Source organism: Janthinobacterium sp. BJB426, from assembly GCF_002735705.1.
In the GTDB taxonomy this organism is placed as follows: domain Bacteria; phylum Pseudomonadota; class Gammaproteobacteria; order Burkholderiales; family Burkholderiaceae_D; genus Janthinobacterium.
Genome location: NZ_PDZL01000003.1, coordinates 396,405 through 509,343, shown reverse-complemented (window position 1 = coordinate 509,343; position 112,939 = coordinate 396,405). Strand labels below are relative to the sequence as shown.

105 protein-coding genes and 1 riboswitch (1 of these 106 running past the window's edge) are annotated in these 112,939 nt (G+C 64.2%); of the genes, 54 read left to right on the top strand and 51 right to left on the bottom strand.

The features are described 5' to 3' along the window. Positions 1–177: 177 nt before the first annotated feature. The 15 genes from CSQ93_RS07795 to CSQ93_RS07725 form a co-directional block, all read right to left on the bottom strand. Positions 178–540 carry a NirD/YgiW/YdeI family stress tolerance protein gene (locus CSQ93_RS07795; RefSeq protein ID WP_099377542.1) on the bottom strand — a complete coding sequence of 121 codons (363 nt, stop codon included), beginning with the start codon at positions 538–540 and terminating at the stop codon, positions 178–180. 27 nt (positions 541–567) lie between these two features. Further along, the gene (locus CSQ93_RS07790) at positions 568–1,140 is read right to left on the bottom strand and encodes a prepilin-type N-terminal cleavage/methylation domain-containing protein (RefSeq protein WP_077405876.1); all 573 of its coding nucleotides are present in this window, start codon (positions 1,138–1,140) and stop codon (positions 568–570) included. An 86-nt stretch (positions 1,141–1,226) separates the two neighbouring features. Beyond that, the gene (locus CSQ93_RS07785; RefSeq protein WP_099377541.1) at positions 1,227–1,949 is read right to left on the bottom strand and encodes a hypothetical protein; all 723 of its coding nucleotides are present in this window, start codon (positions 1,947–1,949) and stop codon (positions 1,227–1,229) included. After that, positions 1,949–2,722 carry an ABC transporter permease subunit gene (locus CSQ93_RS07780; protein WP_099377540.1) on the bottom strand — a complete coding sequence of 258 codons (774 nt, stop codon included), beginning with the start codon at positions 2,720–2,722 and terminating at the stop codon, positions 1,949–1,951. The genes CSQ93_RS07785 and CSQ93_RS07780 overlap by 1 nt, the downstream gene beginning before the upstream one ends. Continuing rightward, complete coding sequence (locus tag CSQ93_RS07775; protein ID WP_099377539.1) at positions 2,722–3,432, bottom strand: type II secretion system protein; 711 nt, start codon at positions 3,430–3,432, stop codon at positions 2,722–2,724. The genes CSQ93_RS07780 and CSQ93_RS07775 overlap by 1 nt, the downstream gene beginning before the upstream one ends. Next, entirely contained in the window at positions 3,429–4,163 is a 735-nt protein-coding gene (locus CSQ93_RS07770; RefSeq protein WP_099377538.1) for a hypothetical protein, read from the bottom strand. Before CSQ93_RS07770 ends, CSQ93_RS07775 begins: the two co-directional genes overlap by 4 nt. Next, positions 4,160–4,582 (bottom strand): hypothetical protein, encoded by a 423-nt coding sequence (locus CSQ93_RS07765; protein WP_099377537.1) that lies wholly within the window; start codon positions 4,580–4,582, stop codon positions 4,160–4,162. The genes CSQ93_RS07770 and CSQ93_RS07765 overlap by 4 nt, the downstream gene beginning before the upstream one ends. Next, positions 4,579–5,250: a hypothetical protein gene (locus tag CSQ93_RS07760; RefSeq protein WP_233516098.1), complete on the bottom strand. Its 672-nt coding sequence runs from the start codon at positions 5,248–5,250 to the stop codon at positions 4,579–4,581. Before CSQ93_RS07760 ends, CSQ93_RS07765 begins: the two co-directional genes overlap by 4 nt. Next, complete coding sequence (locus tag CSQ93_RS07755) at positions 5,247–6,812, bottom strand: hypothetical protein (RefSeq protein ID WP_099377536.1); 1,566 nt, start codon at positions 6,810–6,812, stop codon at positions 5,247–5,249. The genes CSQ93_RS07760 and CSQ93_RS07755 overlap by 4 nt, the downstream gene beginning before the upstream one ends. A 7-nt stretch (positions 6,813–6,819) precedes the next feature. Continuing rightward, positions 6,820–8,025 (bottom strand): type II secretion system F family protein, encoded by a 1,206-nt coding sequence (locus tag CSQ93_RS07750; RefSeq protein WP_099377535.1) that lies wholly within the window; start codon positions 8,023–8,025, stop codon positions 6,820–6,822. Beyond that, a complete protein-coding gene (locus CSQ93_RS07745; RefSeq protein WP_099377534.1) occupies positions 8,025–9,728 on the bottom strand; it encodes a GspE/PulE family protein in 1,704 nt (567 codons plus the stop codon). Before CSQ93_RS07745 ends, CSQ93_RS07750 begins: the two co-directional genes overlap by 1 nt. Positions 9,729–9,735: 7 nt before the next feature. After that, entirely contained in the window at positions 9,736–11,175 is a 1,440-nt protein-coding gene (locus CSQ93_RS07740) for a tetratricopeptide repeat protein (RefSeq protein ID WP_233516097.1), read from the bottom strand. Continuing rightward, the gene (locus tag CSQ93_RS07735; RefSeq protein WP_099377582.1) at positions 11,172–13,130 is read right to left on the bottom strand and encodes a pilus (MSHA type) biogenesis protein MshL; all 1,959 of its coding nucleotides are present in this window, start codon (positions 13,128–13,130) and stop codon (positions 11,172–11,174) included. The genes CSQ93_RS07740 and CSQ93_RS07735 overlap by 4 nt, the downstream gene beginning before the upstream one ends. Positions 13,131–13,237: 107 nt before the next feature. Next, on the bottom strand, positions 13,238–14,722 hold the full coding sequence (locus CSQ93_RS07730) for an ExeA family protein (protein ID WP_233516096.1): 1,485 nt from the start codon (positions 14,720–14,722) through the stop codon (positions 13,238–13,240). Further along, the gene (locus CSQ93_RS07725; protein ID WP_099377532.1) at positions 14,719–15,447 is read right to left on the bottom strand and encodes an ABC transporter ATP-binding protein; all 729 of its coding nucleotides are present in this window, start codon (positions 15,445–15,447) and stop codon (positions 14,719–14,721) included. Before CSQ93_RS07725 ends, CSQ93_RS07730 begins: the two co-directional genes overlap by 4 nt. A gap of 208 nt (positions 15,448–15,655) precedes the next feature. On the opposite strand from CSQ93_RS07725, the gene CSQ93_RS07720 reads away from it, so the two are divergent. The 18 genes from CSQ93_RS07720 to CSQ93_RS07635 all read left to right on the top strand — a co-directional run bounded on the left by CSQ93_RS07720 (position 15,656) and on the right by CSQ93_RS07635 (position 31,248). Continuing rightward, positions 15,656–17,359: a GspE/PulE family protein gene (locus CSQ93_RS07720; RefSeq protein ID WP_099377531.1), complete on the top strand. Its 1,704-nt coding sequence runs from the start codon at positions 15,656–15,658 to the stop codon at positions 17,357–17,359. A 1-nt stretch (position 17,360) separates the two neighbouring features. Then, complete coding sequence (locus CSQ93_RS07715) at positions 17,361–18,596, top strand: type II secretion system F family protein (RefSeq protein WP_099377530.1); 1,236 nt, start codon at positions 17,361–17,363, stop codon at positions 18,594–18,596. Next, positions 18,596–19,102: a type II secretion system protein gene (locus CSQ93_RS07710; protein ID WP_099377529.1), complete on the top strand. Its 507-nt coding sequence runs from the start codon at positions 18,596–18,598 to the stop codon at positions 19,100–19,102. Before CSQ93_RS07715 ends, CSQ93_RS07710 begins: the two co-directional genes overlap by 1 nt. Before the next feature lie 78 nt (positions 19,103–19,180). Then, positions 19,181–19,651 carry a type II secretion system protein gene (locus tag CSQ93_RS29745; protein ID WP_281431297.1) on the top strand — a complete coding sequence of 157 codons (471 nt, stop codon included), beginning with the start codon at positions 19,181–19,183 and terminating at the stop codon, positions 19,649–19,651. 45 nt (positions 19,652–19,696) lie between these two features. Then, positions 19,697–20,350: a pilus assembly FimT family protein gene (locus CSQ93_RS07700; protein ID WP_233516094.1), complete on the top strand. Its 654-nt coding sequence runs from the start codon at positions 19,697–19,699 to the stop codon at positions 20,348–20,350. Next, entirely contained in the window at positions 20,340–20,897 is a 558-nt protein-coding gene (locus tag CSQ93_RS07695) for a type IV pilus modification PilV family protein (RefSeq protein ID WP_099377527.1), read from the top strand. Before CSQ93_RS07700 ends, CSQ93_RS07695 begins: the two co-directional genes overlap by 11 nt. Beyond that, entirely contained in the window at positions 20,894–21,781 is an 888-nt protein-coding gene (locus CSQ93_RS07690) for a prepilin-type N-terminal cleavage/methylation domain-containing protein (RefSeq protein WP_099377526.1), read from the top strand. Before CSQ93_RS07695 ends, CSQ93_RS07690 begins: the two co-directional genes overlap by 4 nt. Then, the gene (locus CSQ93_RS07685; protein ID WP_099377525.1) at positions 21,778–22,236 is read left to right on the top strand and encodes an agglutinin biogenesis protein MshP; all 459 of its coding nucleotides are present in this window, start codon (positions 21,778–21,780) and stop codon (positions 22,234–22,236) included. Before CSQ93_RS07690 ends, CSQ93_RS07685 begins: the two co-directional genes overlap by 4 nt. A 131-nt stretch (positions 22,237–22,367) precedes the next feature. Continuing rightward, positions 22,368–23,327 (top strand): agglutinin biogenesis protein MshI, encoded by a 960-nt coding sequence (locus CSQ93_RS07680; protein WP_099377524.1) that lies wholly within the window; start codon positions 22,368–22,370, stop codon positions 23,325–23,327. After that, positions 23,324–23,992, top strand: coding sequence for an MSHA biogenesis protein MshI (locus CSQ93_RS07675; RefSeq protein WP_099377523.1), 669 nt, complete (start codon positions 23,324–23,326; stop codon positions 23,990–23,992). Before CSQ93_RS07680 ends, CSQ93_RS07675 begins: the two co-directional genes overlap by 4 nt. Then, positions 23,992–24,672, top strand: a complete 681-nt coding sequence (gene gspM / locus CSQ93_RS07670) for a type II secretion system protein GspM (protein WP_099377522.1) — start codon at positions 23,992–23,994, stop codon at positions 24,670–24,672. Before CSQ93_RS07675 ends, gspM begins: the two co-directional genes overlap by 1 nt. Then, positions 24,657–25,070: an MSHA biogenesis protein MshK gene (locus tag CSQ93_RS07665; RefSeq protein WP_099377521.1), complete on the top strand. Its 414-nt coding sequence runs from the start codon at positions 24,657–24,659 to the stop codon at positions 25,068–25,070. Before gspM ends, CSQ93_RS07665 begins: the two co-directional genes overlap by 16 nt. Before the next feature lie 38 nt (positions 25,071–25,108). Next, complete coding sequence (gene mshL / locus CSQ93_RS07660; protein ID WP_099377579.1) at positions 25,109–26,893, top strand: pilus (MSHA type) biogenesis protein MshL; 1,785 nt, start codon at positions 25,109–25,111, stop codon at positions 26,891–26,893. Then, positions 26,894–27,799 (top strand): ExeA family protein, encoded by a 906-nt coding sequence (locus tag CSQ93_RS07655; RefSeq protein ID WP_099377520.1) that lies wholly within the window; start codon positions 26,894–26,896, stop codon positions 27,797–27,799. Between the two features lie 17 nt (positions 27,800–27,816). Next, positions 27,817–28,866: a tetratricopeptide repeat protein gene (locus CSQ93_RS07650; protein WP_233516093.1), complete on the top strand. Its 1,050-nt coding sequence runs from the start codon at positions 27,817–27,819 to the stop codon at positions 28,864–28,866. Between the two features lie 24 nt (positions 28,867–28,890). Continuing rightward, positions 28,891–29,808: an alpha/beta hydrolase gene (locus CSQ93_RS07645; protein WP_099377519.1), complete on the top strand. Its 918-nt coding sequence runs from the start codon at positions 28,891–28,893 to the stop codon at positions 29,806–29,808. An 88-nt stretch (positions 29,809–29,896) separates the two neighbouring features. Further along, a complete protein-coding gene (locus CSQ93_RS07640) occupies positions 29,897–30,559 on the top strand; it encodes a DUF2625 family protein (protein WP_099377518.1) in 663 nt (220 codons plus the stop codon). 230 nt (positions 30,560–30,789) lie between these two features. Further along, a complete protein-coding gene (locus CSQ93_RS07635; RefSeq protein ID WP_099377517.1) occupies positions 30,790–31,248 on the top strand; it encodes a nuclear transport factor 2 family protein in 459 nt (152 codons plus the stop codon). Positions 31,249–31,286: 38 nt separating this feature from the next. Here CSQ93_RS07635 and CSQ93_RS07630 read toward each other — a convergent pair whose 3' ends face one another. The 3 genes from CSQ93_RS07630 to CSQ93_RS07620 form a co-directional block, all read right to left on the bottom strand. Next, positions 31,287–32,390, bottom strand: coding sequence for an HD-GYP domain-containing protein (locus CSQ93_RS07630; RefSeq protein WP_099377516.1), 1,104 nt, complete (start codon positions 32,388–32,390; stop codon positions 31,287–31,289). A gap of 46 nt (positions 32,391–32,436) precedes the next feature. Continuing rightward, positions 32,437–33,615, bottom strand: a complete 1,179-nt coding sequence (locus CSQ93_RS07625) for a pyridoxal phosphate-dependent aminotransferase (RefSeq protein WP_099377515.1) — start codon at positions 33,613–33,615, stop codon at positions 32,437–32,439. 83 nt (positions 33,616–33,698) lie between these two features. Then, on the bottom strand, positions 33,699–34,133 hold the full coding sequence (locus CSQ93_RS07620) for a putative toxin-antitoxin system toxin component, PIN family (RefSeq protein ID WP_099377514.1): 435 nt from the start codon (positions 34,131–34,133) through the stop codon (positions 33,699–33,701). A gap of 30 nt (positions 34,134–34,163) precedes the next feature. Between CSQ93_RS07620 and yaaA the strand changes: the two genes are divergently transcribed. Further along, positions 34,164–34,934 (top strand): peroxide stress protein YaaA, encoded by a 771-nt coding sequence (yaaA, locus tag CSQ93_RS07615; protein WP_099377513.1) that lies wholly within the window; start codon positions 34,164–34,166, stop codon positions 34,932–34,934. Between the two features lie 36 nt (positions 34,935–34,970). Here yaaA and CSQ93_RS07610 read toward each other — a convergent pair whose 3' ends face one another. After that, positions 34,971–35,774: an outer membrane protein assembly factor BamD gene (locus tag CSQ93_RS07610; RefSeq protein WP_099377512.1), complete on the bottom strand. Its 804-nt coding sequence runs from the start codon at positions 35,772–35,774 to the stop codon at positions 34,971–34,973. A gap of 89 nt (positions 35,775–35,863) precedes the next feature. Between CSQ93_RS07610 and CSQ93_RS07605 the strand changes: the two genes are divergently transcribed. Both CSQ93_RS07605 and pgeF read left to right on the top strand, forming a co-directional pair. Further along, the gene (locus CSQ93_RS07605; protein WP_099377511.1) at positions 35,864–36,889 is read left to right on the top strand and encodes an RluA family pseudouridine synthase; all 1,026 of its coding nucleotides are present in this window, start codon (positions 35,864–35,866) and stop codon (positions 36,887–36,889) included. Continuing rightward, positions 36,889–37,674: a peptidoglycan editing factor PgeF gene (pgeF, locus tag CSQ93_RS07600; RefSeq protein ID WP_099377510.1), complete on the top strand. Its 786-nt coding sequence runs from the start codon at positions 36,889–36,891 to the stop codon at positions 37,672–37,674. The genes CSQ93_RS07605 and pgeF overlap by 1 nt, the downstream gene beginning before the upstream one ends. A 16-nt stretch (positions 37,675–37,690) precedes the next feature. Here pgeF and CSQ93_RS07595 read toward each other — a convergent pair whose 3' ends face one another. Beyond that, positions 37,691–37,912 (bottom strand): hypothetical protein, encoded by a 222-nt coding sequence (locus CSQ93_RS07595; protein ID WP_307789224.1) that lies wholly within the window; start codon positions 37,910–37,912, stop codon positions 37,691–37,693. A 242-nt stretch (positions 37,913–38,154) separates the two neighbouring features. Between CSQ93_RS07595 and phaC the strand changes: the two genes are divergently transcribed. The 4 genes from phaC (at position 38,155) to CSQ93_RS07575 (ending at position 43,562) form a co-directional block, all read left to right on the top strand. Further along, entirely contained in the window at positions 38,155–39,867 is a 1,713-nt protein-coding gene (gene phaC, locus CSQ93_RS07590; RefSeq protein ID WP_233516092.1) for a class I poly(R)-hydroxyalkanoic acid synthase, read from the top strand. A gap of 225 nt (positions 39,868–40,092) precedes the next feature. Further along, entirely contained in the window at positions 40,093–40,656 is a 564-nt protein-coding gene (phaR, locus tag CSQ93_RS07585) for a polyhydroxyalkanoate synthesis repressor PhaR (protein ID WP_010399000.1), read from the top strand. A 194-nt stretch (positions 40,657–40,850) separates the two neighbouring features. Beyond that, positions 40,851–42,206: a 30S ribosomal protein S12 methylthiotransferase RimO gene (gene rimO, locus CSQ93_RS07580; protein ID WP_099377577.1), complete on the top strand. Its 1,356-nt coding sequence runs from the start codon at positions 40,851–40,853 to the stop codon at positions 42,204–42,206. Between the two features lie 189 nt (positions 42,207–42,395). Next, positions 42,396–43,562 (top strand): cystathionine beta-lyase, encoded by a 1,167-nt coding sequence (locus CSQ93_RS07575; protein WP_099377508.1) that lies wholly within the window; start codon positions 42,396–42,398, stop codon positions 43,560–43,562. A 36-nt stretch (positions 43,563–43,598) separates the two neighbouring features. Here the strand turns inward: CSQ93_RS07575 and CSQ93_RS07570 are convergent, their stop codons facing one another. Further along, positions 43,599–43,961, bottom strand: a complete 363-nt coding sequence (locus CSQ93_RS07570) for a DUF4870 family protein (protein ID WP_099377507.1) — start codon at positions 43,959–43,961, stop codon at positions 43,599–43,601. A gap of 84 nt (positions 43,962–44,045) precedes the next feature. On the opposite strand from CSQ93_RS07570, the gene CSQ93_RS07565 reads away from it, so the two are divergent. Further along, positions 44,046–45,947, top strand: coding sequence for a serine hydrolase domain-containing protein (locus tag CSQ93_RS07565; protein WP_158301168.1), 1,902 nt, complete (start codon positions 44,046–44,048; stop codon positions 45,945–45,947). A 4-nt stretch (positions 45,948–45,951) separates the two neighbouring features. Here CSQ93_RS07565 and CSQ93_RS07560 read toward each other — a convergent pair whose 3' ends face one another. The 7 genes from CSQ93_RS07560 to CSQ93_RS07530 form a co-directional block, all read right to left on the bottom strand. Next, positions 45,952–46,209, bottom strand: a complete 258-nt coding sequence (locus tag CSQ93_RS07560) for a hypothetical protein (protein ID WP_099377505.1) — start codon at positions 46,207–46,209, stop codon at positions 45,952–45,954. Further along, positions 46,206–47,060 carry a DUF692 domain-containing protein gene (locus tag CSQ93_RS07555; RefSeq protein WP_158301167.1) on the bottom strand — a complete coding sequence of 285 codons (855 nt, stop codon included), beginning with the start codon at positions 47,058–47,060 and terminating at the stop codon, positions 46,206–46,208. Before CSQ93_RS07555 ends, CSQ93_RS07560 begins: the two co-directional genes overlap by 4 nt. Continuing rightward, positions 47,050–47,973, bottom strand: a complete 924-nt coding sequence (locus CSQ93_RS07550; protein WP_099377503.1) for a TIGR04222 domain-containing membrane protein — start codon at positions 47,971–47,973, stop codon at positions 47,050–47,052. Before CSQ93_RS07550 ends, CSQ93_RS07555 begins: the two co-directional genes overlap by 11 nt. After that, a complete protein-coding gene (locus CSQ93_RS29740; RefSeq protein ID WP_099377502.1) occupies positions 47,970–48,698 on the bottom strand; it encodes a nucleotidyltransferase domain-containing protein in 729 nt (242 codons plus the stop codon). The genes CSQ93_RS07550 and CSQ93_RS29740 overlap by 4 nt, the downstream gene beginning before the upstream one ends. A gap of 98 nt (positions 48,699–48,796) precedes the next feature. Then, the gene (serB, locus tag CSQ93_RS07540; RefSeq protein ID WP_099377576.1) at positions 48,797–49,639 is read right to left on the bottom strand and encodes a phosphoserine phosphatase SerB; all 843 of its coding nucleotides are present in this window, start codon (positions 49,637–49,639) and stop codon (positions 48,797–48,799) included. 55 nt (positions 49,640–49,694) lie between these two features. Beyond that, positions 49,695–53,138 carry a transcription-repair coupling factor gene (mfd, locus tag CSQ93_RS07535; protein ID WP_099377501.1) on the bottom strand — a complete coding sequence of 1,148 codons (3,444 nt, stop codon included), beginning with the start codon at positions 53,136–53,138 and terminating at the stop codon, positions 49,695–49,697. 87 nt (positions 53,139–53,225) lie between these two features. Continuing rightward, positions 53,226–54,170: a 5'-nucleotidase gene (locus CSQ93_RS07530; RefSeq protein ID WP_099377500.1), complete on the bottom strand. Its 945-nt coding sequence runs from the start codon at positions 54,168–54,170 to the stop codon at positions 53,226–53,228. 340 nt (positions 54,171–54,510) lie between these two features. Here CSQ93_RS07530 and CSQ93_RS07525 point away from each other — a divergent pair, with 340 nt between their 5' ends. From CSQ93_RS07525 to CSQ93_RS07510, 4 genes are all read left to right on the top strand, one after another. Continuing rightward, positions 54,511–56,274 carry a methyl-accepting chemotaxis protein gene (locus CSQ93_RS07525; RefSeq protein ID WP_099377499.1) on the top strand — a complete coding sequence of 588 codons (1,764 nt, stop codon included), beginning with the start codon at positions 54,511–54,513 and terminating at the stop codon, positions 56,272–56,274. A gap of 344 nt (positions 56,275–56,618) precedes the next feature. Then, positions 56,619–58,217 carry a methyl-accepting chemotaxis protein gene (locus CSQ93_RS29735; RefSeq protein ID WP_324847113.1) on the top strand — a complete coding sequence of 533 codons (1,599 nt, stop codon included), beginning with the start codon at positions 56,619–56,621 and terminating at the stop codon, positions 58,215–58,217. Further along, complete coding sequence (locus tag CSQ93_RS07515) at positions 58,217–59,146, top strand: putative bifunctional diguanylate cyclase/phosphodiesterase (protein ID WP_158301166.1); 930 nt, start codon at positions 58,217–58,219, stop codon at positions 59,144–59,146. The genes CSQ93_RS29735 and CSQ93_RS07515 overlap by 1 nt, the downstream gene beginning before the upstream one ends. A gap of 51 nt (positions 59,147–59,197) precedes the next feature. Next, positions 59,198–61,975, top strand: a complete 2,778-nt coding sequence (locus tag CSQ93_RS07510) for an ATP-binding protein (RefSeq protein ID WP_099377496.1) — start codon at positions 59,198–59,200, stop codon at positions 61,973–61,975. A 3-nt stretch (positions 61,976–61,978) separates the two neighbouring features. Here the strand turns inward: CSQ93_RS07510 and CSQ93_RS07505 are convergent, their stop codons facing one another. Continuing rightward, positions 61,979–62,899: a lipase secretion chaperone gene (locus tag CSQ93_RS07505; RefSeq protein ID WP_099377495.1), complete on the bottom strand. Its 921-nt coding sequence runs from the start codon at positions 62,897–62,899 to the stop codon at positions 61,979–61,981. A gap of 10 nt (positions 62,900–62,909) precedes the next feature. Next, positions 62,910–63,824, bottom strand: a complete 915-nt coding sequence (locus tag CSQ93_RS07500; RefSeq protein ID WP_099377494.1) for a lipase family alpha/beta hydrolase — start codon at positions 63,822–63,824, stop codon at positions 62,910–62,912. A gap of 319 nt (positions 63,825–64,143) precedes the next feature. On the opposite strand from CSQ93_RS07500, the gene CSQ93_RS07495 reads away from it, so the two are divergent. Beyond that, positions 64,144–64,842, top strand: coding sequence for a TetR/AcrR family transcriptional regulator (locus CSQ93_RS07495; RefSeq protein ID WP_099377493.1), 699 nt, complete (start codon positions 64,144–64,146; stop codon positions 64,840–64,842). A gap of 45 nt (positions 64,843–64,887) precedes the next feature. Here CSQ93_RS07495 and CSQ93_RS07490 read toward each other — a convergent pair whose 3' ends face one another. Beyond that, a complete protein-coding gene (locus tag CSQ93_RS07490) occupies positions 64,888–67,212 on the bottom strand; it encodes a penicillin-binding protein 1A (protein WP_233516091.1) in 2,325 nt (774 codons plus the stop codon). A 211-nt stretch (positions 67,213–67,423) separates the two neighbouring features. Between CSQ93_RS07490 and CSQ93_RS07485 the strand changes: the two genes are divergently transcribed. Next, positions 67,424–69,691, top strand: coding sequence for an OPT family oligopeptide transporter (locus tag CSQ93_RS07485; RefSeq protein WP_099377491.1), 2,268 nt, complete (start codon positions 67,424–67,426; stop codon positions 69,689–69,691). A gap of 56 nt (positions 69,692–69,747) precedes the next feature. On the opposite strand, the gene CSQ93_RS07480 is transcribed toward CSQ93_RS07485, so the two are convergent. After that, the gene (locus tag CSQ93_RS07480) at positions 69,748–70,677 is read right to left on the bottom strand and encodes an AAC(3) family N-acetyltransferase (protein ID WP_158301165.1); all 930 of its coding nucleotides are present in this window, start codon (positions 70,675–70,677) and stop codon (positions 69,748–69,750) included. Then, on the bottom strand, positions 70,670–71,863 hold the full coding sequence (locus tag CSQ93_RS07475; protein WP_099377489.1) for a hypothetical protein: 1,194 nt from the start codon (positions 71,861–71,863) through the stop codon (positions 70,670–70,672). The genes CSQ93_RS07480 and CSQ93_RS07475 overlap by 8 nt, the downstream gene beginning before the upstream one ends. A 134-nt stretch (positions 71,864–71,997) precedes the next feature. Here CSQ93_RS07475 and CSQ93_RS07470 point away from each other — a divergent pair, with 134 nt between their 5' ends. Then, positions 71,998–72,225, top strand: coding sequence for a hypothetical protein (locus tag CSQ93_RS07470; RefSeq protein WP_034755374.1), 228 nt, complete (start codon positions 71,998–72,000; stop codon positions 72,223–72,225). A 7-nt stretch (positions 72,226–72,232) separates the two neighbouring features. Here CSQ93_RS07470 and CSQ93_RS07465 read toward each other — a convergent pair whose 3' ends face one another. The 4 genes from CSQ93_RS07465 to CSQ93_RS07450 form a co-directional block, all read right to left on the bottom strand. Then, a complete protein-coding gene (locus tag CSQ93_RS07465) occupies positions 72,233–72,613 on the bottom strand; it encodes a hypothetical protein (RefSeq protein WP_099377488.1) in 381 nt (126 codons plus the stop codon). Positions 72,614–72,626: 13 nt separating this feature from the next. After that, complete coding sequence (locus tag CSQ93_RS07460) at positions 72,627–74,327, bottom strand: hypothetical protein (protein ID WP_099377487.1); 1,701 nt, start codon at positions 74,325–74,327, stop codon at positions 72,627–72,629. A 12-nt stretch (positions 74,328–74,339) separates the two neighbouring features. Next, positions 74,340–75,017, bottom strand: coding sequence for a UPF0149 family protein (locus tag CSQ93_RS07455; protein ID WP_099377486.1), 678 nt, complete (start codon positions 75,015–75,017; stop codon positions 74,340–74,342). 131 nt (positions 75,018–75,148) lie between these two features. Next, complete coding sequence (locus tag CSQ93_RS07450) at positions 75,149–76,597, bottom strand: peptide MFS transporter (protein WP_442778304.1); 1,449 nt, start codon at positions 76,595–76,597, stop codon at positions 75,149–75,151. Positions 76,598–76,965: 368 nt separating this feature from the next. On the opposite strand from CSQ93_RS07450, the gene ppnN reads away from it, so the two are divergent. The 11 genes from ppnN to CSQ93_RS07395 all read left to right on the top strand — a co-directional run bounded on the left by ppnN (position 76,966) and on the right by CSQ93_RS07395 (position 87,460). After that, positions 76,966–78,336 carry a nucleotide 5'-monophosphate nucleosidase PpnN gene (gene ppnN, locus CSQ93_RS07445; protein WP_035819612.1) on the top strand — a complete coding sequence of 457 codons (1,371 nt, stop codon included), beginning with the start codon at positions 76,966–76,968 and terminating at the stop codon, positions 78,334–78,336. A gap of 188 nt (positions 78,337–78,524) precedes the next feature. Further along, positions 78,525–79,574, top strand: coding sequence for a LacI family DNA-binding transcriptional regulator (locus tag CSQ93_RS07440; protein ID WP_099377484.1), 1,050 nt, complete (start codon positions 78,525–78,527; stop codon positions 79,572–79,574). Between the two features lie 197 nt (positions 79,575–79,771). After that, on the top strand, positions 79,772–80,578 hold the full coding sequence (locus tag CSQ93_RS07435; RefSeq protein WP_099377483.1) for a transporter substrate-binding domain-containing protein: 807 nt from the start codon (positions 79,772–79,774) through the stop codon (positions 80,576–80,578). 91 nt (positions 80,579–80,669) lie between these two features. After that, positions 80,670–81,362 carry an amino acid ABC transporter permease gene (locus tag CSQ93_RS07430; protein ID WP_099377482.1) on the top strand — a complete coding sequence of 231 codons (693 nt, stop codon included), beginning with the start codon at positions 80,670–80,672 and terminating at the stop codon, positions 81,360–81,362. A gap of 1 nt (position 81,363) precedes the next feature. Continuing rightward, complete coding sequence (locus CSQ93_RS07425) at positions 81,364–82,014, top strand: amino acid ABC transporter permease (protein ID WP_099377481.1); 651 nt, start codon at positions 81,364–81,366, stop codon at positions 82,012–82,014. Beyond that, entirely contained in the window at positions 82,001–82,735 is a 735-nt protein-coding gene (locus tag CSQ93_RS07420; protein WP_034755389.1) for an amino acid ABC transporter ATP-binding protein, read from the top strand. Before CSQ93_RS07425 ends, CSQ93_RS07420 begins: the two co-directional genes overlap by 14 nt. Beyond that, complete coding sequence (locus tag CSQ93_RS07415; RefSeq protein ID WP_099377480.1) at positions 82,732–83,478, top strand: sugar phosphate isomerase/epimerase family protein; 747 nt, start codon at positions 82,732–82,734, stop codon at positions 83,476–83,478. Before CSQ93_RS07420 ends, CSQ93_RS07415 begins: the two co-directional genes overlap by 4 nt. Continuing rightward, complete coding sequence (locus CSQ93_RS07410; protein ID WP_099377479.1) at positions 83,475–84,422, top strand: sugar kinase; 948 nt, start codon at positions 83,475–83,477, stop codon at positions 84,420–84,422. The genes CSQ93_RS07415 and CSQ93_RS07410 overlap by 4 nt, the downstream gene beginning before the upstream one ends. 20 nt (positions 84,423–84,442) lie before the next feature. Beyond that, entirely contained in the window at positions 84,443–85,402 is a 960-nt protein-coding gene (locus CSQ93_RS07405; RefSeq protein ID WP_099377478.1) for a 2-hydroxyacid dehydrogenase, read from the top strand. Positions 85,403–85,429: 27 nt separating this feature from the next. Next, positions 85,430–86,446, top strand: coding sequence for a porin (locus CSQ93_RS07400; protein ID WP_099377477.1), 1,017 nt, complete (start codon positions 85,430–85,432; stop codon positions 86,444–86,446). A gap of 12 nt (positions 86,447–86,458) precedes the next feature. After that, positions 86,459–87,460, top strand: coding sequence for a Gfo/Idh/MocA family protein (locus CSQ93_RS07395; protein WP_099377476.1), 1,002 nt, complete (start codon positions 86,459–86,461; stop codon positions 87,458–87,460). A gap of 72 nt (positions 87,461–87,532) precedes the next feature. On the opposite strand, the gene lysS is transcribed toward CSQ93_RS07395, so the two are convergent. The 4 genes from lysS to CSQ93_RS29160 all read right to left on the bottom strand — a co-directional run bounded on the left by lysS (position 87,533) and on the right by CSQ93_RS29160 (position 91,093). Further along, positions 87,533–89,062, bottom strand: a complete 1,530-nt coding sequence (lysS, locus tag CSQ93_RS07390) for a lysine--tRNA ligase (protein ID WP_099377475.1) — start codon at positions 89,060–89,062, stop codon at positions 87,533–87,535. Positions 89,063–89,080: 18 nt separating this feature from the next. Continuing rightward, positions 89,081–89,782 (bottom strand): HAD family hydrolase, encoded by a 702-nt coding sequence (locus tag CSQ93_RS07385; RefSeq protein ID WP_099377474.1) that lies wholly within the window; start codon positions 89,780–89,782, stop codon positions 89,081–89,083. A gap of 2 nt (positions 89,783–89,784) precedes the next feature. Continuing rightward, a protein-coding gene (gene prfB / locus CSQ93_RS07380) for a peptide chain release factor 2 (RefSeq protein ID WP_150130978.1) occupies positions 89,785–90,889 on the bottom strand; the annotation gives its coding sequence in 2 pieces (ribosomal slippage) (positions 89,785–90,807 and positions 90,809–90,889; 1,104 coding nt in all). After that, positions 90,806–91,093: a hypothetical protein gene (locus CSQ93_RS29160; RefSeq protein ID WP_199534309.1), complete on the bottom strand. Its 288-nt coding sequence runs from the start codon at positions 91,091–91,093 to the stop codon at positions 90,806–90,808. Before CSQ93_RS29160 ends, prfB begins: the two co-directional genes overlap by 84 nt. Between CSQ93_RS29160 and CSQ93_RS07370 the strand changes: the two genes are divergently transcribed. Both CSQ93_RS07370 and CSQ93_RS07365 read left to right on the top strand, forming a co-directional pair. Further along, complete coding sequence (locus CSQ93_RS07370) at positions 91,092–93,125, top strand: bifunctional 2',3'-cyclic-nucleotide 2'-phosphodiesterase/3'-nucleotidase (RefSeq protein WP_099377473.1); 2,034 nt, start codon at positions 91,092–91,094, stop codon at positions 93,123–93,125. The two genes, CSQ93_RS29160 and CSQ93_RS07370, sit on opposite strands and share 2 nt — an antisense overlap. Next, positions 93,122–93,610 (top strand): tetratricopeptide repeat protein, encoded by a 489-nt coding sequence (locus CSQ93_RS07365; RefSeq protein ID WP_099377472.1) that lies wholly within the window; start codon positions 93,122–93,124, stop codon positions 93,608–93,610. Before CSQ93_RS07370 ends, CSQ93_RS07365 begins: the two co-directional genes overlap by 4 nt. A 12-nt stretch (positions 93,611–93,622) precedes the next feature. Here the strand turns inward: CSQ93_RS07365 and CSQ93_RS07360 are convergent, their stop codons facing one another. Together CSQ93_RS07360 and CSQ93_RS07355 are read right to left on the bottom strand one after the other, a co-directional pair. Then, on the bottom strand, positions 93,623–94,021 hold the full coding sequence (locus tag CSQ93_RS07360) for a hypothetical protein (protein ID WP_099377471.1): 399 nt from the start codon (positions 94,019–94,021) through the stop codon (positions 93,623–93,625). A gap of 9 nt (positions 94,022–94,030) precedes the next feature. Further along, positions 94,031–94,906, bottom strand: coding sequence for a hypothetical protein (locus CSQ93_RS07355; protein WP_158301164.1), 876 nt, complete (start codon positions 94,904–94,906; stop codon positions 94,031–94,033). 343 nt (positions 94,907–95,249) lie between these two features. On the opposite strand from CSQ93_RS07355, the gene CSQ93_RS07350 reads away from it, so the two are divergent. From CSQ93_RS07350 to CSQ93_RS07335, 4 genes are all read left to right on the top strand, one after another. Beyond that, positions 95,250–96,407 (top strand): ABC transporter substrate-binding protein, encoded by a 1,158-nt coding sequence (locus tag CSQ93_RS07350; RefSeq protein ID WP_099377469.1) that lies wholly within the window; start codon positions 95,250–95,252, stop codon positions 96,405–96,407. 85 nt (positions 96,408–96,492) lie between these two features. After that, positions 96,493–97,383 (top strand): branched-chain amino acid ABC transporter permease, encoded by an 891-nt coding sequence (locus CSQ93_RS07345; protein WP_099377468.1) that lies wholly within the window; start codon positions 96,493–96,495, stop codon positions 97,381–97,383. A gap of 7 nt (positions 97,384–97,390) precedes the next feature. Continuing rightward, the gene (locus CSQ93_RS07340; RefSeq protein WP_099377467.1) at positions 97,391–99,334 is read left to right on the top strand and encodes a branched-chain amino acid ABC transporter ATP-binding protein/permease; all 1,944 of its coding nucleotides are present in this window, start codon (positions 97,391–97,393) and stop codon (positions 99,332–99,334) included. Between the two features lie 10 nt (positions 99,335–99,344). Beyond that, the gene (locus CSQ93_RS07335; protein WP_099377466.1) at positions 99,345–100,067 is read left to right on the top strand and encodes an ABC transporter ATP-binding protein; all 723 of its coding nucleotides are present in this window, start codon (positions 99,345–99,347) and stop codon (positions 100,065–100,067) included. Here the strand turns inward: CSQ93_RS07335 and CSQ93_RS07330 are convergent. The 8 genes from CSQ93_RS07330 to CSQ93_RS07295 form a co-directional block, all read right to left on the bottom strand. Then, positions 100,046–100,732, bottom strand: a complete 687-nt coding sequence (locus tag CSQ93_RS07330) for a hypothetical protein (protein WP_158301163.1) — start codon at positions 100,730–100,732, stop codon at positions 100,046–100,048. The two genes, CSQ93_RS07335 and CSQ93_RS07330, sit on opposite strands and share 22 nt — an antisense overlap. Before the next feature lie 520 nt (positions 100,733–101,252). Then, positions 101,253–101,573, bottom strand: coding sequence for a DUF2288 domain-containing protein (locus CSQ93_RS07325; RefSeq protein ID WP_099377464.1), 321 nt, complete (start codon positions 101,571–101,573; stop codon positions 101,253–101,255). Positions 101,574–101,622: 49 nt separating this feature from the next. Then, positions 101,623–102,321 (bottom strand): RES family NAD+ phosphorylase, encoded by a 699-nt coding sequence (locus tag CSQ93_RS07320; protein ID WP_099377575.1) that lies wholly within the window; start codon positions 102,319–102,321, stop codon positions 101,623–101,625. Between the two features lie 2 nt (positions 102,322–102,323). Continuing rightward, positions 102,324–102,761 carry an MbcA/ParS/Xre antitoxin family protein gene (locus CSQ93_RS07315; RefSeq protein ID WP_071076812.1) on the bottom strand — a complete coding sequence of 146 codons (438 nt, stop codon included), beginning with the start codon at positions 102,759–102,761 and terminating at the stop codon, positions 102,324–102,326. Positions 102,762–102,898: 137 nt separating this feature from the next. Beyond that, positions 102,899–105,517, bottom strand: coding sequence for a S53 family peptidase (locus CSQ93_RS07310; RefSeq protein ID WP_099377574.1), 2,619 nt, complete (start codon positions 105,515–105,517; stop codon positions 102,899–102,901). Between the two features lie 83 nt (positions 105,518–105,600). Further along, a riboswitch (cyclic di-GMP riboswitch) is annotated at positions 105,601–105,687 on the bottom strand. Between the two features lie 274 nt (positions 105,688–105,961). Then, on the bottom strand, positions 105,962–106,375 hold the full coding sequence (fos, locus tag CSQ93_RS07305) for a fosfomycin resistance glutathione transferase (protein ID WP_099377463.1): 414 nt from the start codon (positions 106,373–106,375) through the stop codon (positions 105,962–105,964). A gap of 20 nt (positions 106,376–106,395) precedes the next feature. Beyond that, positions 106,396–108,096, bottom strand: a complete 1,701-nt coding sequence (recJ, locus tag CSQ93_RS07300) for a single-stranded-DNA-specific exonuclease RecJ (RefSeq protein ID WP_099377462.1) — start codon at positions 108,094–108,096, stop codon at positions 106,396–106,398. After that, a complete protein-coding gene (locus CSQ93_RS07295; protein WP_099377461.1) occupies positions 108,093–109,157 on the bottom strand; it encodes a hypothetical protein in 1,065 nt (354 codons plus the stop codon). Before CSQ93_RS07295 ends, recJ begins: the two co-directional genes overlap by 4 nt. A 162-nt stretch (positions 109,158–109,319) precedes the next feature. On the opposite strand from CSQ93_RS07295, the gene CSQ93_RS07290 reads away from it, so the two are divergent. The 4 genes in view from CSQ93_RS07290 to CSQ93_RS07275 are tightly spaced (at most 32 nt apart) and all read left to right on the top strand, a layout consistent with a single transcriptional unit that may run on beyond the window. Next, the gene (locus CSQ93_RS07290) at positions 109,320–110,597 is read left to right on the top strand and encodes a lipoprotein-releasing ABC transporter permease subunit (RefSeq protein WP_099377460.1); all 1,278 of its coding nucleotides are present in this window, start codon (positions 109,320–109,322) and stop codon (positions 110,595–110,597) included. 32 nt (positions 110,598–110,629) lie between these two features. Beyond that, positions 110,630–111,895, top strand: coding sequence for a lipoprotein-releasing ABC transporter permease subunit (locus CSQ93_RS07285; protein WP_099377459.1), 1,266 nt, complete (start codon positions 110,630–110,632; stop codon positions 111,893–111,895). Between the two features lie 16 nt (positions 111,896–111,911). Next, positions 111,912–112,637: a lipoprotein-releasing ABC transporter ATP-binding protein LolD gene (gene lolD, locus CSQ93_RS07280; protein ID WP_076571574.1), complete on the top strand. Its 726-nt coding sequence runs from the start codon at positions 111,912–111,914 to the stop codon at positions 112,635–112,637. Positions 112,638–112,646: 9 nt separating this feature from the next. After that, positions 112,647–112,939: the start of a TatD family hydrolase gene (locus tag CSQ93_RS07275; protein ID WP_099377458.1), read on the top strand. It continues 505 nt past the right edge of the window; 293 of the gene's 798 nt are visible here — the first part of the coding sequence; its start codon is at positions 112,647–112,649; its stop codon lies off the right edge, out of view.

Below are 112,939 nucleotides of genomic sequence, written 5' to 3'. Positions count from 1 at the left end.
GAATGGATGAGTCGACAGGCAGGCTCACGCTGGCGCTGGCTGACCTTGAATGAAAAGATGCTAGACGAAATTGATTGTTCTGACAAGCCTAGTTTCTGGAGTGGAAAAAAGGTTGCGCAAGGCATACAGAAGAGGGGTGATACCCATCCCGCCGTGGCGGCGGGATGGCACGGCGGATTACGGCACCACGGTCAGCACGTCGACATCGATTTCCGGGCTTTCCATGAAATCCTTCTCCACTTCGCCGCGGATTTCCACCCGGGTTTTGGCGTCGATCTTGCGGTTCATGAAGACCTTGTCGTCGATATCCACGCGGATTTCCGCCGTGCCATCGGAGAAAGTGTATTTCTCGTTGCCGACTTTGCGCAGCAAATGGCCGCGCAGCACGACGGCCTGGTCGTCGACGGGATTTTTCAGGATGGCGGCGACACTGCTGGGCGCGGCCGGGCCGGCCGTCGGGCCCACGTATTGGGCGTGCGCGCTGCCGGCCAGCAAGGCGCAGGCGGCCAGGGAGACGATGAGTGTGCGGTGCAGTGGCATGGTATTCCTTTGATAGTGACTGGCGGCTCAGAAAAAGACGGCGGTGCGGGGAATGATAGCACCGGCATTGCCATAGGGCATGTTCGCCCGGACACTGCCCGTGCTGGCCACGCCATCGTCGAGTTTGCTGTCTATCTGTTCCGCGTAGCTTTCGGGCAAGTTGTCGAAACGGATGCCGTTGCCGGCGCGCCCGCCCACTTCGTCGTTGTACAGGTAGACGGCGCCGCCCTGGGCGCTGGTCATGAATTGCGAGGTGCCGTTGAACGAGCCGGTGATGAAGCCGCCCAGCGCCAGGTGCTGCGGCGCCAGCGTGAATTCGCGCGGCTGGCCATCGCCGATCTGGCCGTCGCCATTGCCGTTGCCGGCCGAATTGGGCACGTGCACCGTGCCCTGGAGATCGTCGCCGGGCAGGGCGCGGAACTTGTCCTGATAGGCGTTGACGGCGGCCGTCAGCGCATTCGACTGCTGGATGATGTTTTTCACCTTGGCGCTGTCGATCAAGCCTTGTCCCTTCAGCACGCCGCCGAGCAGCAAGCCGATGATGACCAGGACGATGGCGATTTCTACGAGCGTGAAGCCGTGCTGGCGGCGTGGGGGCATGGGATTTCCTTGAAAAAAGTGCTACAGCTTGGGATGGCAGTTTACTGCAATTGGTGCCGGGCGCGCATGGCATTTCAGGCAGCGGGTCATGGGACGGCCTTTGCTTTCTTCTTGGCAAGTTCGTCGAGCCGTCGCGCGAGGAAAGCCAGCTCGTGCGGATCGCTGATCTGGCCGCTGGCGAGCAGGCCGCCGATCACCAGGCGGGCGCTGTCGAGCTGGTCCATGTCTTCCAGGATGAACGCTTCCATCTCGCGCACCCAAGGCGGTACGTGCGGTCCCGTCGCCAGCCGGCGCAGTGCGCGCGCGTAGCCGAGCGCCAGCGGCAAGTCGTGCAACTGGTGCTTCGCCACCAGCACGGCCTGCGCCATGGCGGGCCAGCGCCGCTGCGGGTCGGCTGCGAAGCTGGCGGCGACAAAGGCCAGCATGCGGCGCGCGCGTTGCGGGTCGGCCACGCCAGCGTACACTACACTGGCGGCCACCAGCGCATACTGGCTGCGCGGATCGAGCGTTTGCGCCGTTTCCAGCCAGCCGGCCAGGCGGTCATAGTCGAGCTCGCGCCACGGCAGGCTGACGCCGGGCTGGTCTTCGAACGATTGCAGGTACAGCAGCATGGCCTTAGCCATGGCCAGCGGCTCGCCCAGGCTGGCCAGGCGCGCCACGCCAGCCGGCGGCGCGGCGGGCAGGGGGCGTGCCTGGGCGGGAGCGTGCTGCTGCGCCAGACGCCAGCCCAGCTGCAACAGCAAGCATGCCGCCAGCAGCCAGCACAGGGGGCGCGGCACGCTGGTCCAGGGGCGCTGCGCGGCGGCCATCAGATGTTCCTGCGGTAAAAGTCGCACAATGCGCAGCTGGCCAGCAAGGCCACATAAATGCCGGTTTGCGCTGCCACATCGAGCAGCGCCTGCCAGTCGCCGGTGGCATACAGCAGCCATTCCGTGCGCGTAAAGGCATCCAGGCGGGGCAGGAGCAGGGCCAGCACGTCGATGGCGCCGGCCGTGGCCTGTTGCGGCCAGGAATCACCCGCCTGCGGGCCGTGCGCCAGCAGTTGCAGGCTGCCCAGCATGCGCGCCAGCACGTAGAAACCGCCCGTGGCGGCCAGCGCCGGCAGGGCTTGTTGCAGGCTGGCCGCGCACAGCAGGCTGAAGGCGGCGACGATCCACAATTCTCCCAGCAGCGACAGCGCCCACAGCGCGCTTTGCGCGGGCGTGGCGAACAGCGCCATCAACAGGCCGAACAGCACGGCGGGCACGGCCGCCAGCGCCCCGTAGCCCAGCAGTTTGCCCAGCAGGTAGGCGGCGCGCGGCATCGGCAGCGCCAGCAGCAGTTCCAGGCCCCGGTCGGCCGCTTCGCGCGCCATGCTGGTGATGACAAACGTGGCCAGCAGGAAGACGCCGGCCAGGCGCAAGGTGGCCGCCAGCAGGGCCGCCTGCACGGCGCCGCTTTCCGTCAGCGCCAGTTGCTGCAGGAAGCTGGCCAGGGCGGCGGCGGCGCAGGCGGCCAGCAAGAACAGCCACGGCAGCCGGCTGCGCAGCGCTTCGAGCAGCGTGTAGCGGGCGATGGTGACGGCGGGCGAGAGCATGGACATCAGCGCGGCAGCCTTTGCGCGGCCACCATGCGGTTGAACAGGATGTTCGGCGACAGCCAGGCGACGAGGTCGTCGAACTCGCCGCCCGCCTGCTGCGGGCCGCTGGCGGCGCGGCTGATGACGGTGGTGGCGTTCGAAGCATTGTTGCGCTCGTCGACATTGTTGCCGAACGGCACAGCCTGGCGCTGCCCCTGCACGCTGGTGGCGCTGAAACCGTTCTTGCCGTGCGACATGATCATGGCGGGGATGTCGTTCAAGGCCGTCGCCTGCAGCAGCGCGCCGCCATTGCGCGTGACGATGCTGATGTCGCGCGGCGTCGACAGGCTGAAAAGCTGGCCGCTGTCGCTGAAGGCCGGCGTCACGCTGTAGCGGAACAGATTGTTCCAGCTGTCGCCCTGGCGTAGTCCCAGGGTGGCCCAGGGCAGGAAACCGGCGCGTTTTTCGCCCGTGCAGCGCGTGCCACGCCGATCTTCCAGGCCATTGCCGGCGGAGATGGCGGGACAGGGCAGGTAGCCGTAGCGCAGCGCGTAACCGGCCAGCGCTTCCTTCGCTTCATTCAGCGCTTGTTGCGTCTCGGCTACCTTGCGCTGTTCCAGTTGCACCGTCAAGGGCGTGACCAGGCCGCCTATCATCAGGCCCACGATGACGAGCACGATGGCGATCTCGATCAGGGAAAAGCCGCCCTGGCGGCGCGGATGGCGGGTGCTCATGGCAGGTTGCGCGCGGCGCGCATGCGTTGGTACAGGGTGGGCAAGGTAATCCAGGTCAGCATGTCGTCGAAGGCGCCACCGGGCAGTGCGGCATTGCCGGTGGCGGGGCGGGCAATGAAACTGCGGCTGGCGCGGTCGTTGGCCGCTTCGTCGATATTGCCGCGTGCCATATTGATCTGCATCACGCCGCTGGCGGCCGTGCCGTAATGATCCTTGCCTTGCGAGAACAGCACGACAGGCAGGCACTGGACGCTGACGTCGCACTGTTCCTGGCCCGCCACGAAGACGAATTCGCCGCGCGCGCCGCGCTCGAGCACGACTCTGTTGGCGATGGCGGAAAACGAGACGATGGGCGCGCGCGCCATTTCCGGCGTGACGCTGTAGCGCAGCAACTTGCCCCAGGCATCCACCCCGTCCACGCCCAGCGCCACCCATGGCAAAAAGCCGCTGCATGCGGCATCGTCGGCGCAGTCGGCGGACCGTTCGCGCCCGTCGAGAGCGGAGGCGGCCGGACGTGGCAGCCGGCCTTGCGTGGCGGCAAAACCCAGCAAGGCTTCGCGCGCCTGCGCCAGGGTGGCCAGGGTGCGCTGCTGGCGTTCGGCCTCGCCCGTGTTGCGGCCAAAGGCGCTGATCAGCAGGCTGGCCGCGCCCAGGCCCAGCACGGCCACCAGCAGCAACAGGGCGGCGCCGCGCTGGCGACGGGTTTGACGATGAGCTGGCCGTGGCGTCATGGCGGCGTCTCCTGCGCCTCGGTCACCGTGCCGCTGGCCGGATCGTAGCGCTGGCCAGGTTTGAGCAGCAGCACCTGGCCGTTCGACAGGCGCAGGGTCAAGGTACCGGGTTTGTCACGGGCAAGGCGGTTGTGCGGCTCGTTCTGCGCTTCCTGGTTCAGCCAGACGGTGGAGCGGCCGCTGCTGCGCTGCACCACGCCATTCAATTCCACGGGCGGGGCGGGCGGCGGTGGCGGCGGTGGCGCGGCCATGACCGGATCGGGTGGCGGCGGCCCGTAGCGCTGCGCATCGAGCTGGGCGCGCTGCTGGGGCGACAGGAACAACCGCCCCAGCTGCTGTGCTTGTGCCTGGGCCGTGAGCGCGGCGCCGGCCAGCAGCGCGCCAAGGATCAGGGTGCGCGGGATGAGGAGGGACTTCATGGCGGCCCCGGCACGGCCAGGCTGTTGACGGTCAGCCACAGCAGCTCGCATTCGGCGCCCAGGGCGGGCGCCGCCTCGCCGCCGGCCGCGCCATGGCGCTTGAGCGTGCAATCCTGCACGGCGAAATAGCCGGCCTGGCGCAAGTCGTCAAACAGGTTCAGCAAATCCATCTCGTGCAGCAAATCCATCTGCAGGCGCATGCGGCTGCCACGCAGATGATATTGCCCCATCACCATCGGCAACGGCACTCGCAGCCCTTGCTGCGGGCTGATGTCATAGCTGATCGGCAGCAGCTTGCGCTGTTCCTGGCTGCGGCGGATGGCGTCGATCCAGGCCAGGCGGTTTTCCTCGCCGATCAGGCCGCGCTGGCGCAGGGCCAGGAATTGCGGCTCGTAGGCGCGGATTTCCTGCTTTTCCGCTTCCGCGTGGTTGAACAGGGTGGCCGCCGCCGCGCGCGTATGCTGGGCCAGGTACAGCTGTTGCGCTTCGCGCATGCGATAGGCGGCGCTCAAGCTGAGCAGCGCCATGCTGACCAGCAAGGTCAGTGCAAAGCACAGCAGGGCGCCGCGCACCAGGTGCAGTTCGCCCAGCCAGGCGGGCAGGGTGCGCATGGGCGTGCTTGCCCGCTGCATGCCGGGCAGGGGTGGCTGCTTGACGGGGCCGCTCATGGCTGCCACTCCAGCAAGAGGGTAAAGCGGGCCTGGCTGTCCGGCGCCGGCGCGGCGCTCTTGCCGGACAGGGCCACGCTGGGACGCAAGTCGAGCGGCGTTTCCTCGAGCGTCACCTGCATGCCAGGCTGGCGCGCCAGGGTTTGCGCGAAGGCCGTGATGGCGGCGAGCGCGGCGCGGTAGTCATTGTTCGGCATGGCCACATCCGCTTCCAGGCGCAGCGCCTGCGGCGGCGCGACAGGAATGCCGGCCAGGCTGCTGCCCAGCGGGCGACCGCCTTCCGTCTGCGGCGGCGCCTGCTGGCTGCCGCTCGTGCGCGCAGGGGGCGGTCCCGCGTTCCAGTGCAGCTGGCCCAGCTGGATTTGCGGCGCCTGCTCCAGCGCTGCGCTCAGCATGCCCAGCAGGCGGCCCGGCTCCGGCGCCTGGCTGGCGATCATCTGCCCCAGGGTGACGGCCACTTTCATGTTCTGCGTCTTGGCCGGCGCCGGCGGCTGCGTCGACATGACGCTGCGGTAGCGTTCCTGGTAGGACGCCGTTTCCTGCGCCAGCCGCTGCGTGCTGGCCCCGTCGGCGATGCCGCCAAGCAGATTGATCACGCACCACAGGGCGGCCGACGCGCCGATCAGCGCGCTGGCGCCATACAGCGTCTTGCGCGCGCGCTGGAAGTGGTAGTAGCGGGCCAGCGCGCCGGGCGGATAGTGGCTGGCCGGCGGATGCTTGCCCAGTAAGGTCAGCAGCAATGCATCGGCCAGCGCCGGCGTCTGGCGCAAGCCCACCCGTGCGCCGGCCAGTTGCATGTCGATGAAGTGGTACGCCACTTCGACGCCGTTGTCGCACAGCAGTTCAAGCTTGGCGATCTGCGCGGCCGGCGCCAGGATGACAGTATTCAGAAGGTCGCCGCGCGCCAGCATGCGCGTGCTGGTGAGAAATTGCCGCGTCTTTTCCGTTTCCAGCGCGATATTCACGGCCACGCCGTCGAGTGCGATGGTGGCCGTCTGGCGCGAGAAGCGCAGCTGGCCCTTTTCATAGTAACTTTGCCGCAAGCCGCCCGATTGCTGCGTCACCAGCAGCAGGTGTTCGTGCGCGATCGACAGCTTTTTGACCAGCGCGATACTGAGCAGGCTGGTCGAATAGATGCCGGCCACGGGCACGCGCAAGTGTTCGAGCGCCTCGGTCCACGGCTGCAGCAAGGTGGGATTGGTGAGGGCGAAAAACAGCACCTGGTCGTCGTGGCGGCCAGTGCTTTCGCGGCCCAGCATGGCGCTGCCCCGGTAGGGCGTATCGCGGTGCAGCTGCTGCCTGCGCCGCTCGAGCAGGGCGCGGCCCGCCTTGCCGCGCACATGGGGCACGAGCTGATGCTGGAAATCTTCCTCGATCAAGTCCGTCAGCAGGTAGGCGGGCACGCCCAGCCTTTGCTGCTGCGGGTCTTCCAGCCACGCGGCGAAGCCGTCCAGCCCGGCCGCGCTGGCGGGAAAGGACTGGCCCGGGCCCAGCACGCCGTGGTCCCAGTCGTAGGCGCACAGGGCGTCGCTGGTGAGGTAGAGTAATTGTTTGCGGAACACGGCGGCCTCAGGTTTTAATTGTGCTGATGGTGTCGTAGATCGGCCCCAGCACCGACAGCATGATCCAGCCCAGCAGCAGGCCCAGGATGACCGTCATGGCCGGCTCGATCATGGCTTGCACTTTTTCAATCAATTCCTTCACTTCGCGGTTGTAAAAGTAACTGACATTGCGCAAGGCCGTGTCCAGCGAACCCGTGGCCTCGCCCACCTTCAGCATGCGGATCACCAGCGGCGGGAAGATGCCCGTGTGCTGGAAGGCGGCAGTGACGCCGTAGCCTTCGCTGATCAGCTGGGCGGCGCGGCGCAGGCCGGCCGCCACCACCTGGTTGCCGGCGATGCCTTCGGACAGGCGGATACATTCGAGGATCGTGATGCCGGAGGCATACATCAGGGCAAAAAACGTGGCGAAGCGGGCCAGGATGATCTTGTGCAGCACGGGGCCGACCAGCCACAGCCGCAGTTTCAAGCCATCCCAGGCATAGCGGGCGCCTTCGTTGCGGCGGATCAGGGCGCGCAGGCCGAAAAACAGCAGCACGGGCAAAGCCAGCAGCAGATACCAGTAGTCGATGAACACGTTCGATACGGCAATGAGCACGCGCGTGTGCAGCGGCAGCTCGCCGCCCATGTTGCGGATGAAGGCCGTCAGCTGGGGCACGAGATAAATCATCAGGAAAAACGTCACGGCCGCCACGACGATGGCGACGACGACGGGGTACATGATGATCTTGCGCGTCTGCGAGGCCAGCTCGTCCTGCCATTTCAGGCTTTCCGACAGGTTCTTGAACACCTCGGCGATCCTGCCGCTTTGTTCTCCCGCCAGGATCAGGCTGGTAAACGTGGCGTCGAAGATGTCGCCATGCTGGGCCAGCGCGCCCGACAGGGGCAGGCCGCCCTCGATGCTTTCGATCAGGTCCGTGACGACTTCGCGCAGGCGCGGATGGTCCGTGCTTTCGCGCAAGTCATTCAAGCCTTCCAGGATGGGCACGCCGGCCCCCGTCAATTGCTCCATGTGAAAGCAGAAATTGATCAGGTCGCGGCGGTGGATGATGCGCTTGCCCAGCAGCACCAGATACTGGCCCGTGATCTTGCAGTCGATCAAGTCGAGCTGCATGCGGTGCAAACGCGCTTCCAGGTCCGGCACGTTGGCCGCCTCCATGCTGCCGGGAATCAGGGCGCCGGCGGCATCCATGGCGCGGTAGACATATTGCGCCATCAGGCCAGCCTTTCCGTCAGGTCCACCACGCGGCCTACTTCTTCCAGGGTGGTGACGCCTTCCAGCACGCGGCGCATGCCGTCGTCGACGATGCCCTTGAAGCCGGCCGCGCGCGCCGCGTTCTGCAATTCGCGGCTGCTGGCGCGGCGCGCCGTCAATTCATCGAGTTCGGCCGTCATCTTGAGGATTTCCATGATGGCCAGGCGGCCCTTGTAACCCTGGTGCGCGCAGCGCTCGCAGCCGACGGCGCGGCAGATGGACACGGGCGCCTCGTCCGGGACCAGGCCCAGCAGGCGGCGTTCGATGGTATCGGCGACCACTGTTTCCTTGCAGTGCGGACACAAACGGCGCACCAGGCGCTGCGCCACGATGCCGATGATGTTGCCGGCCATGATGTCGGGCAAGATGCCGATGTCGAGCAGGCGCGCCACGGAACCGATGGCCGAGCTCGTATGCAGGGTGGAATACACCTGGTGGCCCGTCATGGCGGCGGCAAAGGCCATTTCCGCCGTTTCGCGGTCACGGATCTCGCCAACTAAAATGATGTCCGGGTCTTGCCGCATCATCGAGCGGATGCCGTCGGCAAAGCCCAGCTTGACGGATTCGTTGACGGAAGTCTGGCGTATCATGTTCATCGGATACTCGACCGGATCTTCCAGGGTCATGATGTTGACGCTTTCCGTATTGATATGGTTGAGTATCGAATACAGGGTGGTGGTCTTGCCGCTGCCCGTCGGGCCCGTCACGAGGATCACGCCGTCGGGGCGCGCGATCATGAGTTTCAACAAGTTCAGCTCCGCTTCGGCCAGGCCCAGGGAATCGAGCGGGACGATGCCCTTTTGCCGGTCCAGCACGCGCAGCACGACGTTTTCGCCATGCGTGGTGGGCTGCGCCGAGGCGCGGAAGTCGATTTGCCGCCCGGAAAACTTGATGCTGATGCGCCCATCCTGCGGCGCGCGCGCCTCGGCGATATTCATGTTCGACATCACCTTCAGGCGCACGGCCATGGCTGGCCAGTACGATTTGTGCAGGCTGCGGATTTGCCGCAGGATGCCGTCGATGCGGTAGCGGATGCGCAGGAACGACTGTTCCGGCTCGAAATGGATGTCCGAGGCGCCGTTCTGCACGGCATCGGCCAGCAGCGCATCGATCAGGCGCACCATGGGCTGGCTGTACTCGTCCGACGGCGAGGCCATGCTTTGATAGCTGACTTCGCCCGTTTCGATTTCGTGCAGGATGCCGTCGATCGACAGTTCAAAACCATAGTACTGGTCGATGGCGCGCGAAATATCCGATTCATTGACGAGCACGGTGGAAATCGTGATGCCCTTGACCAGCATGGCGCTGATTTGATCGAGCGCAACGATGTTGCTGGTGTCGGCCATGGCCAGGATCAGATTGTCCGCCTGCCGTTCATAGACGATAGGGAAGACGCGATAGCGCTTGGCCACGTCTTTCGGGATCAGTTTTAATGCAATGGCGTCGACCACCAGGCTCGACAGATCCGCGCTGACCTGTTTCAGGTTTTCGCTGAGCGCCTCGCGCACGGTGGCTTCCGTCACAAAACCCAGGGTGATCAAGAGCTTGCCCAGCGGTTCGCTGCTGCGCCGTTGCTCGATCAGGGCGATGCGCAGCTGGTCTTCGCTGATCACGCCTTTCTGGATCAGCAGTTTGCCGAGGGGAAGTTTTGCCTGTTCTGCCATGTGATGCTTATTCCTGACGGGGGGTGATGATGGCTGGCTCGGCCACGGGTGCTGCCACCGGCGCGGGGGCCGTCAGTTCGCGCAAACGCGTTTGCACGACGGCCTGGTCGAAGGCGGCGGGAGTCGTCTGCGCCAGGGTCAGGGCGCGCTGGTAATACGTGGCGGCCAGCCGGGGCTGGTTCAGCCGGTCCAGGCCCACGGCCAGGTTGAAGGCATAGTCGGGATTGCCGGGCGCGGCGCCGTAGGCGCGGAAAAATTGCTGCTGTGCCTCGTTCCAGCGGCGCTGCTTGGCGTACACATTGCCCAGCGCAAACAGCACTGGGGCGCTGTCGGGGCTGCGCGCCAGGATGGCTTTCAATTTTGCCTCGCTCTGCGCCACATCGCCCTGGCGCAGGCCGATCAGGCCGGCCAGCGCTTCGCCATCGTCGGGATTGATTTCCAGCAAACGCACGTACAGGGCCGCCGCCTGCGCACCCTGATTTTCGCGCAGGGCCACGGCCGCCAGCCCCAGCAGCGCGTCGCGGTTATTCGCATCCTGTCGCAGCACGGTTTCATATTGCTGACGAGCAAAGCCCAGCTGGCCCCCGTTGAAGGCCTGGTAGGCTTGCTGCACGCCGGGGTTGATTTGCGGTGCGGCGACGCTGCGCTGCACCTGGATCTGGCTATTCTCGGGCGCGGCCAGCGGTGGCAGGCTCGGTGGCGCGGGCGGCGCCATGTGCGCCAGCTGGGCCGCCACGGCGGCCTGGGCTGCCGCCTGTATCATCGCTTGCTGATCCGCTGCCGCCGCTGCCGCCGCTGGCTGGCGCGCGTCGCGCGGATAGTCGGGCGGCAGCGCGGCGGGCGTCATGGCGTCCGTCGGCGCGGCGCCCGTGGCCGGCAGCACCACGACGGGACCGGCAACGCCGGCCGTCCCTGGGGCGTCCGTCAGCGGCATGGGCACACCGGGCAGGTTGGCGCCCGCGCCGGGGCTGGTGCTGGCGCGCCAGTACCAGTACGCCATCGAGCCGGCCACCAGCAGCAGGATCGCCAGCAGCACGGCCAGGCGCACGGTGGCCGGGTCGACGCTGATGGGGCCAGTGGGACCTTTCGGCGGCGGATTGCTGCGGCTGGCGCGGGGCCGGGCTGGCGGCGGTTCGGGGCGCGCGCGCGGCGGCTCGGGAGGCGGGCCAGGCTGCGCGCCTTGCTGCGCAGCTGGCTGGGGATCTGGCTGGGCAGCATTTTGCGCCGGCTGCGGCGCGGGCGCGTCCGATAGCGGTTCCAGGCGCAAGGTGCTGGCCGGCTGCACGGGCGCTGGCGTGGCCGGCGCGGGACGGGGCGGCAGGGCGTCGGCCGGCGCCAGTTCCAGCACCTGGTCGTAGGCTTCGGACGGCTTTTCCAGTTCCTCGTCGGAAAGACTGTTCTGTTTGGCGCGCTCGGCTTTCTTGAGCGCCTGCATTAGCAAGCTCATGGGAAGTCTCCCTGCAAGCGCGCCTGCGGCCGGACGGCCGGCGCTGGCGGGCCATCCGTGTAGGGCTGGCTGTTGAGCGGCGCCTGGCCGGGCAGCAGGTAGCGGTAATCGCGGTAATCGCCCTCGACGCTAGCATCCTTGACCACCACGGGGCGCATGAAGATCACCAGTTCCGTCTTGCTGCTTGCTTCATTGCGGTAGGTAAACAGATTGCCCACCAACGGCAGGCTGGACAGGCCGGGCACGCCATCGCGGGCATTGTCGATGGAATCCTGCATCAGGCCGCCCATCACGGCGATCTGGCCATTACCCACTTTCATGATCGATTCCAGCTCGCGCGCCTGGATCACGGGCACGCGGCTTTGCACGTTGGCCGTGGCCAGGGCCGGATTCGGGTCTTGCACATAGCCAACAATGCGCGTGATGGTGGGGCGCACGTTGAGGGTGACTTCATCGCTGTCGGAAATCTGCGGCGTGACGCTCATGACGAAGCCGACGGGCACCGTTTCCAGTTTCGATTCATACGTGGCCGGCGTGGTGATGGTGCCCGTCGAGCTGATCACGGCGGGCGTCACCTTGATGGTAAAGAAGACATTGTTGTCGACCACTTTCAGCATGGCCGTCTGGTTGTTCAGCACGCTGATCTTCGGGCTGGACAGCACTTTCACCTTGCCAAACGATTCGAGCAGCTGGATGGTGGTGGAAAAGCTGTCTTTCAGATAATTGAGCAGGAAGATGCCGGGCGTGGCGTTCGGCGTGACGCCGCTGGACAGGCCCGCCGTACCCACTTGCCCCTGGCGCAATTGCAGGCTGCCCGTCAGGCGCGACCAGTTGATGCCTTGCTGGTATTCATTGCTCAGGCGCACTTCGATGATGGTCGCCTCGATCAGCACTTGCCGCTTGGCGCTGTGCAACACCGCGTCGAGGAATTCGGCGATCTTTTCATGCTGGCGCCCCGTGGCGCGCACGGCGATCAAGCCACCCTCGACGTTGACGACGACGGACGAGGGGCTGCCCTTGTTGGCCAGTTTCAGCAGCGGCATGCCGTTCGCGTCCAGCGGCTGGCCGGGAGTCGCGTTCTGGCTGGGCGCCTGCTGGCCCGGCATGTTTTGACTCCCATTCGGGTTGCCATACTGCATCGGCGGCTGGGCGCCGTACTGGCCCGTTGCGCCGCCGGCAGGGTAGTTGCCAGCCTGGTTCTGTAGCTGCCCTTGCTGCCCCTGCTGGCTGGGCATGGTCGTCAATTGCTGGTTCAGCTGCGCCAGCGGGTCCACTTGCACATCGTTGAGCGTGGTCTCGCGCAGCAGGTCGCGGATATTCTTTTCCAGGCTGTACCAGAAATTATTTTCCGAACGATTCACGACCAGGGTGGTCGAATTGTTATTGCCGTTACCGCCGCTGCCTTGTGTGCTGCCAACGGGGTTGCTGGCGTTGTTCGACCCGCCGCCCGCCGTGGAAATTTGCGTGGCGATATTCACGCTGCTGTTGGTGCTGCGTGCCATGTTGACGTAATCGACCTTGTAGGTGCGCCATACGGGTGCGTCGGGCAGCACCGTCAGGTTCTTGCCATCGATTTCGTAGCGCATGTCGACTTGCTTGCCGATACGCGCCAGCAGTTGCGGCAGCGTCTGGTTCAGCGCATTCAGGGTGACACTGCCTTCGATTTGCGGGTGGATATCGATATTCATGCCCGCGTCGCGCGCCAGCGCAAACAGCAGCGATTGCACGGGCACCTTGTGCACGGTGACACTGTAGGTTTCCACTTTGGGCGCCGGCAGGGGCGCGGCCAGCGCGCTGCTTTGCTGCACCGGTTCGGGAATGACGCCGGCGGGAACGGGCGCGGCATTGAGGTGGGCAGGCGACAGCGGCGTTTGATGCGTGGCGCAGCCGGCCAGCATGGTGCTGCAGGCGAGGGCGACCCAGGAGGCCAGCACAGGAATAGGGTGTTGAGTCATGAAAAGTTCGCCCTTGAAGTCGTGTTGTGCTTTTGTAATTTTACCCAGCATGATCGCTCAAAAGCAATCGGCTGTGCAGGCCCGGGAGGCAATATGCCGAAATAAAGTCAGGGGGCGCCACGCCCCGTTTTCGCCGCGATCATGGCTTTCATTTCCATGCGGATACTATCTATGTCGCTCAGCAATATTTTCTGTGGCGACGCCGGGGCCAGCCTGGCCCGCACGGCTTCGGCGCTGGCCTGGTCGGCAAAGCTGCCGTAGACGATGAGCAGGCGCGCGGCGGAGGTATTGCCCGGCGTCTTTGCGGGCGCGGCGCCAGGCAAGCGAAACACATGGAGGTCGCGCAGGCCGGTGGCTTGCTGCGCCTGCTGCAGGAAGGTTTCCGCCGCAGCCGTTTCGGTGGCGGGCAGGCTGGCGATTTGCAGCACCAGTTGCTGAGGCCCTTGCTTTGCCAGCCAGTCGCGTGATTCGGCCAGCTTGCTGTCGAGCAGCGTGGATGGCGCTGGCAGCGGTGCGTCCGCAACGGCTGTCTGCAGCGCGCCTGGGTGCGCAATGGCGGGCGTGGTGGCGTGTGCCTGCGATGCCTGGCTTGCCGGCGGGGCCGTCCTGACGGTCGCCGCTGTCTGTCCCTGGCTGCCCGTCAGCCATTGCCACAGCAGCGCAGCGGCCAGCAACAGCATCAGCGCGCTCAAGGCGCCTGCCAGCAGCTTGCCCGCATGCCAGGGCGGGCGGTAAAAGGGGCTGTCGGCAATGGCCAGGCGCACGTGGCGCGCGCTGATTGCCTGCGCATCGTCGGCAAACGCGGCCAGCAAGGCCTTGTCTGCCAGAATATTGATCCTGCGCACGATGCCCTGCGCAGCGCGTGCCAGCCGGCGCAGCGCGGCCGGCGTGAAAACGAGCGGCGCCGTGCGGCCGGCGGCGGCCAGGCGGCATGCCAGATAGTCGTCCAGCAAGGCCCGTGGCAGGCGCGGCACATTAAAACTGTGGGTGATGCGTTCCTTCAATTGGCGGAACTGGGGCAAGTCCAGGGTGTGCTGCAATTCCGGCTGGCCAAACAGCACGATCTGCAGCAGCTTGTGGCTGGCCGTTTCCAAATTCGTCAGCAGGCGCAGCGCTTCCAGGGTGGCGCCCGGCATGGCTTGCGCTTCTTCGGCCAGCAGCACCACCTGGCGCCCCGCCGCATGCCGGGCGATCAGCTCGCCGTGCAGGGCGCGCAGCACGGCATCGGCGCGGCAGCCATCCAGCGCGAGGCCCAGTTCGGCGGCGATGGCGTGCAGCACTTCGTCCGGTTCCAGCCGGGGATTGAGCAAATACAGCACGTCGACCTGAGGCGGCAGGCGTTCGGCCAGCATGCGGCACAGCATGGTCTTGCCGCTGCCCACTTCGCCCGTCAGCTTGATGATGCCTTCGCCTTGGGTGACGGCATACAACAGCGCAGCGAGCAGTTCGCCCCGTGTATTGCCCGTATAAAAGAAAGCCGGGTCCGGCGTGATGCCGAACGGCGCCATGCGCAAGCCGAAGTGGCGCAGATACATGCCGTGCGGCGAGGGCGCGTAACGGCTGGGGCTGGCGAGGTGCGTGTCGGCGTTCATGCCGCAATGCAATTGAGGAAAGCCTGCTCCAGGCTGGCGTCGGTCGCGCCGCCATGACGCGCGCGGCATTCGGCGGGCGTGCCTGTAAAGACGATGCGGCCCGCATGCAGGATGGCCATGCGGTCGCACAATTCTTCCACGTCGGCCAGCGCATGCGAGGTGAGCAGGGCGCCACGGCCTTGCGCGCGCGCCTGCCGCAGCACTTGCTTGAATTGCGCGCGCGCCTTCGGATCGAGTCCGCTCATCGGTTCATCGAGCACCAGTTGCTCCTTGCCCGACAGCAAGCAGGCGGCCAGCCCCAGTTTCTGCATCATGCCTTTCGAGTAGTCGCGCGCAGGGCGCAGCAGGGCGTCCGGGGCCAGGTCCAGCGTGTCCAGGGTTTGCTGCAGCGCCTGCGCATCGGGGTGCACCTTGTGCAGGCGCGCCAGGTAGCGCAGGAAGTCGCCGCCCGTCAGGTAATACGGCGCCTGGAAACGTTCCGGCAGAAACGACAAGGGCTGGCGCGCCGCGCCATGCCGGTGCGGCTGGCCAAAAATGGCGATCTCGCCCCGCTCGGGCGTGCAAAAGTCCAGCAGGCATTTGAGCAGGGATGTCTTGCCCGCGCCATTCACGCCAACCAGGCCGAACAGCTCCCCCGCGCGTACCTGCAGGTCGACGCCGCGCAGCACGGCGCTGCCCGCCAGCTGCAGATGCACGTTGTGGAACTCGATGGCGCAGGCGTTCATAGGGACAAGGGTCGGCAGGCAAGACGGGATACGACCGCCATTATTGTCACGGGCACGAGCGGGCGGCAAGTGTTTCCTTGCAGAGTGTTGAAATGCGTAAAAATCAAACGATGGAATGTATTTTCTTTAAGAAACAACAGGTTCTGGAATAAAATACCCCCGCGCGCCGCTGGCGTGCATCGTCTGAAGAATTTGTCGAGGAGCAAGCATGGCAAGGCCAGAGAAAGTCCGGCTCGGTGAAATTTTGGTGCAGCAGAAATTGCTGACGGAAGAACAGTTGGGCCAGGCCTTGACGGAACAGAAGCGTTCGGGACGCAAGCTGGGCCGCGTTTTCGTCGAGCACGGCTTCGTCACGGAAGAGCAGATTTCGGGCGCCCTGGCGCGCCAGCTCGACATTCCCTACATCAACCTGAAGTTTTTCAACATCAATCCCGAACTGGTGCGGCTGCTGCCGGAAACCCAGGCGCGGCGCTTCCGCGCGCTGGTGCTGGAAGATCGTCGCGAGGGCTTGCTGGTCGGCATGTCCGACCCGACCGACCTGTTCGCGTACGATGAAATTGCGCGCCTGGTCAAGCGGCAGATCGAACTGGCCGTCGTCAATGAAACGGAAGTGCTGGCCGCCATCGACCGCATCTACCGCCGCACGGAAGATATTTCCACGCTGACGCGCGAGCTGGAGCAGGACCTGGGCGATGTCTCCGTCGACTTCGGCGCGCTGGCCGTCAATCCAGGCCTGGAAGAGGCGCCCATCGTCAAGTTGCTGCAATCGGTGTTCGAGGATGCCACGCAGGTGCGCGCCTCGGACATCCACATCGAGCCCCAGGAAGGCCGGCTGCAGATCCGCTTCCGCATCGACGGCGTGCTGCATTTGCAGACGGAAGCGGACAGCAAGATCGCCAGTTCGCTGGCCCTGCGTTTAAAGCTGATGTCGGATCTCGATATTTCCGAGAAGCGCTTGCCGCAGGATGGCCGCTTCGCCATCCGCGTGAAAAACCAGCGCATCGACGTGCGGATCTCGACCATGCCGACACAGTACGGCGAATCGGTGGTGATGCGCTTGCTGAACCAGGGCGGCACGACCTTGCGCCTGGACGCCATCGGCATGCCGCCCAAGCTGGTGGCGCAGTTCCGCGCCATCGTCAGCCGCCCGAACGGCCTGGTGCTGGTGACGGGGCCGACCGGTAGCGGCAAGACGACGACCTTGTATTGCGCCTTGTCCGAACTCAATTCCGTGGAGAAAAAGCTCATCACGGTGGAAGACCCCGTCGAGTACCGCTTGCCCGGCATTAACCAGGTGCAAGTGAACGACAAGATCGAGCTGAACTTTGCCCGCGTGCTGCGCTCGGCCCTGCGGCAAGATCCCGACATTGTGCTGGTGGGCGAGATGCGCGACCAGGAAACGGCGCAAATCGGCCTGCGTGCCGCCATGACGGGTCACCTGGTGCTGTCGACCCTGCATACGAACGACGCCATCAGCACGCCGCTGCGCCTGATGGACATGGGCGTGCCCCGCTACATGGTGGGCAGCTCGCTGCAAGCCGTGCTGGCGCAGCGCCTGGTGCGCGTGATCTGCGAAAGCTGCAGCACGCCGTACGCGCCGACGCCGAACGAATACGAATGGCTGCGCCTGGAACTGGGCGAGTTGGTCGAGCGCAACCAGTATTTCCACGGCAAGGGTTGCTCGCATTGCAACGGCATGGGTTACCGGGGCCGCACGGGCGTGTACGAATTGCTGGAAATCACGCGCGCCGTGGCCGACGCCGCCAACCATGCCGATCCATCGCACTTCATGAAGGTGGCGACGGCGCAGATGGCGGGCGAAACCCTGCGCCGCCACGCCGTGCAGCTGGTGGTCCAGGGCCGAACGACGGTGATGGAAGCGATGCGCATCAGCAACCAAAGCGAGGATTGAGGTGCCGTTTTTCTCCTACAAGGCGCGTAGCGCCAGCGGTGAACTGCTGACCGGCGTGATGGAAGGTGCCGACAGCGGCGCCGTGGCCGATCAGTTGATGGCGGGCGGCAGCACGCCCGTCGACATCAGCGCCACGAAACAGACGGTGACGAAGGCCGGTGCCAACCAGCTGGGCTGGTGGGCCAGGCTGACCGAGAAAAAAGTCACGCCCATGGACGTGCAGTTGTTCAGCCGCCAGCTGTACACCCTGCTCAAGGCGGGCGTGCCCATCATGCGCGGCCTGGCCGGCTTGCAGGAGTCCGCCATCAGCCCCGCGTTCGGGCGCATCATCAAGGATGTGCGCGAGTCGCTCGATGCGGGCCGCGAACTGTCGGCCGCCATGGCGCGCCATCCCGCCATCTTCACGCCGTTCTACCTGTCGATGGTGCGCGTGGGCGAAATGACGGGGCGCCTCGATGAAGTGTTTTTGCGCCTGTTCGACCACCTGGAATTCGACCGCGATATGCGCGCGCGCGTGAAAACGGCAACGCGCTACCCGACCTTCGTCGTCTTCGCCATGCTGGCCGCCATGGTGGTGGTGAATATCTTCGTCATTCCCCAGTTCGAAAAGGTCTTTGCCAGTTTCCATGCGGAACTGCCCTTGATGACGCGCATCCTGATCGGTACCTCGCGCTTTACGGTGGCGTACTGGCCCATCCTGCTGCTGTTGGGCGCGGGCGGCTTTTTCGGTTGGCGTGCCTGGCTGCGCACGAAACAGGGTTTATATAAGTGGGATCGCGCCAAGCTGCGCCTGCCGATCGCCGGCAAGATCATCCTGAAGGGCACGATGGCCCGTTTTGCGCGCAGCTTTGCCCTGTCAAGCACGAGCGGCGTGCCCATCGTGCAGGCGCTGACGGTGGTGTCGCAAACGGTGGACAACACGTATTTGAGCGCGCGCGTGGAACAGATGCGCGACGGCGTCGAGCGGGGCGAAAGCATCTTGCGCACCTCGGTGGCGGCCAACGTGTTTACGCCCGTGGTGCTGCAGATGATCGCCGTGGGCGAGGAATCCGGTTCGCTCGACGATCTGATGGACGAGATCGCCGACATGTACGAGCGCGAAGTCGATTACGAGCTGAAAACCCTGTCGGCGCAGATCGAGCCGATTTTGATCGTCTTCCTCGGCGCCATGGTGCTGGTGCTGGCGCTGGGCATCTTCCTGCCAATCTGGGACCTGGGTCGGGCGGCCCTGCACTGATGGCCAAACCGTTCCGCCAGCGCGGTTTCACCCTGTTCGAGCTGGCGGTGGTGGCGGGCGTGTTCGCCATCCTGATGGCCGTATTCTTGAACAGGGTCAGCTACTACCAGCAGCAGGCGCAGCAGGTGGCCGCGGCGCAGATGCTGGGCGTCCTGCGCACCAGCTTGCGGGTGCAGGTGCTGCACCTGTACCTGGCGGACCGGCGCGAGCAGTTGCCGGCGCTGGCGCGGCAAAACCCGTTCGACTGGCTGGCCGACAAGCCGGCCAACTACCTGGGCGAGTTCGCGCAGCCGGAGCTTGAAAAGTTACCTGCAGGGAATTGGTTGTACGATAAAAAAGAACAAAAAATCATCTATTTGTTTAGTAATGGCAATATTTTTCCCAGTAAAAGGGTTGATTCAGTGAAATTTAAGGTAACCTTGCCACGTGCGGACGCCGATCTTGACAAGCTCGCCCAGGAACCCGATATCGTGGTGTGGAAATCGCCGGACCCGGCAGCAAACTGACGCGCTTCCTGGTCCGGTGCAGCGACAGTTTCATGGCGTTGGTTTTGAATTTTTTATTTGATTTTGGAGAAAGCAAGAATGAACAAGTCTTTACGTAGTATGAAAAGCGGCGCCCAGGCAGGTTTCACTCTGATCGAACTGATCGTCGTCATCGTGATCCTCGGCATCCTGGCCGCGACGGCGATTCCTAAATTTATCGACATGTCGACCGATGCGCGCGTGGCCAAGATGCAGGCGGCCGCTGGCGCCGTCAAGGCGGGCGCGGCCCTGTATCATGCCCAGTGGCTGGTCGGCGGCGCGGTTGCCGATGCTTCAGGTGTTACCAGCGCGAAGATGGAAGGTAAGGATATCGCAGGTATTTATGGCTATCCGACTGCTGATACCATCATCGATGCGGCTGGCCTGACCGACCCAGACTACAAGTTCGCAGGTGGTGTCGTGAAGCCCGATGCAACCCGCGCGACATGCACGGTAACGTACGTTGCTCCGACCAAGGCAGGTGACGCGCCGAAGATTACGGTCGAAGCAAGCACCACGACCTGCAATTAATATCTGAGCACTCTGCAAGGAAAGTCCGGCCACGCCCGGCCTTCCTTGCGCACCACCAGCCCAACCCCAGGCGCCAGCCCGTTGGGCTTTTTTACGGGCCATCCATTGCAGCAGCCACCGACAGCTTTTCCGCATCGCCACGCAGGGTCGCCACGCCCCCTGCGGCGTACGGCTGCGCGCGGCTTCACCTTGATCGAACTGGTGGCCGTTCTGGTGCTGGCGGGTTTGCTGGCGACCTTTGCCGTCAACCGGTTTTTCCAGCGCGACACGTTTGACGCGCGCAGTTTTGCCGACCAGGTGACGAATATCGTGCGCTACGGGCAAAAGCTTGCGGTGGCGCAAAACCGTGCCGTGTTTGTCAGCATCGATGCCAACAAGGTGGCCCTGTGCTTCGATGCCGGCTGCAGCGATGAGCAGAAGGTGGTGCCGCCGACGGGCAGCAACAGCGGCAGCAAAGACACGGTGAAGTATTGCACGGCGACCAACTGGCTGTGCGAAGGCCGTCCGGCCAGCGTCACCCTGTCCACCGACGCGAAGGCTACGCCGAGCTTTTATTTCGACGCGCTGGGCCAGCCATATGTGCTGGCCAATGTGTTTCCTGACGCATCGACCTTCCCGGCGCGGCTGCCAATCAGCATCCAGGGCGACGGCCTGACGCGCACCGTCACGGTTGAAGGGGAGACCGGCTATGTCCATTAGCCAGCATCGCCGGCGTGAACGCGGCGTGACCCTGATCGAACTGGTGCTGTTCATCGTCATCGTCGGCCTGGCCTCGGCCGCCATCCTCGGCGTGATGAGCATGACGACAAAGCACAGTGCCGACCCGCAGCTGCGCAAGCAGGCGCTGGCCATTGCCGAAGGCATGCTGGAAGAAATCCAGCTGGCGCGGTTTACCTATTGCGATCCGCAAGACCCTGCCGCGCAAACGGCCACCAGCCCGGCCGGCTGCGCCATCCCGGAAGTGACCGGACAAGAGGCGGGCGGCGTGACGCGGCCCTTCGACAACGTCAACGATTACGTGAGCGCGTATGGCACGGCCACGAATTACAAGACGGATGCGCAGGGCGCAGTCTGGGCTGCAGGTTCCCCCCAGGAATACGTTGCCTCTGTGGTGATCACCCAGGCAGCCCTGAACGGCTTGCCTGCCACGGAAAGCCTGCGTATCCAGGTGACGGTGCCGTATGCCGACCAGCAGATCGTGCTCGACGGCTATCGCGTGCGCTATGCGCCGAACAGCATTCCATGAAAACTATCCTCAACATCAAGCGCCGCCCGCGCGGCTTTACCCTCGTCGAGATGGTCATCGTGATCGTCATCACGGGCATCATCGGCGCCATGGTCGCCGTCTTCATCCGCGTGCCCGTGCAAGGCTATATGGATGTCGCGGCGCGCGCGGTGCTGGCCGATGCGGCCGACACGGCGGCGCGCCGCCTGACGCGCGACGTGCGCCTGGCCCTGCCCAACAGCGTGCGCGTGTCGAACGACGGCCTGTTCCTGGAATTGCTGCTGACCAAGACGGGCGGACGCTACCTGAGCGATAGCGATGCGGCCGCGCCGGGCAATGTGCTGAGCTTTGATACCCCTCCCGACCCCGGCCTTCCTCTGAACTTTACCGTCGTCGGCGCCATGCCCGCCAATGCGCTGGGCGCGCGCCAGGCGATCAGCGTGGGCGACCAGATCGTCGTCTACAACCTGGGCGCGGAGTACGCGCCGAACAATGCCTATGCCTGCAGCGCGGCGAATGGCTGCAACCGCGCGGCCGTGACGGGCGTGTCCGGCGGCGTCGTTACGCTCGGCAGCTATCCTTTCACGACGGCGCCGGCGCCGCTGCCGTCGCCATCGAACCGCTTCCAGGTGGTGTCGACGCCCGTCACCTATGCGTGCGATCTGGGAACCGGCACGCTGACCCGTTACGCCGGCTATGCCATCCAGGCCACCCAGCCGGTTGCGGCGGAATTGAAGAATGGCGCACTGCTGGCGCGCCAGGTGACGGGGTGCGCCTTCAGCTATGCCGTGCTGGCCAATGTGCAGCGGGGCCTGGTGAATATCAGCCTGAGCCTGGGTGCGGCGAACAGCAATACGGGCGTGCTGCGCCTGGTGCAACAGGTGCAGGCGAGGAATACGCCATGACGCGCATGCTGCGCCAACACACGGGCCGCATGCGCGGTTTCAGCCTCGTCACGGCCATTTTCCTGCTGGTGGTGCTGGCCGCGCTGGCGGCCGTGATGGTGAATATCTCCACCTTCCAGCAGACGGAATCGGCGATGGACGTGCAGGGCGTGCGCGCCGAGCAGGCTGCCCGCGCCGGCCTCGAATGGGGTTTGCAGAAACAGATCAGTGCGGGCCTGACCACCGGCGCGGCATGCATCGGCGGTACCACGTTCAGCTTGCCGGCGAGCACGACACTATCGGCGTTCAGCGTCACCGTGCAATGCAGCACGGCCACGGGGCCCGGTACCTTGACCAGCTGGACCATCACGGCCACGGCTTGCAACCAGCCGGCCTCTGTCGAGCCGCGCTGTCCGAATGCGGGCAATAACGCCGATTACTTCCAGCGCCGCCTGCAAGCCGTGCTGTCGCAGTAAGGTCAACTGCATGAAAAAAAGATCGCTAATTTATTGTTTTTACACAATAAAGTTGGCTTCATGAATTAAAATTGGTCGGATGCATTATCTGCGCGACAAGATCGGGCAGGCACTTACACTGGATAGTTCGCATGGGTTTATTCGCAAGAGCAAAGAAGTACGATGGATGGCTGGCTACGGCGTTTGGCCGCGAAGGCGTCAGCGCTGTCGTTGTCGAGCGTCCCGCCGATGGCATGCCGCGCGTGCGGGGCGCCAGCTACCAGGCGGCCGCGCGGCCGGCGCCGGCCGAGGTGCTGGAAAAACTGGGCAAGGAACTGCAGGCGACGGCGCACCACTGCACCAGCGTGCTGGCCGGCGGTGAATACCAGTTGCTGTCGCTGGAAGCGCCGGCCGTGCCGCGCGAGGAACTGAAGACGGCCGTGGGCTGGCGCCTGAAGGACATGCTGGACTTTCCCCTGGCCGAGGCCACCATCGACGTGTTCGACATCCCCGGCGACCCGAACGGCACCCAGCGGGGCAGCAGCGTGTTTGCCGTCGCGGCGCGCAACAGCGCCGTGTCGCGGCGCCAGGCGCTGTACGCCGAATGCAAGATCGGCCTGTCCGTGATCGATATCCCCGAGATGGCGCAACGCAATATCGCCACCTTGCTGGAAACGCCGGGACGCGGCATCGCCGTGCTGTTTTTCGATGGCGACGGCGGCTTGCTGACCATGAGCTTCAATGGCGAGCTGTACCAGGCGCGCCGCATCGACGTAACCCTGACGCAACTGCAGTCGCCTGACGCCAGCCAGTATTACGACCGCGTCACCCTGGAACTGCAGCGCTCGTTCGACCATTTCGACCGCCAGTTCCATTTCATTTCGCTGGCCCGCCTGATGCTGATGACGGGCGCCAGCGATGGCTTGCACGCGTATCTGGCCGACAATCTCTACATGCCGGTGGAGCAGCTGGACCTGGCCACGGTGCTGGACCTGTCGCAGGCCGCCGAACTGCGCGACCCCGCCATGCAGGCGCGCTACTTCCTGGCCATCGGGGCCGCCTTGCGCGAGGTTGGCTTGCACCCGGGCAAGCATGAAGGGAAGGGCGCATGAGCCAGCAGATCAATCTGTTCAATCCCCAGTTTGAACTGAAAAAACACCATATGTCGGCGCGCACGGCCGGTCTGGGCCTGGGCGGCCTGGCGCTGGTCTTGCTGGCCGCGGGCGTGCTGGCCCAGCAGGCTTTGGCCGGTTTGGAGCAGCGCGAAGCGGGCGTCAAGGCAGCACTGGCGCAAGGCGAGGCGAAGCGTGACCAGATCTTGCGCGATTTCCCGCCACGCAAGAAAGATCCGGCCCTGGCGCAGGAACTGGCGGCCGTCGAGGCGCAGCGCCAGTTGCTGCAGGATGCGTCAAACGTGCTGGAAGGCGGCAAGCTGGGCAATACCCTCGGCTATGCCGGCTATTTCCGCGCGCTGGCGCAGGCCAGGGTCGACGGTGTATGGCTGACGGGCGTCGATATCGCCGGCGCCGGCAATGACTTCGGCTTGCAGGGCCGCGCCTTGCACGCGTCGCTGCTGCCCGCCTACATCACGCGCCTGGGCCAGCAGGAGGTACTGAGAGGCAAGACCTTCGCCAGCCTCGACATCGGCCAGCCCCAGCCGCCGGCCGTGGCCGTGGCCGAGGGCAAGGCGCCTAGCCTGCCTTATGTCGCGTTCAGCCTGCAGTCGGCCGACCGCGCCGTCACGCCGGCAAAACCTGTTGCCGGAGGAACACGCTGATGCTGCCCTTGCTGAAGAAATGGGCCACCGCCTTCGATGCCCTCAGCCTGCGCGAACGGCTGATGGTGTTCGGCGCCGGCGCGGCCGCCGTCCTGTTCGTGTTTTATTTCATGAGCTTTAATCCCCTGCTGGCGAAACGCGCCGCGCTGGAGGCGAGCCTTGCGCAAAAACAAAGCCTGTTGACGGCCACCGACAAGGAAATCGAGCTGACCATGCTGGCCCACGCCACCGATCCCGACCAGGAAGCGCGTACGCGCCTGGTAGCCTTGCAGGCGGAAACGGCATCGCTGGCGCAGGCGTTGCGCCAGAAGCAGCATGGCCTGGTGGCGCCCGAGCGCATGGTGACCTTGCTGGAACACTTGCTGCGCCGGCACGCCGGACTGCGCGTGGTGTCGCTGAAAACCTTGCCCGCCAGCGCCGTGGGCGCACATTCAGCCGATGCCGCGAACGGCGCTGCGGCGGACAAGGCGGCGCCGGCCCCCCTGCTGCACCAGCACGGCGTGGAAGTGGTGCTGCAAGGCAGTTATGCCGACATGGTGCAATACATGCAGGCGCTGCAAGCGATGCCGACGCGCGTCTTCTGGGGCGCCGCCCACCTCGACGCTGCCAGCTACCCGAACGCCACCCTGACCCTGACCTTACATACTCTCAGCATGGACGATACATGGATCGCACTTTGACCGTTGGCCGCGCGCTGCCGGCGCTGTCCCTGGCGCTGGGGTTGACGCTGAACCTGGCGTGGCCGGGCGCGCAGGCGCAGGCGCTCGATGATCCGACGCGCCCGCCGGCAGCCCTGTGGGCGCCCGCCAATACCACTCCCGTCGTCGCGGCCCGGCCGCAGCTGCAATCGGTGCTCATCTCCACCGAGCCGGGCGGACGCCGCCTGGCCGTCATCGATGGCCAGACGGTCAGGGTCGGCAGCAAGGTGGCCGGCGCCGTGGTGACGGAAATCCGCGACACGGCTGTCGTGTTGCGGCGTGGCAAATCACTGGAAACCTTCAAGCTGTACCCGAGCAGCAAGACCGATAACAAGGCCGATCGCAAGACCGATAGCAAGACCGGCAGCAAGCAGGAGTAGAAGAAGTGGCCAAGCAACTCAATCAACACAAGGCGAGCATGTTCAAGATCAGTACGATGGCGGCTGTCATCAGCGTCAGCCTGGGCCTGGGCGGCTGCAATGTCGCGCCCGTCAAGCGCGACACCTATAATGCGATCACCGATGCCGTCAAGGGCGCGGCGGCCACCACGGCGCCAGCGGCCCAGCCGGACGCCGTGGAAGCGGCGCTGCTGCCGCCCGTGGCGGCCCTGGCCCAGCAATTGCCGAAGGCCCGCGCCGCGCTCGACGAGCGCTTCAACGTGGCCTTCAACAATGTGCCGGCGCGCCAGTTCTTCACTTCCATCGTGGCCGGCACGCGCTACAACATGCTGGTCCATCCCGACATCGGCGGCACGATTTCCGCCAACCTGAAGGACGTGACCCTGTTCCAGGCGCTCGACGCCGTGCGCGAACTGTATGGCTACGATTACAAGGTCGAGGGCACGCAGATCTACATCAAGCCCCTGACCATGCAGACGCGTTTGTTCCACGTCAATTACCTGACGGGCGCGCGCCGCGGCAGCTCCAACCTGCGCGTGTCGTCGACGTCGGTAGGTTCGGTCGGTTCGACCAACTCGGGCGGCTCGGGCAATGGCGGCAATAACAATCAGGGCAATAACCAGAATAACGAGCAGAACCAGCAAACGAATAGCGGCCAGGGCGGCCGCACGCTGGACAGCAGCAACCTGACCACCTCGTCGACGGCCGATTTCTGGCCGGAATTGAAAGCGGCGCTGGAAGCCATCGTCGGCAGCACCGAAGGCGGCCGGCAAGTGGTGCTCAGCCCGCAGTCGGGCGTGATCGTCATCCGCGCCATGCCGGAAGAGTTGCGCAATGTCGACATGTATTTGAAGGCCACGCAGCTGTCCGTCGACCGCCAGGTGATACTGGAAGCGAAAATCCTCGAAGTCGAACTCAATGACAACACGCAGACGGGCATCAACTGGGCCTCGTTCGCCTCGATCAAGAGCGGCCACACGAACCGCATCTCGACCGGTTTCATCCAGCCCGGCGGCACCCTGGCGCCGCTGCCGTTCAACGGCGGCCAGCCGCCCAACATGACAAATGGCAATGGCTTGACGGCCAGCAGCGGTTTTGGCCTCAGTTCGGCGGCGAACGCGGCCGGTTCCATGTTCGGTCTGGCTTTCCAGACGGCCAATTTCGCGGCCATGATTTCCTTCCTGGAATCGCAAGGCTCCGTGCACGTGCTGTCGAGCCCGCGCATCGCCACCATGAACAACCAGAAGGCCGTGCTGAAGATCGGCACGGACGAGTTTTACGTGACGGGCGTGTCGACCACGACGAATACGACGGCCAGCGGCGCGACGACCAGCCCCAACGTGACCTTGCAACCGTTCTTTTCCGGCGTGGTGCTGGACGTGACGCCGCAGATCGATGCGGATGGCAACATCATCCTGCACGTGCACCCGTCCGTCAGCCAGGTGTCGACCATCAGCAAGGAAATCGACCTGGGCAGCGCCGGCTCGCTGAAACTGCCGCTGGCCGCGTCCAGCACGTCCGAGATGGACAGCATGGTGCGCAGCCAGGATGGCCGCATCGTCGCCATCGGCGGCCTGATGCGCCAGGCCACCACGGCGGACCGCTCGCAAGTGCCGGGCGCGGGCGATATTCCCGTGCTGGGCGCGCTGTTCCGCAACACGGGGCAGGTGATCCAGAAGCGCGAGCTGGTGGTGCTGATCAAGCCGACCATCGTCGACGGCGCGAACAGCTGGAACGAGGACTTGCTCGATTCGGGCAAGCGCATCGAGGCGCTCGACCCGCGCCGTCCGTCGGAGCGGCGCTAAATGTACCAGGCCCATTTCGGCTTGCGCGAGGCGCCGTTCGGCCTCACGCCCGATACCAGTTTCTTCTTCAACGGCCCGCAGTCGCAAAAGGCGCTCAACACCTTGCTGGTGGCGGCGCGCAATGGCGAGGGCTTCATCAAGATCACTGGCGAAGTGGGCACTGGTAAAACCTTCTTGTGCCGCAAGTTCATGCAATCGTTGGGGCCGGACTTCGTCACGGCCTACATCCCGAATCCGAACTTGCCGCCCCGCTCGCTGATCCTGGCGCTGGCGGATGACCTCGATGTGCTGCTGGAGAAAGATGCTGATCAGCATCAATTGCTCAAGTCCCTCAACCTGCGCCTGCTCAACCTGGCGGCGCAAGGCAAGCGCGTGCTGCTATGCCTGGACGAGGCGCAGGCGATACCCGTCGACAGCCTCGAAGCCTTGCGTTTGCTGACGAACCTGGAAACGGAAAAGCGCAAGCTGCTGCAAATCGTGCTGTTTGGCCAGCCCGAACTGGACGTCAAGCTGGCCCTGCCGGAAATCCGCCAGCTGGCGCAGCGCATCACCTTTCACTACCACCTGGGCCCGCTGTCGCGCGACGACGTGGATTTTTATGTGGCGCACCGCCTGCGCGTGGCCGGTTTCGATGGCGCGCGCCTGTTCAGCCGTGGCGGCGTGGGCAAGCTGTACCAGGCTTCCGGCGGCATTCCCCGCCTGATCAACATCATGGCGCACAAGGCGCTGATGGTGGCGTATGGCGAAGGACGGCAGCAAGTGGGCGCCCGCCACGTGGCGCTGGCCGCCAGCGACACCCTGGCCAGCAAGCCGCGCCGCTTGTGGCGGCGGCCATGGCCGTGGCTGGCCGGTGCCGGCGTGCTGGCCGCCGCCTGCGGCGCGAGCTGGACTTTATTGAACCGATGACGAAGATGAGCCTGTAGATGAGCCTGATTAACAAGATGTTGCAAGACCTCGATGCGCGCGGCACCCCCGATGGACGCGGCGACGCGGCCGGCATCCGCTCCGTGCCCGAACGCGAGCGGGGCGTTTCGCGCGCGCTGGTCTTCGGCGGCGCCGCCGGCTTGACGGCCGCCGCCATCGCGCTGGGCTGGGTCTACCTGAAGCGCCCGGCCGTGCCGCCCGTGCTGGTCAGCGTGGCCAGCACGCCGGTGTTGGTTCCAGTATCGGTACCGGTGCCTGCCGCCGTTGCACCCGCGCCCGTCGTGGCGGTTGAACCCGAACCCGTATTCCAGGCCGAGGAAGCTGCCCCCGCGCCAGCCAGGCTGCCTGTCGCCGACATGCGCCGCATCAAGGAACACCCCGCCAAGCCTGCCGCCGCGCCCGTGATGAAAACGCCGGCACTGTCCGCCAGCGAGCGCATCATCGACGGAAAACAGGTCACGCCACAGCAGCGCGTGGAGAATGAATACCGGCGCGCGCTGGCGCAGTTGCAAGATGGCCGCGTGTCCGACGCCATGCTGGCCTTGCAGCAGACCCTGCAGCTGGACGCGCGCCACCAGGGTGCGCGCGAAACCCTGGTGCGCCTGCTGCTGGAAGCGCAGCGCCCCGACGAAGCAGCCCGCCAATTACAGCTGAGCCTGGCGCTGGACCCGAAACAGCCGGCGCAAGCGATGATGCTGGCCCGTTTGCAGCTGGACAAGCCCAACGGCGGCGCGGCGGCCCTCGATACCCTGACGCGCAGCTTGCCGTACGCCAGCGACAGCGGCGAATACCACGCCTTCCTGGCCGGCGTGCTGCAGCGCGAACAGCGCTACCGCGAAGCGGCCGACCACTATCAGCTGGCCTTGCAGACGGCGCCCGACAACAGCGTCTGGTGGATGGGCCTCGGCATTGCCTTGCAAGCCGACAACCACCCGGCCCAGGCGCGCCAGGCATTCGAGCGCGCCAAGGGCTTGCAAACCCTGTCGCCGCAACTGCAGGCATTTGTCGAGCGCAAGCTGGTGCAGCTGGCGGCGGCGACTGCGAAGTAACTTTACCTCAATGAAAGAAACAGCTTGAAGCCTCTCAGTCTGCTTATCGTCCTGTGCTGCCTGGCCGGCAGCACCCTGGCCGGCAGCGCCCAGGCAGCCCCCGCCAGCGCCCCTGCCAACTACGTTCTTGAGAATACGGAAGTACGCGACATCCGGGCGCAAGCCCTGAAGCGCGATTACCAGGTGTATGTGGCCTTGCCCGATTCCTACCGGCAGGGGAACAAGCGCTATCCGGTGCTGTTCGTCACCGATGCCAATTATGCATTTCCCGTCGTGCGCAATATCGCGCAGCGCCTGAACAAGCATGCGGGAATGGAAGAAGTCATCGTGGTCGGCTTGTCGTACGCCAACGGCGATGGTGGGGTGTACAGCCGCCGCCGCGATTACACGCCCACCACGCCGCGCAAGCATGAGTACCGCTCGGACATGCCTGGGCGGCAGCCGGCGTTCGGCGAAGCGAAGGCGTATGGCCAGTTCATCTCGGGCGAAGTATTTCCCTTCATCGCCAGCAACTATCGCGTCAACATGCAGCGCAAGGTGTTTATCGGCCATTCCTACGGCAGCCTGCTGGGCCTGCAATTCCTGCTGACGGAACCGCGCACCTTCGAGCACTACATCCTCGGCAGTCCGTCGCTGTGGTACGACGCTGGCGTCATGTTCGACCGCGAACAGGCGTATGCCGCCAGCCACAAGGACTTGCCGGCGTCCGTATTCTTTGGCATCGGCGGCCTGGAAAAGCTGGCGGCGGGCAAGAAGCGTTCGCGTTCGGAAGAGGACGCTGACATGGTGGCCGACTTGCGCGAGTTCGACGGGAAGTTGACATCGCGCAAGTTCCCCGGCCTGAAGACGCGCTTGCGCGTCTTTGCGGATGAAGATCACGCGAGCGTGTTTCCTTTCGTGCTCACGCATGGCTTGCGGGCGTATTTGACGTCCGCAAAATGAAGGGTGACGGGCGCCGCCCGCCAGACAGTGCCAGCGTCGCCATGCATACTCCGACCGCAGGAAGCGGTCATCGATAAGGTCAGGTGCCATGCGTACATTGAATGAATTATTGGATAGTGAAGACCCGGCGTTTGCGCTGATCAAGCAATGGGCCAGCGAGGCCGACATACCGGTGGAATTGCTGCCTCCCTCGGCCGGCAGGGCGGAGGTGCTGCTGAGCCTGCAGATCACCACGCGTTCTCCCCTCGGTGCGATAGCCTATGAAACCGGGGGCATCCTGGTGGATGACGGCTGGCTGCGCATATTGGGCTCGGGCCATGGCAAGCTGGAGCGCAACATTGCTACCTGGAACGAAGGAAAGGCCGAGGGTTTTCTGTTGGTGGCCGACGACGTGCTCGGCGGCTTTTTTGCCCTCAATGGCGGCGCGCTCGGCCCAGATCAGGGCCAGCTTTATTACCTGGCCCCCGAGACACTGGAGTGGGAAGCGCTGGAGATCGGTTACACGGCGTTTGTCGAATGGGCTTTTACCAGCCAGTTGCGGCAGTTTTACGGTCGGCAGCCTGGCGAGGCGCACGGCTTTGATGAATTGCCCTTGTCCGGCGACCTGTGCCTGAATTTTTATCCATTTCTGTGGACGCAAGAGGGGGCCCTCAAGACCAGTTCGCGGCGCGCCATTCCCGTGGAAGAGCAGTGGGCACTCAACCTTGATTTAAAACAGAAGGTGCTGGATGCGCCTGGGAGCACGAGCTGAGGCATGGCTTGCGGGCGTCTTTGAAACGCATCGCCATGCGCATCCCGAACCGGCGAAATCGCATTTCAATCCATGAATCGAGCGGTTTGTCGCAATGGCATGCGCCAGAAAAGGACAAGGGGATAGCATACAGTGGGCTTTTTCGCGATGCGCGGCCCGCAAGCGAGTGTTCGATACTGCCGCAGCAATCAACGGACGCTTCCCCATGACCTTGACCAGGATGAATACGCATGAAATTGACCGTTCCACATATCCTCTCCACCTGTCTGCTTGGCGCCTTCGGCGTGATCGGTAACGCGAACGCGGCATCCGGCGATGCCGAACTGGTGGCTCTGGTGCAGCGCCATGCGCAGGCGCAGAATAACTTTGATCAAGTTGCCTTGAAAGCCATCACGGCGGAGAATTATGTGGAAATATCGCCGGTCGGCGAGGTGGACGGGCGTGAAAAAATGTTGTCCTTCTATGCGCCAGAGCAGAAGCGGCCGAGTCCCCAGCTCCAGGTCGATGAACCGGTGGTGCGCCTGTTTGGCGATACGGCGCTCATCTCGGCGCGGCTGTCCTACCGTCTCAATCAGGAGGGGGGCGCCCGCACCTTCGCCCTGCGCGCCGGCTATGTCGCTCGGCTTGTCGACAAGCAATGGCTGCTGGTCAGCGCACAGTACACGGGCATCCGTCCGCCGAAACCGTAAGCTGAGATTTAGTTTGACGCTGGCCTTGCCTAGCCAGCCTACAGCCGCGCCTCATCGCCCCACACATGCCGCATGCTGAAATGCATGCCGGCATCGTCTTCGTGCAGCGAGGAAACGATGGCGAACTGGCTGTCGCCCGTGTCGCGCGGCGTCATCTGCGATAGCTGGGCGGCGGCCAGCGGCGCGCCCAGCGTATCGCTGAGCGGATGCACGTGGCCGGCGCCTCGTTGCGTCACCACCCCCAGTTCGCCGCTGCGCAGGCGCACCAACGTTCCGGGAGGATACTTGCCCAGCAGATTGACGAACTGTTCGCCCAGCAGCGGGTCGATAGGCACGCCCTGGTCGAGAAAGATGTGCTGCAGCGCCTGGTCGGGTACGATGGAGCGGCGATAGTTGCGCGCGGAAACGCGGGCGCAATAGCGGTCGGCCAGGCCGATCAGCTTGGCATTTTGCAGGATTTCATCGGCCGTGCGCCCCTGCGGGTAGCCGCTGCCATCGTCGTTTTCATGGTGCAGGAGCACACAGCTCAGCCATTCCTCGTCGTCGACGCCGGCGCAGCGCAGCAATTCCGTGCTTTCCTGCGGATGCAGACGCACGATGCGCATTTCGTCGTCGTTCAGGGGGCCGCGCCGGTCCTGGAAGCTGTCGTGGTGGCGCAGCATGCCCACGTTCATCGTCAGCGCGGCCGCGCCGATCAACAACAGTTCATCGTGGGACTTGTGCATGCTGCGGCCCACCAGCATGGCCAGCAAGGCTGTTTCGATACAGTGGCGCACGGCGTAGCTGCCAGCGATCTGGTTGAGCAGGATGCTGGCCAGGGAGATATCGGCATCGTGTTCCAGCGCGCGCAGCAGTTCGCGGGCGATGTCGCGCACGTCGCGCTCGGCATTGTTTTCGCTGCGCAAGGCCATCAGCAGCCGTTCCAGGCGCTGCGCCGCTTCATTGAGCATGCGCAAGACGGACGGCTGTTCCGGCGCGCCCACGTACAAGCCCAGTTGCAGCAAACGGCCCAGTTGCGTGCCGTCCGTGATGATCTGTCCCTTGCGCAGTTGCGGGCCGGCACTATGGTCCGCCAAAAACAAATCCCAGGGCAGGGGTTCGCCGGGAACCAAGTCGGCCGGGCCGATGCGACGCTGTACCATCTGTCATCCTTTGCCCCGCCGCAGCGAAGCCATGTTCAGTGCTCGGTTATATGCTGCGCAGGCGCTCCAGCGCCAGGCGCAAGGTCTCGTCTTTCTTGGCAAAGCAGAAGCGCACGATGCCCGATTCCTTGCCCTGCGCGTAAAACGCGGAGACAGGAATGGCGGCCACCTTGATTTGCGTCGTCAGCCATTCGGCGAACTGCGCTTCGGTCTCTTGCGAAATGGCATCGTAGCGCACGCACTGGAAATACGTGCCGTCGGCCGGCAGCAGGGTAAAGCGGCTGCCCGCCAGGCCGTCGCGGAACAAGTCGCGCTTGCGCTGGTAAAACGCGGGCAAGTCCAGGCAGGGCTGCGGGTCCGCCATGTAGCCGGCCAGGCCGTACTGCATCGGCGTGTTGACGGTAAACACGTTGTACTGGTGCACTTTGCGGAATTCCGCCGTCATGGAGGCTGGCGCGGCGACATAGCCGACCTTCCAGCCCGTCACGTGATACGTCTTGCCGAAGCTGGAGACGATGAAGCTGCGCGCCGCCAGTTCCGCGTTGCGCGCGAGCGACTCATGGCGCACGCCGTCATATACCATGTGTTCATACACTTCGTCGGACAAGATCAGAATTTGCGTGCCGCGCACGATGTCGGCAAGGGCGGCCACGTCGGCGGGACGCAAGATCGTGCCCGTCGGATTGTGCGGCGTGTTGATGATGATCAAGCGCGTCTTGTTGCTGACGGCGGCAGCCAGCTTGTCCCACGGCACGCTGTAGCCCTGTTCACCCACCTCCATGGAGACCAGCACGGGCACGCCGCCGGCCAGGGCGATGGCGGGCAGGTAGCTGTCGTAGGCCGGTTCGATGACGATGACTTCGTCGCCCGGGTGCACGCAGCACAGGATGGCCGTGGTGAGCGCCTGCGTGGCGCCGGCCGTGACGGTGATTTCCGTGCCGGCGTCATAGCTGTGGCCGTACAGGCTGGCGATTTTCGCGGCAATCGCCTCGCGCAGGGGCGCGGCGCCCGTCATCATCGGATACTGGTTGTGGCCGGCGCGCATGGCGTCGCTGACGAGTTCAACCAGTTGTGGCGCGCAATCGAAGTCGGGAAACCCCTGGCCCAGGTTGACGGCGCCATGCTGGGCCGCCAGGCTGGACATGCGGGTAAACACGGTGGTGCCCACGAGAGGCAGGCGGCTGGTCAGGGCGGGAGTCGTGTAGGGCAGGGACGGGCTGTTCATGAACGGTAGGGTCGCGGTGCGGAAAGTGGAATCGTGTCCCATTCTAGCGCAGCGCGCCCCGTTGCGTGTGGGGCTTTGGCGGCTCAGCCTGGCAAGGCCCAGCCTTCCGGCACCATGATCTTGAACATGCCGGCCTTGGCCGTCTTGCGGGCCAGTTTCAGCAGGGCCTTGTCCTTGGTGATGAGGATGTCGGCGTTGGCGTCGCGCGCCAGTTCGAGGAATTTCTGGTCATCCTTGTCCGTGCAGACGGGCAGGCGCACGCCGGACACGGGCGGTGCCACCACGCTGATGTGCGCGTCGAAGCGGGCGGCGGCAATGGCGCGGCTGGCTTCATCGAGCGGCAAATGTTTGTAATGCAGCACGACCAGATATTCCGCGCGGCAATCTTCGCGCGTGATGGCATGCACGGCGCCGCTTTCCATGGCCGCCAGCAGGGGCGCCCAGCGCGGGTCGTTGAAGACGAACAGGTCGAGGCAAACGTTGGTGTCGAGGACGAGTTTTTGTGGAGCAGGTATCATGTCGGCAATTCTATTCTGTAGTGATAATTTATGTTGATCGTGCTTTCGCCCGCCAAGAGTCTCGACCTGGAGACGCCGCCAACAACCTCGTTGCACAGCACCCCCGATTTTCTCGACCATTCCGCCCAGCTGATCGAGCGCATGCGCCAGTTTTCCCCGGCCGAAGTGGGCAGCCTGATGGGCATTTCCGACGCCTTGTCGGCCCTCAACGTGGCCCGCTACGCTTCCTGGACGCCGCAGCTGGCGGAAGCGCGCCAGGCCATCATGGCCTTCAATGGCGACGTGTATGCCGGTTTCGAGGCGCGCAGCCTGCAGCCGGCCCAGCTCGACTATGCCCAGTCGCGCGTGCGCATCCTGTCGGGCCTGTACGGCTTGCTGCGCCCGCTTGACCTGATCCATCCGCACCGCCTGGAAATGGGCACGCGGCTGTCGACCACGCGCGGCAAGGATTTGTATGCGTTCTGGGGCGACACCATCACCAACGGCCTGAACCGCACAGCCAGGGAGCAGGGCGCCAAGGTGCTGGTCAATCTTGCTTCCGAAGAATATTTCAAATCCGTCAAGCCGCGCCAGCTGGACGTGCCCGTCATCGCGCCCGTGTTCGAGGACTGGAAGAACGGCAAGTATAAAATCATCTCGTTCTACGCCAAGCGCGCGCGCGGCATGCTGGCCCGCTATGCGGCCGTCAACCAGATCCGCGATCCGCAGCAACTGAAGCAGTTCGATGTCGACGGTTACGGTTTCGTGCCGGAAGCGTCGAACGACAAGAGCTGGGTGTTCCGGCGCAAGGTAGGCGAATAAGTAAAAAAACCGGAGCAAGCTCCGGTTTTTTTCATTTTACTGCCAGAACTTCCACCACTTGCGTTCCTTGTTCACCCCTTCCGGGCTGAGGAATGCCGTGTTCGGGTAGTTCTTGGTCAGCACGCGCAAGGTATCGTCGCGCAGGTCGGTCAAGCCCAGCTTGTCATACGAGCGGTACATGATGAACAGCGCTTCTTCGATGGCCGGCGAGGCGGCAAAGTCGCTGACCGTCGTTTGCGCTCGGTTGGCGGCAGCCAGGTAGGCGCCGCGGCGGTAGTAATAGCGCGCCACGTGCACTTCGTATTTCGCCATGGCATCGATCAAATAGTTCATGCGGGCCAGCGAATCGGGCGCGTATTTGCTATTTGGAAACTTGTCGACCAGTTGCTTGAAGGCCGCAAACGCTTCGCGCGTGGCTTTCGGATCGCGCTCGGTCGGATCTTGCTCGTACAGGAAGTTCAGGAAGCTGATCTGGTCATTAAAGCTGATCAGGCCCCGCAAGTAGTACATATAGTCTACATTGGCGTGGTTCGGATGCAACTTGATGAAGCGTTCGACGGCAGCCAGTGCCTGCGCCTGGTCTCCCGACTTATAATACGCGTAAGCGATCTCCATCTGCGCTTGCAGAGCATAGTTGCCGAAAGGATAGTTAGCCTCCAGCTTCTGGAACAGGCCGATTGCAGCTTCATAGTGCTGCCCGGCCATTTCTTCACGCGCCTCCGAGTATAATTTCGTAACGGACCAGTTTTTGGTCTCATCCACTTTTTCTGGCAACAAGCTGCAAGCGGACATGCCGAGCAGAACGACTGAAGCGACTACCAACGATAATTTTTTTTGCATGACGTTTTGCAAGAAGGTTTTAACCAAGATTTTACAATAGGCTGATTATAGCCGATGGGAATGCTGTGATATTAACTCCGAAGCCTAATTTGGCTGACCCCGCGTTTGACTCCCTTTCTGACCATGCTGCCGAAGAGGCGTTTGACGGCGATTTTGCCGCCGACGACGTCTTCGAGGAAATGGCCCCGATTACATTGGAACTGACGCCGGACGCCTGCGGCCACCGCCTCGATAAAGTCATCGCCCAGCTGGTGCCGCAATACTCGCGCAGCCGCTTGCAATTGTGGCTGGAAGCCGGTTTCGTGACCGTCGATGGAAAAGTTGCCAAACGCAACATGACCGCCTATGGCGACGAGAAGATCGTCATTCTGCCGCAAAGTGCGCCGGAAGACGAGGCTTTTAAGCCGGAAGCGATGGAATTGAACATCGTGCACGAAGATGAGCATATCATCGTCATCAACAAACCGGCCGGACTGGTCGTGCATCCGGGCCCCGGCAACTGGTCGGGCACTCTGCTCAACGGCTTGCTGCACCACTGCCCGCAACTGGCGGGCGTGCCGCGCGCCGGCATCGTGCACCGCCTGGACAAGGACACGAGCGGCCTGATGGTGGTCGGCAAGACCCTCGCTTCGCAAACGGACCTGGTGCGCCAGTTGCAGGCGCGCACCGTCAAGCGTGAGTATTTCGCGCTCGTGTGGGGCACGCCAAAGGCGGCCGGCACCATCGACGCGTCCATCGCGCGCCACCCGCGCGACCGCGTCAAGATGGCCGTCTCGGAGAATTTCACCGCCAAGCCTGCCATCACGCACTATGAATTGATCGGCAGCGGCGAACTCGACCGTCGTCCCGTGAGCCTGATGCAATGCCGTCTGGAAACAGGCCGCACGCACCAGATCCGCGTCCACATGCAGCATCTGGGCTTCGCGCTGGTCGGCGATTACGTGTATGGCAAGCAGCATCTGGTGTCCGTGTTCTCGCGCCAGGCGCTGCAGGCGCGCCGCCTGGGTCTCGTGCATCCGGGTACCCTGGAAGCGTGCGAGTGGATCGTGCCGCTGGCCGATGACTTCGCGCAACTGATCGCCACCGCCGGCATTCCCGAGCCGGAACAGGTCTGATGACGTCACCGTTGCCTTGCATTATTCCCCATTGGCCCGGCTTGCCCGCGAACGTGGGCGCGCTGTCGAGCATGCGTGTGGGCGGCGTCAGCCAGGAGCCATATGGTGACGGGCAGGGCGGCGGTGGCTTGAATCTGGGCACGCACGTGGGCGATGATCCCGCGCATGTGGCCGCCAACCGCGCGCGGCTGGCCGCCATCTTGCCTGCCGAGCCGGCCTGGCTGTCGCAAGTGCATGGCGTGGCCGTGGCCGATGCCGGCAAGCTGGACGGCCATGTGCCGGACGCCGATGCCAGCGTGGCAACACAGTCTGGCGCCGTGTGCGTCGTGATGACGGCCGATTGCCTGCCCGTGCTGTTTTGCTCGACGGATGGCCTGGTTGTCGGTGCGGCCCACGCGGGCTGGCGCGGCCTGGCCAACGGCGTTTTGCAGCGCACGGTGGCAAGCATGCGCGCGCAAGGCGCGACGGACATCCTTGCGTGGCTGGGGCCGGCCATCGGCCCACGGCAATTCGAAGTGGGGCAGGACGTGCTGCAAGCGTTCCGCAACGGCGCGTGCGATGATGTTGAGCGGCAAGTGTTATCCAGTGCCTTCACCGCCATCGCCGACAAGCCCGGTAAATACCTGGCCGATATCTATGCGCTGGCACGCACCATGCTGCTGCGCGATGGCGTGGCGCAAGTGGCCGGCGGGGAATATTGCACCGTCAGCGATGCGGCGCAGTTTTACTCGTACCGGCGCGATGGCGTCACGGGAAGACAGGCCAGCTTGATCTGGCGCAAATAATCTGCACGGCAGACACTTATGTGTCTGCCGTTTTTGTTTTATCGTCTGCTGAGGCAAGTGCGCGGGCTTTTAGCTCGGCCTTGCGTTTGCGTCTCCGCGAGCCCGTCAGATAGAATAGGATGGACAGGGGGATGACGCAGTACAGCACGAAGGTCATCACCCCGGCGACGATGGACGGTTCTGTCAGCGCCATGAGGCCGACGACATAGATCCAGGCAACAGCGGTCATGAGCATCATCGGTATTGGCAGTGAGTAAAAGTTTGCATGCAGGTGATCCTAAAGTATTTATTTTTCGACTACGTTTCGGCGCCTAACAAAACCGTAGCGAGCGGAAGGGAGAGGTGGCTAAGAAGCGCAACCGTACTCTAGTACGGTGAGCATCGCAGGCCGCCTATTCCGACGCGCAGTAGGTTTTGTTCGGCGTCCCTCAATCTTGAATGGACTTACATACATCTATGAACATGCCCGATCCTCAAGCAATGACCAAAGAATGGATGGCGCAGATCAGCAATCCTGAGCAGTGGAAGACGTGGTTCAACATGGTACCGCAGCCCCAGGGCAATCCGATTGCCGGCATTTTGCAGGATGCAGGTGCCAGCATCAAGCCGGAAGTGATCGAGCAACTGAAAAATGCCTACGTGGCCAAACTGACGGGCTTGTGGGCTGATTTTATGGCCGGCAAGACGCCGGAGCTGAAAGACCGCCGCTTTGCCGCGCCCGCCTGGCACGCCAGCCCCCTGTCGGCCTTCAATGCGGCAGCCTATCTGCTGAACGCGGAGTTTCTGAGCGCCATGGCCGACGCCGTGGAAGCGACGCCGCACCAGAAGCAAAAGATTGCGTTTGCCGTGCAGCAAATCGTCGACGCCATGTCGCCCGCCAATTTTCTTGCGACCAATCCCGACGCCCAGCAAACCCTGATCGAGACCAAGGGCGAGAGCCTGGCCAAGGGCTTGAGCAATATGCTGGCCGACATGCAAAAGGGCCGCATTTCGCAATCCGACGAATCGGCCTTTGAAGTGGGGCGCAACGTGGCTACCACGCCAGGCACGGTGGTGTTCGAGAACGCGCTGTTCCAGCTGATCCAGTACACGCCGACGACCCCCACGGTACACCAGCGGCCGCTGCTGATGGTGCCGCCATGCATCAATAAATTCTATATCCTTGACTTGCAGCCAGAAAACTCGCTCGTGCGCTATGCGGTGGAGCAGGGCAATACCGTGTTCCTGATGTCCTGGCGCAATCCTGACCTGAGCATGCAGCACCTGACGTGGGACGATTACGTCGAGCAAGGCGTGATCGAAGCCATTCAGGTCACGCAGGACATTTCCGGCCAGGACAAGCTCAATATGTTCGGCTTTTGCGTGGGCGGCACCATCGTCTCGACGGCGCTGGCCGTGCTCAAGGCGCGGGGCGAAAATCCGGCCGCCAGCCTGACCTTGTTGACCACCTTTCTCGATTTCTGCGATACGGGCGCGCTCGACGTCTTCATCGACGAGCCGCAAGTGGCGCTGCGCGAGCAGTCCCTGGCCAAGGGCGGCCTGATGTCGGGCCGCGACCTGGGCAGCACTTTCTCCAGCCTGCGGCCGAACGACCTCGTGTGGAACTACGTGCAATCGAATTACCTGAAAGGCAAGGAGCCGCCCGCGTTCGACTTGCTGTACTGGAATGGCGACGGCACGGGCTTGCCGGGTCCCATGTTCTGCTGGTATCTGCGCAACACTTACCTGGAAAACAGCCTGAAAGTGCCGGGCAAGCTGACGGTGGCCGGCGAAAAGGTCGACCTGAGCAGCATCGACGCGCCTGCTTTCATCTACGGTTCGCGCGAAGACCATATCGTGCCCTGGGGTGCGGCCTATGCCAGCACGGCCTTGCTGAACCCGAAAAAGCCGAAAGCCAACCGCTTCATCCTCGGTGCTTCGGGCCATATCGCCGGCGTGATCAATCCTGCTTCGAAGAAAAAGCGCAGCTACTGGAGTAATGACCAGCCCCGCACGGCCAAATCGAAGCCGCAAAGTGCCGAGCAGTGGATGGAAGGTGCAACCGAGCACGTGGGCAGCTGGTGGTCCGAATGGGCGGCCTTCCTGGCCGAACACGGCGGCGCGCAGGTGAAGGCGCCAGGCAAGCCGGGCAACAAGCGCCACGCGGCAATCGAGCCGGCGCCGGGGCGGTATGTTAAAGTCAGGGCGGACTAGTTTACAAAAGCTTCTCGCCAGGCAAGACCGGCGTAATCCCCGGTCTTGTCAGGAATCTACTTTTAGTTGCGTTGCAATAAATATGGGAATCTACTACCCTGATGTGCAATGGAGCCATTTTCCACTCTATAATGGAAAAAGTAGGCAGGTGCGAAAGCGGACCCACGTTCGCTTTTTTTTCGGATTAACTCTGTACGCGCTGCGGCGCAATAAGTGGAACTTGTGATGAGTAGTGCAAAAAAAAGTATAGACCGCCTGATTAAAAAATATCCCAACCGCCGTCTGTATGACACGCAAACCAGTTCCTACATCACCTTGACGGACGTCAAGCAGCTGGTGTTGGACAATGAGGTGTTTACCGTCGTCGATGCCAAATCCAATGAAGATTTGACGCGCAGCATCTTGCTGCAAATCATTTTGGAAGAGGAAGCGAACGGCGCGCCCATGTTCTCGAGCAGCGTGTTGTCGCAGATCATCCGCTACTATGGCCACGCCATGCAGGGCATGATGGGATCCTACCTGGAAAAGAACGTGCAAGCGTTCACCGATATCCAGCACAAATTCACGGGCACGTCGGCCGGCAGTTTCGAAGGCAAGCCTTTCAGCCCGGAAATGTGGACCCAGTTCATGAATGTCCAGGGCCCGATGATGCAAGGCATGATGAACAACTACATCGACCAGAGCAAGAGCCTGTTCGTGCAGATGCAGGAACAGATGCAGAGCCAGAGCAAGAATCTGTTCGGCACGTTCCCGTTCGTTCCGCCGGTCCCGCCAACGGACAAAAAGTAATCCATGCCACACGCTCACCGGGCGATTCGATCGCCCGTGAGTTGTATCGGCGTCATCAAAACAGCATAGTTCTGCCAGCAAGGGTCGGCTCGGGGTACAATAGCCGATTCGCCTCACCATTTTACTAGCTGCCAACTATGTCTGAAATTCACCGTATTCCCGTTCCTTCCGCCCAGCCCGAGGCCATGCTGGCCATGCCAGGTGCGGCGCCGAAAGTGGGCTTTGTCTCGCTCGGCTGCCCGAAAGCGCTGGTCGACTCCGAACAAATCCTGACCCAACTGCGCGCCGAAGGCTACGAAACGGCGAAATCCTACGCTGGCGCCGATCTGGTGATCGTCAATACCTGCGGTTTTATCGATGCTGCCGTGCAAGAGTCGCTCGACGCCATCGGCGAAGCGCTGGCTGAAAACGGTAAAGTCATCGTGACCGGTTGCCTGGGCGCCAAGAAAGATGCTGCCGGCGACGACATCATCATGAAGGTGCACCCGAAAGTGCTGTCCGTCACGGGCCCGCACGCGCTGGCCGAAGTGATGGATTCCGTCCACTTCCATCTGCCGAAACCGCATGCGCCATTCCTCGACCTGGTGCCGCCGCAAGGCGTCAAGCTGACGCCGAAGCACTATGCCTACCTGAAAATATCCGAAGGCTGCAACCACCGCTGCAGTTTTTGCATCATCCCGTCCATGCGCGGCGACCTCGTCTCGCGCCCGATCGGCGAACTGATGATCGAAGCGGAAAACCTGTTCAAGGCTGGCGTCAAGGAATTGCTGGTCATTTCGCAAGATACCTCCGCATATGGCGTGGACGTAAAATTCCGTTCCGGCTTCTGGAATGGCCGTCCCGTGAAAACCCACATGACGCAGCTGACGGAAGCGCTGGGCGAACTGGCCAAGTCCTACGGCGCCTGGGTGCGCCTGCACTATGTGTATCCGTACCCGCACGTGGACCAGATCATCCCGATGATGAGCGGCGGCCACATCCTGCCATACCTCGACATTCCGATGCAGCATGCGCACCCTGACGTGCTCAAACGCATGAAGCGTCCGGCCAGCGGCGAGAAAAACCTCGACCGCATCCAGGCCTGGCGCGCCATCAACCCGGACCTGACGATACGCTCGACCTTCATCGCTGGTTTCCCTGGCGAAACGGAAGAAGAATTCGAATACTTGCTCGACTTCCTCAAGGAAGCGCAGATCGACCGCCTGGGCTGCTTCGCCTATTCGCCTGTCGAAGGTGCAACGGCCAACGCCATCGCCAATCCCGTGCCGGAAGAGCTGCGCGAAGAGCGCCGCGGCCGCGTCATGCTGCTGCAGGAAGAAATTTCCAAGAAACGCCTGCAAGCCAAGGTCGGCAAGACCGTGCGCGTGCTGATCGATGAAGTCACCCGCTCCGGCGGCGTGGGCCGCTCGTCCGCCGACGCGCCGGAAATCGACGGCGTCGTGTATGTGAAGCCGCCATTCGAGCCGCACCGCAAGCTGACGGTTGGTCAATTCGTCGACGTGACGATCACCTCGGCCGATGCGCACGACCTGTGGGGCGCTGCCGAGTAAAAAACCGCCATGCCGGCGTTGCGCTGCCTTGCCGTACAGTATGCTACTGTCTTCGGCAGCGCGCCTTGGCCTGAACGTTTTTTATGCAGGTGTAACACTCTGTCAGGTGTACGGCGTGCAGGGCGCAAAGCCCTTACAATCAAGGCGGATCAGCAATTGCGGATCCGCCTTTTTTTATTTCCCGACGCCATGACCCAGACCAAATCTCCCCAGACCGCGCTGATCCACAGCGATTACCAGGCGCCGCAAGGCTTTGCCGCGTTTCCGAACGCCATCCATCACGCATCGACCGTGCTGTTCAAGGACGTGGCGGCCATGCGTTCGGGCGACTGGAAAGAGAAAAACGCCTACACCTACGGCTTGCACGGCACGCCCACCACCTTCACCCTGGAAGCGCGGCTGGCCGAGATCGAAGGGGGGAAATACTGCCTGCTGGCGCCGTCGGGCCTGGCGGCCATCGCCATGGCGGATTTTGCCCTGCTGAAAACGGGCGACGACGTTTTATTGCCGGAAAATATCTACAACCCGAACCGCGAACTGGGGCGTTGGCTGGCGCAGGATTTCGGCATCACGGCCCGCTATTACGATCCGCTCATCGGCGCCGGCATCGCCGCCCTGATCCAGCCCAACACCAAACTGATCTGGACGGAAGCACCCGGTTCCGTGACGATGGAAGTGCCGGATTTGCCCGCCATCTGCGCGGCTGCCCATGCGCGCGGCGTGCTGGTGGCTTTGGATAACACCTGGTCGGCGGGCCTGGCCTTGCGCGGCTTTGACCTGGGCGTGGACATCATCATGCAGGCGCTGACGAAATACCAGTCGGGCGGCTCCGACGTGCTGATGGGCGCGCTCATTACGCGCGAGCGGGCGCTGCACGAGCGCCTGGCGCTGGCGCACATGCGTCTGGGCATGGGCGTTGGGGCGGACGACGCCTACCTGGTGCTGCGCGGCTTGCCGACCATGAAGTTGCGTTTCGACGCTCACGATGCGGGCGCGCGCGCGGTGGCTGCCTGGCTCAAGGGAAGAAGCGAGATTGCCACCGTGCTGCATCCGGCTTTCGACGATTGCCCCGGCCACGCCATCTGGCAGCGCGATTTCACGGGCGCGGGCGGCCTGTTTTCCGTACTGTTCGATGCCCGCTACACGGAGGCGCAGACGGACCGCTTCGTCGATGCCTTGCAATTGTTCAAGATTGGTTACAGCTGGGGCGGCGCCAACAGCCTGGTGATGCCGTACCGCATCGCTGCCATGCGCAAGGGCTGGCAGTTGCCGGGCCAGCTGGTGCGCCTGAATGTGGGACTGGAAGATCCGCAGGATTTGATCGCCGATATCGAACGGGCGTTCGCGGCGATGTAGGAAACGGCAAGCCGTTGGCTTGCCGCGAAGCACCTTTTACATGGGCACGGGCTTGTTGTTGTTCAGGTCGAGGAAGCCGCGCAGCAAGCGGTAGGCCTTCCACAGCCAGGCCACGCCCCACACGAGGAACGCCAGCGGAATGCCGATCAGCGTGATCCACAGGATGGCGCCGACGACGATCCAGGCCACATACCACCAGAAGGAACGGATCATCCAGCTGTGATGGCTGTACACGAAGGTCCCGGCCGCCTCGTCCCGCTTCACATAATTGATGATGAGCGGAATGAAGGAAAACGCGCCCAGCGAAAACACAAAGCTGGCGCCATGTATCAGGTACAACCACCAGGCCAGGTTTTTGGTCTGCTGGAGTTGGGTATCCAAAATAATATCTTGTGACATGAAAGCTCCCGTCGTTGCTCAATTTTTAATTGTAACAAGCAAAGCGGCGCGGCAGCGCAGTCCATGCAAAAAGGCAGAATACATTTGAAACGAGATCGCTATCCCACCCTGGCCGCGTGCGCCAGGTCATGGCTGCGTAAGGCCTTGCCGGCCTTGCTGCTGTGCGCCACGGTGGCCCATGCCGCCGGCGCGCCCCTGGATGCGGAGTTTGCCACCGGCTTGAAGGAAGAGGGTTTGGCGGGCGCCGTCTGGAGTGAAGTCTTGCCTGACGGAACGGTCAAGGTCGGCGCGTCCGGCTTGCGTGATGCCGCCAGGCAGATACCCATGCAGGCGGACACGCGCATGCAGGTGGGGTCCGTGGGCAAGGTGGCGCTGGCGCTGGGCATCTTGCGCCTGGTTAGCGAAGACCGGCTCACGCTCGACACGCCCTTGCAGCAAGTGCTGCCGGAACTGGCGCTGAACAACCCGTGGCAAGCCAGCGACCCCGTGCGCATCCGCCACCTGCTGGCGCACACCTCGGGCCTCGATAATGTGCGCTTCTGGCAGGCGTTCAGCCTGAAGCCGGCACCGGACACGCCGCTGGCCGCCGCCTTTGACGGCGACCGCAATCTGCTGCGCGTGCGCGCCCGGCCCGGCAGCCGCTATGCGTATTCGAACATGGGCTATGGCTTGCTGGGCATGGTGATCGAGAAGGTCACGGGCCAGCCGTACGAGCGTTATCTCGATGCGCAACTGCTGCAGCCGCTGGGCATGGCGGACAGCACGTTTGCCTATGTTACGCAAATGAGTACGCAAATGAGCACGCAAATGAGCACGCAGGCGGGCGCGCAGGCGGATCCGCGCCTGGCCATGGGCCACTTCGAGCATGGCGTGGCGCAGCCGGCAGTGCCGCAATACCTGCGTCCGGCCGCGCAATTCACCACCACGGCGGCCGACATGGCCAAGCTGGCGCAATTCCTGATGGGCGACGGCAAGCTGCAGGGCAAGCGCTTCATCGACCTGGCGCTGATGGGTGCCTTATCCGAACCGGCCGGCACGGATGCGGCGCAGGCGGGCCTGGCAACAGGCCACGGCCTGGCCCTGGCCGTGCGCGACCGCCACAATGTGGTGGGCGCCTGCCACCCTGGCACGGCCGTGGGTTTCCGCGCCATGCTGTGCCTCTATCCGGAGCAGGACAGCGCCTTCTTCGTGGCCTTCAACACGGATGCCGAGCAGGCCGACTATGAGCGCTTTAACCGCCTGCTGCTGCGCGACCTGGAACTGCCGCTGCGCGCGCCGGCCCCGCACGGCACGCCCGCGCCCACGGTGGAAAACTGGCAGGGCGTCTACGTACCGTCGCCCAGCCCCATGGCCAGCATGGCCTGGATCGATGCCGTTTTCGGCTTTACGCGCCTGAAATGGGATGGCGAATCGCTGTTCCTGATCCCGTTCCAGGGTGAACCGAAGGAACTGGAACCGGTGGGCGGCCTGCTGTTCCGCGCCAGCGACCGCAGCACGCCGTCGCACGTGCTGATGCAGGAGGATGGCAAGCATGTGCTCAGCGACGGCTTGCGCAGCTATGAACGGGCGTCGATGCTGCGCATGCTGGTGCTGTGGGGCAGCCTGGCGCTGGGCGCTGCCGGCTTGCTGTATGTGCTGGTGGTGGGTGTGTGGCGTGCCGCGCGGCGCAGCCTGGGGCGGGGCGACCATCTGTTTGCGCCCCTGCTGTCGCTGCTGGCGCTGCTCCTGCCGCTGCCGTTTTTCTATTTCCAGTCCTATCTGCGCCTGGGCGACGTCACCATCGCCAGCGTGCTGCTGGCGCTGGCGACGGGTGCGCTGCCGCTGGCGACGGCGTTCGGCCTGGCCCGCTGCTGGCGCAGCCGCGGCACGGCGGCCGAGGCGGGTTCTTGGGCGAAATGGGATTGGGTCGCCTTGCTGGCGGCCTTGCAGCTGCTGCTGGTGCTGGCCTGGTGGGGACTGCTGCCGCTGCGGCTGTGGCACCTGTAGGCTGTCAGGTCCAGGCAGCCAGCAGCCGGCGCCACCAGGGTTGCGCCGGCGTGGCCCTGCTACCGTGCGCGGACCGCTTGGCGCGATAGCTGGCCGCCGCCATTTGCAGGCCGACGCGATCGATCGCCGCCATCGCCTCCGCTTCCTGCGGCGACAAGCCATGCAGCAAGGCTTGCGCATGGGGATCGAGCAGGAAGGCTGCACGCAGGACGTCGTCCGTGTACAGCCTTGCCAGATAGGTTTCCAGGGCGGGGGTGCTCATGCGCTCCGCCCCGCGCGCAAGGCCGCGCGCGCCAGCTCCAGCTGGCCCAGCACGTGCTCGAACGACGGGTAATTGCCGTCGCGTTCGACGATCACCGTCAAGGGCTGGGGAGCATGGCGCGCCAGCTGGGTCAATAAGGCGAAGACGGCGGGCGGCACGTCGTGCAGATGGTCGTCCAGCAGGCGCTGGCCGCCGCCCGGCGCGGCTATCCAGTGGCCGCCGCTCAGGTGCACGGCGCCGACCCTGTCCAGGGGAAAGCGCAGCAGCAATTCCTCCGGCGCCTCGCCAACATTGACGGCATTCGCATACAGGTTGTGCAGGTCGAGCAGCAGCGGCACTTGCGCGCCGTCGACGATTTGCGTCAGCCATGCGGCTTCGTCCATCGTGCTGGCGGGCGGCTGGACCAGGGTGGCGATGTTTTCCATCAGCGGCGCGCTGCCGACGATGCGCGTGGCCAGCGCGATATTGGCCACTGCGCCGCCGGCGCTCTGGGGCGTGCGGGGCGGCGCGGCCAGGTGGCCGATTTCCACGCCGCCGGCGCGCACGAAACTCAGGTGCTCGGACCAGGATTCGGCTTGCACCTGCCGCATCAGGCGCGCCATCGCATGCAGGCGGCGCGGGTCGGCGGGAATCGTCGACGCCAGCCCCATGCCGACGCCGTGCAGGCTGACAGGCACCTGGCGCGCCAGGCTGCCCAAGGCAGCGATGCCGGCGCCCGAGGCGTGGTAGTAATCGTCGGCGATCACTTCCAGCACGTCGATCTGCGCCAGGTTGGACAGGATGCCGGCAGCCAGTTCGCCGCGCCAGCCCAGGCCGACGCGGTCGCGTGCGGCCCTCTGGCTAGCTGCCACAGCCGCCGCCACCGCCGCAACCGCCACAGCCGCTGCCGCCGCCATCGCCGCCACCGCCATCGCCACCGCCCGATGACGAGTCGCCCGTGCCACCGGATGACGAGTCGCCGCCCGTGTTTTGCCGGGGTACCGGGTACAGCTCGGCGACATAGGCGTACACGGACAAGGGCAGGGCGCCGAGGCCGAAGATGGCGGCCAGCAGTGCCATGTCGGCGCTGCTGCTGCCCGCCTGCAGGCGCGCCGCGCGCATGTTCAGGCGGCCAAACAGCATGCGCAGGTCGGTCAGCAGCCGCTGCGCGCTCCAGCTGGTCGGCTGGGTGCGCAAGCCGCGCAGCATGAGCAGGAAGATCGCCAGCAGCAGCGCCAGGAACAGCAGGTTGTAGTGCTGGCGGCTGATGGCGATGACGGCCTTGACGGCGGCCACCGTCAGCAGCAAATAGTGCGCGGGCCAAGTGATGCGTTCGCGCCGGCGCAGCAGCGGCGGGCCGACCAGCAATTCCTGCCGGGTCAAGGTGTCCTGGTAGGCGCGGCACGATGGCAGCATGTCCGCCTGCTCGGCCAGTTCCTTGCTGTGGCCCTGGCGGCCCAGGTACAGCTGCAGCACGTCGCGTTCGATGTCATGGCTGGCGAAGCGCAGGCTGTCGGCGCTGGCCGTTTCCAGCAGCGGGCCATCGGCGCGCAGCAAGCCGCGGTCGACCAGCACGATGGCGGCAATTTTCACGGCTTCGAGGGCGCCGCCGCGCAGGAAGGCGATGCGGTAGGGATCATCGGCCAGCGACAGCTGGGCGTGCGGATTGCGCAATTCCATGCGTATCAGCAGTTCGCGCACGCTGTAATACACGAGCGCGCCGAAGATCAGGTAGGCCAGCAGGAACCAGGGCCCGCTCCAGTCAAAGGGATTGAAGCCGTTCACCGCATCTGCTCCGCGTGTTCGCGCAAGTGTCCGGTAATCGTCATCAAGCCCGTAAAGGCGGGCAGGGCCTGCCCCGGCGCCAGGCGCGCCGTTTCGCGCGCCGCCGACATGGCTTGCAGGGCCGTGTGCAGGGCCGGCTCGCCCAGCTGGTCGACAAACGCTTCGAGCGCCTGCTTGCCAGACAGCCCAGGCTTGCCCTCCAGCTGCGCCAGGGACGCTGCGGCCGAGCGCAGCGGGCCGGCCGCGTCGGCGATGGCGCCGGCCAGCTGTTCTTCATTCAGGCTCAATAGCATATACCGTTCGCGCATGCGCACCTGCTGGTTCAGCAGCACTTGCCGCAGCCGGCGTAGCACGGCGTCGCGGCTGGTGTGCAGACTGGCAAAAGGGTCAGCGCCATGCAGCACCTTGTGGCGCGCGATGATGTCGGCGAACTTGACGGCGAAGGCGTCGGCGGCCTGCGTCAATTCGCTCTCGAGCAGGAACATTACCTGCAGATCGATGGCGGCGTGCGCCAGGCGCAAGGGCCCGCGCAGCGCATCGGCCGCCTGCGGCGTAAAGCGCTTGAGCAGCAACAGCAGGTTGACGTCGGAGGTGGCGCGCACCTGGCCATCGGCGGCCGAGCCAAACAGCACGGCGGCGGCAAGGTCGTCACCAAACGCGCCTTGCGCGGCGGCGACAAACACATCCAGGTGGCGTTGTATCTCTTCTGGCAGCGGTGGCGGCATGCGGTGTACTTTCACGGTGGGTTGGCGGAATGATCATAAGTTTGCAATATAGCAAAAATATGCATCCCTGCGCGCACCGTCCGCCAGAGAGAGTCAACTCAGGTCAATACATTGAGCAAGCCATCGAGTCCCACGAAGTTCAGCGCCACGTCGGCCTGCGAGCGCACCACGGGCTTGGCGCGGAAGGCCACGGACAGGCCGGCGATGCCCATCATTTTCAAGTCGTTGGCGCCGTCGCCCATGACGATGGCCTCGGATGGGGAAATTCCCAGCTCCGCACACACGCGCTCCACCGTGCGCTGCTTTTCCTCGGCGTCGACGATGCCGCCGATGACTTTGCCTGTCAGCTTGCCGTCGACGATTTCCAGTTCGTTCGCATGCGTGTAGTCGAGGCCCAGGCGCTGTTTCAGGCGCTCGGTGAAGAAGGTAAAGCCGCCCGACACCAGCAGGGTTTTCAGGCCGGCTTTCTGCACGGCCGCCAGCATGGCTTCCGCGCCCGGCGACAGTTTCAAACGCTCGTCGTAGACGCGCTGCAGGGCCGACGCATCGAGGCCTTCGAGCAGGGCCACGCGCTGTTTCAGGCTGGCGGCAAAATCGAGTTCGCCGCGCATGGCCGCTTCCGTGATGGCCGCCACTTGCGGTTTGAGGCCCTGCATGTCGGCGATTTCATCGATGCACTCGATGGTGATCAGGGTCGAATCCATGTCCATCGCCACGAGCTTGAATTCGGCCAGTTCGCGCTGGCCCATCATGTAGGTGGCGTCCAGCTGCGCCGCCTGGGCCGCCACTTCGATGGTGGGGCGCAGCGCGGGCGAGTAGGCGATCTGTTCGCAGCGCACGGCGTTCGGACCCAGGCGCGTGATGGACGTCGGCGCGGCCAGCGCGGCGATGCGCTCGAGGCGTGCGCTATCGCCGTCCAGGCCCTGCAGGATCAGATTCATGGTGATGGTCTTGGTATTGGTCATGGGTCAGCCCTGCATAAAAGATAGAAATAGTCTAAACCGTCAATTGCTTGATGGTGGTCTTGATCTGCGTCACGCGCGCGGCCAGGTCCGGCATGGTGGCCGTGATTTTCAGCTTGTCCTGGCCATGCAGCTTGATATGGCGGTTCTTCTGGATCAAGTCGATGATGCGCATCGGGTCGATCGGCGGCTTGGCCATGAATTGCAGGGTAGCCGCCTCGCCATGCACGTCGATCTTGACGATGCCCACGGTTTTCGCCGCGATGCGCAAACGGTGCGTCTCGACCAGGGCCTTGACGGCGTCGGGCAGCTTGCCGAAGCGGTCGATCAGCTCTTCCTGGATGTCGTCGATCTTTTCCTGCGTGGCGCAGTTGGCCAGGCGCTTGTAGATCGACAGGCGCTCGTGCACGTCGCCGCAGAAATCGGCCGGCAGCAGGGCCGGCACGTGCAGGTTGATCTCGGTGGTCGAGGCCAGCGGCGCCGCCAGGTCAGGCTCCTTGCCCGCTTTCAGCGAGCGCACGGCTTCGTTGAGCATGTCCGAATACAGCTGGAAGCCGATTTCCGTCATCTCGCCCGACTGGCTCTCGCCCAGCACCTCGCCGGCGCCGCGGATTTCCAGGTCGTGCATGGCCAGGTAAAAGCCGCTGCCCAGTTCTTCCATCTGCTGGATGGCGTCAAGGCGGCGCTGCGCCAGCTTCGTCAGGCCCTGCACGTCGTGCACCAGCAGGTAGGCGTAGGCCTGGTGATGCGAGCGTCCGACGCGGCCGCGCAACTGGTGCAGCTGCGCCAGGCCGAACTTGTCGGCGCGGTGCATGATGATGGTGTTCGCCGTCGGCACGTCGATGCCGGTTTCAATGATGGTCGTGCACAGCAAAATATTGAAACGCTGGGCGACGAAGTCGCGCATGACCTTTTCCAGGTCGCGCTCGTGCATCTGGCCGTGCGCGACGGCGATGCGCGCCTCGGGCAGCAATTCCGTCAGCATGGCCAGGCGGTTCTGGATGGTTTCCACCTCGTTGTGCAGGAAGTAGATCTGGCCGCCCCGTTTGAGTTCGCGCAAGCACGCTTCGCGGATGATGGCTTCGCCCTCGCTGCGGACAAAAGTCTTGATTGCCAGGCGCTTTTGCGGCGCCGTGGCGATGATGGAAAAGTCGCGCAAGCCTTCCAGCGCCATGCCCAGGGTGCGCGGGATCGGCGTGGCCGTCAGGGTCAGCACGTCCACTTCCGCGCGCAAGGCTTTCAGGGCTTCCTTCTGGCGCACGCCGAACCTGTGTTCTTCGTCGATGATGACGAGGCCCAGGCGGGTAAACTTGACGTCGTCGGACAGCAGCTTGTGCGTGCCGATGACGATGTCGATGGTGCCGTCGGCCATGCCCTTGAACGCCTGCGTGATCTCCTTGCCGCTGCGGAAGCGCGACAATTCCGCGATGCGCACGGGCCAGTCGGCGAAGCGGTCGGCGAAGGTCTGTGCATGCTGCTCCGCCAGCAGGGTGGTGGGCGCCAGGATGGCTACCTGCTTGCCGCCCATGACGGCGATGAAGGCGGCGCGCAGCGCCACTTCCGTCTTGCCGAAGCCGACGTCGCCGCACACGAGGCGGTCCATCGGTTTGCCGGAAGTCATGTCCTTGATGACGTTGTGGATGGCCTCGGCCTGGTCCGGCGTCTCGTCGAAGCCGAAGCTGTCGGCGAAGCGCTGGTAGTCGTGCGACGAGAATTCGAACGAGTGGCCCTGGCGCAGGGCGCGGCGCGCATACAGGTTGAGCAGTTCGGCAGCCGTGTCGCGCACCTGTTCGGCCGCGCGCTTCTTCGCTTTTTCCCACTGGCCCGAACCGAGCGAGTGCAACGGCGCGTCTTCCGGCGAAGCGCCCGAATAGCGCGAGATCACATGCAGCTGCGATACGGGCACGTACAGTTTCGTGTCCTTGGCGTATTCGAGGTGCAAAAATTCCGTCTCGCCTTCGCCCAGGTCCATGCTGGTCAAGCCCATGTAGCGCCCGATGCCGTGGTTGATGTGCACCACGGGGTCGCCGATTTTCAGCTCCGACAGGTCGCGCACCATCGACTCGACCTGCGTCACGCCTTCCTGTTTCTTGGTGCCGATCCTGCGACCGGAACCGGCATACAGTTCCGTCTCGGTGATGAAGGATAAATTACCTTCCGGCGTAAACAGTTCGAAGCCCGCGTGCAGCGGCGCCACACCCAGCATCAGCTTGGCGTCGGACTGCAGGAAGCCGTCACTGCCTTCCACCGGCGTCAGGTGCAGATCGTATTCGGTGAAGTACTGCTGCAAGGTTTCGCGGCGGCCGTTCGATTCGGCGCAGATCATCACGCGGCGGCCCGATTGCAGCAGGTAGCTGCGCAGGTTGGCCAGCGGGTCGTCGGCGCGGCGGTTGACGGCGATGTTCGGCACGGGCGCCGACAGTTCGGACGCCAGCGCATCGTTCGATTTGGCGATCGCCAGGCGCGGATACGGCTTGGCCAGGCCGAAGAACTGCTCGTCGGACAGGAACAGCGATTCCGGCGGCAAAATCGGCCGTTCGCGGTCCGCTTTTAAAAAGCGGTAGCGCGACTGGGTATCGGTCCAGAAGCGACCGATGGCCGCATCGATCTCGCCCACCAGGGCCAGCGAGGCGTCTTCTGGCAGATAGTCGAACAAGGTGGCCGTCTGCTCGAAGAACAGGGGCAGATAATATTCGATGCCGGCCGAGGCGATGCCGCTGCTGATGTCCTTGTAGACGACCGAGCGCGATGGATCGCCTTCGAACTGCTCGCGCCAGCGGTTGCGGAAGGTGGTGCGCGCCGCTTCGTCCATGGGGAATTCACGCCCCGGCAGCAGCCGCACTTCGTGCACGGGGTACAGCGAGCGCTGGGTGTCGGCGTCAAACGTGCGGATGGTCTCGATGGTGTCACCGAACAGGTCGAGCCGGTAGGGCAGGGCCGAACCCATGGGGAACAGGTCGAGCAAGCCGCCACGCACCGAGTATTCGCCGGGCGACATCACCTGCGAGACATGGCTGTAGCCGGCCAGGGTCAGCTGCGACTTCAGGCGCGCTTCGTCGAGTTTTTCGCCCTTCTTGAAGAAGAAGGTGTAGGCGGCCAAAAAGGACGGCGGCGCCAGGCGCACCAGCGCCGTGGTGGCCGGCACGATCAGCACGTCGCACTGGCGCGTCTGGATTTCGTGCAGGGTGGCGAGACGCTCGGAGACCAGGTCCTGGTGCGGCGAAAAGGCGTCGTAGGGCAGGGTTTCCCAGTCCGGCAGCAGATGGCAGCGCAGTTCCTTGCCGCCAAACCACGGGATTTCATCGAGCAGGCGCTGGCCGTCGCTGGCCTGCGCCACCACCACGGCCAGCATCTGGCCCCGCGCTTTCAAGGCCAAAGCGGCCAGCGCCAGGGCATAGGCGTCGGATGAACCATACAGGGCGGGCAGCGCGTAGCGGTTGCCGGGCTTGGGGAGGGCTTTTTTTAAGTCTAAGGACATGCAGGCGATGACACTAGTGGCAGAGGCAGTTGAGTGGGACAGCTGTGATGCGCGCCGCGCCGCCAGTGACGGCGCTGACAGGCGAGATTATAGACCATCGCCCGCGCGCATATTCGCAATGCCGAACGGTATATGCACCATCGGGATGGTGCCGCCCGCCGATTTGAGGTGGCTCAGCTGGTCGTCGAAGAAGATATGCGGCTTGAACACGGCTAGCACGCGCGATTTGTCCATGCCGCCGAGGAAAAACGTCTCGTCGGCCGCCACGCCCCAGCTTTTCAGGGTCGTCACGACCCGCTCGTGCGAGGGCGCGTTGCGCGCCGTGATGATGGCGATGCGCAGGATCTTTTTATAGCCGGGGTCGCGCCGCTGGGCCCTTTCTTCCAGGCGCTGCATCGTGGCCAGCTTCTGGAACAGGCCGGCCAGCGGTCCCGGGCGGTGCGGCGTGCCCACGTTCAGGGTTTCATGGGCGTGGAATTCATCGACGTCATTGTTGCGCTTGAATACGGTTTCCGCTTCGTCGTCGGCGATCACGCCGTCGAAATCGAAGGCCACGCGCAGTTCCTCGTCATTTTCATCGTCTTCCGTGCGCGACGGCAGCACCAGGCCGGCCGGATAGTCGCAGGCCAGGGCGCTGCGTACGTCGCCTTCATTCGCGCTGAGGAACAGCGACGCGTTGAAGGCGGGCAGGTAGGGGTAGGGCGACTTGCCCGTCATGAAGGCGGCGCGCGAGATATCCAGGCCGTAGTGGGCGATCGAATGCATGACGCGCAAGCCCGTTTCCGGCGAATTGCGCGAAAACAGCACCACTTCCACGGGCGACTGGCGCGGGTAGTGCTTGTTGATGTTCAGGAAGCGGCGGATGAAGGGGAAGGCCACGCCGCGCGGCAAGACCGTGTCGATATGCGTTTCCTGGTATTTGCGGTATTCCTCGGGGCCACTGTCGAGGTAGATCTGATGCGATTCGGCCAGGTCGAACAGGGCGCTGGAAGCGACCCCGATCACCAGTTTGTGTTCGATAGGATAAGCCATGCTGTACCTGTGGTGTGCGTGTTGACCATCTTATACGACTATTAACTGCGTAGCCAATAGCGATACGCGGGGATTTTTTGCACCAAAGCAGGGCGCAGACCAGCTTTTTGATGCCACTGTGCAAGGCGCGCCACAGTCAGGAAATAAATATTGATTTGTATCAAGTATGTAGCAGTCAGCGCAGCCATTTTCCACTATGCTTCCTATTATAAAATCTCGCCAATTGTAACGAAGCGTACGCCCCATCCCCGCCACCTTTATACAAGTGTCAGCTGTTTTACTCGAACATGCCAGCCTCAACCTCGCCAGCAAAAATCGTGACTTTATAAAGGGCCTAGCCATGTTTAAGAATTTACTGATCAAATGGAAGTTGGCGACCCTGGTCGCCGTGATGATGGCGGCCTTGCTGGTGGTGGGCATCAGCGGCTACACGGGCATCGCCACCGTGGGCCGCGCCGTCAATGAAATCGGCGTGGTGCGCCTGCCGTCGATCCAGGGCTTGATGATGATCAGCGAAGGGCAGACGGCCGTTGCCGCCGCCACCCTGACGGCCGCCATCTATGAAAACAATTACCAGGCACAGGACAAGTTCGCGGAAGCGCTGCAGCTGCGCACCAAGGCCTGGAATAATATCGAGGCGGGCCGCAAGCTGTACGAGCCGCTGCCGCAAACGCCCGAGGAAACCGTGTTGTGGCAGCGCTTCCAGGGCGAGTGGACGGCCTGGAAGGCAGATGACGACAAGGTGCGCGCCATCTTGCGCCAGCTGGCCGACAACCGCGATGAGGCGCGGCAGAAAGAGTTGTTCGTGACTTTCTATAAACAGTATCAGGATTCGCGCGCGCTGTTCGGCAAGGCCGAAGGCACGCTCAACGAGATCATCAAGCTCAATAACGGCGTGGCCGACGCCAGCGTCAAGGACGGCAGCGCGGCCGTGATCCGCTCGGAAAGCCTGATGGTCATCCTCGGCTTGCTGGCCTCCGCGCTGGGCATCGCCTGCGCCGCCTACATCACGCGCGCCATCACCCAGCCAATCAATTCGGCCGTGAAAGTGGCGCAAACGGTGGCTTCGGGCGACCTGACGAGCAATATCGAGGTGCACACGACGGAAGAAACGGGCCAGCTGCTGCAGGCGCTGAAAGACATGAATTCCAGCCTGGTCAGCATCGTCGGCCAGGTGCGCAGCGGCACGGAGACCATCGCCACGGCCTCGTCGGAAATTGCCAGCGGCAACCTGGACCTGTCTTCGCGCACGGAAGAGCAAGCCAGTTCACTGGAAGAGACGGCGTCGTCGATGGAAGAACTGACGTCCACCGTGCGGCAGAATGCCGACAATGCCCAGCAGGCGAACCAGCTGGCGCTGAGCGCATCGGGCGTGGCCGTGAAGGGCGGTGAAGTGGTGGGCAAGGTGGTCGAGACCATGGACGCCATCAACGATTCCTCGCGCAAGATCGTCGACATCATTTCCGTCATCGACGGCATCGCCTTCCAGACGAATATCCTGGCCTTGAATGCGGCCGTGGAAGCGGCGCGCGCGGGCGAGCAGGGACGCGGTTTCGCCGTCGTGGCGACCGAGGTGCGCAACCTCGCGCAGCGTTCGGCGGCGGCGGCCAAGGAAATCAAGACCCTGATCGGCGACTCCGTGGTGGCCGTCGACGCGGGCAGCAAGCTGGTGGCCGAGGCGGGCAGCACGATGGCCGAAATCGTCTCCAGCGTGCAGCGCGTGACGGACATCATGGCGGAAATCAGCCTGGCCACGCAGGAGCAAAGCTCGGGCATCGACCAGATCAACCAGGCCATCGGCCAGATGGACCAGGTGACGCAGCAAAATGCGGCCCTGGTGGAAGAGGCGGCGGCCGCTGCCGAATCCCTGCAGGAGCAATCGGGCCAGCTGGCCGAGGTGGTCAGCGTCTTCAAGCTCGATGGCGGACAGGCGCCTGCCGTGCGCGCAAACGCGAACGCAAAGCCGGCCGCGCCGCGCGCCGTGGTGGTCAGCGCCGCGCCGAAGCGTCCGGCAGCGCGCCCCACCGCAGGCCGCCCGATCCTGCACGCCGTGCCATCCCCGCAGCGCGGCGCGCCGCGCGACGACGAGTGGGAAGTGTTCTGACGGATTGACGGCGCCAGCATGCGCTAACGGACGGCCGCCTTGCGCGGCCGTTTTTGCATGCGCGCACAGGGTCGCACTGCGGTTACTACTTATTAAAAAAACAGCGTTATAAGAATAGCTGTTTTGCCATCTAAGCAAATCTTTGCAAAACTTAACGCGACATTGCTTGTGAGATAACTCACACTGCCTGCCGTACCACCCTTGTTCCCGCCTCGGCCACATCCCGGCTGACCCCTCCGCCTGCTGCGTCCAGCCATTCGTGGCAGGCGACAGCCATTGCCGTCAGCCTTGCATGCGAGCCCGGCGCGATGACCGATGCACCACACTGAAGGATGCGAATGAAGATGGCAAATATGAAAATCGGCACGCGCCTGCGCTGCTCCTTTGCGTTGTTGACCTTGCTGCTGCTGGCGACCGCCATGCTGGGCATGCTGCGCCTGTCCAGCCTGGAACTGCGCATGCGCGACGTGATCGATGACAAATATCCGAAAACCGTGCTGGCCAACGACATCATCAAGAATGTCAACATCATCGCGCGCTCTTCGCGCAACCTGCTCCTGATGACGGAGCCGCAGCAGCTGGCGCAGGAACGCGCCACCATCGCCAGGGCGGGCGGCGAAACGGAAAAGGGCCTGGCGCAGCTGGACAAGGTGGTGCTGTCGCCGCAGGGCCGCCAGCAGATGGCGGCCGTGACGCAGGCGCGCGCCACGTTCAACGCCGGGCGCGACAAGGTGCTGGCCCTGCTGGAAGAGGGGGCGCGCGACGAAGCGACGAATTTGCTGCTCGGCACCGTGCGCGGCGAGCAGCTGCGCTACATGGCGGCGCTGGAAAGCCTCATCTCGCACCAGCATGACCTGATGGAGGAGGCGGGCGCCCAGGTGCGCCACGAATACGCCACGGCGCGCAACATGATGCTGGCACTGAGCGCCCTGGCCGTGCTCTTTTCACTCGTCACCGCCTGGCTGGTCACGCGCAGCATCGTCCTTCCGCTGCGCCATGCCCTGACGGTGGCGCAGACCGTGGCCGCCGGCGACCTGACATCGACCTTCGGCCGCCACGGCGGCGATGAAACGGGCAAGCTGCTCGATGCGCTGTGCATCATGAACGGCAACCTGCTCGACATCGTGCAGCAAGTGCGCAGCGGCACCGACACCATCGCCACGGCCTCGTCGCAAATCGCGGCCGGCAATATCGACCTGTCGTCGCGCACCGAGGAGCAGGCCAGCTCGCTCGAACAGACGGCGTCGGCCATGGAAGAACTCAGCTCCACCGTGCAGCAGAACGCGGACAATGCCCGCCTTGCCAGCGTGCTGGCCGTCGAGGCGGCGAATATCGCCGGCGCTGGCGGGCAAGCCGTGGGGCATGTGATCCATACGATGGACGCCATCAGCGCGTCCTCGGCGCAGATCGCCGACATCATCGGCGTGATCGACATGCTGGCCTTCCAGACGAATATCCTAGCCTTGAACGCAGCCGTGGAAGCGGCGCGCGCGGGCGAGCAGGGGCGCGGCTTTGCCGTCGTGGCGACGGAAGTGCGCAACCTGGCGCAGCGCAGCGCGGCGGCGGCGCGCGACATCCGCGCCCTGATCGCCAACTCCACGCAGCAGGTGGACGCCGGTGCGGCCCTCGTGGCGCGGGCCGGCGCCACGATGCAGGACGTGGTGGCGGCCGTGGGCCGTGTCAGCCAGATGGTGGCCGACATCACGGCCGCCAGCGCCGAGCAAAGCACGGGCATCGGCCAGGTCAGCCAGGCGGTGCTGCAGATGGATGAAGTGACGCAGCAGAACGCCGCCCTGGTGGAGGAGGCGGCGGCCGCCTCGCAATCGCTGGAGGGCGAGGCGGCGAAGCTGCTGCAGGTGGTCAGCGTGTTTCGCCTGCAGCAGGGACCGGCGCACACCTTGTTGCGCCGCAGCGCGCCGGCCGTGCCGCGCCTGCTGGCCTAGTGGCGCGCCTGGCAAGGTTCTGGCTCGGCGCGCTGGCGCTGTTATGCCGGGCGCAGGAGGGGGCGGGTGGCAAGCCCGGTGCTTCGGCGCGCAGCCGGGAGTTGCAGGCGCGCCTTGACAGCGCCATCGCTGACGGCGAATTCTGCTTTCACTACCAGGGCAAGTTCGATACGGCGCAATTGCGTCTGGTCGGCCTGGAAGCGCTGCTGCGCTGGGAGCATCCGCGCCACGGCCTGATTTACCCGAACGAATTCATCGGCCTGGCCGAGCAGACTGACGCCATTGCCGCGCTGGGCAACTGGGGCATCGATGCGGCCTGCCGCCAACTGGCGCAGTGGCGCGCGCAGGGCTTGCCTCTGGTGCCGGTCGCGGTGAATATCTCGGCGCGCCAGCTATGCCAGCCGCAGTTGCCGGCGCAGTTACCCGATTTCGTGCTGGGCTGCCTGCGGCGCCACGCCATTCCTGCCGGCCTGCTGGAGCTGGAAGTGACGGAAAGCTGCTGCATCGACGACATGGCGCAGGCGGCGCAGGGCTTGCGCCGCCTGCGCGCGCTGGGCCTGGCCATTTCGCTCGACGATTACGGCACCGGCCATTCGGGCTTGAGCCATGTCCGGATGCTGCCGATTCACACCATCAAGATCGACCGCTCCTTCATCCGCGACTTGGGCAGCGGTGGCAGCGCAGATTGTGACACTGTGATCGTCGCCTCGACCCTTGCGCTGGCGCGCGGCCTGGGCTTGCAGGCGCTGGCCGAAGGCGTGGAAAACGGTGAACAATTGGCGCAGCTGCGGCGGCTGGGCTGCCCGCAGGTACAGGGCTTTTATCTGCACCGCCCGGCGCCCGCGGCCGAGGTGGCCGCGCTGCTGTCCGCCGGCCTTGTAACAGTGGCGAAACATGGCGCCATGCGGCATGGCGCGGATGCTCAGTAGAATATGGCCACTGCAAGCCGCGTGCTTTAACACCTTCTCCCCCACGCAAGAATGATAAACAGTCCCGTCCCGGCCTATGTCTTCGGCCCGTTTCGCCTTTTGCCGCTGGAGCGCCTGCTGTTCGAGGGCGACCGCGCGCTGCGCCTGGGCAGCAGGGCCATGGACTTGCTGCTGGCCCTGCTGGAGCGCGCCGGCGACATCGTCGACAAACATGAACTGGTGGCCATCGTCTGGCCCAATGCCGTGGTCGACGACGCGACCTTGCGCGTGCATCTGGCGGCGCTGCGCAAGGCGCTCGGCGACGGCCGCGATGGCCAGCGCTACATCACCACCATCCCCGGACGCGGCTACGGCTTCCTGGCGCCGCTGGCGCACACGGGCCGGCCGGCGTCCGGTGCGGCGGGCGCCGAGCCGCGTCACAATCTGCCCGTCATGCTGACGCGCATGCTGGGCCGCGCCGAGGTGCTGCAAACGATGGCCAACCAGCTGCTGCAATTGCGCCTGCTGTGCATTGCCGGTCCGGGCGGCATCGGCAAGACCACGCTGGCCGTGGGCCTGGCCACGCGCGTGCTGCGCCGCTATGCCGATGGCGTGTGTTTCGTCGACCTGTCGCCGCTGGACGAGGGCCGCCTGGTGCCGCTGGCGCTGGCCACGGCGCTGGGAGTGGCGGTGCCGGCCGGCGATGCCATGCCGGTCCTGCTGGCCTACCTGCGACCGCGCCACATGCTGCTCGTGCTCGATAACTGCGAGCACGTGATCGGCGCGGCCGCCACGCTGGCCGACGCCTTGCTCAAGGGCGCGCCGCTGCTGCACCTGCTGGCCACCAGCCGCGAGCCGCTGCGCCTCAGCAGCGAACAGCTGCAGCGCCTGCCCGCGCTGGAATTGCCGCCGGCCGACGCCGTGCCCGATGCCGCCGCCGCCCGGCATTTCTCCGCGGTGCAGCTGTTTTGCGAACGCTGCGCGGCCGTCGACGATGCTTTCGTGCTGGCCGACGCCGACGTGCCCGTGGTGGTGGACATCTGCCGGCGCCTCGACGGCATCCCGCTGGCGCTGGAGCTGGCGGCCGGGCGCATCGGCCATTTCGGCCTGCACGAATTGCGCCGCCAGCTCGACGACCGCTTTCGCCTGCTCACGCGCGGCGCGCGCAACATGCCCTTGCGCCACCAGACCCTGCGCGCCACGCTGGACTGGAGCTACGGCCTGCTCGATGCGCAAGAGCGCCAGGTGCTGCAGGCGCTGAGCGTGTTCAGGAGCCGCTTCCGCCTCGAGTCGGCCAGCGCCGTGGCGGGCTGCGACGTGTTCGACACGCTGGCGGACCTGGCCGCCAAGTCCCTCGTCAGCATCGAGTTTTGCTGCCAGCACGTGTATTACCGGCTGCTCGACACCACGCGCGCGTATGCTGGCGCGCAGCTGTCGGCGGGCGGGGATGCGGGCGCCGTGCTGCTGCGCCATGCGCGCCATTGTCTGGGCCTGGCCGGGCGCATCGCCGCCGACTGGACAAGCATGCCGCCGGCGCACTGGAGCGCGCGCTACGGCCGCCATGTCGACGACCTGCGCGCCGCCATCGACTGGGCCTTCGGCGAGGAGGGCGACGTGGCGCTGGGCGTGGCCCTGACCCTGGCCGCGCAAACCCTGTTCTACCAGCTGTCGCTGATGGATGAATACCGCGTGCGCGTCGAGCGGGCGCTCGAGCACATGGCCGCGCATGCGCTGGACGACCCGGACAGCGAGATGCAGCTGCATGCCTCGCAGGCGCATCTGCTGCTGCATACGCAGGGGATCACCGGCACCATGCTGCGTTCATTCCAGCGCGGCTATGCGCTGGCCATGCGCACGGACGATGGCAGCCGCCGCGCCGAAGCGATCTGCGGCATGTGGGTTTGCAGCCTGAAGCTGGCCGATTTCCAGCGCGCCGACAGTTACGTCACCGAGCTGGCCGTCCTGTGCGCCACGCGCGACGACACGGCGATGCGCCTGGTGCTGGCGCGCATGCGTTCCGTGGGCGAGTATGTGCAGGGTCGCTACGCGCAGTCGGCGGCGCTGGCGCGCATGGTGCTCGCGCATCCCGAGGGGGCCGCGCAGCTCGGCTTTAACAATGCCCTGCTGGCCGATCACCAGGTATGCCTGCGCGGCACGCTGGCGCGTTGCCTGTGGATGCAGGGCCGCCCCGACGACGCCCTGGCGCTGGCGCGCGAGGCGGTGGCGGTGGGCTTCGAGCACAATGGCGTCACGCTGTGCGTGGCGCTGGCCGTCAATGCCATTCCCGTCGCCCTGTGGTGCGGGCAGCGGGAACTGGCGCATGCGTGGATTTGCCTGCTGTGCGAGCATGCGGCCCGCTATGGCTTGCTGTACTGGAGCGCCTGGGGCGCCGCCTACCAGCGCCTGCTCGACGGGGGCGAGGCGATGACACAGTTCCCCTGGCCTTCGGTGCGCAGCTGGCCGATACAGGTCGATTTGATGGCCACCCTGCACGACGCGGCCGCCGATAGCCAGGCGCTGCGGCGCGCACGCACGGGCCTGGCGCCGTGGAGCGCGCCGGAAGTGCTGCGCCGCGACGCGCACCACCGCTGGCGCGCGCTGGCGCAGGACGATGCGGCCGGCCTGGAAGCGGTACGGGCGCAGCTGGAAGAAGCGCTGCAGCTGGCCAGGGGCCAGCAGGCGCCGGGCTGGGAGCTGCGCTGCGCCACCAGTCTGGCGGCCGTGCTGCAGGCGCAAGGCCGCGGTGCCGCCGCGCGTGCCGTGCTGGCCCCTGTGCATGGCGGTTACCGGCAGGGGCGCGACACTTCGGACGTGATGGCGGCGGCGGCTTTGCTGGCGCAGCTGGCCTGAACGCTATTCGTAGGCGCCCAGCCGGCGCTGTTCCTCCGGTGTGAAACTGGCATCGCGCAGCTGCTGCAGGGCTGCCGCATCCTGCGCGCCGCCGGGAAGGCTGGCCTGCTGTGCCTTGGCAGCCTGGTACGCGATGATGCGCTGCTGCCACTGCGATTCCTCGCGGTCCAGCTCCGCCAGGCGCGCCGCCGCCGCCGGCGTAAACGTGCTGGCGCGCAGGCGATAGACTTCATTTTCGCCGCCGCCCTGTGCCCGCAAGGCCTTGACGGAGGCGTCCAGCTGCGCCACTTGCAGCGGCGCATCGCGCGCGGCGCGCTGGGCTGGCGACATGTTCTGGTCCAGTGCGGCCAGTTGCGCCTGGCGCTGCGCCTCGTCGAGCGAGCTGTCGCCGAGTATCGCCATGCGCGCCACGGCGTCGTCGTCATACGCGTCGCTGGCGCCGAACAGGCCCGCGCTTTCCTCGGCTGTAAAGTAATTGCCGCGCAAGGTGCGCATGGCTTGCAGGCGCGCGCGCGCCGCCACGGCGGGATCGGCTTGCGCCGGCAAGCCCTGTTCCGCGCCGGCCAGCGCCTGCTTGTAAGCCAGGTACGCGCCCAGCAGGCGTTTCGCTTCGCGGGCGGGCACGGGCGCCAGGCGCTTGTCGAGTTCCGCCTCGATCTGGCTGCGGATGGCGGCCAGCGGCTTTTCACCGAGGCCCGCCAGATAGTAGTCGAACAGGTGGCCCAGTTCCGCGTCGACCACCAGCTTGTCGCCGGCGGCCACCGTCACGTTGCCGTCGGGCCGCGTGCCTTCCATCGAGCGCACGAACGCGAACAGGTCCGGTTCCGCCTTTTCCGGCGGCGGGGCGGGCGCCTCGCCCGGGCGCAGCACCAGGTACAGGGCCAGGGCCGCCAGGCTGCCGCCGATGATCCATTTCGCGTGCATGCGCTTCTCCTTACAGTCCCAGGCCTTGCAGGCGGTTGGCTTGCTGGCGGAAGACCGTGACGGGGCTCGTCTCGAACAGGTTGACGATGCCGACGAACTGGTTGACTTCATCGAGGTGGTTCATGGCGTAGTCGTCGCGGATCACCTTGCCCAGGTGGCTGGAGCAGCTGCTCACCAGGCCATCGTTCTTGACGCCGCCGAAGGCCAGGCTGATGGCCGCCAGGGCCGGGTCGCCCACGTCGAGCACATTTGTGTACGGTTGCGCGCCGCTCCACGAAAAATAGTGCACGCCTTGCACCTGGTAGGCGCCTTCGCCGCAGGCGGAGGTGGGCACGCCTTGCGGGTGGCGGCTATTGAACGCCAGCGAGCCGGCCGTGGACAGCGACGCCAGCGAGGCGCCCGCGTTTTGCGGCAAGCCCTTGTTGCCCGACAAAATGCCGATCAGGGAGGCAAGCGCGTTGCCCAGCGCGTTGCTGGTGTTGGGAATGGCGCCGCTGAGGATATCGGCCACCTTGGAACCCTTGTTCACGCCGGCCACGCTGGTGACGGACGCCACCAGGTCGGGGCGCACGGAGGCGACATAGCGGGCCGTGGGGCCGCCGTGGCTATGGCCGATCAAATTGACCTTGGCCGCGCCCGTGGCGGCGAGGATTTGTCGCACCTGCGACAGCAGCTGCTCGCCGCGCACTTCCGTGCTGTTGGCGGCCGACACGGTGGTCACATACACTTGCGCGCCGCCGCTGCGCAGGGCGGCGGGGACGCCATAAAAATATTCGACGGGACCGAGCTTGTCAAAGCCGAACAGGCCGTGCACGAGCACGATGGGGTACTTCGTTTGCGTGTAGCCGGCGGCGCTGGCGCTGCCGGGCAGGATGGCGAGGGAAAACAGCAGGGTGGATAGCAATTGCCAGAAGCGAGTCTTCATTTTGTCTCCGTTATTTGAATAATATGGAAATGTCGATGCTGTAGCGGTGAACCGTGCGCTCCTTACATTCTCGATGCATTAAAAATAGCGAGCGCTCGGTTTTTTGAATGTAGCACTGCTGGATTTAAATTGCATTTGAATTGCATGATGCAGCGCAATAACTGTGGGAATTTGGCGTTGCTTATGCACCCATTGCATAGTTGAAAAGTCAAATAGTTGTTTTCCTGAGCTATAATCGGCCCGGCATCCGCCGTCCCGCCGTCTTGCCATGCCGCGTACCGGCATGGCATGGATATCGCTCCTCCACCGTTACTTGGGAATGCACTTGTCGACCCATTTTAATTTTGAACAGTTTCAGCAGATGACGCCGTTAAATGGCGAAAACATCTGGGAATATATTCTTGACCGCCACGCGGAGCGCATCGGCGTCAAACGCCGCAAGCCGGCGCTGGAAAATCTTGAACGCATCTTCGTCGCCACCTTCCGCCTGGCCAATGACGTGGGCTTCCGCGCCATGAGCTTGCGCGATTTGTGCCGCGAGACCGGGCTGTCGATGGGCGGCCTGTATGGCTACATCACCAGCAAGGATCAACTGGCCGAAATGATCGAGGACGTGGTGCGCCACGCCACGCAAGCCTTGCCGCTGCTGTTTGCGGACGTGAAGTCGCCGCTGGACCGCCTGGAAGCGATGATACGCTCGTCGATCTACCTGTCCGAAGTGCTGCAGCCGTGGTTTTATTTTGTCTTCATGGATTCGCGCGTGCTGCAGGTGGAGCAGCGCAGCATGGCGAAAAATTCGGAACTGTATGTGCAGACCCTGATCGCCGCCACCATCGGGGAAATCGAACCGAAGCCGCAGGGCGATCCCACCTTGCTTGCCGCACACTGCCTGGCCCTGTTCCAGGACTGGTACGTGAAACGCTGGAAGTACCGTGCGGCGAAGGTCAATGTCGACGATTTTGCCGACAGCGTCGTCAGTACGGTGCGCGGGTATTTGAGCATGGTCAAAGCGGCGTAAAAAACGCGGCCGAAAAAAAGCCAGGATCGCTCCTGGCTTTTTCATCTAGTTCGTTTCCGCCGGCACCGTCTCCGGCACGGCCGCGGGATCCGTCGGCGTCTCCACGTCCATATCCAGCGTCTTGACGCCATTCATGTCGATGAATTCGTCGTACAGCCACTCGCCGTCGACCTGGCTCAGGCCTGCCGGCACGGCGCGCGTGACTTGCGGACGTGTCGACAGGGCCGTGCGCATGTAGTCGATCCAGATCGGCATGGCCAGCGAGGAGCCGAATTCGCGCCCGCCCAGGGATTTGGGTTCGTCATAGCCCATCCACGCCACCGCCACGATGCCGCCGCCATAGCCGGCGAACCAGCCGTCGACGGCGTCGCTGGTGGTGCCCGTCTTGCCCGCGATGTCGCCGCGCCCCAGTTTTTTCGTCGCCGCCGCGCCCGTGCCGGTGCGCGTGACTTCGCGCAGCATGCTGTCCATCACGAAGGCGTTGCGCGGGTCTAGCGCCAGGGTCTTGTCATCGTTCGGCGCGGGCGGTTTGGTCTGCCTCAGCACCGTGCCCTTGGCGTCGACGATGCGGTCGATCAAATACGGTTCCACCTGGTGGCCGCCGTTGGCGAACAGGGCGTAGGCACCCGCCATCTGCACGGGCGTGACGGAACCCGTGCCCAGCGCCATCGTCAGATTGCTGGGCTGGCGCGCCGGGTCGAAACCGAATTTTTCCATGAAGTCGTGCGTGTACGACACGCCCAGCGCGCGCAGGATGCGCACCGAGGCCACGTTCTTCGATTGCGCCAGCGCGTAGCGCATGGTGATCGGGCCGTCGAACTTGAAGTCGTCATTCTGCGGCGCCCACACCTTGCCGCCCGCCTGCATTTCCAGGGGCACGTCGTTGATCAGGGTGGCCGGCGAAAAGCCTTTTTCCAGCGCCGCCGAATACACGAAGGGCTTCATGGCCGAACCGGGCTGGCGCCAGGCTTGCGTGACGTGGTTGAACTTTTGCAGGTTGTAGTCGAAGCCGCCCACCATGGCGTGGTAGGCGCCCGTTTCCGCATCGAGCGAGACGAAGGCGGCGGCCACCAGCGGCACTTGCGTGATGGCCCAGTTGCCCTTGCCATCCTTGCTGATGCGGATCACGGCGCCCGGGCGCAGCTTGATGCCAGCGCTCGCCTTGGCGGACAGGGCAGGGGCGGCAAAGCGCAGGCCTTCGCCCGTGATGGTCTTGGCGTCGCCGTCGCCCGTGTCGGCCACCACCTTGCCGCTAACCACTTCCGTGACGACGGCGGCGATCAGGCCGTCGCTGTCCGGGCGTTTTTGCAGTGCAGCATCGATGGCGTCGTCGCGCTGCTCGGCCTCAAGCGGCATGTCGATGAAGGTTTCCGGGCCGCGGTAGCCGTGGCGCTGGTCGTAGGCGATGACGTTGCGGCGCGTCGAGGCGTAGGCCGCGTCCTGGTCCGCTTTCAGGATCGTCGTGTAGACGCTGATGCCCTTGGTGTAGCTGTCCTCCTTGTACTGGGCATACACGGCCTGGCGCGCCAGTTCGGCCACGTATTCGGCGTGCGTGTCGAAACCCTGCTTGCCGCGGGTATTGATATGCAGCGGCTGGGCCAGCGCTTGCTGGTACTGGCCTTCGCTGATGTAATCGAGTTCGCGCATGCGTTTCAAGACCAGTTGCTGGCGCGCGTGCGCCTTTTTGGGATTGCTGATCGGGTTATGGCGCGACGGGTTTTGCGGCAGGCCGGCCAGCATGGCCATTTCCGCGATCGACAGTTCATTCAGCGGTTTGCCGAAGTAGGTCTGCGCCGCGCTGCCGAAGCCGAACGAGCGCTGGCCCAGGTACATCTGGTTCATGTACAGCTCGAGAATCTGGTCTTTTGACAGGGCAGCCTCGATTTTCAGGGCCAGCATGATTTCATTGAGCTTGCGCGAGGCGACTTTTTCGCGCGTCAGGAAGAAGTTGCGCGCCACCTGCATGGTGATGGTGGAACCGCCGCCGTGGCCGAAGCCGTGGCGCAGGTTCGACAGCACGGCGCCGCCGGCGCGCACGAAGTCGATGCCGTGGTGTTCGTAGAAGCGGCCATCCTCGATGGCCAGCAAGGCCTTTTTCATCATTTCCGGCACTTGCGCGATCGGCACGAAGTCGCGGTGTTCTTCGCCGAATTCGCCGATCAGCACATTGTCGGCCGTGTACACGCGCAGCGGTATCTTCGGCTGGTAGTCGGTGATGACGTCCAGCTCGGGCAGGCGCGGGCGCACATACAGGAACAGGTAGGCGGCCAGCAGCACGGCGGCGGCCAGCGCAGCGCAGCCGGCGATGATGAAGCCGCGCACGGTGGCGCGGCGGGAAGGCCAGGGGAATCCGGTTCGTTTGGCAGTCAAGGCAGTCTCACGTGAGCGTGCAAGGCACGGTGGCAGCGATTATAGACCAATGCGCCAGCGCCTCCCGTGCGGGCGGGGCGCCGGGCCAGGCGCCGGGACCGGGAGCAAAAAACCTTTTCATCGAAACGCGGCTGTGCGATAGTCTCGGCTTCAAGAAAATAGCCCGGGCGTCAATCCGGGCTGTTTATTTTTAAAAATTAAGGAAATATCCATGGCAAAAGATGCAACACCGAGCGTCGTGAAGCCCTATATCCCGGCCGATGCGAAGCTGCCCGAGATGACCTTCCGCGCGCTGTTCATGGGCGTCATCCTGGGGATGGTCTTTGGCGCCTCCTCGCTGTACCTGGTGCTGAAAGTGGGCCTGACCGTCAGCGCCTCGATTCCCGTCGCCGTGATCGCCATCACCCTGTTCGGCCTGGCCAAGAAGGTGGGCGGCAAGGATTCGTCGATCCTGGAAAACAGCATCACGCAAACGGCCGGTTCGGCCGGCGAATCGCTGGCCTTCGGCCTGGGCGTGACCATGCCGGCCATTTTGATCCTCGGCTTCGACCTGGAAATCTCGCGGGTCATGCTGGTCGGTATCCTCGGCGGCCTGCTGGGCATCCTGATGATGATCCCCATGCGCCGCACCATGATCGTCGACCAGCACAAGGAACTCAAATTCCCCGAAGGCACGGCCTGCGCCGAAGTGCTGAAAGCGGCCGCCACGGAAGAATCGCGCATCGCCGCCGGTGAAAGCATCGAAAAGGATTCGGCTGCCGCGCTGGACGCCAAGCGCCGCGCGAAGATCATCTTCGGCGGCTTTGCCGTCGGCTTGCTGTATAAAGTCTTCAATATCTCGTTCAAGGGCTGGCGGGATACGCCGGGCGTGGAATTTGCCGCGCCGCTGAAGGGCGGCTCCATCGGCGCCGAGATTTCCCCTGAATTGCTGGGCGTGGGCTACATCATCGGCCCGCGCATCGCCGCCACCATGGCGGCCGGCGGCGTGCTGTCGTATCTGCTCTTGATCCCGATGATCAAGTTCTTCGGCGACAGCCTGACCACCGTGCTCTCGCCGGGCACCAAGTTGATCAGCGAAATGGGCGCGGACGACGTGCGCAGCGCCTACGTGCTGTATATCGGCGCGGGCGCCGTGGCCGCCGGCGGCCTGATTTCGCTGGTGCGCGCCATGCCCATGATCTGGCGCAGCCTGTCGGCCGGCCTGAAAGGCATCGGCAAGGGCGTCAAGAGCAATTCCACCCTGCGCACGGACCAGGATATCCCACTGAAATGGGTCATCATCGGCTGCCTGTCCATCATCGCCGTGATCACCTTCGCCACGCCGCTGCACATGAACTTCCTCGGCGCGCTGCTGATCCTCGTCTTCGGCTTTTTGTTCGCCACCGTGTCGTCGCGCCTGACGGGCGAAATTGGCTCGTCGTCGAACCCGATTTCCGGCATGGCCGTGGCCACCTTGCTGTTCACTTGCCTGATCTTCCTGATCATGGGCTGGACGGGCGGGCGTTACTATGTGACAGCCCTGTCGGTGGGCGCCATCGTGTGCATCGCCGCCAGCAATGCGGGCACCACCTCGCAAGACTTGAAAACCGGCTACCTGGTGGGCGCCACGCCGCGCCTGCAGCAGTACGCGATTCTGGCCGGCGCGCTGTCGTCGGCCCTGATCCTCGGCCCGATTTTGCTGAAGCTGAACGAAGCGAGCACCGTCTACGTGCCGGCCGCGCAAGTGGCGCCTGGTCTGACGGTCGATGCGTCGAAGCTGACGGTGACGGGCGAGCTGCATGGCCCGCAAGCCGATACGGACCACAATACGTATAAAGTCTGGCAAAAGACGGACACCGTGGGCGGCCCGGCCGGCAAGTATTTCGTCAAGGAAGATGGCCAGCTGGCCTACCTGGTCGATCCGGGCATCAATGGCCATTACAGCAAGCGTCCCGATGGTTCGGAAGTGAAGAAATACGATGCGCCGAAGGCCGTGCTGATGTCCTACATCATCAAGGGCATCCTCGACCAGCAACTGCCGTGGACCCTGGTGCTGTTCGGCGTGATGATCGCCGTGGTGCTGGAAATGGCCGGCATCCCGTCGCTGGCGTTTTCCGTTGGCGTGTACTTGCCGCTGTCGTCCACCTTGCCGATTTTCGTCGGTGGCCTGGTGCGCTGGCTGGCGGACCGCCGCAACAACAAGCTGGAACACAATGCAAAGCTGAACGAGGAAGAACGCCAGCTGGCGGGCGACCGCAGTTCGGGCGTGCTGCTGGCCTCCGGCTACATCGCCGGCGGCGCGCTGGCCGGCATCATCATCGCCATTACGGCCGGCGTGCTGACGCACTTCGACCAGATGATGGCCGACTGGGCCGAGCATGGCAATCCGTTCTACGCGGGCCTGCATTCGGATGCGCTGTCCCTGCTGCCGTATGCGGCCATCATCGTGCTGCTGTATATCGTCGCAAGAGAGAAGAAGGCGGACCGCCCGCAGGCTTGATGTTGTAGCCAACCCAAGTAAAACCGCCCGGTGTCATGACGATCCGGGCGGTTTTTTCATGCGCGCCCGATCGGCCGCGCCGCCAACTGCGCCGCGCTGGCGTAGATCGTCACGTGCTCAGTGGCCAACCGGTGCAGGTGCGCATAAAACGCCTGCGCGGGAATGCACCACGACGCCGCATCGCCAACCTGGCCCTTCACGCGCAGGCCGGCGGCGTCGAATTCGCGCGCAAAATAATCGCGCAAGTCGTCCCGGCCTGCATGGTCGATGCGGCGCTGGGCGACTGCCTGGTCGAACGGGCGCACGGGCACGTCCCAGCGCCGGCCGGCGTGGTCCAGGCAAGCCAGCAGCTTTGTATTGTCTTCCCAGACGGGCACGGGAAAGGCGTCGCCCATGGCGTCTTCCAGCGCGTGGTAGAACGTCACCGGCCCCATGGAAATGCCCAGGCCCAGCACCTTCGCGTGCTCGCAGCCGATGAAGCGCTGCCAGGGCGAGTCCATGCCGAAGATCGAGGGCGCGCGGTGGTGCGCCTCGGTCAGACAGGCGGCATGGCGGCCCCACGCGGACACGGAGTGTGTCGGGTGGATGCTGCGATGGATCGCATCACTGGCCAGAAAGGCTTCCGGCAGCCGCCCCATGTGCGTGCCATGGCGGCGCGGGTCGAACACATAGTCCGGCATGGCGCAGGTGGCGCGCACGGAGCCGCCGGGCAGATAGTAGGTGGGCAGCAGCAGGGTGCCTTGCGGGCCGACGGCGTCTTGCAGGGCACTTATCACGGCCACTGCGCCGCCTTCGACATAGCCCAGGCTTTTCAGCGAGGAATGCACGAACAGCGTATCGCCTGGCGCCACGCCGAGCCGCGCCAGGCCGGACGCCAGCGTGGCGCGCGTCATGTGGGGCCTGCTCTGGCGCAGGTGCCGTACGCTGGCGGCGCGGCGCCACGCTTCCAGCGCGGCGTGGATGACGTTTTTTGTCTTTTCAAGCATCGCCAATTTGTATCTCCAGCAGGTTGGCGTCGATGCAGAATTTGGCGGCCCAGTTCAGGTAGGCCCAGGTGCCGTAGTCTCCATCGACGGGAAACGAACCCTTGACGCCGCCGCGCGCGTGCGCGGGACCGTCGATGCTGACGGAGCGCCGCACGTAACTATTCAGGCGGCGTCCCGCATCGAGGTAGCGCCGCTCGCCCGTGAGCTGGTACAGCAGGAACAGACAATGCGCGTTTTGCGCGGAGCCCGTGAGGCAGGCGTAGCTGGCTCCCGGCTGGAAGTCGGGACCGAGGCGGCCGGCCAGGTAGCCGTCGGCCGCCACGGCCCTGGCGATGCTCGTGCCGGTGCGCGCGGCGGCGTCCAGCAGGTCGGCGCGCGCCAAAAAACGGTGCGCTTCGAGCAGGCCGCGCAAGGCATAGCCGATGGTATGGGTCAGGGGCAGGAGCGGATTGTCGAGGCAGTTCGAAGCGAACCAGCCATTGAGACGCTGTTTGCTCAGCGTCCAGTCGACCTGGCGCAGGCCGGCCGCGCCATAGTCGTGTCCCGGCGCGATGCGGTCCGCTTCGAACAGGCCCCAGGCCACATGCGTTTCGTAGGCCTTGTCGCCCGCGCTGGCGAACGGCGTCGGATGCCTGCGCCAGCAGCCGTCGGCATCCTGACTGTCGCGCAGCCAGCTTGCCGCGCGCTGCATGGCGTCCCGGTAGGCTTCGCCGTATGCTGCCACGCCGGCGGCCAAGCCAAGCAGGATCTGGCCCGTGTTGAAGGTGACGGGCACGCGCGGAGTGGAGTCGATCTTCCCGCCCTGGAAGCCGCCTTGCGGGAACTGGATGGCCACGCACCAATCGAGCATGCGCCGTGCGCGCCCGTGCAGTGCATCACCCCCACCATGATCGCCCGTGCGCTGCGCCAGGGCGATGACGGTGGGGATGATGTAGCCGGTGGTCTCCGGGTAGGAACTCGACCAGCCTGTCAGCAAATTGTAGTCGCGCGCGACGCCGCCGTCGTTTGAGCTGGAATGGTCCTGCGCCGCGCATAGCCAGGCCGTGCAAGCCTTGACGACGGCTTGCGGGCCGGGATCGAAGGCGGGCAAGCCGCGCCGGTCCGACGTCCGCTCCATGCGCGCCGCCGCCGGCAGGCCCGCCTGCGGCGCCAGTGTATTCCTGATCTTCGTGAGCAAGGTGCGCATGGCAGTAGTGCTTGGTGGTGGACTCTGCCTACTGTAGCGCTGGCGGCCGGCAGGGCTATTGACTTGCCGCAAGGATTCGCTGCCGCCGGAATTGACGCATAATGGCTACTTCACCGTCGTCGACGAGGCCCGCCATGAACAATGTCACGCTTGAGTATTCGGTCGTCACCAATCCCGACTCCTTTGTCGGCTTCAAGTATTACGTCAAGGCGGGGCAGGCATTCGATGCCGACGATTTCGCCTATTCCTACAAGCTGAAACGCTCGGACCTGGACCCGGACAGCGTGCTGGCCACCCGCGAGGCGGCGGCGAATCTGCAGCCGGGCGAGTGGCTGACGGTGTCGCATTCGATTGCGGCGTAGCTAGGCCCTACGCTGGCGCAAACCACGCCCGCAATTCATCCTCGGCCCGCTGCGCCGTCTCCTGTGTCAGGGTCAGCACGATGATCTTTTCCTGCGCCGGGCGGTGCCCGTTGGGGCCGGCCAGCTCGATGGCTTGCTCGAAGCTCGTGTAGTCGTGGCCGAATTCATGCGGGCATTGCTGCACGATGCGCGCCGCCTTGCCGGCGTTGCGGTCCGCCAGGTTGACGATGGGATTGCCGTCATAGAATGGCTGGCCATTGGCAAACGCCGTGCGCAGATACGGCGCGCACTGCCCCTCGAAGAAGGCCAGGCGTGCCTGCCAGTAGGCCTCTGCCGCCGCATACGTGGCATGGTCCTCGAGAAAGTCGGCAAACAGGAAGTCGTTCATAGGGTTGCTCCGGCTAGATGCCGAACACTTTCAATATGGCGTCGGTGAACCCCTCGAACCAGCTGCCTACCTTGCCCGGCTGCTTGCCGTGGCGCGGGGTTTCTTCGTACAGGTAGACGCCGTTGTCGCCGTCGAAGCGGTCGTTGAGCAGCGCCTGCTGGCCGCGCAGGTAGGGGATGAAGGTTTCGCTGCGCAAGGTCGAATACAGCACGTCGGTGGTAAAACCCAGGGTGGCGGACTGGCTGATGGAGCGCCCCTGGCCGGCCCGTTCCAGGCGCACGCCGCGGCAGCCGCGCACGATCAGGGTGACGGGGCCGCGAAAGACGATGAAGCGCAGCTGCAAGGTGAGCCAGGCGTGCAGGCTGCCCAGGCGCCAGTGGCTCGATATCGCCAGCGGTTGATTCGCGTCGCAGACCAGGCCGACCAGTCCCCGTGGCTGGAATACGAGGGCGCTGCCGGCCGGCAGCTGGACGATGGCCACTTCCAGCAGCGGGTCGTCGCTGGCGGAAATCGTCACGGATGCTGTGGTTTCGCTTTCCAGCCGCGTCAGTGCCACCATGCCGGCGGCCAGGCTGGTAAATGGAAAGCGCCAGTCCAGCAGCCACTGAGTGCGTTTATGCGTACTGACGGGCGACGATTGCAGGTACTCGGGGTGGATCAGCATCCGCTGGCCAGGCTGCAGCAGCAAGCCCTGCGAGACGGCAGAAATGCGCGATTCGCCCTGCGACGGCAGGGGCAGGCTGGCGGCGTTGAGCTGCAATGTGCGCGCGATCGACAGCGGCGGCAAACGGGATGCGACGGGCGCCAGCACGAAGTAAAAGAAGGCCTTGATGGCGGCGGGCAGCAACATGGCCGACAGCATCAGCAGGGCGGCGGTGGGCGCCACGTCCATGACGGGCGCGCGCCAGCGGGCGATCCAGTTGCGCGCCAGCTGTCCTTCGCCGGCCGTAATCGCCGCCTGCACGGGCGCCAGTGCGCCGCTCAAGGTTTGCTCGTCGATGGCAAATGGGGCGGGGCGGGCGGAGTGAGTGGCGCTGGTGCGTGTGCGCTGCGTTGCCCAGGCCTGATACGCTTGCAGGTTGATCTCGCGCAAACGCTGATCCTGCGCTTCAAGCTGCGACAGCTGCGCATAGGCGTCGCTGCCGGGCAGGCGTGCCGCCAGCGGATGCTGCGCTTCCAGTTCACGGCGCTGGCGCAGATTATTTTGCAGTACCGCATACGCGCGCACGTGGTCCGCGTGCAGGCGCGCCAGCGTCTGGCGTGCATCTTCGCCACTGATCGCCGCCTGCAGGGCCGTCAGATAACGGGCTTCCTGTACCAGTACTTCGATCTCCACGCGGCGCGCCGCTTCGTCTTGCGCGTGCAGGGCCAGGGTGTTCGTGTCGGGCAGGGGGAGGCTGAACAGCGACGGCTGCTGCCGCGCGCGCAAGGCCGCCAATTGCGCCTTCACTTGCGCCAGGCGCGCGGCGATGCTTGCTTGTGGCGCTTGCCGCAGGGCGTTGATGCGGTCCGTGGCGGCAGCGGCCAGGCCGGCGCCATGATGATCGGCGCCGCCGGCGGCCAGCCTGAGCGCGGTGACGGCTTCGCTGCCAGCGCTGTAGGCGCGCCATTCGGCCAGCAGCAGGCGTCCGGCCAGCAGGATGGCGATGAACAGGGCGAACTGCAGCGCATGGCGCAGCAGGAAGCGCAGGATGGCCGTCAGCAGCTGGCGCAAGGAGATAGCGCCTCAGGTGGCCGCGCTATCGGCGTCGGCGCAGCATTTCTTGTACTTCTTGCCGCTGCCGCAGTGGCACGGGTCGTTGCGGCCCGTCTTCGGCAGTTCGCGCAGCACGGTGGCGCCGGGCTGGCTTTGTTTCAGGTGGCGCTGGCGCGCCCAGGCCGCGTTGATGGCGATCACGCAAGGAATCACGCCATCCATGGCCGTTTCGGCCGCATCGTCATCGAGCTCGCTGGCCGTGGCCAGGTGCTGGAACGGTGCCAGGTACTCCGGGTGGCTGACGGCCAGGGCCGCCCACTGGGGCTTGTCCAGGCTCGTGCCAAGCACAAAACCGGCGCACCAGGCGGGCACGCTCCATTCGGGGCCGCATACATAGATGGGTTCGAAGCTGTCCGGGTCCTTCGCCAGCCATTCGACCATGTAGGCATGGTGGCGCCGGGCCAGGCTGGCTGCTCGTTCGCTGTCAGCATCTGGCGCGGGCGCCGCAGTGCCGGTCGCCTTGTCCCAGACCCACGGCAACCATTGCTCAACTGCAATTTGCTTCGGGCTCAGGGCGATGGCCGTGAGAAAACCTTCCAGCATCGATACGTCCATGGCGGCTCCGGGCAGGGCAGGCGCGGCCAGCAGGGTGTCGAGTTCGGCGTATTCGTCGTCGGAGAGGGGCGTGGTGGTGGAGATGCTGGACATAATATTCTTTGGTGATGTGAGTGGAGTGGCCGGTGGCCCTGGCCGTATTGTACCGTCCGGCAAGGGGAAAACCGGCGCGGCCATGAAAAACGGCGGCCCGCAGGCCGCCGTTTTGATCTAGCGCAAGACGCTTACTTCACGCCATGCATCAGTTTGTTGATCAGCGGTGCGATCAGGAACAGGATCACGCCGGCGCCCAGCAGGGACCAGAAGCCGAAGGTGTAGCCGGACAGGGCCGATTGCACCGACATGCCGCTTTCGCCGCTGACGTGGCTGGCGAAGATGCCCGACAGGTTGTTGCCGATACCGGTCGACAGGAACCAGCCGCCCATGCCCAGGCCGACCAGGCGCACTGGCGCCAGCTTGGTGACCATCGACAGGCCGATAGGCGACAGGCACAGCTCGCCGATCGATTGCAGCACGTACACGGTGGTCAAGGTCCAGAACGGGATCTTGTTATCGGCGCCAACCAGGCTCGACAGAGCGAAGATCAGCAGGCCGAAGGCGACCGCATTGCCCAGCAAGCCCAGGCCGAATTTGCGCGGGATCGAAGGATTGACGTTGTGGCGCGCCAGGAAGACCCAGATGGCGGCGATGATCGGCGCGAAGACGATGATGGCGACCGAGTTGACGGTCTGGAAGTAGGCGGTCGGGAAGATCCAGAAGCCCAGGTCGCGGTTGACGATCTTGTCAGCCAGGAAGGTGAACGAGCTGCCTGCCTGTTCGAAGAACATCCAGAACAGGATGTTGAAGACAAAGATCAGCAGCATGGCGATGACACGGTCACGCGCAACTTTACCGTTGCGTATGCCTTCGATCATCAGCATCACGGCCAGGCCGATGAACAGCGCGGTCAGGACGATTTGCAGTTTTTCAGCGCCGACGGTCAGCAGGAAGTAGACGAGCGGGATCACGCACAGGGAACCGACGGCTACCCAGAGGACGCGCATCGGGTTGCCGGAACCGGCTTCCGGTGCGCCGATGCCCTTCAGGGCGCGGCGGCCGATGGCGAACCATACCAGACTGATCAGCATGCCGAAACCGGAAGCCATGAAGACCATCTTGTACGATGGCATGGCGCTGGTGCCGAAGATCGACTCGGCCAGCCACTGGGTGAAGACAGGGGCAACCATGGCGCCCATGTTGATACCCATGTAGAAGATCGTGAAGCCACTGTCGCGGCGCGGGTCGGCTGTCGTGTACAGCTTGCCGACCATGGTCGAGATGTTCGGTTTGAACATGCCGTTACCGACGATCATGGTGGCCAGGCCCAGGTTGAAGATGTCCTGGTTCGGTACCGAGATGCAGAACAGGCCGGCAGCCATGAAGACGGCGCCCAGCAGGATGGAGCGCTGGTAACCGATGACCCGGTCGGCGATGTAGCCGCCGAACAGGGCGCCGGCGTACACCAGCGCGAGGAAGGAACCGTAGGTAAGGTTGGCCGCTGCCTGTCCCGAACCGTCGCCGCCATGGAACTGGGCAACGATGTACAGTACCAGCGCCCAGCGAACTCCGTAGAACGCGAAGCGTTCCCAGAATTCAGTCATGAACAACATCCACAATGGGCTTGGATGGCCCATAATCTGCTTGAACTCGGGAATAACGGCTTCCTTGTTGGGCGTAGTCGCACCGCTCATGCGGTTCCTCCTGAAAAATTATTATAGTCAATCGATACAACGAACTTATGGAAGCCTGCGGGCGGCGGGGACTCTCATGAAGAACCTCACGCACGGGAATTCCAATAGGCTGGCATTCTAATCTACAAATTGCGCTGAGCGAAGATTTCGATTCGCATTAGCAAGAATGACTGTTTCATATTAGTCAAACCGGTTTGCAGGCAAGGGCGGCCCCGGCGATTTTGCGGCGGCACAGCACAACTTGCCTGACTTGTCGTATATTAAGGTTGCATGACCTTCGAGCATCGATTTTTAAAGGAATTTTTCGCATTATGGAACACGACGTTATCGATACTCTGGTTTCACCGGAAGGCCGCCTGGACGTGCTCTCCAAGACTGAAGTCAACAAACTGCTCGACACCAGCCAGGGCGGCCTGTACAACACTTTCCGCCGCTGCGCGCTGGCGGTCTTGAATTGCGGCAGCACCATCGACGATGGCCGCGCCCTGCTGGAGCGCTACCAGTCGTTTGAAATCTCCATCATCCAGCGCGAGCGCGGAATCAAGCTCGACATCAAGGGTGCGCCAGCCATCGCCTTCGTCGACGGCAAGATGATCAAGGGCATCCACGAGCACCTGTTTGCCGTGTTGCGCGACATCATCTTCGTCAGCGATGAAGTGACGGGTAACCCGAAATTCGACTTGCAGAGCACGGAAGGCGTGACGGACGCCGTCTTCCACATCCTGCGCAACGCCAACGTGCTGCAAACCCAGCTCAACCCGAACCTGGTCGTGTGCTGGGGTGGCCACTCGATCAACCGTGCCGAATACAATTATTCGAAGGAAGTGGGCTACCAGTTGGGCTTGCGCGGCCTCGACATCTGCACCGGTTGCGGCCCGGGCGCCATGAAGGGCCCCATGAAGGGCGCCACCATCGGTCACGCCAAGCAGCGTTTGCACAATGGCCGTTACCTGGGCATCACCGAGCCGGGCATCATCGCCGCCGAGTCGCCGAACCCCATCGTCAATGACCTCGTCATCATGCCGGACATCGAAAAACGCCTGGAAGCGTTCGTGCGCGCCGGCCACGGCATCGTCGTGTTCCCCGGCGGCGCGGGCACGGCCGAAGAGATTTTGTATATCCTCGGCATCCTGCTGCACCCGGATAATGCGGAGATTCCCTTCCCGCTGATTTTCACGGGGCCGGAAACGTCGCGCGAGTATTTCGTGCAGATCAACCAGTTCATCCACGACACCCTGGGCCCGGAAGCGCAGCAGCGCTATAAGATCATCATCGACGACCCGGAGCTGGTGGCGCGCGAGATGCTCGAAGGCATACGCCAGGTGCGCGAATTCCGCAAGGCGCACAGCGATGCGTATTACTTCAATTGGCTCTTGAAGATCGACCACGAATTCCAGAAGCCATTCCACCCCACGCATGAAAACATGCGCAACCTGAGCCTGCACAAGAACCAGCCCACGCACTTGCTGGCGGCCCAGCTGCGCCGCGCGTTTTCCGGCGTGGTGGCGGGCAACGTCAAGGATGACGGCATCCGCTCAATCGAAGAGCACGGCAACTTCGAGATCCACGGCGACAAATCCATCGCCGGCCCGATGGATGCGCTGCTCGCCTCGTTCGTGGCGCAGCACCGCATGAAACTGGCGGGCACGGCATACGTGCCTTGCTACACCGTCGTCCAGTAATTTTTTAGTCAGCACCGCCCGCCCTCTGCGTTTGCCGGGGGCGGGCGGCGCTTTTCCATTGATGCCCCCATCGTGTTCCTTCGCCGCCACAGGCAATCAAATCGCTTGCGTCATCGATTCGTGGGTGCTATCTTTGGAACCGGTTCCAAAATAAAAATATGCAGGTCAACAGGTAGTGGAGAACAAGCTTGGATTCAGTACGCGGCAGCAAAAAAAACCTCTCCGGCGCGCCGGCACGGCCCGTGACCATCGCCCAGGTGGCGCGCGAGGCGGGCGTGTCGAAGACGAGCGTGTCGCGCTTTCTCGGCGGCGAGCTCGATGCCCTGTCCGAGAATATCCGCCAGCAGATCACCAGCACCATCGCGCGCCTCGGCTACCAGCCGAACCAGATGGCGCGCGGCCTCAAGCGGGGACGCACGCGCCTGATCGGCATGGTAGTGGCAGACATGCTCAATCCTTACACGGTGGCCGTGCTGCAAGGCGTGGAGGCGGCTTGCCAGCAGCATGGCTATACCTTGATCTTGTGTAATACCGGGAATGACGAACAGCGCGAACGCCAGTCGCTTGCCGCGCTGCGCTCGTACAGCGTGGAAGGGCTGATCGTCAACACGCAGGGACGCAATATCGAGTCGTCCGACTTGCAGCAGGCGGGCATGCCTATCGTGCTGGTCGATCGCCGCATCGAGGGCGCCGATTTCGATCTGGTGGGCCTGGACAATGTGCAGGCGGGCCGGTTGGCCACCGCGCACCTGATCGAGCAGGGTTTCGACGCCATCGCCTTTATCGCGCCGCCCTTGACGGGCGTCAGTTCGCGCCTGATGCGCGCCGACGGTTTCCAGTCCGTGATGGCCGAGCATCCCGGCTGCGTGGGCGAAGTGCTGGCGGTGGACCTGGACGACCGGCCTTCCATCGACGCGCAGGTGCGGCAATGCCTGGCGCAGTGGCGCGGCCGCCGCGTGGCGCTGCTGGCCTCGAACGGCATGGTGGCGCTGGAACTGGCACTGATGCTGCAGCGCCTGGCCTTGCGCATGCCGCAGGACGTGGGCTTGTTGGGCTTTGACGAATTGCCATGGTCGCCGCTGGCGGGCCTGAGCACGATCGAGCAGCAGACCTATGAAATCGGCTTTTCGGCGATGACGTGCATGCTGTCGCGCCTGCAGGGCGAGCAATGCCCGCCGCGCGAAGTGCTGTTGCCGGGCAAGCTGATCGTGCGCAATTCCACCCGGGGCGGAGACTGACGGGGAAGAGGGCCTTGCCCTTTTTTTTGGAAAGGTTATGGAACCGGTTTCATAGATTGTATTCACACTGGAAAGGGGAGTGGATAGTCAAGCGTAGTAAAGGTGGAAAACGGCAAGAGACGAAATAAATCGTCCATTTGACAATATTCCCGGAAGTGCCTCGACGAGGCCGTTACCGGGATCACAGGAGACTGAGCATGAAGATGACGACACTGTTTTACGCAAAAATCGTGGCCTGCGCGCTGGCAGCAACGTGCGCCCTCGGCGCGGCGGCCGACGCCGGCGCCCAGACGCTTGGCGACTTGATCAAGAAGGGCAAGCTGACCATCGGCGTCGTCAGCGGCACGCCGCCGTTTGGCAGCATCGACGCCAAGGGCGCGCCCGTCGGCTATGACGTCGACGTCGCCAACCTGATCGGCAAATACCTGAACCTGCCCGTGGAAATCGTGCCGCTGACGGCGCCGTCGCGCGTGCCGTCGCTGGAATCGGGCAAGGTCGACTTCCTCGTGGCGACCCTGGCGCCCACGCCGGAACGGGCCAAGACCCTGATGTTCACCATGCCCTACAGCGCCTTTGAACTGGCCATCGTCGCACCGGTCGGCGGCAAATTCAAGGCCCTGGCCGACTTGAAGGGCAAGAAAGTGGGCGTGACGCGCGGCACCACGAATGACACGGCGTTGAGCCGCATGGCGCCGGCCGGCACGGCCATCGTGCGTTTCGAGGATGACGCCACCGTCACCCAGGCCTTGCTCAGCAAGCAGGTCGATGCCGTCTCGATTCCCAGCACGATGGCGCTCGACATCATCAAGACGCGCGGTGCGGGCAAGATCGAGGTCCGCTTCTCCTACTCGCTGCAACCGAACTCGATGGCCGTGCGCCGCGGCGACTTCGAGCTGCACCAGTGGCTCAACAACTTCATCTACTACGTCAAGCTGAACGGTGAACTCGACGCCATCGCGCGCAAGTGGAGCGGCGCGCCGCTGCCGGCGCTGCCGACCTTCTGATGCCGCCACCCGCACAGCGATAGTGCTTGTCCGCACGGCGCGCCGCCACGGTGGCGCGGCCGGGGATGCACACGTAGAAAAGGAGTTGAGTATGCCGTATGAATTTCATTTTGAACTCGTCATGCAATCGCTGGACCGCCTGTTGTGGGGCGCGGCGCTGACGATACGCCTGAGCGCCTTATCGATGGTGCTGGGGCTGGCGGTGGGCGTCTGCGCCGCCGTCATCCTGAAGAACGGTCCCGCCTATGCCCGCGCGGCGGTGCGCGCCTATGTCGAGGTGATCCGCAGCACGCCGTTCCTGGTGCAGCTGTTCATCATCTACTTCGGCTTGCCGTCGCTGGGCTTGCAGCTCGACGCGAACGGCGCCGCGCTCGTCGCCATGACGGTCAACCTCGGCGCTTATGCTGCCGAGATCGTGCGCGCCGGCATCGGCGCCGTGCATCCGTCGCAGCTGGAAGCGGCCCAAGCCTTGGGCATGACGCGCTGGCAGGTGATGCGCCACGTGGTGCTGCTGCCGGCGCTGGAAAAAGTGTATCCGGCGCTGGCCAGCCAGTTCACCTTGATGATGCTGGCATCGAGCGTCGTATCGGCCATTTCCGCCGAAGAGCTGACTGCCGCCGCGCACCTGCTCGACTCGGAAACCTTCCGCAGCTTCGAGATCTACATCGTCGTGATGGTGCTGTACATCCTGCTGGCCCTGCTGTTCCGCTTCAGCTTCTGGGTGCTGGGCCAGATCGTCTTCAAACGCCGCCGCCGTCTGGGCGCGGCGCGCATGGGAGCATGACATGATTAGTGATTTTTCCTGGGATAACCTGCAATTTCTGCTCGAGGCCACGCGCTGGACCATCGGCCTGTCGCTGATCGTCTTCATCACGGGCGGCATCGCCGGCTTCGCGGTGGCGCTGCTGCGCACGGCGCGCAGCCCGGTACTGCGTAGCATCAGCGCCCTGTACATCCAGCTGGTCCAGGGCACACCGGTGCTGATCGTGCTGTTTTTGAGCTATTACGGCCTGGCCCTGTTTGGCTACAAGCTGTCGCCGATCATCGCGGCCGGCGCGGCGATGACGATCTTTGCCAGCGCCTACCTGGGCGAGATCTGGCGCGGCTGCATCGAAGGCGTGCAGCGGCAGCAGTGGGAAGCATCGGCCGCGCTGGCGCTGAACCGCTACCAGCAGCTGCGCTACGTCATCCTGCCGCAGGCGCTGCGCCATTCGCTGCCGCCGACCGTGGGCTTCATGGTGCAGATCATCAAGAACACGTCGATCACCTCGATCATCGGCGTGGTGGAACTGACGCGGGCAGGGCAACTGGTCAGCAATGCGACCTTCCTGCCTTTCATCGTCTTCCCCATCGTCGCCCTGATCTACTTCGCGATGTGCTATCCGCTGTCGCGCTACAGCCATTCACTGGAAAGGAAATTCCATGCCCATCGTTGAAATCGACAATATCAGCAAGAGCTTCGGCGCCAATCACGTGCTCAAGGGCGTGTCGTTCGCCGTCGAACGGGGCCAGGTGATCGCCGTGATCGGCCGCAGCGGCTCCGGCAAGAGCACCATGCTGCGTTGTATCAACGGCCTGGAAACCATCGACAGCGGCAGCATCGTCGTGGCCGGCCATACGCTGACGGCGCGCCAGGAACACCTGCTCGACTTGCGCAAGGACGTCGGCATGGTCTTCCAGAGCTACAACCTGTTCCCCCACCTGACCGTGGAAGAAAACGTCATGCTGGCGCCGCGCATCGTCAAGAAGGTGCCCGATGCCCAGGGCCGCGCCACGGCGCTGCGCGTGCTCAAGCAGGTGGGCCTGGACCACAAGCGCGAAGCCTATCCCGAGCAGCTGTCGGGTGGCCAGCAGCAGCGCGTGGCGATCGCCCGCTCGCTGGCGATGGAGCCGCAGGTGATGCTGTTCGACGAAGTGACGTCGGCGCTCGACCCGGAACTGACGCAGGAAGTGCTGAAGGTGATGGAGGAGCTGGCGCAGGCGGGCATGACGATGCTGCTGGTGACGCACGAGATGGAGTTCGCGCGGCGCATGGCCGACGTCACCGTCTTCATGCACCAGGGATTGGTGTGGGAGAGCGGGCCGTCGGAAGCTTTCTTCAGCAACCCGCAAACGCCCGAAGCGCGCCAGTTCGTCGGCGCGGGAGCGATCAAATGAGCCCCGTCCTGGTGGCGGCGTCGGCCTATGGCGCAAGCAGGGTAAGGCAGCTGGGGCAAAGCCATTTCATCGACGTGGTGGCCGATGCGGGCGGCGCCGGCATCGAAATCCGCCGCGAATTGTTCACCTCCGACTTGCCGGACCTGGCGCGCATGGGCGCGGCGGTGGCCGCGCGCGGCCTGTACTGCGTGTATTCCACGCCTATCGAATTGTGGGACGCGGACGGGCAGCTGCAGCAAGAACTGCTGCGGCAGATGCTGGGCGAGGCGGCGCGCCTGGGCGCGCGCTACCTGAAGGTGTCGCTGGGCCATTACCCGGCCGCGCCGGACTTGCCGGCCTTGAAGGCCCAGCTGGCGGCGGCACCCGTGGCGCTGCTGGTGGAAAACGACCAGACGGCCCATGGCGGCGCGCTGGCGACTATGGCACGCTTCCTGGCGGCGGCGCGCGACATCGGGCTGCCCGTGGGGCTGACCTTCGACATCGGCAACTGGCGCTGGGTGGGCGAGGATGCGCAGCATGCGGCGCGCCTGCTGGCGCCGTACGTGCGCTATGTGCATTGCAAGGCTGTCGCGGATGACGGCGGGCGGCTGTCCGCCTGCGCCGTTTCCGAGGCCGATCCCGCCTGGCGCGCCGTCTTCGCGCACTTTGCGCCCGGTGTGCAGCGGGCCATCGAATTCCCGCTCGAGGGCGCCGACCTGGTGGCCGAAACGGGCCGCTACATTCAGATACTGGAGGCTGCATGATGAAACTTGACGTTGTTACCTACGGCGAGGCGATGGCGATGTTTGTTGCCGAGCAAACGGGCGACTTGGCGGCCGTGGCGCATTTCACCCGCCGCCTGGCCGGCGCCGAGACGAATGTCGCCATCGGCCTGGCGCGCCTGGGCTTGAAAGTCGGCTGGCTGAGCCGGGTGGGCGACGACTCATTCGGCCGCTTCATCCGCGCCAGCGTGCAGGCCGAGGGCGTCGATTGCAGCCGGGTCGTCGCCGTGGCCGGCCAGTCCAGCGGCTTCCTGCTCAAGGAAAAGGCCGAGAACGGCGCCGATCCGCTGGTCGAATACTTCCGCAAGGGTTCCGCCGCCAGCCGGCTGGCGCCCGAGCACTTCGACCCCACCTATTTCCTGTCCGCGCGCCACCTGCACGCCACGGGCGTGGCCGCGGCGCTGTCCGAGACCAGCCTGGCGTTCGCCGGCCAGGCGCTCGACTTCATGCGCGCGAATGGCCGCAGCGTGTCGTTCGATCCGAACCTGCGGCCCTCGCTGTGGCCGTCGCAAGCCGTCATGGTCGAACAGATCAACCGCCTCGCCGCCAAGGCCGACTGGGTGCTGCCCGGCCTGGGTGAGGGAAAAATCCTCACCGGCCACGACCTGCCGCACGATGTCGCCGGCTTTTACCTGCAGCAGGGCGCGCGGCTGGTGGTCATCAAGCTGGGTGCCGAGGGCGCCTATTACCGTACGGCCGAGGGCGACAGCGGCATGGTGGCGGGCGAGCGCGTGACCAACGTGGTCGACACGGTAGGCGCCGGCGACGGCTTCGCGGCCGGCCTGGTCAGCGCCTTGCTGGAAGGCTTGCCGCTGGCGCAGGCGGTAGGGCGCGGCAACCGGGTCGGCGCCTTCGCCATCCAGGTGGCCGGCGACATGGAAGGCTTGCCGACCCGCGCCCAGCTCGACGCGCTGGTCGCATCTTGAACCGAACAGGGGAAACACTCGTGAAAAAACATGTGGTTGTCTATAAAAATCTGGCCGAGCCGCTGCTGGCGCGCCTGCGCGCCGAATGCGAGGTGACGTACTTCGAAGCGATCGATGCGGGCAACCGCGCCGCATTCGCCGCCGCCATCCGCGGCGCGCACGGCTTGCTGGGCGCCAGCGTGCGCCTGGACCGCGAACTGCTGGACCCGGCCTTTGAGCTGCGCATCATTTCCACCGTTTCCGTGGGCGTCGACCAGTTCGACGTCGATTACCTGCGCGAACGGGGCATCTTGCTGGCCAATACGCCGGACGTGCTGACGGAAACGACGGCCGACACGATCTTCGCGCTGATCCTCGCCAGCGCGCGGAGGGTCGTCGAACTGGCCGAATTCGTCAAGGCCGGACGCTGGACGCGCAGCGTCGGCGAAAGCCAGTACGGCGTCAACGTGCACGGCAAGACCATCGGCATGCTGGGCATGGGCCGCATCGGCCGCGCCGTCGCCCGCCGCGCCGCGCTGGGCTTCGGCATGCAGGTGCTGTACGTGAACGGCGAAGCGGTGCCCGAGGTGGAAACGGCCCTGGGCGCGCGCCAGGTGGCGCTCGACGATTTGCTGGCCGGCTCCGATTTCGTCTGCGTGGTGCTGCCGCTGACGGCGCAGACGGAACGCATGATGGGCCGGCGCGAGTTCGCGCTGATGCGCCCCGGCGCCATCTTCATCAACGGTTCGCGCGGGCGCATCGTCGACGAGGCGGCGCTGATCGAGGCGCTGCAGCAGGGCACTATCCACGGCGCCGGCCTTGACGTGTTCGAGCGCGAACCGCTGGCGCCGGATAATCCGCTGCCGCACATGGCCAACGTGGTGGCGTTGCCGCACATCGGCTCGGCCACGCACGAAACGCGCTATGCGATGGCGCAGCAGGCCGTGGACAACCTGCTGGCCGGCTTGCGCGGCGAGCGTCCGCGCCATCTGGTGAACTAAGTGCAGCATCCACAGACAGGGAAAGAGATGAAGAAGAAGGTAGTAGGGGCAATGATCATTGGCGCCGGCAGTGGCCTGTGTTACGCGCAGTCGAACGTGGCCGTGTACGGCATCATGGACATGGGTGTCGTGTCCGAGAGCGGCGGTCCCGGCGGCAGGGTGCTCAAGTTGACGAGCGGCATCGCCAATGGTTCGCGGCTCGGTTTCAAGGGCAGCGAAGACCTGGGCGGCGGCATGACGGCGCTGTTTACGATGGATGCGGGCATCCTGGCCGACACGGGCGCTTCGGCCCAGGGCGGTCTGCTGTTCGGACGGCAGGCCTTCGTCGGCCTCGCCGGCGCGGCGGGCACCTTGCGCCTGGGCCGCCAGTACACCTTCATTGATAGCAGCCTGGGGGCGCTGGACCCGTTTTACCTGGGTTTTGCGGGCAGGATGAGCAACGTCTTCACGGCCGGCTACATCAGCCGGGTCGACAACAGCATCACCTACAGCTCGCCCGTGCGCGGGGGACTCTCCGGCGAACTGGCGTACGGCTTCGGCGAAGTGCCGGGCGATGCGTCGGCCAAACGCTACGCGGGCGCGGCGGCCACCTATGCCAGCGGGCCGCTGTATGTGCGCATGGCGCACCAGGATGCCAACACCATATCAAGCGCGCTGCTGGCGGGCAGGGCGCGCAACACGGTGCTGGGCGCCACCTGGGACTTCGGCGTGGTCAAGGCGCATGGCGCGGTCGCCGTCAGCAAGAGCACGGCGGGGGCCGCCACGACGGTCGACAGCGCGGACCTGATGCTGGGCGCCACCATCCCGGTGGGCCCGCACCGCGTCCTGTTCTCGTACGTGCGGCGCGACGACCGGCGCGCCGCCAACGGCGACGCTTCTCAGGTCGGCATCGGCTACACCTATGCACTGTCGAAACGCAGCACCTTGTATGCGGCCTACGCGCATATCGACAACCGCAACGGCGCCGCCTATGTGGTGGGCAACGCCACCGACAACGGCAGCGGCAACCAGGCCTGGAACGTCGGCCTGCGCCACACTTTTTAAGGGGAGAATCGAATGAAAAAAATCGGATGGATACTGGTCGGCGCCAGCACCGTGGCGCGCGAATGGATGGTCGACGCAATCGGCCAGCAGGGCGATGCCGAAGTGCTGGCCGTGGTCAGCCGGGACGCGGCGCGCGGCGCCGCCTTTGCCGAGCAGTTCGGCATCGCCGCCAGCTACACGGACCTCGATGCGGCGCTCGCGCATCCAGGCGCGGATGCCGTGTACATCAGCACCACCAACGAATGGCATATGGCGCAGACCTTGCAGGCGGCGCGCGCCGGCAAGCACGTACTGTGCGAAAAGCCGCTGGCGCTGAACCTGGAGGACGCCCGCCGCATGGTGGACGGCTGTGCCGAAGCGGGCGTGGTGCTGGGGATTAACCACCACCTGCGCAACGCCGCCAGCCACGGCAAGGTGCGCGAGCTGATACGCGCCGGCGAGATCGGCCAGCCCCTGTATGGCCGCGTGCTGCACGCGAATAACCTGCCGCAGCATCTGCGCGGCTGGCGCCTGGACGCGCCGGAGTCAGGTGGCGTCACGCTCGACATGTTCGTGCACGATGTCGATACCTTGCGCTTCCTGCTCGACTCGGAGCCGCGCCATGTCACCGCCTGCGCCACCAGCGGCGGCATGACGGTGGCCGGGCTGGAAGAGGGCCTGATGGCCGTCATCGAGTTCGACAGCGGCACCCTGGTGCAGGTGCACGATGCGTTCAATGCGCCGCATTCGCTGTCCGGCGTGGAAATCATTGGCACCAAGGGCACCATCTTCGCCACCGGCGTGATGACGCAGCGCCCCGTCGGCACCATCAGCCTGACGCGCGAGGGCGGCAGCATCGATATCCCCGTCGAGCATGAAAACCTGTACGTGCGTTCGGTGCGCGCCTTCCAGCGCGCCATGCGCGGCGAAGGGCAGCCGGCCGCCACGGGCGACGACGGCATGCGCGCGCTGGCCACGGCGCTGGCGGCGCAGCAGGCCAGCCGCAGCCACCAGCGCGTGACCCTGGTCGGCTGACGGCAGGCCGCATAAGAAAAAAAGCCGCCTGATCGCAAAATCAGGCGGCTTTTTATCGGCTTGCGTCCGCGATTAGTCTTCGCGGCGCAGATGAGGGAACAGCAGGACGTCGCGGATGTTCGGCGAATCCGTGATGATCATCATCAGGCGGTCGATGCCGATGCCGCAGCCGCCGGCTGGCGGCATGCCGTATTCCAGCGCGCGGATGTAGTCGGCGTCGTAGAACATCGCCTCTTCATCGCCGGCGTCCTTGGCAGCGACTTGCGCCAGGAAGCGGGCCGACTGGTCTTCCGCATCGTTCAACTCGGAGAAGCCGTTGGCGATCTCGCGGCCCACCATGAACAATTCAAAACGTTCGGTGATGCCGGCTACCGTGTCGGAAGCGCGCGCCAATGGCGACACTTCGACCGGATAGTCGATGATGTAGGTCGGTTCCCACAGCTGCGCTTCAGCCGTCTCTTCGAACAGCGCCAGTTGCAGTGCGCCCAGGCCGGCCGTGGCGAACGGCTTGACGCCGAATTTTTTCAGCTCTTCCTTGATGAATTCGGCATCGTTCAACTGCTCGGCGGTGTAGCCTGGAGCGTACTTGTTGATCGCTTCGACGATGGTCAGGCGGTGGAACGGTTTTGCCAGGTCCAGCTCGCGGCCGCCGTAGGTCAGGGTGGCGGTGCCGTGCGCGTCGATGGCGGCCTGGCGGATGACGGCTTCCGTGAAATCCATCAGCCATTTGTAGTCGGTGTAGGCCGCGTAGAATTCCATCATCGTAAATTCCGGGTTGTGACGGATCGACACGCCTTCGTTGCGGAAGTTGCGGTTGATCTCGAACACGCGGTCAAAGCCGCCCACGACCAGGCGCTTCAGGTACAGCTCGGGCGCGATACGCAGATACATTTCCATGTCGAGCGCATTGTGGTGCGTGACGAATGGCTTTGCCGCCGCGCCGCCGGGGATCGTGTGCAGCATCGGCGTTTCCACTTCCATGAACTCGTTCTTTTCCATGAAGCGGCGGATCGACGAGATGGCGGCGGTACGCGCCTTGAAGGTGCGGCGTGTCTCTTCGTTCATGATCAGGTCGACGTAGCGCTGGCGGTACTTCGTTTCCTGGTCGGCCAGGCCGTGGAATTTGTCCGGCAGCGGGCGCAGCGACTTGGTGATCAAACGCAGTTGCGTGACCTTGATGGTCAGTTCGTCCGTCTTGGTCTTGAACAGCGTGCCCGTCACGCCCAGGATATCGCCCAGGTCATAGTGGTGCAGGGCGGCCATGGCCGCTTCGCCGGTGAGATCAAGCGTGGCGTAGATCTGGATGCGGCCATCGGCTTTCGGGCCGGAGGCGTCTTGCAGGGTGGCGAAAGCGGCTTTCTTGCCCGCTTCGCGCTTGAGCATCATGCGGCCGGCCAGCACCACGGTGACAGGTTCGGCTTCCAGCTCTTCGCGCGTCTTGCTGCCGTATTGCGCGTGCAGATCGGCCGCCTTGTGCTCGGGGCGGAAATCGTTCGGGAAGGCGATGCCTTGTTCGCGCAGTGCTGCCAGCTTGACGCGGCGCTCGGCGATGATCTTGTTTTCATCGGGGGCGGCGGCTTGTTCTTGGATATCCGTAGTCATGGTGTTCTTCGTTGGTGATTATTGATGATGTGGCGCCAGCGCTGGCGCCACGCTGGCAAACAGTGCGTCGACGTCCAGCGAGGAGAAATCCGGCACGATGGCAATGACGTTGTCGAAGGCGGCAAACGCTTCGGCAGGCAGGGTGGTGGTGAGCACCACGACGCGCATGCCGGCACGGCGCGCCGCTTCCACGCCCAGCGGCGCGTCTTCAAAGACGATGCAGTCATGCGGCAGCGCGCCGGCCAGCAGCGCGCCTTTCAGGAAAACGTCCGGGTGTGGCTTGCCCCGTTCCACGTCGGCTGCGCCGACGATGGCATCGAAGCGGTGGCGCAGGTCCAGGCCGTCGAGCGTGAACGCGATGTTCTCGTCCGGCGCGGCCGTGCCCACCACCAGCCCCACGCCAGCCTGGCGCGCGCTGGCGATCAGCAGGTCGAAACCGGCAACTGTCGCCAGGTGCGGGCCATACAGTTCGCGGTAGACGACTTCCTTTTCAGCCAGCAGGGTGACGTGGTCGGCATCCTCGCCCAGGTACTTGGCGATGATTTCATGTCCTTGCCGTCCTGCCGTGTCGCGGAAAAAGGCGTCCGCGTCCAGCGCATGGCCGTGGCGTTCAAAGAACGCCAGCCACGATGTCGTGTGGAATGCCATGTTGTCGACGATCGTGCCATCCATGTCGAACAGGAAGGCGCGCTGCGTCAATGCCGGAGCGGATGCGTTCATCCTTATACGCCTTGCTTGAGCGAGGCGGAAATGAACTCGTCGATGTCGCCATCGAGCACGCCCTTGGTATTGCCCGTCTCGAAACCGGTGCGCAAGTCCTTGATGCGGGACTGGTCCAGCACGTAGGAGCGGATCTGGTGACCCCAGCCCACGTCCGTTTTCGAGTCTTCCAGCTTTTGCTGTTCGCTCATGCGCTTGCGCAGTTCATGTTCGTACAGTTTCGCTTTCAGCATTTCCATCGCTTCGGCGCGGTTGCGGTGCTGCGAACGGTCGTTCTGGCACTGCACCACGATACCGGTCGGCGCATGGGTCATGCGGACGGCGGAGTCGGTCTTGTTGATGTGCTGACCACCGGCGCCCGACGCGCGGTAGGTATCGACGCGGATATCGGCCGGATTGACGTCGATCTCGATCGAATCGTCGACTTCCGGGTACACGAACAGCGACGTAAACGAGGTGTGGCGGCCGTTGGCCGAGTCGAATGGCGACTTGCGCACCAGGCGGTGCACACCCGTTTCCGTGCGCAGGAAGCCGTAGGCGTGATCGCCCTCGACCTTCAGGGTGGCCGTCTTGATGCCGGCGACCTCGCCGTCCGACTGTTCCAGGATTTCGACCTTGAAGCCCTTGCGTTCGCAATAGCGCAGGTACTGACGCAGCAGCATCGAGGCCCAGTCCTGGGCTTCCGTACCGCCGGCACCGGCCTGGATGTCGATGAAGCAGTTGTTCGGATCCATCGGATTGTTGAACATCCGGCGGAATTCCATGCTTTCGATGACCTTGCGGATTTCCTGCACGTCCTGCTCGATCGCTTCGAGCGTTTCGTCGTCGCCTTCTTCGCGCGCCATGTCGAACAGGTCGCGGGTGTCGCGCAGGTCGGCATCGGCCTTGGCCAGGGTGAAGACGATGGCTTCCAGCGCCTTCTTCTCTTTACCGAGGTCCTGGGCGCGCTTGGGATCGTTCCAGACGGTGGGGTCTTCCAGTTCTTCGTTGACTTGCTCTAGTTTCTCCGACTTGACAGTGAAGTCAAAGATACCTCCGAAGTTCGGCTTCGCGGACCGTCAGGTCGTTGAGCAGGGCGGAGATGATATTGATGCGTTCGGCTTCCATAATGTTCTGGTCTTCTATGGTGAAATCAAACCTTGAATTATACGCGAGCGCGGCGCGTTTCCGCTGCCGCCGCGGCGCAATTGCTGCCGCACGGGGCAATAAAATGACGATTTTGCTGTATTTGCGACAATATTTTTGCCTTGATAGGGGCTGCCGTGCTGCGTATGATGCTGGCGATATTGTCTTTCCACAGGAATACATCATGCTTCAATTTCCCCGTCTTGCCCTGTTACCGCTGCTGCTGGCCGGCTGCGGCGCCTTGCCGCCCGCCGCCACGGGACCCGTCCGCGCGCCATCGGCCGCGCCGGCCGGCAGCAGCGCCACCCTGGCCCTGCTGGAGACGACGGACTTGCACGCGAATGTGCTCAGTTATGATTACTACAAGCTGCAGGCGGAGCCGTCGATCGGCCTGGAACGCACGGCGGCGCTGATCGCCCAGGCACGCGCGCAGTATCCGAACAACCTTTTGCTCGACAACGGCGACACCATCCAGGGCACGGCGCTGGCCGACTACCAGGCATTGGTAAAACCGCTGGCCTGCGACCAGACCCTGGCCATCTACAAGGCCATGAATTTGCTGAAAGTGGACGGCGGCGGCATCGGCAACCACGAATTCAACTACGGCCTGGCGTTCCTGAGCCAGGTGACGGGCAACCAGTTTGAGGTCGACAGCGTCGACGCCAGCAAGCCGCGCTGCGCCGGCCCCGCATTCCCGCAAGTGCTGGCCAACGTCTACAGCGTCAAGACGGGCCAGCCCCTGTTTGCGCCATATCACATCATAGCCAAGCAGATCACGGCTACCGGCCCCGATGGCAAGGCAATCACCTCCACCGTGAAGGTCGGCATCATCAGCTTTGCGCCGCCCACCATCATGGCGTGGGACAAGCGCTGGCTGGAAGGCCGCGTCTATACGCAGGGCGTGCGCGAGACGGCGGAAAAATTCATCCCCGAGATGCGCGCCAAAGGCGCCGAACTGGTGGTGGCCATTTCGCACGGCGGTCTCGATGACAGCCCGTATTCGCCGAGCATGGAAAACGGCAATTACTACCTGTCGCAAGTGCCGGGCGTGGACGCCATGCTGATCGGCCACTCGCACCAGCTGTTCCCGAACGCGGCCAGCACGGTGCCGCAGTTTAATCTGCCCGGCGTCGACAAGGCCCGTGGCCTGGTCAATGGCGTGCCGACCGTGATGGCCAACTTGTGGGGCAAGCACCTGGGTGTGATCGGCCTCTCCCTGCGCCATGACGGCAAGCGGTGGGTGGTCGACAAGAGCGCCACCACGGTGGAAGCGCGCGGCATCCAGAACGCGGACAAGAGTTACGTGCAGCCCGATGCGGCGATCGCCAGGCTGGTTGCGGAAGAACACGCGGCGACGATCGCCTACGTGCAGACGCCGGTCGGCGCCACCGACTTCCGCATGTCGACGTATTTCGCCGATGTGGGCGATGTCAGCGCCATCGAAGTGGTGAACCAGGCGCAAGCGGGTTACCTGGCCGCGTATGTGAAGGCAAACCTGCCGCAGTTTGCGCACTTGCCCGTGCTGTCGATGTCTTCCCCGTTCAAGAGCGGCTCGGCCGGCGTGTCCGACTACACGGACGTCAAGGTGGGCAATGTGGCGCTGAATAACGCGGCCGATCTGTATTTGTATCCGAACGCGCTGTACGGCGTGAAGATGAATGGCGCGGAACTGAAAGCCTGGCTGGAACAGTCGGCGCAGCGTTTCAATACCATCGACCCGAACAAGCTGGAAGCGCAGGAACTGGTCAACACGGCCCATCCGAGCTACAACTTCGATGCGATCACCAGCGCCGACGTGCGCTACCAGATCGACGTCACGCAAAAGCCCGGCCAGCGCATCCAGGGGCTGACGTACAAGGGCAAGCCGGTGGACGCCAGCCAGGAATTCTTGATCGCGACAAATAACTACCGCGCCAGCGGCGGCGGCAATTTCCCCGGCCTCGATGGCAGCAAGACGGTGGTGGCCTCGCCCGACAACAACCGCGAACTCCTGATCGCTTACGTGACCAAGGAAAAAAACCTGACGCGCGCGAAAAATGGCTCGGCGCGCAGCTGGCGCTTCGCGAAGGCCGCGACGAAAGGCCTCGTGGTGTTCCATTCCGCGCCGAACGTGATCGATCTGGCCAAGGCGGCCGGCATCGACAACGTCACGCAGCTGAAGCTTGATGATGGCGCGGGCAAGGGCTTTGCCCTGTACCAGCTCGACCTGTCGAAATGATGCTGGCAAACTTGCTGCTGGCCGCTGCCCTGGCGTCGCCCGTTGTGGCGGCGCCCGATGTCACGGCCCAGGCCAAGGTGCTGATGCGCGCCGGTGAGGCGAGCCAGCCGCAGGCGCGCGTCCTGTTCGAGCAGGCGGCGGGGCAGGGTGGCGGGCCCGCCGCGTATTACCTGGGCTTGATGTTCAAGAACGGCATGGGCGGCCCGCAGGATGGCGCCGCCGCGCTGCGCTGGCTGGAACTGGCCGCGCAACGCGGCGTGGCGCCGGCCATGTTCATCGTCGCGAACATGCTGCTCGATAGCGACGAAGCCAGGGCACGCTACTGGCTCGACGCTGCCTGCGACCAGAACTACCCGGAAGCGCTGCAGCAGAAATCCGTGGCCCTGGCCGAAGGTCGGATGGGTTATGCGCACAACGAGGAGCAGTCCTTCCTGTACCTGAAGATGGCCACGCACGCGATGGGGCACAGGGCCGCAGAGCCGTGATTGCCCTCCTGGTCAGGTCCGCAGGCTGTTCGCCGCCTCGGCAATGGCCAGCGGATTGCGCGACAGCAAGGCGGCAGCCAGGTCCAACAGGCCTGCCGCTGCCTTGACGGCCGCGTGCGTGTGCTCGATGTCTGCCACTGTTTTCCTGCCTTGTTCGATGGCCGTGTTCACATTGGCCAATGCCTGCTGCGCGCCCTTGTTGATCAGGTAGATGCCATGGGCGCGGAAAAAGGACACCATCTGGTCCAGGTGGCTTTCATATTGCTTGAGATCATGCAGCACGGCTGCCGGTGTTGGCGGCGTGCGGTCTGTCAGCGCGATGCGCAGCTCCAGTACCTGGTTCGAAGCCTGTGCCAGCTTGTCGGCGATTTCCGTGGTTTGTTTTTCATCGAGTGCGATAGCGTTGCCCATGTCAGACTCCTACCAGGGGGATGGTGAATAATTGGCGGCCTGCTTTTGCAGGGTATCGACTTGCTTGGCAAATATGTCCAGTTGACGCTCCAATGCCGGGTCTTTCATGGACTTGGCGCGCAAGGTGCTGAGACTGTTCTGCAATTCGGTCATGGCGGCAATATAGGCGTCGATGACCTTGCCGCGCTCTTGCAGTTGCCGCCCGTCCAGGTAGAGCTTGGCCTTCAGATAGTTGCTGGCAACGGGTTCCCTGGCGGCGGCATTGTCGAGCGAGCGATTCAGGGAGGCTAGCGTCAGGCCCTCGTCGTGCAGATTGGCCTGGTAGTTTTGCTGCGCATATTTTTTCAGCGCATTGCTGATGATATAAATATCTTCTTCGCGCGCCAGCAGTTCGTTGATCCCCGACTGCTGTCGTTGCTGCGTGACGATCTGGCTGATCAGCGTGCTCAGGCGCGTGACTTTGTCCAGTTGGCCGGCGTCGAGCACCGGCGTCATGCCATGGGACTGTTGCAGTGCGTCCAGCGAACCGCCAAGGGCGCCGATCTCATCCTTGTAGTTCGCCAGCTTGTCGTTGGCCAGCGCGGCAAGGACTTCCGCGTAGCGTTTCAATACATCGTTCAGTTCGGCTGTGCCGGCCAATTGCGTCGCGTAGGCCTGGCAGCGCCGGACCAGGTCCTGTTCCGTTTCCTGCGCAAGGTAGGGGCGGTCGGTGATGATGCTGTTGCGCCGTACATTATTGGTGCAACTGTTCATGGAGTGCGTCAGCATGGGTTTGAATACTTCCGTTATCGCCACCGTCTGTCCCGCGAACTTGTCGACCGGCGTGAAGTTCTTGCAGGCGCTACTCATGCCGCCGATCAGCAGGCAGGCGCAGATGGTTGTCATGGGCTGGCGCATAGGGTCTCCATGGTAAGGATGGGATTGCCGCCATGGCCGGTTGACCCTGGTTCTGTGACCATATCAGCATTGCATCGCCATACTTTTGACATAGATCAGACACCTGCACTGTGTCCATGTGCAGCAGCTGTGTCAATTTGCGACATATTTTCCTTACAAAAGACTGACATCGGGCCAGCAATTGTGTCTTTTCTGCATGTTGCGACGCGTCATATGTAGTTGTTGCTGGTGCATGTTTACTCACCTACAATGATTTATCGATGGGGCGGTTATCCAGCGTACGACTATAAAAATAAGTGGCATTAAAAACGTTGTATCAGAGGAGATGACAATGAATTTGAAACAGAAATTGCTCGTGGCAAGTTTGGTTTTGGGTTTCTCGCAGGCGGCGTTCGCAGCCGACCCCATCAAGATTGGCGTGTCCGGACCGTTTACGGGCGGTTCCGCGCCGATGGGCGTGTCGATGCGCGACGGCGTCAAGCTGGCCGTGGCAGAAATCAATGCCAAGGGTGGCGTGCTGGGCCGTTCCCTGCTACTGATCGAGCGCGACGACGAAGCGAAGAATGAACGCGGCGTGCAGATCGCCCAGGAGCTGATCAACAAGGAAAAGGTCGCCGCCACCGTCGGTTATATCAACACGGGCGTGGCCCTGGCGTCGCAGCGTTTCTACCAGGAAGCGAAAATTCCCGTCATGAACAATGTGGCGACGGGTTCCATCGTCACCAAGCAATTCGCCGACCAGCCGGAAAACTACATTTTCCGCAATGCGGCCAATGACACCATCCAGTCCGGCATGATCGTGCATGAGGCGATCGAGAACCGCAAGTTCAAGAAAGTGGCGATCCTGGCCGACTCCACCAACTATGGCCAGCTGGGCCGTGAAGACCTGGAAAAGGCGCTCGACAAGAAGGGCATCAAGCCCGTCGTCGTGGAAAAATACAACATCAAGGACGTCGACATGACGGCCCAGCTGCTGAAAGCCAAGCAGGCGGGGGCGGAAGTCGTGCTGACCTACGGCATCGGCCCGGAACTGGCGCAGATCGCCAACGGCATGGAAAAACTGGGCTGGAAAGTACCGCTGATCGGCAGCTGGACCCTGGCCATGGGCAACTTCATCGACAACGCGGGCAAGAACGGCAATGGCACGCGCATGCCGCAAACCTTCATCCAGGATGCCAGCACGCCGAAGCGCAAGGCCTTCATCGACGCCTACGTGGCCGCCTACAAACCATCGGGCGGACGCATGCCATCGGCCGTCTCGGCCGCGCAAGGCTACGATTCCATCTACCTGCTGGCCGCGGCCATCACGCAGGCTGGCGGCACGGATGGTCCGAAAGTGCGCGCCGCGCTGGAAAACCTGAACGAGAAGGTGGAAGGCGCCGTCACCACCTACAACAAGCCATTCAGCAAAACCAACCATGAGGCGATCACGGCCGACCTGACAGTCTTCGGTGAAGTCAAGGACGGCAAAGTCGTCCTCGCGAAATAAGCCTGGCAGACAGTCGCCGCGCAGTGGCCAGCCTTGAGGAATCAGGACTGGCCATTTTTTCATCTTTCGTCTTCCGGGGAATACCATGGAAATCTTCCTGCAGCTCGTCTTCAGCGGCGTCGCGCTGGGCATGATCTATGCCGTCATCGCTTTCGGCTACCAGCTGACCTTTGCCACTTCCGGCACCCTCAATTTCGGCCAGGGCGAATCCCTGATGCTGGGCGCGCTCGTGGGCCTTTCCCTGGTGGGCACCATTCACGGCGGCCCGTACATGAGCTATCTGCTGATGATCCCCATCGTCATCGTCTTCGGCGCCTTGCAGGGCGTGTTCGTCGAATGGATAGGCGTGCGGCCCGCCATCAAGATCAAGTCCGAATTCGGCTGGATCATGTCGACCATCGCGCTGGCCATCATTTTCAAGAACGTGGCGGAAAACATCTGGGGCAAGGATGACCTGATGTTCCCGTCGCCGCTGTCGGCCGCGCCGTTCCAGGTGTTCGGCGCCAATGTGCAGCAGATGCAGGTGGCCGTCATCGTCGGTGCGCTGGCCATCATGCTGGCCGTCGAAGTGTTCAACCGCAAATCGATCTACGGCAAGGCCGTCGTGGCGACAGCCAACGACCGCGACGCGGCCGGTTTGATGGGCATCAACACGGGCATGGTCATCACGTTTTCCTACGCGCTGTCGTCAGCCACGGCCGCCTTTGCGGGCGTGCTGGTGGCGCCGCTGACACTGACGGGGGCCACCATGGGCGCCTCGCTGGGCTTGAAAGCGTTTGCCGTGGCCATCATCGGCGGCCTGACGTCGGGCGTGGGCGCCATCGTCGGCGGCCTGATCCTGGGCATCGCCGAGACCACCACCGGCTATTACATCTCCACCGGCTACAAGGAAGTGCCAGGCCTGCTGCTGTTGCTGCTGGTGCTGGCCGTCAAGCCGTCCGGCCTGTTCGGCAAAGCCGCGATCAAGAAAGTCTGAGGACGACATGAACAAGAAAATCACCATGCTGGCATTGAGCGCGGCGGGCCTGGCCGTGCTCGCGTTGTTCCCCATCGTCATCCCGAATCCCTACTATATTCACCTGGCCGAGACCATTTTGATCTACGCCATCCTGCTGTTCGGCCTCGATATCGTCGTCGGCTACACGGGGCAGGTGTCGCTGGGCCATGCGGGCCTGTTCGGCATCGGCTCCTACGTCACGGGCGTGCTGGTGTTCAAGCTGGGCGCGCCGTTCTGGCTGGCCATCCCCGCCAGTATCCTGGGCGCGGCCGTGTTTGGCGCCATCCTGGCCTTGCCGGCCCTGCGCGTGACGGGGCCTTACCTGGCCATGGTGACCCTGGCCTTCGGCACCATCGTGCAAATCCTGATCAATGAAATGAGCTTCCTGACGGAAGGGCCGATGGGCATCAAGATCCACAAGCCCGTCCTGTTCGGCCACAAACTGACGGAAGTGGAGTACTACTACATGGTCGCCGCGCTGCTGGTGATCTCGCTGGTGGTGGTGCACCGCATCCTGAAATCGAACCTGGGCCGCGCGTTCGAAGCCTTGCGCGACAGCCCCATCGCCTCGGACTGCATGGGCGTGTCCGTGTACCGCTATAAAGTCTACGCCTTCGTCATCAGCGCCGGTTTCGCGGGCCTGGCCGGCAGTCTGTATGCGTATTCGGAAGAATACATCTCGCCCAATACCTACAACTTCGAGCTGACGATCCTGTTCCTGCTGGCCGTCATCATGGGCGGGCGCAAGACGCGTTCGGGCGCGCTGATCGGCGCCATGATCGTCGTCATGCTGCCCAGCCTCTTGTCGGACATCGAATTGTTCCGCAAGATCGCCGTGGCCGCCGCCGTGCTGGGCGTGATCGGCTCCGCCTTCATGCTGGCGAAGAAACGCTCCACCGTGCGCGGCGTGCTCGTGCCCCTGGTGGCCACCATCGGCCTGGCCGCGTATTCGTACAAGCTGGAAAACATGGTCGACTGGCGTCTGACCATCTTCGGCCTGATGACCTTATTTGTCGTGTACTACCTGCAGGACGGCATCGTCGGCTTTTTGATGAGCTTTATCGGCAAGGGCCGGCGCCATGTGGAAGCCGTCGCTTCGCACGGCGTGGCGCCATTCGACCACGCCCAGGGCGGGCAGCAGGGCGCGACCCTGCTGCGCGTGGAGCAGGCCCTGATGCAGTTCGGCGGCCTGAAAGCGCTGAACCAGGTGGACTTGAACGTCACCCAAGGCTCCGTGCACGGCTTGATCGGGCCGAACGGCTCGGGCAAGAGCACGATGATGAACGTGCTGACGGGGATCTACAAGCCGACGGCGGGCAAGGTGGAATTTGCCGGCGCCGTGATTTCCGGCCGCACGCCGTCCGAGATCGCGCTGGGCGGCGTGGCGCGCACCTTCCAGAACGTGCAGCTGTTCGGCGAGATGACGGCGACGGAAAACGTGCTGGTGGGCCTGCACAACACCTTCAAGTCGAATGTGCTGGACGTGATGCTGCACACGCCCCGCTACAAGCGCGAAGAGGCGGCCGCGCGCGAGCGGGCCGCCAGCATCCTCGAATTCGTCGGCCTGGCGGACCTGGCCAACGAAGAGGCGCGCAATCTGCCGTATGGCAAGCAGCGGCTGCTGGAAATCGGCCGCGCGCTGGGCCTCAACCCGCGTTTGCTGCTGCTCGACGAGCCGGCTGCGGGCCTGACGGCGCCCGACATCAAGGAGCTGATGGCCATCATCCGCAAGATCCGCGAACATGGCATCACCATCATCCTGATCGAGCACCACATGGATGTGGTGATGGCCCTGTCGGACGTGGTGACGGTGCTGGACTTCGGCCAGAAGATCGCCGAAGGCGCACCCGCGCTTGTCCAGAGCGACCCGAAAGTGATCGAAGCCTACCTGGGCGGCAGCGCCGAAACCCTGGCGCCAGCGGCGCACTGAGAGGAAAACCATGCTGACCATTAGCAATCTGCACGCCGCCTACGGCAAAGTCGAAGTCTTGCACGGCATTTCGCTCGACGTCCCGAAGGGCAAGCTGGTGACCCTGATCGGCTCGAACGGGGCCGGCAAGACCACCACCATGCGCGCCATTTCCGGCATGCTGAAACCGAAATCCGGCACCGTCACCCTGGGCGGCAAGGATGTCACGGGCCTCGATTCGCACCGCATCGCCCGCGCCGGCCTGGCCCATTCGCCGGAAGGCAGAAGGGTGTTCGCCTCGATGTCGGTGACGGACAACCTGCTGCTGGGCGCCTTCCCCCGCTTTACGCGCTCGCGCCCGAAAGGCGACATCAAGGGCGATCTGGACAAGGCCCTGGAGCTGTTCCCCCGCCTGAAGGAGCGGCGCGACCAGCTGGCCGGAACGCTCTCGGGCGGCGAGCAGCAAATGCTGGCCATGGCCCGCGCCGTGATGCTGAACCCGGAAGTGATCCTGCTGGACGAGCCGTCGATGGGCCTGGCGCCCATCCTGGTGGAAGAAGTCTTCCGTATCATCACGCGCTTGAAGGCCGAAGGCGTGACCATGCTGCTGGTCGAGCAATTCGCCGCCGCCGCCCTGAACGTGGCCGATTACGGCTACGTGCTGGAAAACGGCAGCATTTCCGTGCATGGGCCGGCGGAGAGCCTGAAAAATGATCCGAAGGTGATTGCGGCCTACCTGGGTGGCGGGCACTGAGCAAACATCTCTTCGAACCGCGCATCGCGTGCATGCAGCAGCACGCAATGCATGGACGGGGAGGGTTCAAAAAACAGGCTGTAGCCGTCGCCGAAAATGCCGGGACCTGCCACCGTGTGGGTCCAGCGTACGGTGGCGGCGGCCTTGGTGATGCGCGTATAGGTAACCGTCCTGCGGTCGGCGCCGGTATCGTCGATATCATACTGCGCCTCGAACGGCGCCAGTGTGCGCGCGCTTTTCAGCTGTTGGGTGGCCAGGCGCCGCGCCAAGGTGCGCCAAAGCCATTCCCACGGCCGCTGCTGCCAGCTGATCACGCGCGGCACCAGCACCAGCAACGCAAAAATCAGGCCGAAAAAAACCAGGCAAACGAGGTCCAGCCGAACGCCGTGCACCAGCAAGCCGCCGCGCATGGCAAAAGCCAGTGCCGTCACCAGGCCGATCACGCTGCTCCACACCATCACGGCGTGGATCCGGGGCGCACGCGCGAACGCCTGCTGCATCTGCCGTTCGCTGGCCTGCAATCGCTGCTCGACGCCGCCGCGCACCCGGTTCGCCAGCAGCCTGGCGTGGAAGGCCGCTTCCAGTTCGGGCGCCATGCGTTCCAGGGCGTCCGCAGTGATGAGCGTGCGCAGTCGTAGAGTAGGGGTATCGGGCTTGTTTTGCATGCGAAGTCAGTTGGCTATCAGTGAATGGCTGCCATGTTAACCGATAGACATCGCCTTTGCGCACACCGTCCGCCGCAGGCGGGAATATACAGGTTGAAATAAGCAAGCTGGCTTTGGCTTGTCAAATCCTCTACGCTGCGCGCTCCCTCACGTGGTGTAGAGCAGCTCTTATACGCAGCAACTTCAGGTATCGCCCCCTTGTTTATTGCTGCTCTCCGGCGTGGCCTGCGCCGATGATGGCGCGCTGCAAAAAGTCGAAGTGCCCGCCCCAGTGGCAATCCCGGCTGCGCCCGGAACTGGCGTGGGGACTCGATGAAGCCTAAACATTATTTCGGCAAGAGCGGCGTGGCCAGCGTTTCGGCGTTCGCGCGTCGCATCAGCGATGCCACCATGCGGTAGCTGACTCTACAAAAACGTTGTCTGGATCACCAGTCCGTTCAACAACGGCGTGATCCAAGTGTGCGGTAGATAGCATGACGGTGACGCCGGGCAGCCTGTCGCTGCCGCACGGTCTGTAGAGTCAGTGCCCGGTGGGTTTTTCCTGCTGCACCAGAATGAACGGGCTGACGACGACGGCCCACAGGGACGCGTCGGCGGCTTGCCAGTCCAGCGCCTGCTGGTCCGACACCTTTGCCAGCTGGCCATCGGCCATCCATTGCGCGATGCTGGCCTTGTCGTCGTGCGAGATGCGCACAGCCACTTCGACCAGGTCCAGCGTATTGGCGACCCAGACGACGTTGCCCTGGGCGAAGTGCTTTTCCAGCTCGCTCCAGGCCAGGCGGGCCGTTTCGCTGTTGACTTTGAGGCGCAGTTCGGTGTCTTTTTCGGGATTGGTTTGCATACGAGATCAGGTTGCGGTGAATCGGGTGCCATTGCGCGCTTGCGTAGGCTTACAGGGCTTCCACGTGCGGCATCGGCGTACCCCGCCATGTTAACCGATAGGCGGCGCCTTTGCGAACATTGCCCACGAGGGCAGGGCGGAAGCAGGCCAGGTTGGTGCCGCCCGCCAGCCGGGTGCTGGGGAAGATGATGCCCATGGAGCCGGCTTCGAGCAGGATGGCGGCCAGGTCTTGCGAGGCGATGTAGCTGGCCGGGTCCAGGCAAGCCTGGTAGCGCTCCTGGCCGCGCAAGTCGTGGAAACTGGCGGAAAAATCGGCCAGCAGCGACTGGTAATTGACGCTGTCGTCGAAATAGTCGATTTCCTGGTATTCCACGGTTTTATGGAAAATGATCTCGGCCAGCGCCGTTTTCATGTCGAAGGCGCAGTACCAGGCGCCCCGTTCGCCATCGTTGAAACGCGCCCCTTCCGGGCGGGCATACGTGTAGGCGGCGTTGATGATGCGGAAGTGCGGCACGCCAAAAACCAGCTCGTCCACGCCAATTCCTGGCGCGCCGCCGTACTCGGCCACCAGGCGCGCATTCGTCGCGTTATCGAGTTCGAACAGCTCGCGCAGGTGCGCGTCGTCCTCGGCCAGGGGCGCCAGCACGGAGTCTTCCATGTCGGCGAAGCGCGACGGGATCAGGCGGCACGTGTCGATCTGGCGCAAGGCGGCCAGCGGCGGCAGGTGTTCATTCGGGACGGCAGGCACGATCACAGTCCTCCGCGGCGCGCGTCGAGCAGCTTGCGCACCGTCTGCATGGCCAGCAAGCCGCCGGCCAGCATCTGCGACAGGGGCGTGCGGCCGCCGAAGATGGGGTTCTTGTTGGGCAAACTGACCCATTCGTCGGCCAGCTTGTCGCCATACAGGATGTGCAAGGCTTTATAAATGCCCAGCAAATAGGAAATGCGCGTGATGCGGTCCACTTCCAGCACGCGGTCCGGGTGCTTCTTCCACTCGTACCAGGCGCTGCTGGACAGGCCGCCCAGCAATTCGCGCGCATCGTCGTCGCGCAGTTTCCAGGCGGCGGCCAGCTTGAAAAAACCCTTCAGGGCCGCCTGCGACAATCGCTCGCGCTCGGCCTTGGCATTCAGGTCGACGAGCACGGCCGGTTCGAAGCGGCTTTTCGGGTAGGCGTAGGCGAGATTCATGGCATGTCCTTCGATAAAACTCTGTTTATGGACTATTTATACTCCTTTTCAGGATTCGTTGCAACGGCCGCGCGCATGCAAAACGGGGCGCGCCAGGACGGAAGTCCCGGAGCGCCCCGTTGGCGGGCCGCGTTCGTTTATCTTGCCGTGACGGTGATCGGCACGCTCAGTTGCGCCGTCAAGCCGTTATTGTCCAGCGCCACGACCTTCAGCGTGTAGCTGCCCGTCACCGGCAGGGGCCAGCGGGCCGTGATGGTCATGCCGCTCATGGAAAACTGCATGCCCAGCGGCGCGCCGGTGATCGAGATCCACAGCGCGTTCGCGCCCGGCGCCGCCAGCACGATGCTGCCGCTCATGGCCTTGCCGGCCACGCCCGTCATGGCGGCGGCGCTGATCGTGGGACCGGCGGCGGCGATTTTTACCGTCGCCACGGCCTGGCCCGTCAAGCCCGTCTTGCTGTCTTTGGCGATGACGGTGACGCTGTAGCTGCCCAGCACGGGACTGGCCCAACTGACGACGCCGGCGGCATTGATGCTCATGCCGGACGGCGCGCCCGACAGGCTGTAGCTGACGGGGTTGGGCGCCACCGTCGTGGCCGTGAACGACAGGGCCACGCCCGGCTTGCCGCTGACGCTGGACACTGTCACCACGGGTGGCAGCGGGGCGGCGATGGCCACCGTATAGATGCCTTTGCCGCTCAGGCCAGTCTTGCTGTCCTTGGCCGTGACGGTGACGGCATAGGTGCCGGCCACGGGCGCGGCCCAGCTCACCAGCCCGGCGCTGCTGATGCTCATGCCGGCCGGTGCGCCGGCGAGCGTGTAGCTGACGGGATTGGGGGCGGAGACGCTGACATTGAACGCCAGCGCCGTGCCAACCTTGCCCGTGATGGCGCCGGTGCCGACGACGGGCGGCGCAACGGAGGTAATGACGATGGCGTACACGCCCTGGCCGCTGAGGCCGCTGACGCTATCCCTGACCACCATGGTCACGGCATACGTGCCCGCAATGGGGGCGGCCCAGCTGACCACGCCCGTGGCGGCGATGTTCATGCCGGCCGGCGCGCCCAGCATGGTGTAGCTGAGGGGATTGGCGGCGCTGGCCGAGACGGTGAACGACAGCGGCTTGCCGGCTGCGCCGCTGATGCTGGCTGGCGCCACCACGGGGGCGGTCGGTGCGATCTGCGTGCCAGACAGGCTGGTCAGCAGGCTTTTCACGTTGGGCGTGCCCAGGCCGCCCAGCGGGTCGTAGCCGACCCTGGCCGTGCACACGCCGCAGGTACCGTTGCTGCCGCGCGTGATGTCGGCAAAGCTGCTGGCGAAGGTGCCGGGCACGCTGGCGATCTGGCCGTACAGCATGCTGTGCGCCAGGCCGAGCGCCGTCTTCGCCTGCAGCGCGCGGCTGGCGTTGGCGATGGCGATCAGGCCGGCCCATTGCGGCGTGGACAGGCTGGTGCCGCCGATGCTGAGCCAGCTGGCGGTGCTGCTGCCCGGTGTCATCACGGCCGTGTACTGGCCCGTGGCGGGATCGGCATTGAAGGCCACGTCGGCCACGTTGCGGCGCAGCAGGTTGGTCAGGCCGGGCACGCTGGCCGTCTGGTAAGCGGGCAGTGCCGTGTAGGCGCTGATGCCGCCGCCCGTGCCGGACCAGGCCGTTTCGCTGCGCACGCCGCTGCCGCTGTAGCTGAGCGTGGTGCCGCCCACGGCCAGCACGTTGGACGATACGGAAGGCCAGGACACGCCGCTGCCCGAGTCGCCCGTGGCGGCCAGGTAGCTCATGTTCTTGCCCGTGAAGGCGCTGTCGACGGAAGCCGTCCAGTTGCCTTCGGCAGCGCCAAAGCTCATCGACACGACGCCAGGTCCCATCAGGTTGGCCAGGCGCACGGCGCCCAGCAGGCTGTTGATGGACGCGTCGGGCGCCTCGATCAGCACGATGCGCGCCAGCGGCGCCGTGGCATGCGCCCACTGCACGTCGAGCGCGATTTCCATGGCCCAGCCCGAGTTATAGGCGGGCGCCGTGGCCGTCATGGTGCTCGATGGCGTGTTGTAGACAACGGAAAATTCACAGCCGCTGGCCGGGGCGGGCGGCAGCGGCAGGGTGGCATTCGTGGCGATGGCCTTGGTGGTGCAGCCTGGCAAACCGAATTTCTGGTTGAAGATGGCCAGTTCGGCGGCCGCGTTCGGGTTGTGCATGGCGTCGACGATGTAGATCGTCTGCCCCGCGCCCAGCTGTGCCGCCTGGGCTGGCGTCAGCGCCGTCCCCGCCGCCGGCAGGGCGGGCAGGTCATAGGCGGCGCGGATTTGCGCGGGAGAATAGGTCGCCACCACGCTGCTGCCGGCCATCGGGGTGGCGATGTCGCTCGCGCCGCCATCGAGCAATGGTGCGATGTCTTGCGCGGCCTGTTCCGCGACGGCGATTTTTTGCGCCGTCAGGCGGCGCGTGCCCACTTCCGTCATGGCGCCGGGCACGCGCTGCAAATGCGGCCGCCAGTGGGCCGAGCCGCTGCTGTTGGCGCTGTCGCGCCCGTCAGGCGCATCGAGCAGGGCCGGGGCCGCATGGAACATCGGTTGCACCACCAGCGCGCCGACGGCGGCGGGGATGACGGGAACCTCGACAGTGAACTGTGTCGCGGCCGTGGCGATGGCGGCAGGTGGCGTCGAGGTCTCCTGGCCGGGGCCGCACGCGGCCAGCAGGAGGGCGGCAGAAGCACCGAGCAGCAGGCGCCCGTGACGGGGATGCGGGGGAATGCATTTTTTCATGGCGAAATTCTCCGAGTTGGGCGAGGGCCACATCTCGACAATGCATCCAGGCTGGCGCCGCGCGCTGGCGGTCCCGGCCCTGCATTGGCAGCCCCGCTGCCATGGCGCTTGCGCGCGGTAGGCCGGTGGCTTTGCGTCCCCGCCTTTCGACGGGTTTGCCCTCAAAACTGATCATGCATCATTGGGAATTTCCTGATGCGTCATCAATTCTAGTGAATTTGCCAAATAAGTGTTAACTATTTTCAATCAATATTTTTATTTATGCAATAAAATGTGGCAAATTTACCTATTGATGAATGGAATCTTGTCAGCTTAATTAAGTCTTAAAAGCAAGGTTATCAGGGGTGTATCGATGCATGACAGTGTTTTTTCACAATCACGGTGCTTGTCTTTCTGAAGAATAACGAATTTAACGAATTTATTGAATGTGCGATGTGCCCAGCTTCAATCCTCGAACACCATGCCTGGATACGGCGCTGCGCGGCAGGCGGCCAGCCGCTGCGCCAGACTGCCCGCATGGGCTTCCAGCTGGTGGCCGTCCGGATCGAAAAAATACAGGGAATCGCCGGCGCTGCGGTTTTGCTGCCATTCGGGGACGCCAGCGGCGCGCAGGCGGGTGGCAAAGGCAGGAAAGTCTTGCTGGGAAATGGAAAACGCGTAATGCGTGTAGGCGGTGCTGGCCAGCGCAGCCGCGTCTTGCCCGTCCAGCGACAGGCACAGCCACAAGTCCCCGGCCGACAGATACGCCCCCCTTTCCCAGCGCGCATGCAGGCGCAGGCCCAGCATGTCGCGGTAAAAGGCGACGCTGCGCGCCAGGTCGCGCACGGACAGGGTGAGGTGATTCAGACCGGTCAGCATGGTGTTGCTTTCAGGTGTCACTACACAGGTTCGGCGTGCTCTACCATGAGTTGCACCTTGGTCGTGCCATTGTATTCATTCGCATCGAGCCGGAATGCCACCCGCGTGCGTTCGCCCAAGGCATCCGTATGCCCGAACCAGATGGCATCGAAGCGCACGCCGTTCTTTTCCAGCAGCAGTTTCAAGTGGCGTTCTTTTAATATGCGCTGGCTGACGACGCGGAATTCATCGCAGAAGACGGGCGGGGCGAAGCCCTGGCCCCACACCTGGCCATCCATCAGCTCGATGAAGGCCGTCGTGTAATACGCGTCTTCCAGCGGGCCGTCCGTTTCCACGACCCGTTCCAGCTGTTGCTGGCTGAGCCAGGCCTGGCCCACGGCTTCGAAGGCCTTGGAAAACGCGTCGAAGGCGTCGGCGCGGATGGTCAAGCCCGCCGCCATGGCGTGGCCGCCGAACTTGTCGATCAGGCTGGGCGCCCGTTTCGACACGAGGTCGAGCGCGTCGCGCAAGTGAAAGCCGGGGATCGAGCGGCCCGAACCCTTGATCCAGCCATCGGCGCCGGGCGCGAACGTGATGGTCGGGCGGTAGAATTTTTCTTTCAGGCGCGAGGCCACGATGCCGATCACGCCCTGGTGCCACGACTCATCGAAGACGCTGATGGTGCTGCTGTTGGCCGGCTCGAAGTCATCGAGGTGCAGCAGGGCCGTATCCTGCATTTCCGCTTCGATTTCGCGCCGCTTCAGATTGATGTCGTTCAGTTGCTGCGCCAGCGCCCAGGCGCGGCCTTCGTCGTCCGTGACCAGGCATTCGATGCCCAGTGACATGTCTTGCAGGCGGCCGGCCGCATTCAGGCGCGGTCCCAGGGCAAAGCCCAGGTCGAACGGCGTGGCGCTGCGCGCTTCGCGGCCCGCCACGCGGAACAGGGCTGCCACGCCCGCGTGCATATTGCCCTTGCGCATGCGTTTGAGGCCTTGGGCGACGAGGATGCGGTTATTCGTATCGAGGCGTACCACGTCGGCCACCGTGCCCAGCGCTACCAGGTCGAGCAGATTGTCGAGCTTGGGTTGCGTTTGCGCATCAAAGATGCCACGCCGGCGCATTTCCGCGCGCAGGGCCAGCAAGACGTAGAACACGACGCCCACGCCTGCCAGATGTTTACTGGGAAAACCGCAGGCCGGCTGGTTCGGGTTGACGATGACGGCCGCGTCGGGCAGGGTGTCGGCCGGCAAATGGTGGTCGGTGACAACGACCTGGATGCCGCGCCGGTTCGCTTCGGCCACGCCATCGATGCTGGCGATGCCATTGTCGACGGTGATGATGATGTCGGGCGACTTTTCGCGGGCCGTCAGTTCGACGATTTCCGGCGTCAGGCCGTAGCCGTATTCAAAACGGTTGGGCACGATGAAATCGACGTCGGCGCCCATGGCGCGCAAGCCGCGTATGGCCACGGCGCAGGCGGTGGCGCCGTCGCAATCGTAGTCGGCCACGATGACCATGCGTTTCTTGGCCGCAATCGCGTCGGCCAGGAAAACGCCGGCCGCGCCAATGTGCAGCAAGCCGGACGGCGGTATCAGGGCCGCCAGTTCGCTCGACAGTTCTGTCGCGTCGGACAGGCCGCGCGACGCGTACAGCCGGGCCAGCACGGGGTGGATGCCGCCCTGGCGCAGCAATTCGGATTCGCGGTAAGGGCAGGGACGGGTGGCGATGCGGGTACGGGTCATGATGCTTTCAACTTGTTCAAGGTAATCACGCGCCAGAATTTGCGCTGCGCATGCTTGCTGGTGGTGCAATCGAGCCAGGCGTCGCGGTGGCTCAGCACCAGGCGCAGCTGGCCCAGGCGGCCATCTTTTACGGCCGCCAGCAGGGGCGCGAACCAGTCCGCTTCCAGTGCCTGTAACTGCTGCAGCCACATGCCCCATTCCTGAGCCTGCGCCGCTTCGGTCAAGCCGCCCAGCACGACGATCGCATCCTGTTCGCTTGCCAGCACACTGTTTGGACTGGCATCGCGCCGCGCCGGTTCCGCCAGCGCGGCCAGCCAGCCCGGTGCGTCCTTGGTATACAGGCTGGCCGCGCAGCGCGCCGGTGCAGATGCAGATTCCGCCGTGGCCAGGCTGGCGCCCCAGATCCAGAAGGAATTGATGGCTTTCAAGCCCCGCTCTTCGCGCGCCGCATTGACGGGATGTTCGTGCCACAGCATCTGCACTTCGTTTTGCAGGCGGCGCGCGGCGCGCGCATGCTCGCCTTCCGGCATCCACACGGACAGGTCTTGCGTGGTGGCGGCGTCCGGCGTGGCGCACTGCAAGTCGCTCCAGCCATCGGCGCGCATGAACCATGTGCCCGCGTCGCCATACGACAGGGGCTGGCCGATTTCGTCGAAATACGGGCGAGCCGTGTCGAACAAGGTGCGGCCATCGGACTCGCTCAGCTTGAGCTGGCGCAAGTCTTCCAGGCTGATATGGCTGCGGGCGATGGCCAGGTGGGCCGGATGCAGCAGGAAGTAGCGCGCGCCCGGTTCCGGCACGAGGCCGTAGCCGCGCATGGCCTGGGCCGCAAAGGCCGCCAGCGCCGCCTCGCCGTTGGGCGCGGGCGACAGGGTCAAGGCATGCGCCAGCCACGCTTCGTGCGGCAGCAGGCGGTTGGCGTTGTCAAAAGTTTCTAAATTGCAATTGGAGGTGCGCGACAGCAGGGCCGCCAGCGCGGGCGCCTGCAAGACCTTGAGCAGGTCGGCAGCCAGTTCGGCATTGGGCAAGGCGAAGGGCAGGACGAGGGTAAGTTGATTCATCCCGAGATTGTAGGCGATTGTGGCGCTGGGGGAGTAGTCCCCGTGGTTTTCCCCTTGGCCGCGCGTGCAGCAAAAATGGCGCCACGGTGATGTGTTTCGCGCATGAAATACCATTTGTGTGGCACACTGCGCGCTCGCATATCATCGTTGTCGCGGGAGCGCATGAGCATTATCAAACAATTTCCTTTCGAGTGGCAGGTCGGCGTGCGCTATACGCGCGCCGGGAAACGCAGTGGCCGCAACAGCTTCATTTCCTTCATTTCCCTCATTTCCGTGGCCGGCATCGGCCTGGGCGTAGCCGCCCTGATTGTCGTCCTCTCCGTCATGAACGGCTTCCAGAAGGAAGTCACGGACCGTTTGATGTCGGTGCTGGCCCACGTCGAGGTGTTCGATACGAGCGGCTCGATGCCGAATTGGCAGGCGCAGGAGCGCGCCGCCTACGCCAACCCGCGAGTGAAAGCCGTGTCGCCGTTCGTGGAAACGCAGGGCATGCTGCTCAACGACGAAACCATGCGCCCGTCCGTCGTGCGCGGCGTGCTGCCGCAGCAGGAAGCCACCGTCTCCAGCGTGGCGAGCCAGATGAAGCAGGGCAGTTTCAAGGACCTCACGCCAGGCTCGTACAACATCGTGCTGGGCATCGACCTGGCCAAGGCGCTCGACGTGAAAGTGGGGCAGAACGTGACATTGATGCTGGAACGCGAGCCAAGGGCGGGCGACCCGGCCAATGGCATCGTCATGCCGCGCATGCGCGCGCTGAAGGTCGCCGGCATCTTTGAGGCAGGCCATAATGAACTCGATGGCAGCCTGGCCTTCGTCAACATGCAGGACGCCGAGCAGCTGCTGCAACTCGACGGCCCGTCCGGCCTGCGTCTGCGCCTGCATGACATGAACCAGGCGCCGCAGGTGGCGCGCGAACTCAAGGCATCGATGCCGGGCCAGCTGTGGATGCGCGACTGGTCGCGCGCCAGTGCCAGCTGGTATGCGCTGGTGCAAAGCCAGAAGAACATGATGTTCATCATCCTCAGCATGATCATCGCCGTGGCCGCGTTCAACCTTGTCTCGACCCTGGTGATGTCGGTCACCGACAAGCAGGCCGACATCGCCATTCTGCGCACCCTGGGCGCCTCGCCGCTCTCCATCATGAAGATTTTCATGATCCAGGGCGCGCTGGTCGGCTTGCTGGGGAGTGCCCTGGGCGTGATCGGCGGCGTCGTGCTGGCGCTGAATGTGGGCGTCATCGTGCCCTTCATCGAAGGCATCTTCGGCCTGCACTTCATCTCCAAGGAAATCTACCAGATCAGCGCCGTGCCGTCCGACGTGCATTGGCTGGACGTGGCGCAGATCGGCCTGATCGCCTTTGGCCTGGCGCTGGTGGCGACCATCTACCCGAGCTGGCGCGCCGCGCGTGTCAAGCCGGCCGAGGCGCTACGCTACGAATAACACATCAAGAAACGATAAAGACCGCCTGCATAATGAGTATTTTCAAGAATTTGCCCTTCGAATGGCTGGTCGGCTTGCGCTACACGCGGGCCGGCAAGCGCAGTGGCCGCAACAGTTTTATCTCCTTCATCTCCCTCATTTCCATGGCCGGCATCGGCCTGGGCGTGGCGGCACTGATTGTCGTGCTGTCCGTGATGAACGGCTTCCAGAAGGAAGTGACGGACCGCATGCTGTCCGTGCTGGCCCACGTGGAAGTGTTCGACAACAGCGGCAGCATGCCGGACTGGCGCGCCGAAGCGGCGCAGGCCTTTAAAAATCCGGCCGTCAAAGGCGCCGCGCCGTTTGTGGAAACGCAAGGCATGCTGCTGCGCGACGATGCGCTGCGTCCCGCCATCGTGCGTGGCGTGCTGCCCGAGGAAGAGCCGAATGTCTCCGACGTGGCCGGCCAGACGCGCATGGGCAGCTTCAAGGCGCTGCAGCCGGGCACCTTCAATATTGTGCTGGGCATCGAGCTGGCGCGCGCCCTGCGCGTCAACCTCGGCGAAAAAGTCACCTTGATGCTGGCCCAGGGCCAGGTCACGCCGGCCGGCGTGCTGCCGCGCATGCGCAGCTTCACCGTCAGCGGCATCTTCCAGGCGGGGCACAATGAATTCGACGCCGGTTTGGCCTTCATCAACATCGAAGACGGCCAGCGCCTGCTGCGCCTCGACGGTCCATCCGGCCTGCGTTTGCGCCTGGCCGACATGAACCGGGCGCCGCAAGTGGCGGCGGAACTGAAAAAGACCATGCCTGGCGACCTGTGGCTGCGCGACTGGTCCAAATTGAACGCCAACTGGTTCGCCGCCGTGCAGACGGAAAAACGCATGATGTTCATCATCCTGACCCTGATCATCGCGGTGGCCGCCTTCAACCTCGTGTCGACCCTGGTGATGACGGTGACGGACAAGCAGGCCGATATCGCGATTTTGCGCACCCTGGGTGCTTCCCCTCGCTCCATCATGAAGATATTCATGATCCAGGGCGCGCTGGTGGGTATCCTGGGCACGATTTTGGGAGTCGGCGGCGGCGTGCTGGTGGCGATGAATATCGACGTCATCGTGCCCTTCATCGAGCATTTGCTGGGCGTGCAGTTCCTCTCCAAGGACATCTATTTCATCAGCACCGTGCCGTCCGACCTGCGCTGGCCCGACGTCACCAAGATCGGCGTGCTGGCCGTGATCCTCGCCTTTTTGGCGACCCTGTACCCAAGCTGGTGGGCTGCCCGCGTGAAACCTGCGGAAGCCCTGCGCTATGAATAAACCACTGACGACTACCATGACCGATCTGAACAAACCTGCCTCCAACGGCGCTTCCGCCGATTCCGCCGTCCTTTCCTGCCGCGGCCTGGGCAAGACTTTCACGCAGGGCAGCTACAAGGTGCAGGTCCTGGCCGGCATCGACATCGACGTCCACCGCGGCGAGCGCGTCGCCATCGTCGGCGCCTCCGGCTCGGGCAAATCGACGCTGCTGCACCTGCTGGGCGGCCTCGATACGCCGACCAGCGGCAAGGTGACCTTGCTGGGCAAGGACTTCGCCACCCTCAGCGAAAAGGCGCGCGGCGACTTGCGCAACGCTTCGCTGGGCTTCGTCTACCAGTTCCACCACTTGCTGCCCGAGTTTTCCGCGCTGGACAACGTCGCCATGCCTTTGATGATCCGCCGCATGAAGCGCGCGCCGGCCACCGAGCTGGCGCAGCAAATCCTCACGCGCGTGAACCTGGCCAAGCGGGTCACGCACACTCCGGGTGAATTGTCTGGCGGCGAGCGCCAGCGCGTGGCCCTGGCCCGCGCCCTCGTCACGCAGCCGGCCTGCGTGCTGGCCGATGAACCGACGGGCAACCTCGATCACGCCACGGCCGAACAGATTTTCGACCTGATGCTGGAGCTGTCGCGCACCCTGGGCACGGCGTTTGTCATCGTCACGCACGATATCGAGCTGGCCAGGCGCTGCGACCGCGTGCTGCGCCTGACGGACGAAGGGCTGCAGCCGTACCAATATTAAGGAATCGCCATGTGGATCGACACGCACTGCCACCTCGACGCGCATGAATTCGGCAGCGAATCGCTGCAGGTGGCGGCACGCGCCAAGCAGGAGGGCGTGGGCATGATCGTCATTCCCGCCGTCGAACGGGCCAATTTCGCCATCGTGCGCGATCTGGCGGCAACGGCGCCCAACGCCTGTTATGCCCTTGGCATACACCCGATCTACGTGCCGCACGCCACGGAAGACGAATTGATCGCCCTGCGCGAAGCCGTGGCGCTGGCCATGGACGACCCGCGTTTTGTCGCCATCGGCGAGATCGG

Coding starts and splice junctions, on each gene's coding strand:
- CSQ93_RS07795 (WP_099377542.1), bottom strand. CDS start 540: ATGCCACTGCACCGCACACTCATCGTCTCCCTGGCCGCCTGCGCCTTG.
- CSQ93_RS07790 (WP_077405876.1), bottom strand. CDS start 1,140: ATGCCCCCACGCCGCCAGCACGGCTTCACGCTCGTAGAAATCGCCATC.
- CSQ93_RS07785 (WP_099377541.1), bottom strand. CDS start 1,949: ATGGCCGCCGCGCAGCGCCCCTGGACCAGCGTGCCGCGCCCCCTGTGC.
- CSQ93_RS07780 (WP_099377540.1), bottom strand. CDS start 2,722: ATGTCCATGCTCTCGCCCGCCGTCACCATCGCCCGCTACACGCTGCTC.
- CSQ93_RS07775 (WP_099377539.1), bottom strand. CDS start 3,432: ATGAGCACCCGCCATCCGCGCCGCCAGGGCGGCTTTTCCCTGATCGAG.
- CSQ93_RS07770 (WP_099377538.1), bottom strand. CDS start 4,163: ATGACGCCACGGCCAGCTCATCGTCAAACCCGTCGCCAGCGCGGCGCC.
- CSQ93_RS07765 (WP_099377537.1), bottom strand. CDS start 4,582: ATGAAGTCCCTCCTCATCCCGCGCACCCTGATCCTTGGCGCGCTGCTG.
- CSQ93_RS07760 (WP_233516098.1), bottom strand. CDS start 5,250: ATGAGCGGCCCCGTCAAGCAGCCACCCCTGCCCGGCATGCAGCGGGCA.
- CSQ93_RS07750 (WP_099377535.1), bottom strand. CDS start 8,025: ATGGCGCAATATGTCTACCGCGCCATGGATGCCGCCGGCGCCCTGATT.
- CSQ93_RS07745 (WP_099377534.1), bottom strand. CDS start 9,728: ATGGCAGAACAGGCAAAACTTCCCCTCGGCAAACTGCTGATCCAGAAA.
- CSQ93_RS07740 (WP_233516097.1), bottom strand. CDS start 11,175: ATGAGCTTGCTAATGCAGGCGCTCAAGAAAGCCGAGCGCGCCAAACAG.
- CSQ93_RS07735 (WP_099377582.1), bottom strand. CDS start 13,130: ATGACTCAACACCCTATTCCTGTGCTGGCCTCCTGGGTCGCCCTCGCC.
- CSQ93_RS07730 (WP_233516096.1), bottom strand. CDS start 14,722: ATGAACGCCGACACGCACCTCGCCAGCCCCAGCCGTTACGCGCCCTCG.
- CSQ93_RS07725 (WP_099377532.1), bottom strand. CDS start 15,447: ATGAACGCCTGCGCCATCGAGTTCCACAACGTGCATCTGCAGCTGGCG.
- CSQ93_RS07720 (WP_099377531.1), top strand. CDS start 15,656: ATGGCAAGGCCAGAGAAAGTCCGGCTCGGTGAAATTTTGGTGCAGCAG.
- CSQ93_RS07710 (WP_099377529.1), top strand. CDS start 18,596: ATGGCCAAACCGTTCCGCCAGCGCGGTTTCACCCTGTTCGAGCTGGCG.
- CSQ93_RS29745 (WP_281431297.1), top strand. CDS start 19,181: ATGAACAAGTCTTTACGTAGTATGAAAAGCGGCGCCCAGGCAGGTTTC.
- CSQ93_RS07695 (WP_099377527.1), top strand. CDS start 20,340: ATGTCCATTAGCCAGCATCGCCGGCGTGAACGCGGCGTGACCCTGATC.
- CSQ93_RS07690 (WP_099377526.1), top strand. CDS start 20,894: ATGAAAACTATCCTCAACATCAAGCGCCGCCCGCGCGGCTTTACCCTC.
- CSQ93_RS07685 (WP_099377525.1), top strand. CDS start 21,778: ATGACGCGCATGCTGCGCCAACACACGGGCCGCATGCGCGGTTTCAGC.
- CSQ93_RS07680 (WP_099377524.1), top strand. CDS start 22,368: ATGGGTTTATTCGCAAGAGCAAAGAAGTACGATGGATGGCTGGCTACG.
- CSQ93_RS07675 (WP_099377523.1), top strand. CDS start 23,324: ATGAGCCAGCAGATCAATCTGTTCAATCCCCAGTTTGAACTGAAAAAA.
- gspM (WP_099377522.1), top strand. CDS start 23,992: ATGCTGCCCTTGCTGAAGAAATGGGCCACCGCCTTCGATGCCCTCAGC.
- CSQ93_RS07665 (WP_099377521.1), top strand. CDS start 24,657: ATGGATCGCACTTTGACCGTTGGCCGCGCGCTGCCGGCGCTGTCCCTG.
- mshL (WP_099377579.1), top strand. CDS start 25,109: ATGTTCAAGATCAGTACGATGGCGGCTGTCATCAGCGTCAGCCTGGGC.
- CSQ93_RS07655 (WP_099377520.1), top strand. CDS start 26,894: ATGTACCAGGCCCATTTCGGCTTGCGCGAGGCGCCGTTCGGCCTCACG.
- CSQ93_RS07650 (WP_233516093.1), top strand. CDS start 27,817: ATGAGCCTGATTAACAAGATGTTGCAAGACCTCGATGCGCGCGGCACC.
- CSQ93_RS07640 (WP_099377518.1), top strand. CDS start 29,897: ATGCGTACATTGAATGAATTATTGGATAGTGAAGACCCGGCGTTTGCG.
- CSQ93_RS07635 (WP_099377517.1), top strand. CDS start 30,790: ATGAAATTGACCGTTCCACATATCCTCTCCACCTGTCTGCTTGGCGCC.
- CSQ93_RS07630 (WP_099377516.1), bottom strand. CDS start 32,390: ATGGTACAGCGTCGCATCGGCCCGGCCGACTTGGTTCCCGGCGAACCC.
- CSQ93_RS07625 (WP_099377515.1), bottom strand. CDS start 33,615: ATGAACAGCCCGTCCCTGCCCTACACGACTCCCGCCCTGACCAGCCGC.
- CSQ93_RS07620 (WP_099377514.1), bottom strand. CDS start 34,133: ATGATACCTGCTCCACAAAAACTCGTCCTCGACACCAACGTTTGCCTC.
- yaaA (WP_099377513.1), top strand. CDS start 34,164: ATGTTGATCGTGCTTTCGCCCGCCAAGAGTCTCGACCTGGAGACGCCG.
- CSQ93_RS07610 (WP_099377512.1), bottom strand. CDS start 35,774: ATGCAAAAAAAATTATCGTTGGTAGTCGCTTCAGTCGTTCTGCTCGGC.
- pgeF (WP_099377510.1), top strand. CDS start 36,889: ATGACGTCACCGTTGCCTTGCATTATTCCCCATTGGCCCGGCTTGCCC.
- CSQ93_RS07595 (WP_307789224.1), bottom strand. CDS start 37,912: ATGATGCTCATGACCGCTGTTGCCTGGATCTATGTCGTCGGCCTCATG.
- phaC (WP_233516092.1), top strand. CDS start 38,155: ATGACCAAAGAATGGATGGCGCAGATCAGCAATCCTGAGCAGTGGAAG.
- phaR (WP_010399000.1), top strand. CDS start 40,093: ATGAGTAGTGCAAAAAAAAGTATAGACCGCCTGATTAAAAAATATCCC.
- rimO (WP_099377577.1), top strand. CDS start 40,851: ATGCCAGGTGCGGCGCCGAAAGTGGGCTTTGTCTCGCTCGGCTGCCCG.
- CSQ93_RS07575 (WP_099377508.1), top strand. CDS start 42,396: ATGACCCAGACCAAATCTCCCCAGACCGCGCTGATCCACAGCGATTAC.
- CSQ93_RS07570 (WP_099377507.1), bottom strand. CDS start 43,961: ATGTCACAAGATATTATTTTGGATACCCAACTCCAGCAGACCAAAAAC.
- CSQ93_RS07560 (WP_099377505.1), bottom strand. CDS start 46,209: ATGAGCACCCCCGCCCTGGAAACCTATCTGGCAAGGCTGTACACGGAC.
- CSQ93_RS29740 (WP_099377502.1), bottom strand. CDS start 48,698: ATGCCGCCACCGCTGCCAGAAGAGATACAACGCCACCTGGATGTGTTT.
- serB (WP_099377576.1), bottom strand. CDS start 49,639: ATGAATCTGATCCTGCAGGGCCTGGACGGCGATAGCGCACGCCTCGAG.
- mfd (WP_099377501.1), bottom strand. CDS start 53,138: ATGTCCTTAGACTTAAAAAAAGCCCTCCCCAAGCCCGGCAACCGCTAC.
- CSQ93_RS07530 (WP_099377500.1), bottom strand. CDS start 54,170: ATGGCTTATCCTATCGAACACAAACTGGTGATCGGGGTCGCTTCCAGC.
- CSQ93_RS07525 (WP_099377499.1), top strand. CDS start 54,511: ATGTTTAAGAATTTACTGATCAAATGGAAGTTGGCGACCCTGGTCGCC.
- CSQ93_RS29735 (WP_324847113.1), top strand. CDS start 56,619: ATGGCAAATATGAAAATCGGCACGCGCCTGCGCTGCTCCTTTGCGTTG.
- CSQ93_RS07510 (WP_099377496.1), top strand. CDS start 59,198: ATGATAAACAGTCCCGTCCCGGCCTATGTCTTCGGCCCGTTTCGCCTT.
- CSQ93_RS07505 (WP_099377495.1), bottom strand. CDS start 62,899: ATGCACGCGAAATGGATCATCGGCGGCAGCCTGGCGGCCCTGGCCCTG.
- CSQ93_RS07500 (WP_099377494.1), bottom strand. CDS start 63,824: ATGAAGACTCGCTTCTGGCAATTGCTATCCACCCTGCTGTTTTCCCTC.
- CSQ93_RS07495 (WP_099377493.1), top strand. CDS start 64,144: ATGCACTTGTCGACCCATTTTAATTTTGAACAGTTTCAGCAGATGACG.
- CSQ93_RS07485 (WP_099377491.1), top strand. CDS start 67,424: ATGGCAAAAGATGCAACACCGAGCGTCGTGAAGCCCTATATCCCGGCC.
- CSQ93_RS07480 (WP_158301165.1), bottom strand. CDS start 70,677: ATGCTTGAAAAGACAAAAAACGTCATCCACGCCGCGCTGGAAGCGTGG.
- CSQ93_RS07475 (WP_099377489.1), bottom strand. CDS start 71,863: ATGCGCACCTTGCTCACGAAGATCAGGAATACACTGGCGCCGCAGGCG.
- CSQ93_RS07470 (WP_034755374.1), top strand. CDS start 71,998: ATGAACAATGTCACGCTTGAGTATTCGGTCGTCACCAATCCCGACTCC.
- CSQ93_RS07465 (WP_099377488.1), bottom strand. CDS start 72,613: ATGAACGACTTCCTGTTTGCCGACTTTCTCGAGGACCATGCCACGTAT.
- CSQ93_RS07455 (WP_099377486.1), bottom strand. CDS start 75,017: ATGTCCAGCATCTCCACCACCACGCCCCTCTCCGACGACGAATACGCC.
- CSQ93_RS07450 (WP_442778304.1), bottom strand. CDS start 76,597: ATGGGCCATCCAAGCCCATTGTGGATGTTGTTCATGACTGAATTCTGG.
- ppnN (WP_035819612.1), top strand. CDS start 76,966: ATGGAACACGACGTTATCGATACTCTGGTTTCACCGGAAGGCCGCCTG.
- CSQ93_RS07435 (WP_099377483.1), top strand. CDS start 79,772: ATGAAGATGACGACACTGTTTTACGCAAAAATCGTGGCCTGCGCGCTG.
- CSQ93_RS07430 (WP_099377482.1), top strand. CDS start 80,670: ATGCCGTATGAATTTCATTTTGAACTCGTCATGCAATCGCTGGACCGC.
- CSQ93_RS07425 (WP_099377481.1), top strand. CDS start 81,364: ATGATTAGTGATTTTTCCTGGGATAACCTGCAATTTCTGCTCGAGGCC.
- CSQ93_RS07420 (WP_034755389.1), top strand. CDS start 82,001: ATGCCCATCGTTGAAATCGACAATATCAGCAAGAGCTTCGGCGCCAAT.
- CSQ93_RS07415 (WP_099377480.1), top strand. CDS start 82,732: ATGAGCCCCGTCCTGGTGGCGGCGTCGGCCTATGGCGCAAGCAGGGTA.
- CSQ93_RS07410 (WP_099377479.1), top strand. CDS start 83,475: ATGATGAAACTTGACGTTGTTACCTACGGCGAGGCGATGGCGATGTTT.
- CSQ93_RS07400 (WP_099377477.1), top strand. CDS start 85,430: ATGAAGAAGAAGGTAGTAGGGGCAATGATCATTGGCGCCGGCAGTGGC.
- CSQ93_RS07395 (WP_099377476.1), top strand. CDS start 86,459: ATGAAAAAAATCGGATGGATACTGGTCGGCGCCAGCACCGTGGCGCGC.
- lysS (WP_099377475.1), bottom strand. CDS start 89,062: ATGACTACGGATATCCAAGAACAAGCCGCCGCCCCCGATGAAAACAAG.
- CSQ93_RS07385 (WP_099377474.1), bottom strand. CDS start 89,782: ATGAACGCATCCGCTCCGGCATTGACGCAGCGCGCCTTCCTGTTCGAC.
- CSQ93_RS07370 (WP_099377473.1), top strand. CDS start 91,092: ATGCTTCAATTTCCCCGTCTTGCCCTGTTACCGCTGCTGCTGGCCGGC.
- CSQ93_RS29160 (WP_199534309.1), bottom strand. CDS start 91,093: ATGATGTATTCCTGTGGAAAGACAATATCGCCAGCATCATACGCAGCA.
- CSQ93_RS07365 (WP_099377472.1), top strand. CDS start 93,122: ATGATGCTGGCAAACTTGCTGCTGGCCGCTGCCCTGGCGTCGCCCGTT.
- CSQ93_RS07360 (WP_099377471.1), bottom strand. CDS start 94,021: ATGGGCAACGCTATCGCACTCGATGAAAAACAAACCACGGAAATCGCC.
- CSQ93_RS07355 (WP_158301164.1), bottom strand. CDS start 94,906: ATGACAACCATCTGCGCCTGCCTGCTGATCGGCGGCATGAGTAGCGCC.
- CSQ93_RS07350 (WP_099377469.1), top strand. CDS start 95,250: ATGAATTTGAAACAGAAATTGCTCGTGGCAAGTTTGGTTTTGGGTTTC.
- CSQ93_RS07345 (WP_099377468.1), top strand. CDS start 96,493: ATGGAAATCTTCCTGCAGCTCGTCTTCAGCGGCGTCGCGCTGGGCATG.
- CSQ93_RS07340 (WP_099377467.1), top strand. CDS start 97,391: ATGAACAAGAAAATCACCATGCTGGCATTGAGCGCGGCGGGCCTGGCC.
- CSQ93_RS07335 (WP_099377466.1), top strand. CDS start 99,345: ATGCTGACCATTAGCAATCTGCACGCCGCCTACGGCAAAGTCGAAGTC.
- CSQ93_RS07330 (WP_158301163.1), bottom strand. CDS start 100,732: ATGCAAAACAAGCCCGATACCCCTACTCTACGACTGCGCACGCTCATC.
- CSQ93_RS07325 (WP_099377464.1), bottom strand. CDS start 101,573: ATGCAAACCAATCCCGAAAAAGACACCGAACTGCGCCTCAAAGTCAAC.
- CSQ93_RS07315 (WP_071076812.1), bottom strand. CDS start 102,761: ATGAATCTCGCCTACGCCTACCCGAAAAGCCGCTTCGAACCGGCCGTG.
- CSQ93_RS07310 (WP_099377574.1), bottom strand. CDS start 105,517: ATGAAAAAATGCATTCCCCCGCATCCCCGTCACGGGCGCCTGCTGCTC.
- fos (WP_099377463.1), bottom strand. CDS start 106,375: ATGCTGACCGGTCTGAATCACCTCACCCTGTCCGTGCGCGACCTGGCG.
- recJ (WP_099377462.1), bottom strand. CDS start 108,096: ATGACCCGTACCCGCATCGCCACCCGTCCCTGCCCTTACCGCGAATCC.
- CSQ93_RS07295 (WP_099377461.1), bottom strand. CDS start 109,157: ATGAATCAACTTACCCTCGTCCTGCCCTTCGCCTTGCCCAATGCCGAA.
- CSQ93_RS07290 (WP_099377460.1), top strand. CDS start 109,320: ATGAGCATTATCAAACAATTTCCTTTCGAGTGGCAGGTCGGCGTGCGC.
- CSQ93_RS07285 (WP_099377459.1), top strand. CDS start 110,630: ATGAGTATTTTCAAGAATTTGCCCTTCGAATGGCTGGTCGGCTTGCGC.
- lolD (WP_076571574.1), top strand. CDS start 111,912: ATGACCGATCTGAACAAACCTGCCTCCAACGGCGCTTCCGCCGATTCC.